This window comes from Stenotrophomonas sp. C-A (assembly GCF_054030835.1).
Genome location: NZ_CM132916.1, coordinates 2,760,960 through 2,871,570, shown reverse-complemented (window position 1 = coordinate 2,871,570; position 110,611 = coordinate 2,760,960). Strand labels below are relative to the sequence as shown.

The 110,611-nt window shown below is 66.9% G+C and carries 103 protein-coding genes, 7 tRNA genes and 1 pseudogene (1 of these 111 running past the window's edge); 62 read left to right on the top strand and 49 right to left on the bottom strand.

The window, feature by feature from the left end; all coding sequences use genetic code 11:
* Both ACW5IY_RS13495 and ACW5IY_RS13490 read right to left on the bottom strand, forming a co-directional pair.
* Positions 1-134, bottom strand: the beginning of a protein-coding gene (locus ACW5IY_RS13495; protein ID WP_049436610.1) for a hypothetical protein. It extends 520 nt beyond the left edge of the window; only the first 134 of its 654 coding nucleotides appear in the window; it begins with the start codon at positions 132-134; the stop codon falls past the left edge of the window.
* Positions 135-177: 43 nt separating this feature from the next.
* Positions 178-834 carry a hypothetical protein gene (locus ACW5IY_RS13490; RefSeq protein WP_049436626.1) on the bottom strand — a complete coding sequence of 219 codons (657 nt, stop codon included), beginning with the start codon at positions 832-834 and terminating at the stop codon, positions 178-180.
* Positions 835-1,108: 274 nt separating this feature from the next.
* Here ACW5IY_RS13490 and ACW5IY_RS13485 point away from each other — a divergent pair, with 274 nt between their 5' ends.
* Positions 1,109-1,615 carry a GNAT family N-acetyltransferase gene (locus ACW5IY_RS13485; RefSeq protein ID WP_049436611.1) on the top strand — a complete coding sequence of 169 codons (507 nt, stop codon included), beginning with the start codon at positions 1,109-1,111 and terminating at the stop codon, positions 1,613-1,615.
* A 22-nt stretch (positions 1,616-1,637) separates the two neighbouring features.
* On the opposite strand, the gene ACW5IY_RS13480 is transcribed toward ACW5IY_RS13485, so the two are convergent.
* From ACW5IY_RS13480 to ACW5IY_RS13470, 3 genes are all read right to left on the bottom strand, one after another.
* Positions 1,638-1,844, bottom strand: coding sequence for a hypothetical protein (locus tag ACW5IY_RS13480; RefSeq protein WP_005410107.1), 207 nt, complete (start codon positions 1,842-1,844; stop codon positions 1,638-1,640).
* Positions 1,845-1,902: 58 nt separating this feature from the next.
* Entirely contained in the window at positions 1,903-2,340 is a 438-nt protein-coding gene (locus ACW5IY_RS13475; RefSeq protein WP_049436612.1) for an acetyltransferase, read from the bottom strand.
* Between the two features lie 68 nt (positions 2,341-2,408).
* Positions 2,409-3,176 (bottom strand): NAD(P)H-dependent oxidoreductase, encoded by a 768-nt coding sequence (locus tag ACW5IY_RS13470; protein ID WP_049436613.1) that lies wholly within the window; start codon positions 3,174-3,176, stop codon positions 2,409-2,411.
* A 78-nt stretch (positions 3,177-3,254) separates the two neighbouring features.
* On the opposite strand from ACW5IY_RS13470, the gene ACW5IY_RS13465 reads away from it, so the two are divergent.
* The 3 genes from ACW5IY_RS13465 to orn all read left to right on the top strand — a co-directional run bounded on the left by ACW5IY_RS13465 (position 3,255) and on the right by orn (position 4,862).
* Positions 3,255-3,614, top strand: coding sequence for a winged helix-turn-helix transcriptional regulator (locus ACW5IY_RS13465; RefSeq protein ID WP_049436614.1), 360 nt, complete (start codon positions 3,255-3,257; stop codon positions 3,612-3,614).
* Positions 3,615-3,689: 75 nt separating this feature from the next.
* Positions 3,690-4,214 (top strand): tRNA adenosine(34) deaminase TadA, encoded by a 525-nt coding sequence (gene tadA / locus ACW5IY_RS13460; protein WP_049436615.1) that lies wholly within the window; start codon positions 3,690-3,692, stop codon positions 4,212-4,214.
* Positions 4,215-4,289: 75 nt separating this feature from the next.
* On the top strand, positions 4,290-4,862 hold the full coding sequence (gene orn, locus ACW5IY_RS13455) for an oligoribonuclease (RefSeq protein ID WP_049436616.1): 573 nt from the start codon (positions 4,290-4,292) through the stop codon (positions 4,860-4,862).
* A 93-nt stretch (positions 4,863-4,955) separates the two neighbouring features.
* Here the strand turns inward: orn and ACW5IY_RS13450 are convergent, their stop codons facing one another.
* Positions 4,956-5,510, bottom strand: coding sequence for a DUF4189 domain-containing protein (locus ACW5IY_RS13450; protein WP_100049937.1), 555 nt, complete (start codon positions 5,508-5,510; stop codon positions 4,956-4,958).
* A gap of 121 nt (positions 5,511-5,631) precedes the next feature.
* Here ACW5IY_RS13450 and ACW5IY_RS13445 point away from each other — a divergent pair, with 121 nt between their 5' ends.
* On the top strand, positions 5,632-6,507 hold the full coding sequence (locus ACW5IY_RS13445; RefSeq protein WP_049436617.1) for an EcsC family protein: 876 nt from the start codon (positions 5,632-5,634) through the stop codon (positions 6,505-6,507).
* Between the two features lie 139 nt (positions 6,508-6,646).
* The gene (locus ACW5IY_RS13440; RefSeq protein WP_049436627.1) at positions 6,647-7,762 is read left to right on the top strand and encodes an alkene reductase; all 1,116 of its coding nucleotides are present in this window, start codon (positions 6,647-6,649) and stop codon (positions 7,760-7,762) included.
* 46 nt (positions 7,763-7,808) lie between these two features.
* On the opposite strand, the gene ACW5IY_RS13435 is transcribed toward ACW5IY_RS13440, so the two are convergent.
* Both ACW5IY_RS13435 and ppsA read right to left on the bottom strand, forming a co-directional pair.
* Positions 7,809-8,702: a mechanosensitive ion channel family protein gene (locus tag ACW5IY_RS13435; RefSeq protein WP_049436618.1), complete on the bottom strand. Its 894-nt coding sequence runs from the start codon at positions 8,700-8,702 to the stop codon at positions 7,809-7,811.
* Positions 8,703-8,856: 154 nt separating this feature from the next.
* The gene (ppsA, locus tag ACW5IY_RS13430; protein ID WP_049436619.1) at positions 8,857-11,235 is read right to left on the bottom strand and encodes a phosphoenolpyruvate synthase; all 2,379 of its coding nucleotides are present in this window, start codon (positions 11,233-11,235) and stop codon (positions 8,857-8,859) included.
* A 144-nt stretch (positions 11,236-11,379) separates the two neighbouring features.
* On the opposite strand from ppsA, the gene ppsR reads away from it, so the two are divergent.
* The 5 genes from ppsR to ACW5IY_RS13405 all read left to right on the top strand — a co-directional run bounded on the left by ppsR (position 11,380) and on the right by ACW5IY_RS13405 (position 15,629).
* Positions 11,380-12,201, top strand: coding sequence for a posphoenolpyruvate synthetase regulatory kinase/phosphorylase PpsR (gene ppsR, locus ACW5IY_RS13425; protein WP_010484909.1), 822 nt, complete (start codon positions 11,380-11,382; stop codon positions 12,199-12,201).
* Between the two features lie 147 nt (positions 12,202-12,348).
* Entirely contained in the window at positions 12,349-12,858 is a 510-nt protein-coding gene (locus tag ACW5IY_RS13420) for a DUF1249 domain-containing protein (RefSeq protein WP_010484911.1), read from the top strand.
* A gap of 42 nt (positions 12,859-12,900) precedes the next feature.
* Positions 12,901-13,389 (top strand): NUDIX hydrolase, encoded by a 489-nt coding sequence (locus tag ACW5IY_RS13415; RefSeq protein WP_049436620.1) that lies wholly within the window; start codon positions 12,901-12,903, stop codon positions 13,387-13,389.
* A 143-nt stretch (positions 13,390-13,532) separates the two neighbouring features.
* Positions 13,533-14,150 carry a DUF2239 family protein gene (locus ACW5IY_RS13410; RefSeq protein ID WP_049436621.1) on the top strand — a complete coding sequence of 206 codons (618 nt, stop codon included), beginning with the start codon at positions 13,533-13,535 and terminating at the stop codon, positions 14,148-14,150.
* Positions 14,151-14,267: 117 nt separating this feature from the next.
* On the top strand, positions 14,268-15,629 hold the full coding sequence (locus tag ACW5IY_RS13405) for an MATE family efflux transporter (protein WP_049436622.1): 1,362 nt from the start codon (positions 14,268-14,270) through the stop codon (positions 15,627-15,629).
* An 81-nt stretch (positions 15,630-15,710) separates the two neighbouring features.
* Here ACW5IY_RS13405 and ACW5IY_RS13400 read toward each other — a convergent pair whose 3' ends face one another.
* Complete coding sequence (locus ACW5IY_RS13400; protein WP_049436623.1) at positions 15,711-16,361, bottom strand: class I SAM-dependent methyltransferase; 651 nt, start codon at positions 16,359-16,361, stop codon at positions 15,711-15,713.
* A 344-nt stretch (positions 16,362-16,705) separates the two neighbouring features.
* Between ACW5IY_RS13400 and ACW5IY_RS13395 the strand changes: the two genes are divergently transcribed.
* From ACW5IY_RS13395 to ACW5IY_RS13350, 10 genes and pseudogenes are all read left to right on the top strand, one after another.
* Positions 16,706-17,320 carry a CDP-alcohol phosphatidyltransferase family protein gene (locus ACW5IY_RS13395; protein WP_043402897.1) on the top strand — a complete coding sequence of 205 codons (615 nt, stop codon included), beginning with the start codon at positions 16,706-16,708 and terminating at the stop codon, positions 17,318-17,320.
* Positions 17,321-17,342: 22 nt separating this feature from the next.
* Positions 17,343-18,407, top strand: a complete 1,065-nt coding sequence (gene phaE, locus ACW5IY_RS13390; protein ID WP_049436624.1) for a class III poly(R)-hydroxyalkanoic acid synthase subunit PhaE — start codon at positions 17,343-17,345, stop codon at positions 18,405-18,407.
* On the top strand, positions 18,404-19,471 hold the full coding sequence (locus ACW5IY_RS13385) for a class III poly(R)-hydroxyalkanoic acid synthase subunit PhaC (protein ID WP_014037614.1): 1,068 nt from the start codon (positions 18,404-18,406) through the stop codon (positions 19,469-19,471). The genes phaE and ACW5IY_RS13385 overlap by 4 nt, the downstream gene beginning before the upstream one ends.
* A gap of 33 nt (positions 19,472-19,504) precedes the next feature.
* Entirely contained in the window at positions 19,505-19,873 is a 369-nt protein-coding gene (locus ACW5IY_RS13380) for a YfeK family protein (RefSeq protein ID WP_031269840.1), read from the top strand.
* Positions 19,874-19,938: 65 nt separating this feature from the next.
* Entirely contained in the window at positions 19,939-20,142 is a 204-nt protein-coding gene (locus ACW5IY_RS13375) for a PspC domain-containing protein (protein WP_010484929.1), read from the top strand.
* Positions 20,139-20,591 (top strand): hypothetical protein, encoded by a 453-nt coding sequence (locus ACW5IY_RS13370; protein WP_049436625.1) that lies wholly within the window; start codon positions 20,139-20,141, stop codon positions 20,589-20,591. The genes ACW5IY_RS13375 and ACW5IY_RS13370 overlap by 4 nt, the downstream gene beginning before the upstream one ends.
* Positions 20,592-21,351: 760 nt before the next feature.
* A complete protein-coding gene (locus ACW5IY_RS13365) occupies positions 21,352-21,567 on the top strand; it encodes a hypothetical protein (RefSeq protein WP_005410085.1) in 216 nt (71 codons plus the stop codon).
* 207 nt (positions 21,568-21,774) lie between these two features.
* Positions 21,775-24,156, top strand: coding sequence for a Tex family protein (locus tag ACW5IY_RS13360; RefSeq protein WP_049436354.1), 2,382 nt, complete (start codon positions 21,775-21,777; stop codon positions 24,154-24,156).
* 208 nt (positions 24,157-24,364) lie between these two features.
* Positions 24,365-26,554: pseudogene (locus tag ACW5IY_RS13355) on the top strand (PAS domain S-box protein).
* Positions 26,555-26,616: 62 nt separating this feature from the next.
* Entirely contained in the window at positions 26,617-26,847 is a 231-nt protein-coding gene (locus ACW5IY_RS13350) for a hypothetical protein (protein WP_049436352.1), read from the top strand.
* A 39-nt stretch (positions 26,848-26,886) separates the two neighbouring features.
* On the opposite strand, the gene ACW5IY_RS13345 is transcribed toward ACW5IY_RS13350, so the two are convergent.
* Positions 26,887-27,975, bottom strand: a complete 1,089-nt coding sequence (locus tag ACW5IY_RS13345) for a DUF5694 domain-containing protein (protein ID WP_049436351.1) — start codon at positions 27,973-27,975, stop codon at positions 26,887-26,889.
* Positions 27,976-28,127: 152 nt separating this feature from the next.
* Here ACW5IY_RS13345 and ACW5IY_RS13340 point away from each other — a divergent pair, with 152 nt between their 5' ends.
* Positions 28,128-28,673 (top strand): GNAT family N-acetyltransferase, encoded by a 546-nt coding sequence (locus tag ACW5IY_RS13340; protein ID WP_049436356.1) that lies wholly within the window; start codon positions 28,128-28,130, stop codon positions 28,671-28,673.
* 255 nt (positions 28,674-28,928) lie between these two features.
* The gene (locus ACW5IY_RS13335) at positions 28,929-30,755 is read left to right on the top strand and encodes a methyl-accepting chemotaxis protein (protein ID WP_049436350.1); all 1,827 of its coding nucleotides are present in this window, start codon (positions 28,929-28,931) and stop codon (positions 30,753-30,755) included.
* Here the strand turns inward: ACW5IY_RS13335 and ACW5IY_RS13330 are convergent.
* From ACW5IY_RS13330 to ACW5IY_RS13320, 3 genes are all read right to left on the bottom strand, one after another.
* On the bottom strand, positions 30,752-32,188 hold the full coding sequence (locus tag ACW5IY_RS13330; RefSeq protein ID WP_049436349.1) for a GGDEF domain-containing protein: 1,437 nt from the start codon (positions 32,186-32,188) through the stop codon (positions 30,752-30,754). The two genes, ACW5IY_RS13335 and ACW5IY_RS13330, sit on opposite strands and share 4 nt — an antisense overlap.
* 115 nt (positions 32,189-32,303) lie before the next feature.
* Positions 32,304-32,567: a hypothetical protein gene (locus ACW5IY_RS13325; protein ID WP_192840216.1), complete on the bottom strand. Its 264-nt coding sequence runs from the start codon at positions 32,565-32,567 to the stop codon at positions 32,304-32,306.
* Between the two features lie 70 nt (positions 32,568-32,637).
* Positions 32,638-32,723 (bottom strand) — tRNA-Leu (locus tag ACW5IY_RS13320).
* A 132-nt stretch (positions 32,724-32,855) separates the two neighbouring features.
* Between ACW5IY_RS13320 and ACW5IY_RS13315 the strand changes: the two genes are divergently transcribed.
* Positions 32,856-33,236, top strand: coding sequence for a response regulator (locus tag ACW5IY_RS13315; RefSeq protein WP_019336514.1), 381 nt, complete (start codon positions 32,856-32,858; stop codon positions 33,234-33,236).
* Positions 33,237-33,305: 69 nt separating this feature from the next.
* Entirely contained in the window at positions 33,306-33,503 is a 198-nt protein-coding gene (locus tag ACW5IY_RS13310) for a hypothetical protein (RefSeq protein ID WP_010484956.1), read from the top strand.
* A 45-nt stretch (positions 33,504-33,548) separates the two neighbouring features.
* Here ACW5IY_RS13310 and ACW5IY_RS13305 read toward each other — a convergent pair whose 3' ends face one another.
* Positions 33,549-34,505, bottom strand: a complete 957-nt coding sequence (locus ACW5IY_RS13305) for an SOS response-associated peptidase family protein (RefSeq protein WP_049436348.1) — start codon at positions 34,503-34,505, stop codon at positions 33,549-33,551.
* A gap of 77 nt (positions 34,506-34,582) precedes the next feature.
* On the opposite strand from ACW5IY_RS13305, the gene ACW5IY_RS13300 reads away from it, so the two are divergent.
* Positions 34,583-34,999, top strand: a complete 417-nt coding sequence (locus ACW5IY_RS13300; RefSeq protein ID WP_043403080.1) for a GNAT family N-acetyltransferase — start codon at positions 34,583-34,585, stop codon at positions 34,997-34,999.
* 96 nt (positions 35,000-35,095) lie between these two features.
* Here the strand turns inward: ACW5IY_RS13300 and ACW5IY_RS13295 are convergent.
* From ACW5IY_RS13295 to ACW5IY_RS13265, 7 genes are all read right to left on the bottom strand, one after another.
* A tRNA-Glu gene (locus tag ACW5IY_RS13295) sits at positions 35,096-35,171 on the bottom strand.
* A gap of 47 nt (positions 35,172-35,218) precedes the next feature.
* Positions 35,219-35,294, bottom strand: a tRNA-Ala gene (locus ACW5IY_RS13290).
* A 46-nt stretch (positions 35,295-35,340) separates the two neighbouring features.
* Positions 35,341-35,416 (bottom strand) — tRNA-Glu (locus tag ACW5IY_RS13285).
* Between the two features lie 49 nt (positions 35,417-35,465).
* A tRNA-Ala gene (locus tag ACW5IY_RS13280) sits at positions 35,466-35,541 on the bottom strand.
* A 184-nt stretch (positions 35,542-35,725) separates the two neighbouring features.
* A tRNA-Glu gene (locus ACW5IY_RS13275) sits at positions 35,726-35,801 on the bottom strand.
* Between the two features lie 54 nt (positions 35,802-35,855).
* A tRNA-Ala gene (locus ACW5IY_RS13270) sits at positions 35,856-35,931 on the bottom strand.
* Between the two features lie 89 nt (positions 35,932-36,020).
* Positions 36,021-36,434, bottom strand: coding sequence for a heavy metal-responsive transcriptional regulator (locus ACW5IY_RS13265; RefSeq protein WP_049433666.1), 414 nt, complete (start codon positions 36,432-36,434; stop codon positions 36,021-36,023).
* A 186-nt stretch (positions 36,435-36,620) separates the two neighbouring features.
* On the opposite strand from ACW5IY_RS13265, the gene ACW5IY_RS13260 reads away from it, so the two are divergent.
* From ACW5IY_RS13260 to ACW5IY_RS13225, 8 genes are all read left to right on the top strand, one after another.
* Positions 36,621-37,688, top strand: a complete 1,068-nt coding sequence (locus tag ACW5IY_RS13260) for a GlxA family transcriptional regulator (protein ID WP_019336511.1) — start codon at positions 36,621-36,623, stop codon at positions 37,686-37,688.
* A gap of 80 nt (positions 37,689-37,768) precedes the next feature.
* Entirely contained in the window at positions 37,769-38,572 is an 804-nt protein-coding gene (locus tag ACW5IY_RS13255; protein ID WP_049433665.1) for a TlpA disulfide reductase family protein, read from the top strand.
* Positions 38,573-38,602: 30 nt separating this feature from the next.
* Positions 38,603-39,445, top strand: coding sequence for a thiol:disulfide interchange protein DsbG (gene dsbG, locus ACW5IY_RS13250; RefSeq protein WP_010484982.1), 843 nt, complete (start codon positions 38,603-38,605; stop codon positions 39,443-39,445).
* Between the two features lie 514 nt (positions 39,446-39,959).
* Positions 39,960-41,393 (top strand): DcaP family trimeric outer membrane transporter, encoded by a 1,434-nt coding sequence (locus ACW5IY_RS13245; protein WP_049433664.1) that lies wholly within the window; start codon positions 39,960-39,962, stop codon positions 41,391-41,393.
* Between the two features lie 76 nt (positions 41,394-41,469).
* On the top strand, positions 41,470-42,822 hold the full coding sequence (gene adiC, locus ACW5IY_RS13240) for an arginine/agmatine antiporter (protein ID WP_049433663.1): 1,353 nt from the start codon (positions 41,470-41,472) through the stop codon (positions 42,820-42,822).
* Between the two features lie 20 nt (positions 42,823-42,842).
* Positions 42,843-45,131 carry an Orn/Lys/Arg family decarboxylase gene (locus ACW5IY_RS13235; protein WP_049433662.1) on the top strand — a complete coding sequence of 763 codons (2,289 nt, stop codon included), beginning with the start codon at positions 42,843-42,845 and terminating at the stop codon, positions 45,129-45,131.
* Between the two features lie 28 nt (positions 45,132-45,159).
* Positions 45,160-46,062: a cation diffusion facilitator family transporter gene (locus ACW5IY_RS13230; protein ID WP_010484991.1), complete on the top strand. Its 903-nt coding sequence runs from the start codon at positions 45,160-45,162 to the stop codon at positions 46,060-46,062.
* Positions 46,063-46,246: 184 nt separating this feature from the next.
* Positions 46,247-46,681 (top strand): RidA family protein, encoded by a 435-nt coding sequence (locus tag ACW5IY_RS13225; RefSeq protein ID WP_049433661.1) that lies wholly within the window; start codon positions 46,247-46,249, stop codon positions 46,679-46,681.
* Here ACW5IY_RS13225 and ACW5IY_RS13220 read toward each other — a convergent pair.
* From ACW5IY_RS13220 to ACW5IY_RS13180, 9 genes are all read right to left on the bottom strand, one after another.
* On the bottom strand, positions 46,678-47,391 hold the full coding sequence (locus tag ACW5IY_RS13220; RefSeq protein ID WP_010484995.1) for an energy transducer TonB family protein: 714 nt from the start codon (positions 47,389-47,391) through the stop codon (positions 46,678-46,680). The two genes, ACW5IY_RS13225 and ACW5IY_RS13220, sit on opposite strands and share 4 nt — an antisense overlap.
* Positions 47,384-48,184, bottom strand: coding sequence for a ChaN family lipoprotein (locus ACW5IY_RS13215; RefSeq protein WP_049433660.1), 801 nt, complete (start codon positions 48,182-48,184; stop codon positions 47,384-47,386). The genes ACW5IY_RS13220 and ACW5IY_RS13215 overlap by 8 nt, the downstream gene beginning before the upstream one ends.
* Complete coding sequence (locus ACW5IY_RS13210) at positions 48,171-50,642, bottom strand: TonB-dependent receptor (RefSeq protein ID WP_049433659.1); 2,472 nt, start codon at positions 50,640-50,642, stop codon at positions 48,171-48,173. Before ACW5IY_RS13210 ends, ACW5IY_RS13215 begins: the two co-directional genes overlap by 14 nt.
* A gap of 64 nt (positions 50,643-50,706) precedes the next feature.
* The gene (locus ACW5IY_RS13205) at positions 50,707-51,633 is read right to left on the bottom strand and encodes a FecR family protein (RefSeq protein WP_049433658.1); all 927 of its coding nucleotides are present in this window, start codon (positions 51,631-51,633) and stop codon (positions 50,707-50,709) included.
* The gene (locus ACW5IY_RS13200; protein ID WP_043402056.1) at positions 51,630-52,139 is read right to left on the bottom strand and encodes an RNA polymerase sigma factor; all 510 of its coding nucleotides are present in this window, start codon (positions 52,137-52,139) and stop codon (positions 51,630-51,632) included. The genes ACW5IY_RS13205 and ACW5IY_RS13200 overlap by 4 nt, the downstream gene beginning before the upstream one ends.
* Positions 52,140-52,263: 124 nt before the next feature.
* Positions 52,264-52,770: a hypothetical protein gene (locus ACW5IY_RS13195; RefSeq protein WP_049433657.1), complete on the bottom strand. Its 507-nt coding sequence runs from the start codon at positions 52,768-52,770 to the stop codon at positions 52,264-52,266.
* Between the two features lie 108 nt (positions 52,771-52,878).
* Complete coding sequence (locus ACW5IY_RS13190) at positions 52,879-53,103, bottom strand: hypothetical protein (protein ID WP_005410058.1); 225 nt, start codon at positions 53,101-53,103, stop codon at positions 52,879-52,881.
* Positions 53,100-53,801, bottom strand: a complete 702-nt coding sequence (locus ACW5IY_RS13185) for a glutamine amidotransferase (RefSeq protein WP_049433656.1) — start codon at positions 53,799-53,801, stop codon at positions 53,100-53,102. The genes ACW5IY_RS13190 and ACW5IY_RS13185 overlap by 4 nt, the downstream gene beginning before the upstream one ends.
* Positions 53,798-54,571 (bottom strand): YggS family pyridoxal phosphate-dependent enzyme, encoded by a 774-nt coding sequence (locus ACW5IY_RS13180; RefSeq protein ID WP_049433655.1) that lies wholly within the window; start codon positions 54,569-54,571, stop codon positions 53,798-53,800. Before ACW5IY_RS13180 ends, ACW5IY_RS13185 begins: the two co-directional genes overlap by 4 nt.
* A gap of 76 nt (positions 54,572-54,647) precedes the next feature.
* Here ACW5IY_RS13180 and ptsJ point away from each other — a divergent pair, with 76 nt between their 5' ends.
* Positions 54,648-55,934, top strand: coding sequence for a MocR-like B6 salvage transcription factor PtsJ (gene ptsJ / locus ACW5IY_RS13175; RefSeq protein ID WP_049433654.1), 1,287 nt, complete (start codon positions 54,648-54,650; stop codon positions 55,932-55,934).
* Between the two features lie 102 nt (positions 55,935-56,036).
* Here ptsJ and ACW5IY_RS13170 read toward each other — a convergent pair whose 3' ends face one another.
* The 7 genes from ACW5IY_RS13170 to ACW5IY_RS13140 all read right to left on the bottom strand — a co-directional run bounded on the left by ACW5IY_RS13170 (position 56,037) and on the right by ACW5IY_RS13140 (position 64,730).
* Entirely contained in the window at positions 56,037-56,543 is a 507-nt protein-coding gene (locus ACW5IY_RS13170; RefSeq protein ID WP_019336451.1) for a hypothetical protein, read from the bottom strand.
* An 81-nt stretch (positions 56,544-56,624) separates the two neighbouring features.
* The gene (locus ACW5IY_RS13165; protein WP_049433653.1) at positions 56,625-59,735 is read right to left on the bottom strand and encodes an error-prone DNA polymerase; all 3,111 of its coding nucleotides are present in this window, start codon (positions 59,733-59,735) and stop codon (positions 56,625-56,627) included.
* Between the two features lie 6 nt (positions 59,736-59,741).
* On the bottom strand, positions 59,742-61,151 hold the full coding sequence (locus ACW5IY_RS13160) for a Y-family DNA polymerase (RefSeq protein WP_049433652.1): 1,410 nt from the start codon (positions 61,149-61,151) through the stop codon (positions 59,742-59,744).
* 9 nt (positions 61,152-61,160) lie between these two features.
* Complete coding sequence (gene imuA, locus ACW5IY_RS13155; RefSeq protein WP_049433651.1) at positions 61,161-61,775, bottom strand: translesion DNA synthesis-associated protein ImuA; 615 nt, start codon at positions 61,773-61,775, stop codon at positions 61,161-61,163.
* A 218-nt stretch (positions 61,776-61,993) separates the two neighbouring features.
* Positions 61,994-63,001 carry a cyclase family protein gene (locus tag ACW5IY_RS13150; protein WP_049433650.1) on the bottom strand — a complete coding sequence of 336 codons (1,008 nt, stop codon included), beginning with the start codon at positions 62,999-63,001 and terminating at the stop codon, positions 61,994-61,996.
* A gap of 35 nt (positions 63,002-63,036) precedes the next feature.
* The gene (locus tag ACW5IY_RS13145; RefSeq protein WP_049433649.1) at positions 63,037-63,687 is read right to left on the bottom strand and encodes a DsbA family oxidoreductase; all 651 of its coding nucleotides are present in this window, start codon (positions 63,685-63,687) and stop codon (positions 63,037-63,039) included.
* Positions 63,688-63,779: 92 nt separating this feature from the next.
* The gene (locus ACW5IY_RS13140) at positions 63,780-64,730 is read right to left on the bottom strand and encodes a LysR family transcriptional regulator (protein WP_192840198.1); all 951 of its coding nucleotides are present in this window, start codon (positions 64,728-64,730) and stop codon (positions 63,780-63,782) included.
* A gap of 104 nt (positions 64,731-64,834) precedes the next feature.
* Here ACW5IY_RS13140 and ACW5IY_RS13135 point away from each other — a divergent pair, with 104 nt between their 5' ends.
* Positions 64,835-65,725: a sterol desaturase family protein gene (locus ACW5IY_RS13135; protein WP_049433648.1), complete on the top strand. Its 891-nt coding sequence runs from the start codon at positions 64,835-64,837 to the stop codon at positions 65,723-65,725.
* 9 nt (positions 65,726-65,734) lie between these two features.
* On the opposite strand, the gene ACW5IY_RS13130 is transcribed toward ACW5IY_RS13135, so the two are convergent.
* Positions 65,735-66,439, bottom strand: a complete 705-nt coding sequence (locus ACW5IY_RS13130; protein ID WP_049433647.1) for a helix-turn-helix domain-containing protein — start codon at positions 66,437-66,439, stop codon at positions 65,735-65,737.
* A gap of 439 nt (positions 66,440-66,878) precedes the next feature.
* Entirely contained in the window at positions 66,879-67,313 is a 435-nt protein-coding gene (locus tag ACW5IY_RS13125; protein WP_021204492.1) for a VOC family protein, read from the bottom strand.
* 337 nt (positions 67,314-67,650) lie between these two features.
* Here ACW5IY_RS13125 and ACW5IY_RS13120 point away from each other — a divergent pair, with 337 nt between their 5' ends.
* The gene (locus tag ACW5IY_RS13120; protein WP_100050270.1) at positions 67,651-70,446 is read left to right on the top strand and encodes a beta-glucosidase family protein; all 2,796 of its coding nucleotides are present in this window, start codon (positions 67,651-67,653) and stop codon (positions 70,444-70,446) included.
* A 122-nt stretch (positions 70,447-70,568) separates the two neighbouring features.
* Here ACW5IY_RS13120 and ACW5IY_RS13115 read toward each other — a convergent pair whose 3' ends face one another.
* A complete protein-coding gene (locus tag ACW5IY_RS13115; protein ID WP_049437775.1) occupies positions 70,569-71,474 on the bottom strand; it encodes a LysR family transcriptional regulator in 906 nt (301 codons plus the stop codon).
* Positions 71,475-71,579: 105 nt separating this feature from the next.
* Here ACW5IY_RS13115 and ACW5IY_RS13110 point away from each other — a divergent pair, with 105 nt between their 5' ends.
* The 3 genes from ACW5IY_RS13110 to ACW5IY_RS13100 all read left to right on the top strand — a co-directional run bounded on the left by ACW5IY_RS13110 (position 71,580) and on the right by ACW5IY_RS13100 (position 75,457).
* The gene (locus ACW5IY_RS13110) at positions 71,580-72,941 is read left to right on the top strand and encodes an MFS transporter (protein WP_049437773.1); all 1,362 of its coding nucleotides are present in this window, start codon (positions 71,580-71,582) and stop codon (positions 72,939-72,941) included.
* Positions 72,938-73,324: a DUF4440 domain-containing protein gene (locus ACW5IY_RS13105; RefSeq protein ID WP_049437771.1), complete on the top strand. Its 387-nt coding sequence runs from the start codon at positions 72,938-72,940 to the stop codon at positions 73,322-73,324. Before ACW5IY_RS13110 ends, ACW5IY_RS13105 begins: the two co-directional genes overlap by 4 nt.
* A gap of 222 nt (positions 73,325-73,546) precedes the next feature.
* Positions 73,547-75,457: a CocE/NonD family hydrolase gene (locus tag ACW5IY_RS13100; RefSeq protein ID WP_049437770.1), complete on the top strand. Its 1,911-nt coding sequence runs from the start codon at positions 73,547-73,549 to the stop codon at positions 75,455-75,457.
* Between the two features lie 181 nt (positions 75,458-75,638).
* Here the strand turns inward: ACW5IY_RS13100 and ACW5IY_RS13095 are convergent, their stop codons facing one another.
* Positions 75,639-76,592 carry a helix-turn-helix transcriptional regulator gene (locus tag ACW5IY_RS13095; protein ID WP_010485049.1) on the bottom strand — a complete coding sequence of 318 codons (954 nt, stop codon included), beginning with the start codon at positions 76,590-76,592 and terminating at the stop codon, positions 75,639-75,641.
* 445 nt (positions 76,593-77,037) lie between these two features.
* Here ACW5IY_RS13095 and ACW5IY_RS13090 point away from each other — a divergent pair, with 445 nt between their 5' ends.
* The 7 genes from ACW5IY_RS13090 (at position 77,038) to ACW5IY_RS13060 (ending at position 84,973) form a co-directional block, all read left to right on the top strand.
* Complete coding sequence (locus tag ACW5IY_RS13090; RefSeq protein WP_049437769.1) at positions 77,038-77,796, top strand: SDR family NAD(P)-dependent oxidoreductase; 759 nt, start codon at positions 77,038-77,040, stop codon at positions 77,794-77,796.
* Between the two features lie 130 nt (positions 77,797-77,926).
* Positions 77,927-78,379, top strand: coding sequence for an MgtC/SapB family protein (locus tag ACW5IY_RS13085; protein ID WP_005410036.1), 453 nt, complete (start codon positions 77,927-77,929; stop codon positions 78,377-78,379).
* 224 nt (positions 78,380-78,603) lie between these two features.
* On the top strand, positions 78,604-80,262 hold the full coding sequence (gene lldP, locus ACW5IY_RS13080; protein WP_049437767.1) for an L-lactate permease: 1,659 nt from the start codon (positions 78,604-78,606) through the stop codon (positions 80,260-80,262).
* 53 nt (positions 80,263-80,315) lie between these two features.
* Positions 80,316-81,080, top strand: a complete 765-nt coding sequence (gene lldR, locus ACW5IY_RS13075; RefSeq protein ID WP_012511377.1) for a transcriptional regulator LldR — start codon at positions 80,316-80,318, stop codon at positions 81,078-81,080.
* 4 nt (positions 81,081-81,084) lie between these two features.
* Positions 81,085-82,224 carry an FMN-dependent L-lactate dehydrogenase LldD gene (gene lldD, locus ACW5IY_RS13070; RefSeq protein WP_010485059.1) on the top strand — a complete coding sequence of 380 codons (1,140 nt, stop codon included), beginning with the start codon at positions 81,085-81,087 and terminating at the stop codon, positions 82,222-82,224.
* The gene (gene dld / locus ACW5IY_RS13065) at positions 82,221-83,927 is read left to right on the top strand and encodes a D-lactate dehydrogenase (protein WP_049437765.1); all 1,707 of its coding nucleotides are present in this window, start codon (positions 82,221-82,223) and stop codon (positions 83,925-83,927) included. Before lldD ends, dld begins: the two co-directional genes overlap by 4 nt.
* A gap of 161 nt (positions 83,928-84,088) precedes the next feature.
* Positions 84,089-84,973 (top strand): hypothetical protein, encoded by an 885-nt coding sequence (locus ACW5IY_RS13060; RefSeq protein ID WP_049437763.1) that lies wholly within the window; start codon positions 84,089-84,091, stop codon positions 84,971-84,973.
* Between the two features lie 96 nt (positions 84,974-85,069).
* Here ACW5IY_RS13060 and ACW5IY_RS13055 read toward each other — a convergent pair whose 3' ends face one another.
* A complete protein-coding gene (locus tag ACW5IY_RS13055; protein WP_049437761.1) occupies positions 85,070-85,366 on the bottom strand; it encodes an I78 family peptidase inhibitor in 297 nt (98 codons plus the stop codon).
* A gap of 171 nt (positions 85,367-85,537) precedes the next feature.
* Between ACW5IY_RS13055 and ACW5IY_RS13050 the strand changes: the two genes are divergently transcribed.
* Both ACW5IY_RS13050 and ACW5IY_RS13045 read left to right on the top strand, forming a co-directional pair.
* Positions 85,538-86,194: a hypothetical protein gene (locus tag ACW5IY_RS13050; RefSeq protein ID WP_049437759.1), complete on the top strand. Its 657-nt coding sequence runs from the start codon at positions 85,538-85,540 to the stop codon at positions 86,192-86,194.
* Between the two features lie 68 nt (positions 86,195-86,262).
* Complete coding sequence (locus tag ACW5IY_RS13045) at positions 86,263-87,036, top strand: CDP-diacylglycerol diphosphatase (protein ID WP_049437758.1); 774 nt, start codon at positions 86,263-86,265, stop codon at positions 87,034-87,036.
* Here the strand turns inward: ACW5IY_RS13045 and ACW5IY_RS13040 are convergent.
* Positions 87,033-87,632 carry a GNAT family N-acetyltransferase gene (locus ACW5IY_RS13040; RefSeq protein ID WP_049437756.1) on the bottom strand — a complete coding sequence of 200 codons (600 nt, stop codon included), beginning with the start codon at positions 87,630-87,632 and terminating at the stop codon, positions 87,033-87,035. The two genes, ACW5IY_RS13045 and ACW5IY_RS13040, sit on opposite strands and share 4 nt — an antisense overlap.
* Positions 87,633-87,850: 218 nt before the next feature.
* Here ACW5IY_RS13040 and ACW5IY_RS13035 point away from each other — a divergent pair, with 218 nt between their 5' ends.
* Positions 87,851-90,577, top strand: coding sequence for a TonB-dependent receptor plug domain-containing protein (locus ACW5IY_RS13035; RefSeq protein WP_049437754.1), 2,727 nt, complete (start codon positions 87,851-87,853; stop codon positions 90,575-90,577).
* Positions 90,578-90,681: 104 nt separating this feature from the next.
* Positions 90,682-91,314 carry a hypothetical protein gene (locus ACW5IY_RS13030; RefSeq protein ID WP_231298718.1) on the top strand — a complete coding sequence of 211 codons (633 nt, stop codon included), beginning with the start codon at positions 90,682-90,684 and terminating at the stop codon, positions 91,312-91,314.
* Positions 91,315-91,321: 7 nt separating this feature from the next.
* On the opposite strand, the gene ACW5IY_RS13025 is transcribed toward ACW5IY_RS13030, so the two are convergent.
* Positions 91,322-91,963: a hypothetical protein gene (locus ACW5IY_RS13025; protein ID WP_049437752.1), complete on the bottom strand. Its 642-nt coding sequence runs from the start codon at positions 91,961-91,963 to the stop codon at positions 91,322-91,324.
* 183 nt (positions 91,964-92,146) lie between these two features.
* Between ACW5IY_RS13025 and ACW5IY_RS13020 the strand changes: the two genes are divergently transcribed.
* Positions 92,147-93,307, top strand: a complete 1,161-nt coding sequence (locus tag ACW5IY_RS13020; RefSeq protein WP_049437749.1) for an amidohydrolase family protein — start codon at positions 92,147-92,149, stop codon at positions 93,305-93,307.
* 49 nt (positions 93,308-93,356) lie between these two features.
* On the opposite strand, the gene ACW5IY_RS13015 is transcribed toward ACW5IY_RS13020, so the two are convergent.
* Positions 93,357-93,794 carry a DUF3806 domain-containing protein gene (locus ACW5IY_RS13015; protein WP_049437748.1) on the bottom strand — a complete coding sequence of 146 codons (438 nt, stop codon included), beginning with the start codon at positions 93,792-93,794 and terminating at the stop codon, positions 93,357-93,359.
* Positions 93,795-93,925: 131 nt separating this feature from the next.
* Positions 93,926-94,807, bottom strand: coding sequence for a LysR substrate-binding domain-containing protein (locus tag ACW5IY_RS13010; RefSeq protein ID WP_049437745.1), 882 nt, complete (start codon positions 94,805-94,807; stop codon positions 93,926-93,928).
* A gap of 122 nt (positions 94,808-94,929) precedes the next feature.
* On the opposite strand from ACW5IY_RS13010, the gene ACW5IY_RS13005 reads away from it, so the two are divergent.
* Positions 94,930-95,631 (top strand): ankyrin repeat domain-containing protein, encoded by a 702-nt coding sequence (locus ACW5IY_RS13005; RefSeq protein WP_049437744.1) that lies wholly within the window; start codon positions 94,930-94,932, stop codon positions 95,629-95,631.
* 51 nt (positions 95,632-95,682) lie between these two features.
* The gene (locus ACW5IY_RS13000; RefSeq protein WP_049437743.1) at positions 95,683-97,140 is read left to right on the top strand and encodes an amidohydrolase family protein; all 1,458 of its coding nucleotides are present in this window, start codon (positions 95,683-95,685) and stop codon (positions 97,138-97,140) included.
* Positions 97,141-97,206: 66 nt separating this feature from the next.
* On the opposite strand, the gene ACW5IY_RS12995 is transcribed toward ACW5IY_RS13000, so the two are convergent.
* Entirely contained in the window at positions 97,207-98,163 is a 957-nt protein-coding gene (locus tag ACW5IY_RS12995) for a LysR family transcriptional regulator (RefSeq protein WP_049437742.1), read from the bottom strand.
* A 93-nt stretch (positions 98,164-98,256) separates the two neighbouring features.
* Here ACW5IY_RS12995 and ACW5IY_RS12990 point away from each other — a divergent pair, with 93 nt between their 5' ends.
* Positions 98,257-99,450, top strand: a complete 1,194-nt coding sequence (locus ACW5IY_RS12990) for an MFS transporter (protein ID WP_049437741.1) — start codon at positions 98,257-98,259, stop codon at positions 99,448-99,450.
* A 589-nt stretch (positions 99,451-100,039) separates the two neighbouring features.
* Here ACW5IY_RS12990 and ACW5IY_RS12985 read toward each other — a convergent pair.
* Positions 100,040-100,693, bottom strand: a complete 654-nt coding sequence (locus ACW5IY_RS12985) for a response regulator (RefSeq protein WP_014037539.1) — start codon at positions 100,691-100,693, stop codon at positions 100,040-100,042.
* Positions 100,686-103,715, bottom strand: coding sequence for a sensor histidine kinase (locus ACW5IY_RS12980; protein ID WP_049437739.1), 3,030 nt, complete (start codon positions 103,713-103,715; stop codon positions 100,686-100,688). Before ACW5IY_RS12980 ends, ACW5IY_RS12985 begins: the two co-directional genes overlap by 8 nt.
* A gap of 96 nt (positions 103,716-103,811) precedes the next feature.
* On the opposite strand from ACW5IY_RS12980, the gene ACW5IY_RS12975 reads away from it, so the two are divergent.
* The 7 genes from ACW5IY_RS12975 (at position 103,812) to ACW5IY_RS12945 (ending at position 110,591) form a co-directional block, all read left to right on the top strand.
* Complete coding sequence (locus tag ACW5IY_RS12975) at positions 103,812-104,144, top strand: hypothetical protein (protein WP_049437737.1); 333 nt, start codon at positions 103,812-103,814, stop codon at positions 104,142-104,144.
* Between the two features lie 50 nt (positions 104,145-104,194).
* The gene (locus ACW5IY_RS12970) at positions 104,195-104,638 is read left to right on the top strand and encodes a helix-turn-helix transcriptional regulator (RefSeq protein WP_053091860.1); all 444 of its coding nucleotides are present in this window, start codon (positions 104,195-104,197) and stop codon (positions 104,636-104,638) included.
* Positions 104,635-105,291 carry a hydrolase gene (locus tag ACW5IY_RS12965; protein WP_049437734.1) on the top strand — a complete coding sequence of 219 codons (657 nt, stop codon included), beginning with the start codon at positions 104,635-104,637 and terminating at the stop codon, positions 105,289-105,291. The genes ACW5IY_RS12970 and ACW5IY_RS12965 overlap by 4 nt, the downstream gene beginning before the upstream one ends.
* A 2-nt stretch (positions 105,292-105,293) precedes the next feature.
* Positions 105,294-105,719 carry a DoxX family protein gene (locus ACW5IY_RS12960; protein WP_049437733.1) on the top strand — a complete coding sequence of 142 codons (426 nt, stop codon included), beginning with the start codon at positions 105,294-105,296 and terminating at the stop codon, positions 105,717-105,719.
* Positions 105,720-105,838: 119 nt separating this feature from the next.
* Positions 105,839-107,686 (top strand): amidohydrolase, encoded by a 1,848-nt coding sequence (locus tag ACW5IY_RS12955; protein ID WP_192840227.1) that lies wholly within the window; start codon positions 105,839-105,841, stop codon positions 107,684-107,686.
* The gene (locus ACW5IY_RS12950) at positions 107,665-108,948 is read left to right on the top strand and encodes an alginate export family protein (protein ID WP_049437729.1); all 1,284 of its coding nucleotides are present in this window, start codon (positions 107,665-107,667) and stop codon (positions 108,946-108,948) included. The genes ACW5IY_RS12955 and ACW5IY_RS12950 overlap by 22 nt, the downstream gene beginning before the upstream one ends.
* Entirely contained in the window at positions 108,942-110,591 is a 1,650-nt protein-coding gene (locus ACW5IY_RS12945; protein WP_049437728.1) for an MFS transporter, read from the top strand. Before ACW5IY_RS12950 ends, ACW5IY_RS12945 begins: the two co-directional genes overlap by 7 nt.
* Positions 110,592-110,611 lie beyond the last annotated feature (20 nt).

Here is a 110,611-nt window from a genome sequence, read left to right as displayed (position 1 = left end):
TTGAGCTTGGCGAGGCCGCGCCCACCCTGGGCGACATCGGCTTCGGCAGCGGCACGTTCCTGGTTCATGGCGGTCTCCGGGTTGCAGGCGGTCAATAGAAGCAGAGCAAGGCACGGAATCATCTTGTGGCGCAATGTCGGCCTCCTTGGGGGGTAGAGGGATGGTTGAACTGGCAGCTCATCGCGCGAGTTTCTGCACAGTGGTGGTGGTTGAGAACAGCGCGTCGCGCAGCTCTTCCTTGTACTCCGAAGGATTCTCTTTGCCGCTGGCAGGGTAGTTGGCAGCAAGCTCGGCGCGAGGATAGGCAACCCTCGGATAATAGAGAGTCAATGGGCTCCTCGCGTCCATGCGCTCCTTGTCGATGAACGTCAGGAATCGCGTATCCGCCTCGCCGGTCGTAGCGCGCAACATCGCACCGACCCCCGTCAGCGCCCAATGGCAGACACCACGCCCGTAGTAATCCTCGTCCTGCATGCGGTCGAGGTAGAACGTGCCGCGGTACTCGTTCTCACCGACCTTGCGCAGCGTGACGAGCTCCTGGCTGGTAATACGGCTGGCGGTACCGGTCGCCCTCAGGACCCGGCCGCAGTCCTTGTGGTTGCTGACGTCGTACTGGGCAACGCCCTCGACCACCGCGAAGGGACCGGGGGCATCGTTCAGTGTCAGTACCAGCTCGTAGCCCTGCTGCGGTGATGGGTTGAGCTTGGCCAGGCCGCGTCCACCTGCGGCAACGTCACGCTCTGCGTCCGCGTAAGGCGAGCAGGCCGTCAGTGCCAGCAAGAGGCCCATCGGTACCAGATGGCGTCCCTTGCGTGTTGGCATGGCTACATCCATGGCGGCATCCTGCATCGTGCGTCCGTGTCCATATATCCTTCCCTGGTGACAGGTTTATCGATTATGGAGTGTTCTGGAAACCTGACGCCAGCGACGGCAGGGCGTCTGCGACGGAATTTTGACGCATTCAGCGTTCGGCAGCGTCGCCAAATCGATTGCGGCACAGGCGATTCGAGGTTCGCGGGGCGATTGCGCCTCGCGCTCGACATTTCGCTGCCAATTTGTGACAACGGTTGCCAATTCACGCAACTCTCATGCAAGCGAACATTACGCCATGAACTACACCATCCGCGCCGAAGCCATTGATGATCACGCCACCCTCCATGCGCTCACCGAGGCCGCATTCCGGGACGCTGCACACAGCAGCCATACCGAGCAGTTCATCGTCGCCGCTCTGCGCGCCCGCGGGGAGCTGAGCGTTTCGCTGGTGGCCGAGATGGACGGCAAGGTGATCGGCCATGTGGCGGTGTCGCCGGTGACGATCAGCGACGGCAGCACGGGCTGGTTCGGCCTGGGACCGATCTCGGTATTGCCCGCGTGGCAGGGGCAGGGCATCGGTGCGGCCCTGATGCACGCCGCACTTGAAGCACTGCGTCAGCAGGATGCACATGGCTGTGTATTGCTGGGCGAGCCGGCCTATTACGGTCGCTTCGGCTTCCGTGCCGAGCCGGGCCTGGTCCTGCCGGGTGTGCCTGCAGAGTACTTCCAGGCACTTTGCCTGCAGCCTCCGCTGGCACAGGGCGAGGTGCAGTACTCTCCGGCCTTCGAGGCGACGGCCTGATCCGGGCCTGGCACGTTCCGGCTCAGGGCGCCCGCCAGACAGTCGGTTCGGGTTGCGGCTTCGGAATGCGGTAGCCGCCGATGTGTTCAAGCAGTTCGTTGGTACGGCGCTGCTCGACCAGTACCTCACGCAGCAGGTTGCGCACGGCGAAGATGGCGAACGGCACCAGGATCCAGACCAGGCTGATGCCCAACGCAAACAGGGTCAGCAGGGCTTTTGCACCATCCATGCACAGCGTTCCTTGGTCGAAAGCAGCCACGCTAGCACGTGGCCGCTGCCGACGGATGTCAGCCGTTATGCCGAAGATGGATGAGCGGATACGGACGGCCTTGCGAATCGAGCGGTGAGCGGCCGCTTTCGACGAAGCCCATGCGCAGGTAGAAGCCGACGGCCTGTGCGTTCTGTTCGTTGACGTCAGTGCTCAGCTGCGGATGCTGGGCAAGTGCATGTTGCAGCAGTTGCCGGCCGATCCCGGTGCCACGTACGTCGGGATCGATGAACAGCGCTTCCATGTGCGTGCCGTCGATCAGCATGAAGCCCAGCGGCCGATCCTGTGCATCGACAGCAACGGTCATCGGCGCCTGCGGCAGGAAACCGGCGACTTCGGCATCGATCGCCTGGCGATCTTCAGTACTGAGGAAGTCGTGGGTGGCGTCGACGGCGCGGCGCCAGAGGTCGACGAGGGCGGCGCCGTCGTCGGCGCGCGAGGGGCGCAGAGTGGTCATGGGTTCACCAAGGTGCTTCGGAAGGGTGCGAAGTATGAGGCTTTCCGGTAGCGCCTGCAGGCGAAGATTCATCCCGCATCGCGGTGGCGGATGAAGGGCCAGTGCGCAGTCGCGTCGGCGCGCAGCACCACCCCATCCTCGAAGTCATCGCTGTCGTTGAAGGGCACGGTCGGCCATCGCTGCCAGCGTGCCAGCCGTTCGCGGTAGTCGCTGGTGGCCGCCACCAGTGCGTTGTCGTGCGCCTGCACGCGATCTGCTGGCAGCCCGGAACGCACGCCATGCACCACGTGCGGCTCCATCACCTCGAAGCCGACGTAGCGCAGGCTGTACATCAAAGGCCAGAGCAACAGCCGGGTATCGCCTTCGCGGCCATCGACTGCGCACGCCCGCGCCGAAGAGCCGGTGGTGACGCTCAGCAATGCACGCTTGCCCTGCATCACGCCATGTTCGTGGCGCTGACGGCTGTTGTACATCGGTCCATATACCAGCACGCGGTCCAGCCAGCCCTTGAGGATGGCTGGCGCCGCGAACCACCACAGCGGGAACTGCAGGATCACCAAGTCTGCGACCCGCAGCAGGTACAGGTGACGTTGCACATCGGCGGGTAACTGCTCCAGTTCGGCGCTGTGGCGTTGTTCGCGCTGGGCATCGAAGCGCTCGGGCTGCAGGCGCCGTGGATGGTGCCAGGCCGCTTCCAGCGGATCGAAGCCTTCCGCATACAGGTCGACCACATCCACCTGCGAGTGGTCGTGCCTCAGCTGCTCGGCCGCCTGCGCGGCGAGGTGGGCATTGAAGGAGCGGGGTTCGGGGTGGGCAAGCAGGATCAGGGCGCGCATGGGGCGAGGTGCTCGAGGAGTGTGCGACCATCCTCGCGGTGCCGGCATGCCCCGGCAATTACGCACCTTGAGGTAACCATGGCCTATCCCGGAGACGTGTATGCCGCCGACTGCTCGGCGCGCGATGCGCTGGCGCTGATCTCCGGCAAGTGGGTGATGCTGCTGTTGCCGGCGTTGGCGCAGGGCCCGCAACGCAACGGCGCGTTGCTGCGGAAGATCGAAGGCATCTCGCAGAAGGTGCTGACCCAGACTCTGCGACAGCTGGAGCGCAATGGGCTGGTCGAGCGGTGTGACCGGGGCAGCAAACCGCTGCATGTCGAGTACCGTCTGACCGAGGTCGCGCACGGTCTGGTCGAGACGTTGTCCGCCCTGGACCGCTGGGCCGAGCACAATTTCCCGGCGCTGGATGCGGCCCGCGAGCGCTTCGACGCGCGCTAGCGGCGCCTGTACGGCCCGGGGCGTACAATGCGGCCCCGGCGGCCATCCTGGCCCTGCACACACGCGAGAACCGCCATGACCGACGCCCTGGGCGTGCCGGTGCACGACACCGATGAACACTGGATGCGCCACGCGCTGGCGCTGGCCGAGCGCGCGCAGCGCGAGTTCGACGAAATTCCGGTCGGAGCCGTGCTGGTGGGTGCCGATGGCCAGCTGCTGGGGGAGGGCTGGAACCTCAACATCGCCTCGCACGACCCCAGCGCGCACGCCGAGATCGTGGCGATGCGGGCCGGCGGAAAGCTGCTGGCGAACCACCGCCTGCTTGGCAGCACGCTGTATGTCACCCTGGAGCCGTGCGCGATGTGCGCGATGGCGATCGTGCATGCACGCGTCGCCCGTCTGGTCTACGGCGCCAGTGACCCCAAGACGGGCGCCTGCGGCAGCGTGTTCGACCTCATTGGCGACGCCCGCCACAACCATCGCGTCGAGATTCACGGCGGCGTGCTGGCCAAGGAAGCCAGTACACGCCTGACCAATTATTTCCGCGCCAAACGTGGCAAGCCGCCGCTGCTGCTGGAAGACCACGTCGGCGAGGGCTGAGGGGCGAACGGGTATGATGGACGCCTCTTTCCTTCACCGGTAGGCCGCGCGCCTGCCCAGCAACGAGGCGACACAATGGCGGACACCGGCGCGGCCAACGAGCGACTGATCTGGATCGACCTGGAGATGACCGGGTTGGACACCGACAACGATTCGATCATCGAGATCGCCACGGTGGTTACCGATGCCCAGCTCAATGTGCTGGCCGAGGGCCCTGAATTCGCCATCCATCATCCGCTGGAAACGCTGGAAGCGATGGACGAGTGGAACCGCAACCAGCACCGTCGTTCGGGCCTGTGGCAGCGCGTGGTGGACAGCACCACCACTCTGGCCCAGGCCGAGGCGCAGACCGTGAACTTCCTGGCGCAGTGGATGCCGGCCGGCCTGTCACCGATGTGCGGCAACTCGATCTGCCAGGACCGCCGCTTCCTGCACCGCCAGATGCCGCGCCTGGAGAAGTACTTCCACTACCGCAACCTGGACGTGTCCACGGTGAAGGAATTGGCCAAGCGCTGGGCGCCGACCGTGGCCGCCGGCGTCGGCAAGAACAGCAACCACACCGCGCTGAGCGACGTGCACGACTCGATCGCCGAGCTGCGCCACTACCGCCAGTTCATGGGGGCGCTGTCGGGGTTGCCGACAGCCTGATTGGTGGTGCCAATCAGCGGCAGGTACTACCAATCAAATGGACACCACCGGTGCTGAGAAACGGGGGTAGAACCGCTCCCCCGGTTTCCACTCTCAAGGAGACCAGTTGGGTCCCGGGTCGGGACCCCTGCCATACAGGTTGACTGCCCGGGCGCAAGTGAAATGAACCGGTCGGCAACCGTTGGGGCAGGTCTGGCGTGCGACTTCGGTGCCGAGCGCCAATTCATTGTCGCTGCGGAAGACCACTTCAAACTGGCCAGTGTCGTAGTGCTGCAATGCGTAGGCACATCTTTCAGTGAACGAGGCAATGATCTCGCACTGTGTTCCGCTGCGCTTGTTACAGGTCTTCAATGCCTGTTTCTCGGCAGCCTTCTGTTTGTGTTGGCGAACGCTCCAGCCGAGGAGTGTGCCATTCGGCGAGCGGGCAAATGCAACCCATTCGGAGCCCATCTTTACTCGGGTGGTTGGGACGGACGGAGAAAGCCCGGCATCGCCACCACCGCCTCCGGGAATCGGCGCACAACCCAACACGCCTTGCCCGCCAATGGGGTAGGAACCCGGTGGGCATCGACCTTCGGCCTTGACGATGTGAGGCAGGCCGAGAGCAGCCAGGAAAAGGGGGCAGATCAGCAGTAGTCGGGCGAGCATGGGGCGTCCTTGCCTGGGTTGTTCCATGACCCCATGCAAGCGGGGCCGCTGCCGGGATCATAGACCGGTGCCGAGGGCGCTACCACCCTCCGTTCAACTCCCTGGCGCTAAGATCGGCGCCATGAACGAGCCCATCCTGCTCCCCCGCGACATCGCCCACGACGCCCGCGACTGGTCCGACCTGCAGCGGGCGGTGGCCCTGCTGGAAGCGCCGACCCTGACCGCGCGCATGGCCAATCTGGTCGGCACGCCGCTGGAGTTCGCGGTGAAGGCGCTGCCCAGCTCGGTCTCCAACCGCATCCACGGTGCGGTGCAGGCGGCGCTGACCAAATCGGCGCAGGCCGCGCTGTGGAGCATGGACAACACCCCCGGCAAAGGGGCCTCCACCCGTTGGCACAAGCTGGCGGCAGCCACCTCCGGCGCGGTCGGCGGGGCATTCGGCTTTGCGGCCTTGTTCATCGAGCTGCCGGTGTCGACCACCATCATGATGCGCGCGGTGGCCGACGTGGCCCGCAGCGAGGGCTTCGATCTTTCCCAGTTCAGCACCCGCCAGGCGTGCCTGGAGGTGTTCGCGCTGGGTGGCAACTCGCCGCGCGATGACGCCAGTGAGACCGGCTATTACCTGGCCCGTGGCTTCACCACCGACGTGATGCGCCACCTGTCGGCCGAACTGGCCGGGCGTGTGGTGACCGGCCGCGACCTGACCCTGGGCGTGGCACCAAAGGAGGCCGGCAAGCTGCTGGCGAAGATGGTGGAGAAGGTGGCGGCGCGTTTCGGCGTGGTGGTCACCGAGAAATTCGCCGCGCAGGCGGTGCCGATTGTCGGTGCCGCTGCCGGTGCAACGCTCAATACCATGTTCACCGACTACTACCAGGACATGGCGCGCGGTCACTTCATCGTGCGCCGGCTGGAGCTGAAGTACGGGGAAGACGTGGTGCGCACCTGCTATGACCGCGTGGCGCATGGCGCGGTCAGGATCGAACCCCGCCTGGAGTAGATCCACGCCATGCGTGGATGAGCCTTCATGCCGGGAGATCCTTGCCTGCCGGGCACAACTGTTTTGCCACAACACGCCTGTTGCCTTTCGCAGGCGGTCCCCATTCTTGCTGGCACTCCCCCCGCAAGAGATGTCCGCCATGTTGTTCACCTCCCACCGTCTGGGCCCGCTGACGCTGCCCAACCGCATCGTGATGCCGCCGATGACCCGCTCGCGTGCGGCTGCTGGCAACGTTGCTACCGCCGAGATGGCGACCTACTACGCGCAGCGTGCCGGTGCCGGCCTGATTGTCAGCGAAGGCACCCAGATCAGCCCGCAGGGCCAGGGCTATGCCTGGACGCCGGGCATCCACAGCCCCGAACAGGTAAAGGGCTGGCGGCAGGTGACCGATGCGGTGCACGCCGCCGGTGGCCGCATCTACGCGCAGTTGTGGCACGTCGGCCGCGTCTCGCATGTGGCCCTGCAGCCCGATGGCGCAGCGCCGGTGTCTTCCTCGGCATTGCTGGCCGAAGGCGTGAAAGTGTTCGTCGACCCGACAGGGGCAGGTCCCGAAGCTGGCGTCGGCGAGATGATCCAGCATTCGATGCCGCGTGCGCTGCGCGAGGACGAGATTCCGGGCATCGTCGCCGACTACGCGCAGGCCGCCCGCAATGCGCTGGAGGCGGGCTTCGACGGCGTCGAACTGCATGGCGCCAATGGCTACCTGATCAACCAGTTCATCGACTCGCAGGCCAACCAGCGTACCGATGGCTATGGCGGTTCGCTGCAGAACCGGCTGCGCTTCCTGCGCGAGGTGGTGCAGGCGGTGGTGGCAGTGGCCGGCGGTGATCGCGTTGGCGTGCGCCTGGCGCCGCTGACCACGCTGCAGGGGGCGGTGGACGATACGCCGCAGGCGACCTATCTGGCCGCTGCATACCTGCTCGGCGAGCTGGGTGTGGGCTACCTGCACATTGCCGAAGCGGACTGGGAGGATGCGCCGTTGATGCCGGTGGCGTTCAAACAGGCGCTGCGCATGGTCTACCCGGGCACGCTGATCTACGCAGGCAAGTACACCGCCGAGCGCGCCGGGCAGGCGCTGGCCGAAGGCTGGGCCGACCTGATCGGTTTCGGCCGGCCGTTCATTGCCAACCCGGATCTGCCTGAGCGCCTGCGAACGGGCGCAGGACTGAATCCTCCGGATCGTGCGAGGTTCTTCGGTGGTGGTGCGAAGGGTTTCACCGATTACCCGGCGCTGGAAGAGGCCGTCGAGGCCTGATGCCGATCGGTGGGTGCCGACCGTTGGTCGGCACTCCCGGGTTGGATCAGGGCTTGTCGCGCACCAGCGCATCCGCTTCGACCACGCCGCCATCCTTGCCATGCAGGTACAGGTGCATGTCCTGCTGCGGGTACGGGATGTTGATGCCGGCCTTGTCATAGCCCAGCTTCAGCTGTTCCAGCAACGTGACTTTGGTACCGAACCAGTCGGCCGACTTCACGTAGCAGCGGATGCCCAGGTTGATTGCGTGCGCACCCAGCTCGTACACCACCACGTCCGGTGCTGGCGTCTGCAGCACGCGCGGGTCGGCCTTCATCAGTGCCAGCGCGGTATCGCGTGCCAGCTGGATGTTGTCCTCGTAACCGATGCCGATCACCAGTTCGACGCGGCGCGTCGGTTCGGCGGTCAGGTTGATGATCGGTGCGGCGGTGATCAGCGTGTTCGGAATGGTGGTGTGCTGGTTGTCGGCGCCGGTAAGTACGGTCTGGAAGATGCGTACTTCGCGCACGGTGCCGGTCTGACCGGCCACGGTCACCACATCGCCCACGCGGAACGGGCGCAGCGTCACCAGCATCACGCCCGAGGCGATGTTGGACAGCGAATCCTTCAGTGCCAGGCCAACGGCCAGGCCAGCGGTGCCGAGTACGGCCAGCAGCGGGGTGATCTGTACGCCCAGCGTGCCGATCGCCAGCACCACTACGATCACAAGCGATGCGGCATACACCACGTTGCGCAGAAAGCTGCCGAGCATCGGATCCACGCCCATGCGCGCAGTGGCGCGCGGCATCGCATTGGACAGGCGTCGTGCCACCCACATGCCGACCAGCAGCACAACGATGGCGGCCAGCAGCGGCACACCATAGGTTTCCAGCAGGCGTTCCCAGTCGAGCGAGTGGAACCAGGGCGTTGCGGCGGGCGAGGACGGTGCGGCGGCGATCATGCGGGAATTCCTTTGCTGCTGCGGGACAGGTGCGAGGTACGCGTGGCGTGCAAGGACGCCAGAAACAGCAAGCCCCGCAGAGGCGGGGCTTGCGTGCAGCAGCAGTATCGGCTGACGCCGATGAACACGACGTCAGCCTGCGGCCTTTACGGCATCAGCCGTTGGCCTTCAGCTTGGCCAGGCGCAGCCAGGTATCGACTACGGTGTCCGGGTTCAGCGACACCGACTCGATGCCTTCCTGCATCAGCCATTCGGCCAGATCCGGATGATCGGACGGGCCCTGGCCACAGATGCCGACGTACTTGCCCTTGGCTCGTGCTGCCTTGATGGCCATCGACAGCAGCTTCTTCACTGCCGGGTTACGCTCGTCGAACAGGTGCGCGACGATCGACGAGTCGCGGTCCAGGCCCAGGGTCAGCTGGGTCAGGTCGTTGGAGCCGATCGAGAAGCCGTCGAAGATTTCCAGGAACTCATCGGCGAGCAGTGCGTTGGACGGCACTTCGCACATCATGATGATCTTCAGGCCGTTCTCACCCTGCTTCAGGCCGTTCTGTTCCAGCACCTCGATGACCTTGCGGCCTTCTTCCAGGGTGCGCACGAACGGAATCATGACCCACAGATTGTCCAGGCCCATTTCGTTGCGCACGCGCAGCACGGCCTTGCACTCCAGCGCGAAGGCGGCCGAGAAGCTCGGGTCGACGTAACGGCTGGCGCCGCGGAAGCCGATCATCGGGTTCTCTTCGTGCGGCTCGTAGTTGCTGCCGCCGATCAGGTTGGCGTACTCGTTGGACTTGAAGTCCGACAGGCGCACGATCACGGCGTTCGGTGCAACCGAGGCGGTGAGGGTGGCGATGCCTTCGGCCAGGCGGTCCACGTAGAAGCTGACCGGATCGGAATAGCCGGCGATCTTCTCGTCGATCTTCTTCTTGGTCGCCGCATCCTGGCGGTCGTATTCCAGCAGCGCGTTCGGGTGGATGCCGATGTGGCTGGCAATGATCATTTCCAGGCGGGCCAGGCCGATGCCGGCGTTCGGCAGCTGGCCGAAGTCGAAGGCACGTTCCGGGTTGGCCACGTTCATCATGATCTTCAGCGGTGCCGGCGGCATGTTGCCCAGATCGGTGGTGGTGCGCTCGAAGCCGAGCTTGCCCTCGTAGATGAAGCCGGTATCGCCTTCAGCGCAGCTGACGGTGACCAGCTGGCCATCTTCGATGACCTTGGTGGCGTTGCCCGAACCGACCACGGCCGGCACGCCCAGCTCGCGCGCGATGATCGCGGCGTGGCAGGTACGGCCACCGCGATTGGTGACGATGGCCGAAGCGCGCTTCATCACCGGTTCCCAGTCCGGGTCGGTCATGTCGGCGATCAGCACGTCGCCCGGCTGCACGCGGTTCATGTCGTCCAGCGTCTTGACCACGCGGGCCACGCCCGAACCGATCTTGGCACCGACGGCACGGCCTTCGGCCAGCACGTTGCCGCCCTTTTCGGTCAGCGCGAAGCGCTCGATCTGGGTGGCGTGGCTGCGCGACTTCACCGTTTCCGGGCGCGCCTGCACGATGAACAGCTTGCCGCTGACACCGTCCTTGGCCCACTCGATGTCCATCGGGCGGCCGTAGTGCTTTTCGATGACCAGCGCCTGCTTGGACAGTTCCTGCACGTCCTCGTCGCTGATCGAGAAGGTGTTGCGCAGCTCTGCCGGGGTGTCCTCGATCTTCACGCGCTCGCCGGGGACGTCCGAATACACCATGCGGATCGCCTTGCTGCCGAGCGAGCGGCGCAGGATCGCCGGCTTGCCGGCCTGCAGGGTGGGCTTGTAGACGTAGTACTCGTCCGGGTTGACCGCACCCTGCACGACCATTTCGCCCAGGCCGAACGAGGAGGTGACGAACACCACGTCGCGGAAGCCGGACTCGGTGTCCAGGGTGAACAGCACGCCGGAGGAACCGACGCCCGAACGCACCATCAGCTGCACGCCGGCGGACAGGAACACGTCCTCATGCTTGAAGCCGTGGTGCACGCGGTAGGCAATGGCGCGATCGTTGTACAGCGAGGCAAACACTTCCTTGACCTTGTGCACGACGTCGTCGGCACCGGTGACATTGAGGAAGGTTTCCTGCTGGCCGGCGAAGGACGCATCCGGCAGATCCTCGGCGGTGGCCGACGAACGCACGGCCACGGCCACGTCGCCGCCGCCATTGTCGGCGCTCAGCTTGGCGTAGGCGGTGCGGATGTCCTGGTCCAGCTGCGGCTGCAGCGGCGCGTCGATCACCCAGCTGCGGATCTCCTTGCCCGCGGCGGTCAGCGCGTTGACGTCTTCGACGTCCAGCGTGGCCAGCTTGTCGAAGATGCGCTTGGACAGGTCGTTGTGCGCGATGAAGTCCTTGAAGGCTTCAGAGGTGGTCGCATAACCTCCGGGAACGGAGACGCCCAGACCGGCCAGATTGCCGATCATCTCGCCCAGCGAGGAATTCTTGCCGCCTACGCGGGCCAGGTCGGCCAGACGCAGTTCGTGCAACCACAGGATGTTCTCGTTCAAGCGCGATGCTCCGTTTGGCCATCGCCCGAGGCGGGCTGAGTGGCCGCGTCCGTAGGAAGAAGCCGATATGATGCCGGGCAGACCGCTGTCGACACAAGCTTGTGTTGGCGGCCCTTTTAGGCTTCGTAGGGGGTAAAAGCGCGCATGTCGACCATCCGTCCGGTGTTCTACGTTTCCGATGGAACCGGTATCACCGCTGAAACCATTGGGCATAGCCTGCTGACCCAGTTCTCCGGGTTCAGCTTTATTACCGACCGGATGTCGTTTGTCGACGACCCCGAAAAAGCCCGGGAAGCCTGTTCCCGGATCCAGGCGGCGGGGGAGCGCTACCAGGTCAGGCCGATCGTGGTGAACTCCTGCGTGGACCAGAGCCTGAGCCTGATCCTGGCCGACAGCGGGGCGCTGATGCTCGACGTGTTCGCCCCGTTCATCGAGCCGCTGGAGCGTGAGTTGTCCAGTTCGCGCGTGAACCGTGTGGGCCAGGCCCATGGCATGGTCGACTTCGATACCTACCACCGCCGCATCAACGCGATGAACTTCGCGCTGACCCATGACGACGGTATCGCGGTGAATTACGACGACGCCGACGTGATCCTGGTTGCGGTGTCGCGCGCCGGCAAGACGCCCACCTGCATCTACCTGGCCCTGCATTACGGGGTGCGCGCGGCCAACTACCCGCTGACCGACGAGGACCTGGAAAGCGACCGCCTGCCGCCACGGCTGCGCAACTACCGGCGCAAGCTGTTCGGCCTGACCATCGACCCGGACCGCCTGCAGCAGATCCGCCAGGAGCGCCGCCCGAACTCGCGCTACGCCAACCTGGATACCTGCAAGCGCGAGGTGGCCGCGGCCGAGGTGATGTTCCAGATGGAGCGGATCCCGACCCTGAGCACCACCCATACCTCGATCGAGGAGATTTCCAGCAAGGTGCTGGCCACGCTGGGGCTGCAGCGCGAGCTGTATTGAGGCGCGCGCCACGACCAACGGTCGTGGCCTACCGATGCTGCGGGAAACCCTTGTGCGTGGTGGGTATCGACCGTTGGTCGATACCGGGCCCCTTTGGCCGGGGCGATCCCGCCCCCACGTTGAAGCACCAACGTGTAGGATCGACCCATGGCCCGAGCCTTGCCCCGCACCGAACGCATTCCCCGCCTGAGCCGGCTGAGCTGGCTCATGGGCCTGTACGCGGAAAACTACCGCCACCTGGTGCGCCTGTTCGAACCGGCCGGACTGGTGGCGGGCAGCTACATTTCCTCGATCGGCGACGGCCTGGATGTTCGTCTGGACGTGATCGAGTGCCACCGTTACACGGTGGAACTGCGCCTGACCTACGACCTGGCCGACCCGGTCACCGGCGAACCGGATCCATCGGCCTATGTGCGGCTGTATCGTGACGCGCGCCAGGCCGAGACCACCCACTGCTACGTCGGCCGTCGCTGGCAGGACACCATGGGCCTGTACCCGCCGCCGGCGGAGCTGATCAGCCACCGCATGCGGATGAATACCTTCCTGGGCAAGTGGCTGGAATACCTGGCCGAGCGCGGCCACGGCGTCGCCACCCTGCGCCGTGATCCCGATGGTGCCGGCACGCCCACCGAGCGCCGCCTGTCGCTGGTGCGCTGATCGGCCATAATCCACGGCTGACCTGCTGCTGGATGCTGCCCCATGCCGTATACCCCGATCGTCGCCACCCTGGGCTACGTGCTGTCGCCCGATCGTCGCCAGGTGCTGATGATCCACCGCAACACCCGGCCCGGTGACCACCACCTGGGCAAGTACAACGGTCTGGGCGGCAAGATCGAGTCGGACGAGGATGTGGCCGCCAGCATGCGCCGCGAGATCCAGGAAGAGGCCGGTATCGACTGCACCAGCATGCGCCTGCGCGGCACCCTCAGCTGGCCGGGTTTCGGCAAGCACGGCGAGGACTGGCTGGGCTTCGTGTTCGTCATCGACAGCTTCGAAGGCACCCCGCACGGCGGCAACCACGAGGGCACGCTGGAGTGGGTGGACCTGGACAAGCTGGACACGCTGCCGATGTGGGAGGGCGACCGCAACTTCCTGCCGCTGGTGTTCGACGCCGACCCGCGCCCGTTCCACGGCGTGATGCCGTACAAGGACGGCCGCATGGTGAGCTGGTCCTTCAGCCGTCTGTGATCCGGCGGATCGGGTGGGTGCCAACCATTCTGGTGGGGGCCAACCTTGATTGGCACGCTCTTCTGGCTGATTAATACCCGGGCAATATTGACAGTCGCAAATTACCCGGGCAATATTCGCGCATCGCCTCTGATGCCATTGCCATGCCTGCGTCCCGACTTCCTCCCTTCAGCTGTTTCGACGGCCATCGCCTGGTCGCTTCCGGCACCCCGGAAGTGGCTGCGCTTGCGCTGAAACAGCTGCGCGCCGGCAACGTTGCCGGTCCGCTGCTGGTGTTCGACAACGCTACCGGTCGCACCCGTGATTTCGACACACGCGGCAGCGACGCAGAACTGCTGGCGCGGGTGGCGGAGGCGTTTCCATCGGCCGTGGAAGCGGACGCCGGAATCGCTCCCGAAGACGCACCTGTTGCCCCGCGCGGCCGCGGCCGCCCCAAGCTGGGCGTGGTTGCCCGCGAAGTGACCCTGCTGCCGCGCCACTGGGCGTGGCTGGCCGAGCAGCCCGGTGGGGCCTCGGTAGTGCTGCGCAGGCTGGTGGAGGCGGCCAGCCGTGCCGGTGCGGACAAGGACCAGCAGCGTCGCCACAGCGAGCGCACCTATCACTTCCTGCAGACCATCGCCGGTGACCTGCCTGGTTTCGAGGAAGCGATCCGTGTCCTGTTCGCGCACGACCGGTCGGGCCTGGAAATGGCGTTGCGCAGCTGGCCCGAGGATGTGCGCAACCACGCCCTGCGCCTGGCATTCGAGAGCGCCGGCGGCTGAGCCATCGCGCCGTCGTTGAGCAGCGGCGCCACCTGATCGCGGGCCACGGCCCGCTCCCCTGTGCTTGCTTTGCTGGCGGAAACGCCGGGCAGGGCAGCGCCTTGCCCAGAGAATCCCATGACCACCCCTGTACATCCGACACCCCCGGCCGCACCACCGCTGTGGCGCACCTACCTGGCCCTGCTGCTGCCGATGCTGCTGACCAATGCGCTGCAGCTTGCCGCAGGCACGCTGGACAACATCTACCTCGGCCATCTGCTGGGGACGCAGGCGGTGGCTGCCGCCGCAGCGTTCTTCCCGGTCTTCTTCCTGCTGTTGGCCTTGGTAATGGGCCTGGCGACCGGTGCCATGGTGCTGATCGGCCAGGCCTGGGGCGCGGGCCGGCCGCAGCAGGCGCGCGCGGTGGCCGGCAGTGCGGTGGCACTGATTCTGCTGTTGTCAGTGCTGGTGATGGCGGTGGGCGGCGGTTTCGCACCAGAGCTGCTGGTGGCACTCGGTACGCCGGCCCCGATCCTCGGCGAATCCATCGTCTATGCCCGTGTCCTGTTGCTGGCGGCACCGGTGTTCTTCCTGCTGTGGCTGGCCACTGCGGTGAGCCGCGCGGTGGGCGATGCGAAGACGCCGCTGCATGCGCTGCTGTTGGCCACGGTGGTCGGCCTGCTGTGCACGCCGCTGCTGATCCTGGGCTGGGCCGGCCTGCCGCGGCTGGGCGCAGCCAGTGCGGCAGTCTCGGCGGCGCTCGCCTCGCTGCTGGCCCTGGCCTGGCTGATGTGGCGGTGGCAGCGGATGGGGCACCCGTTGGCACCGGGGCATGAGTTACTGCGATCGATCCGTTTCGATGGAGCACTCATCCGTCCGATGCTACGCATCGGCGTACCGTCCTCGCTGCAGATGCTCAGTCTGGCCGTGGCCGAGATCGTGCTGCTGGGCTGGATCAATCGCCACGGCTATACCGCCACGGCCGCCTACGGCGCGGTCAATCAGTTGATGAGCTGGGTGCAGCTGCCTGCGATGTCGCTGGGCATCACCGCCACCATCCTCGCCGCGCATGCGATGGGGGCGGGACGTACGGCACGGCTGCCCGCCATCGCTCGCACCGGCGTGCTGCTTGGACTGGCGATACTGAGCGGGGTGGTGGTGCTGGTTGTGGCGCTGGCGCCCTGGTTGACTGGCCTGATCCTGGCGGCGACCGACGTGCGCGAACTGGCCACGCAGCAATTGCGCACCGTGGTGTGGGGCGTGCTGGCGATGGGGGGCAGTGCGGTGCTGGTCGGAGTGATGCGAGGCGGTGGCACGGTGTTGTTGCCCGCGTTGCTGGGCATGGCGGCCGTATTGCTGCTGGAGCTGCCACTGGCGATGTGGCTGCAGTCCCGGCACGGTCTGGCCGGGCTGTGGTGGGCGTGGCCGCTGGGGTTGCTGGCCATGCTGGTGATGCAGGTGCTCTGTTTTGCTCGCTGGAGGCGGGCGCAGGCTGGGTAGTGCCGGCCGCTGGCCGGCAATCCGGGATGGCCGGGGCAGCCGGCCAGCAGCCGGCTCTACCACTCGGTCAGGCGGGCAGCTTCAGCGCCGCTGTGCCAGCAGCAGGTGGAAGTGCTTTTCGCGGGTCTGGCCGTCATTGCCGGCCGCGGATTCCCGATGGCTGCGCCAGGCCGAGACACGGAAGCCCGATACCCGCAGTGCGAGCTCCACCGCGTCCAGCTCATGCAGCTGGAAGTCGGCAGCGAATGGCAGGCTGCGCATGAAGCTGGCGTCGCCAAAGGCCAGGCACAGGCGGCCGCCCCGGCGCAGTACCCGCGCCAGCTCATCCAGCACCGGGGCCAGGTTCGGCCAGAAGTACAGGGTGTTGACCGCCAGCGCTGCATCCATCGCGGCATCGGCGACCGGCAGCGCCTGGGCGTCGCCGTGCCGCATCGCCGCACGCTCGGCCAACCCGGCGCTGGCCAGCCGCTGGTTGCCGGCCTCGACCATGGCGGTGGACAGCTCGATGCCCAGATAGTGGCTGCCGGTGGCCTGCAGCATCAGCGGCGCGAAGGCCGCGTTGCCCGGGCCGACCTCCAGGACCTGTTCACCGGCGCCGACGGCCAGCAGCCCGATCGCGGCCAGGTTGAGTGCGCCGTTGCTGCGGTTCATCGAGTTGGCGACCGCCAGCGCGGCCTCGCCATGGGGCTGCCGCAGCTGTGCGGCCAGGGTGGGAGCATCCAGCATCATCATCGTCCATTGCAGAGTTTCGGACGTGGCGGCGGCGGGTCCGCCGGTGACCATAGCGCCGACCTTGTGGCTTGGGAAGTAGGGAAACCCCGGTGCAGGGTGATGAGGAAATGTCCAACGTCGCAGTCGGTGAGATCTGGTTGTCCACAGGGGGTGTGGATTACGCGTGGGCAACTTTGTGGATAAGCCGCGACAGGCGCCACCCCCCTAGGCTGTCAAGATGGGTGGCGAAAAATTCACCGCTGGTGAGGGCGGGTGAGGGAGCGGTGAAGGCTGGGTCCTGCCAGCGCTGTCGCCAGTGGCGGCGCTCGCGGTAACCTGTGGGCCTTGATGCTCCGTGAGACCCCATGAAACGTCACTTCTCGATGCTGCGCGAATTCCAGCTGGCCGACTGGTTCACCTTGGCCAATGCTTTCTGCGGCACGGGTGCGGTATTTGCCGCGATGCGCTTCCTGCAGGACGGCGAGCGCGGCTACCTGCTGTTCGGCATGGCGTTGATCCCGCTGGCTTTCATCTTCGATGCCCTCGACGGGCGCATCGCGCGCTGGCGCAAGTCCAGCTCTACCCTGGGCCGCGAGCTGGACTCGCTGTCCGACGTGATCTCCTTCGGCGTGGCGCCGGCGGCGCTGGCCTATGCCTGCGGCATGCAGGGCGGCTGGGACTGGCTGGTGCTGAGCTACTTCGTCTGCTGCGGCGTCAGCCGCCTGGCGCGCTACAACGTCACCGCCGAGGCGCTGGCCGGTGACGAGGGCAAGGTCAAGTTTTTCGAGGGCACTCCGATCCCGACCAGCCTGGTGCTGGTGATCGTGCTGGCGATCGCCGCCGGTACCGATGCCATCGGCCAGGACCTCTGGTTCGGCCAGTGGCAGATCGGCCCTTGGCAGCTGCACCCGATGGTGCTGCTGTTCGCGTTGTCCGGGTCGCTGATGATCAGCAAGACCCTGCGCATTCCCAAGCCATGAGCCAGCCCTGCGGAGGCCTGCGATGACCAGCTCGGCCCACGACGCCGGCAGCAGCGATTTCGAAGCCCTGGCGCGGCAGTACTTCGGCGCCTGGGGCGATGCCCTGCGCCATGCGAGCACGCCCGGTGCGCCGGCCGGCGACGACCCCGGCAGCTGGCAGCGGTTGTTCGACTGGTGGGGCCAGCTGTTGCCTGAGCAAGCGCAGGGCGCACCGGAAGATGCCGTGCGCCGGTTCCGTGAGCAGGCGGGCAGCTGGTACGGCACCATGCAGGAAGTGGCCGCGCGTTTCGCCGGCCGCGACGCCAGCAGCGCGGACGTGGCACAGGCCTGGCGCGAGGCGGTGCAGGGGCAGGGCGACGGCATGCTGCAGTGGATGCTGCAGGGAGCCCGTGGCAGCACCCACACCGGCGCCGCCGTGCCCGAATTCGCCGCATGGCTGCAGCAGTTCCAGCTGCAGGCTGGCCCGTGGCTGCAGAGCCCGGCGTTCGGCCCGGGCCGCGAACACCAGGCGCGCTGGCAGGCACTGCTGCGCGCACAGGAGGAATACCAGCAGCATTCGCGCGCCTACGTTGATCAGATCAAGCAGGCGCTGGATGAGGCCTTTGCGCTGTTCGAGCAGCGCCTGGCCGAGCACGAACAGCCCGGCAGCCAGCTGACCAGCGCCCGCGCGATGTTCGACCTGTGGATCGAAGTGGCCGAGGAGGCCTACGCCAAGGTCGCCATGTCCGAGCCGTTCCAGCAGGTCTATGCCTCGCTGGGCAACGCACAGATGCGCCTGCGTGCCGGCCTGCAGCGCGAGGTGGAACAGATGAGTGAACGCATCGGCCTGCCGACCCGCAGCGAGATGGATGCCGCACACCGCCGTATCGCCGAGCTGGAGCGCAGCCTGCGCCGCCTGCAGGCACAGGTAGCGGTGCTGGCCGGAACCGCTGCGGTCGATCCGGTCGCGCAGCCGGCGCCGGCGAAGGTGAAGCCAGCCGCACGCAAGGCCGCAAAGAAGGCTGCGCCGGCAAAGAAGGCGCCTGCGAAGAAGACATCTGCGAAGAAGGCCGCACCTCGCACTTCCGCACGGGCGCGTGACCGATGAAGGGACCGCTGGGCTTCAACGCCGATGACCTGATGCAGGAGACCTTGGCCATGCAGCGCAAGCTGATGGAAGGGCTGAAGCTGCTGCCGCAGGTGGAAGACGTGGACTATGGCGTGACCGCGCGTGAAGAAGTGTGGCGCGACGGCAAGGTGGTGCTGTACCGCTTCGTCGGCGAACAGGCACCGACCCGGCGCACGCCGTTGCTGATCGTCTATGCGCTGGTCAACCGGCCGTACATGGTCGACCTGCAGGCCGACCGTTCGCTGGTGCAGAAGCTGCTGGCGCTGGGCCAGGACGTGTACGTGCTGGACTGGGGCTACCCGGATCGCTCGGAGCGCTTCCAGACCCTGGAGGACTACCTGCTGCGCTACATCGATGGCGCGGTTGATGCGCTGCGTGCGCGCAGTGGTGGCCCGGTCGACCTGCTGGGTATCTGCCAGGGCGGCGTGTTCGCACTCTGCTACGCCGCGTTGCGCCGGCAGAAGCTGGGCAAGCTGATCACCATGGTCACCCCGGTCGATTTCCAGACGGCCGACAACATGCTCTCGCACTGGGCGCGGCAGGTGGATGTGGACCTGCTGGTGGATACGCTGGGCAACATCCCGGCCGACCTGATGAATGCCAGCTACCTGATGCTGAAGCCGTTCCGCCTGAACGTGCAGAAGTACGTGGGCCTGCTCGACATCCTCGATGACAAGGCCGCGCTGGAGGACTTCCTGCGCATGGAGAAATGGATCTTCGATTCACCGGATCTGGCGGGTGAGGCGTTCCGTGACTTCATCAAGCAGTTCTACCAGGGCAACGGGTTGGTGAACGGCACGGTGCGGATCGGCGAGGAGGCGGTGGATCTGTCGCAGGTGACCCTGCCGGTGCTGAACATCTACGCCGAGCAGGATCATCTGGTGCCACCGGATGCTTCGCGCGCGATGCGTGGGCGCTTGGGCACTGAGGACTACACCGAGTCCAGTTTCCGTGGTGGGCATATCGGCATCTACGTGTCCGGGCGCGCGCAGCGAGAGGTGCCGGCCACGATCGATGGCTGGTTGAAGGCGCGTGACCTGTAGAGTCGAGCCATGCTCGACTGACCTGGGGGGATGATGACGTACCGGATTCTGTTGATTCTTGCGGCACTGCTGGCAGCGCCGCTTGCCCACGCCGCACCCAGTGCGGATGCACGGCGGGAGATCGCCCAGCTGATCGCCAGCCTGGACGGCTCTCAATGCCGCTTCCAGCGCAATGGCAGCTGGCACGATGGCAGTGATGCGCGTGCGCACCTGCAGCGCAAGTACGACTACCTGCTGAAGAAGGACATGGTGGACAGCGCCGAGCAGTTCATCGAGCGCGCCGCGAGCCAGAGCAGCATGAGCGGCAAGCCCTACCGTATCCAGTGCCCGGGGCAGCCTGAACAGACCGCCGCCGCCTGGTTCGGCGCACGCCTGCAGGCCCTGCGCCACCGCACGCCGTAGACATGGGGGCGGTGTAGAGTCGAGCCATGCTCGACTGCTTTTTCCCGTAGCCCAGGAGAACCGCCATGAACACCACGCCGCGCACGCTGTCGCGTTCATTGAACGACCGCATGATTGCCGGCGTGATGGGCGGCATCGCCCACCGCTTCGGCTGGAACCCCACGCTGGTGCGGATCGTGTTCGTGCTGGTCTCGATCGGCTCGGCGGCCTTCCCTGGCATCCTGGTCTACCTGATCCTGTGGCTGCTGATGCCGAACGAGGCCGATTGAAGACTGCCCCGGAGCCCTGGCCGATCTGGCTGCGCGCGCTGCAGGTACTGGGCGCGGTGTGGACGTCACCCAATTCCCTGATCGGCCTGATCGGCGGCCTGACCGGCATGCTGGGCGGCGCAACAGTGCGCTGGAGCGGCCGTGACTGTGCGCTGGTGTTCGACCGCTGGCCGTGGGGGCCGGGTGGGGCGATCACGCTGGGCAATGTGATCCTGCATACCGGTCATGATCTGGGCATTTCGTGCCGGACCTATGCGCATCAGGCGGGGTGGGGCGTGGAGCCGCTGATCCGGCTGGACGACCACGAACGCGCGCACGTCTACCAGTACATGGTGCTGGGGCCGCTGTACCTGCCGGTGTACCTGCTGTGTGGCGGGGTGAGTGCGCGGAATCCATTCGAGCGCGCGGCCGATCATTTTGCCCGGTTCGGGCACGGCTGGTGGCCGTAGGTTCCAGCCAACGGCGCAGCCCCTCGTGGCTTGGTCGCGGAATACGTTTCATGCGATTGGGCCGGGCGGGATGGGTTCGCGGGACACGCCGTAAACCCATCCATGGGGGCTCGATGGCGCCATCCATGGCGCCAACGGTCCCGCGAACCCATCCCGCCCGGCCGCTGACAGTTCCCGGCCGCGTCCAGCCACGGAAAAGAAAAAGAACAGCAAAAGCGGGTCGCGCGCTGCGCTCGTGTAGAGCCGAGCCCACGCTCGGCTGCTTTCAGGCCAGCTCGCGAAGCCGAGCGCAGGCTCGGCTCTACAACAAAAAAGCGGACAGCCCGGCTGCTTCTGCTTTTGATCTTCTTTTTATTCTCCGTGGGTGGCGGCAGGCACCAGGAATCTGTCAGCGGCCGGGAGGGTGGGTAGGGCGGGGTGTCCGCGGCATGGATGCCGCGGCCAAGCCCCCATGGATGGGTTCACGGCGTCCCCGGCCTACCCACCCTCCCGGCCAGCCCACAGGAAACCGGCTTTCCGCGACCAACCAAACCACCCACGAGGGGCTGCGCCGTTGGCAGGAATCCCCCACGATTCGTTAGCCGGAAGTTAAGGATCCGTAAGCATTCTGCTGTGATCCCGCCGTCATCTGCATGCAACCGATCATCATTAGCCTTCGTGACGTTCCAGTCAGGTTCGACGCGGTAAGCTCTCCCTCGATGAGCTCGCAGCATCGCTCATCGAGTGCAGTACGCAGTAGCAATTTGGAGGAATACATCACATGGCAATCGTTCTTTATGTCGGTGGTAGCAAGGATGGCGAGAAGGGCGTGGTGCCCTACGGCTTCAGCAAATCCCGCGCCGACACCGCGCTGGGGCCGGAGTTCTACACGGAGCGGTTCATGGAACTGCAGGGTGTCGGCAAGGTCCGCCTGATGGCCCTGGAAGGCATGCGTGACGAGATCGTCATGCAGCGCGCCGCCCGCCACTACCGCTGACCTCCGCAACACGCGGCAGGGCGCGCCCACCATCGCGCGCCCGCGCCGGCATCCCAGCCCAGGGCCAGTCCGAGCCCTTTCCTTGCCAGGATGCCGGCGTCCAATCCGGCCCCGCCGCTGAACCTCGCCCCGTGTCAATGCCTTGTCCGGCTCCATCGTGGATTGCCAGAATGGGGTCTTCCCGTAACGCGGCACAGACCTGAAGCAATGCACGACGCCAAGAACGCCCAGAGCGCGCTCGCCCAGCAGATCGCCCAGACCATCGCCGACGAGATCGGTGCCCAGTCCGCCCAGGTACGTGCCGCCGTCGGCCTGCTCGACGAGGGCGCCAGCGTTCCGTTCATCGCGCGCTACCGCAAGGAAGTGACCGGGGGCCTGGACGACACCCAGCTGCGCAACCTGGAAGTGCGCCTGACCTACCTGCGCGAGCTTGAAGACCGCCGTGCGGCGGTGCTGGCCAGCATCGGCGAGCAGGGCAAGCTCAGCGACGAACTGCGCAACGACATCCTGGCCGCCGACACCAAGAGCCGCCTGGAAGACCTGTACCTGCCGTACAAGCCCAAGCGCCGCACCCGCGCCCAGATCGCCCGCGAGGCCGGTCTGGAGCCGCTGGCCGATGGCCTGCTGGCCGACCCGACGCAGGACCCGCAGGTCTACGGCGCCACCTTCGTCGACACCGACAAGGGCGTGGCCGACACCAAGGCCGCGCTGGAAGGTGCGCGTGCGATCCTGATGGAGCGCTGGGGCGAAGACGCTGCGCTGGTCGGCGAACTGCGTACCTGGCTCGGCGAATCCGGCGTGATCCGTGCCCGCGTGGCCGAGGGCAAGGAAACCGAAGGCGCCAAGTACCGCGATTATTTCGAACACGCCGAGTCGCTGGCGAAGATCCCCTCGCACCGGCTGCTGGCGCTGTTCCGTGCGCGCCGCGAGGAGATCCTGTTCCTGGAGCTGGATCCGGGCAGTGACGCCGAGGCTGGCCACCAGTACGCCGAAGGGCGCGTGGCGCGCAAGGCCGGCATTGCCGACCAGGGCCGTGCCGCCGACCGCTGGCTGCTGGACGCCTGCCGCCTGACCTGGCGCGCCAAGCTGCATACCCATCTGCTGCTGGACCTGTTCAACCAGGCCCGCGAAAAGGCCGAGGCCGAAGCCATCGCGGTGTTCGGCGACAACCTGAAGGACCTGCTGCTGGCGGCACCGGCTGGCCCGAAGACCGTGCTCGGCCTGGACCCGGGCATCCGTACCGGCTGCAAGATCGCCGTGGTCGATGCCACCGGCAAGCTGGTCGCCACCGATACCATCTACCCGCATGAGCCGCGCCGCCAGTGGGACCAATCGCTGCAGACCATCAAGCAGCTGTGCGCCAAGCACAACGTGGAACTGATCGCGATCGGCAACGGCACCGCCAGCCGCGAAACCGACAAGCTGGCCGGCGAAGCGATCAAGGCCGCTGGCAACCCGAAGCTGCAGAAGGTGGTGGTGAGCGAGGCCGGTGCCTCGGTGTACTCGGCCTCCGAATTCGCGGCCAAGGAGTTCCCGGGCCTGGATGTGTCGCTGCGTGGCGCGGTATCGATCGCCCGCCGCCTGCAGGACCCGCTGGCCGAACTGGTGAAGATCGAACCCAAGGCGATTGGCGTCGGCCAGTACCAGCACGACGTGGACCAGTACCGCCTGGCGCGGGCACTGGATGCGCGCGTAGAGGACTGCGTGAACGCGGTCGGCGTGTACGTCAACACCGCCTCGGCCGCGCTGCTGTCGCGCGTGTCCGGCCTGTCGGCCGCGGTGGCCGAGAACATCGTGCGCCATCGTGACGACAACGGCCCGTTCAAGCGTCGCAAAGACCTGCTGAAGGTCGCGCGCCTGGGCGAAAAGACCTTCGAGCAGTGCGCCGGCTTCCTGCGCATCGCCGACGGTGACCAGCCGTTGGACGCCTCGGCGGTGCACCCGGAAGCCTATCCGGTGGTCGAGCGCATCGTTGCCAGCACCGCGCGCCCGATCAAGGCGCTGATCGGTGATGGCAGCTTCCTGCGAGGCCTGAAAGCAGAACAGTTCACCGACGACACCTTCGGCGTGCCGACCGTTCGCGACATCCTGAAGGAACTGGAAAAGCCGGGCCGCGATCCGCGTCCGGAGTTCAAGGCGGCGCGTTTCGCCGAGGGCGTTGAGGACATCAAGGACCTGCGCGAGGGCATGGTGCTGGAAGGCGTGGTCAGCAACGTGGCGGCCTTTGGTGCCTTTGTCGATATCGGCGTGCACCAGGACGGCCTGATCCACATTTCGGCGCTCTCCGATACGTTCGTGAAGGACCCGCGCGACGTGGTCAAGGCCGGCGATATCGTCAAGGTGAAGGTGCTGGAGGTGGACGTGGCGCGCAAGCGCATCGCCCTGACCCGGCGCCTGGACGACACCCCCGGGCAGGCCACCAGCCGCCCGGGCCCGCGCGATGAGCGCGGGCAGGGGCCGCGCCGCGACGCAGGCGGCCCGAACCGCGGGCCGAACCGGGGCCAGGGCAATGGTGGCCGTCCCGCCGTGTCCGCGCCCCCGGCCAACAATGCCCTGGCCGAGGCCTTCGCCCGCGCCAAGCGCAGTTGAGGACCGTGTCCCTCGTCACGCTTGATTCGTGGCGGGGGACTTGTCGGTTTTCCCCGTGATTGCGCACACTTGCGCTTGAGGGGAGGCGTTCGGCCACCCCGCTGTCGCTGGGGAGGGCCATGACGCCAGCAGGACCCGTTGTCTTCGTTGAGGGCTGCAGCGTTGTGCTGCGGCCGCTGCCCGCCTGTGCGGGCCGCGGGGCGGGTTGATGGCGGGCCAGGGAAGCAACGGCAACGGGCTGCTCGAACGGCGCCTGCAGGAGCTGGCCGAGGAGCGCCGTCGCCTGGCGATGATCATCGACGGCACCGCAGCCGGTACCTGGGAATGGAACGTGCAGACCGGCGAAATGCGGGTCAATGCGCGCTGGGCGGAGATCGTCGGCTATCGCCTGGAAGAGCTGGAGCCGGTGTGCCAGAAGACGTTCCTGAAGCTGGTCCACCCCGACGACATCGTCCTGTCCGATGCGGCACTGGAGGACCATTTCGAAGGCCGCAGCGACAACTATGTCTGCCTGCTGCGCATGCGCCACAAGAATGGCCAGTGGATATGGATCCACGACCGTGGCCGCGTGTTCGAATGGGACGGGCAGGGGCGACCGCTGTGGATGGCCGGTGCGCACGCCGACGTGACCGAGCTGCAGCAGGCGCGGCAGGACGCGGCCGAGAGCCGGCAGCGATTGCAGGCCGTGGTCGACGCGTCCGACGAGGTGGCGGTGATCGCGACCGATACCGAAGGCACCATCACCTTGTTCAATACCGGCGCGGAACGCCTGCTGGGATACAGCGCGGAAGAAGTGGTCGGCCAGCGGCGACTGGGTGATTTCCACGATCCGGACGAGCTGGCGGCCTGGCTGCGTCCGCTGGTGGCTGCGGACGGAAGCCTGCCGGGCGCGTTTGAAGCACTCAGCGCCCGCGCCGATGAGCAGACCTATTCACGGCAGTGGACACTGCGGCGCAAGGATGGCCAGCCACGCCAGGTGCGCCTGTCGATCAGCCGCATGGATGGTGCCGGCGGCGCGCGGATCGGCTATGTCGGCATGTCCATCGACATTACCGAGATCCTGCAGGCGCGTGCCGAAGCACGCCTGTCGGCAGAGAAATTCGCCGGTGCGTTCACGTCGGCGGCGCTGGGCATGGCGCTGGTGTCGCTGGAAGGGCGCTGGCTGGACGTCAATGACGCACTGTGCCGGATCCTGGGCTACCCCCGCGAAGAACTGCTGCAGGTTGATTTCCAGCGCCTGACCCACCCCGACGACCTGCAGACCGATCTGGCCCTGGTGCAGGACCTGCTGGCCGGGCGGCGCAGCCACTACCACCTGGAAAAACGTTATCTCGATCGCGACGGCAAGGTGATCTGGGCACGGCTGTCGGTGTCGCTGGTGCGCACCGAGCACGGCGAGCCGCTGCATTTTGTGTCGCAGATCCAGGACATCAGCGCCCAGCGCAGCAGCGAGCAGCGTCTGTTCGAGAGCGAGCAGCGCAGCCGTATCACGCTTGATGCGGTGGCCGACCTGGTGCTCAGTGTCAGCCTGGATGGCCGCATCGACTACGCCAATGCCGCCGCGGTGCGCACCCTGGCCGGTGATGGCGCGCTGTCGCTGGCCGGGCACAAGGTGCAGGATGTGCTGGCACTGACCACCGAGTACGCACCCGGTTCAGTGCTGGATGTCTCCGTGCTGCTGGACCCGGAAAGCAACGCAGTGGACCTGCACGCCGACCTGTTGCTGCGCCTGGGCACAGCCACGATTCCGGTTGACCTGACCCGTGCCTGGCTGCGTGATGATGAAGGTCATGTACGGGGCGCAGTGTGAGTGCTGCGCGATGACACCCAGCAGCGCGCGCGCCAGCGCGAGGCGCGCCATCTGGCCGAGATCGATCCGCTGACCGAGCTGAGCAACCGCCGCGGCTTCGAGGTGCATCTGCAGCAGGCGATCACCCGCGTCGAGCGTACCGGCCAGGCCGCCTCGTTGATGTACATCGACCTGGACCGCTTCAAGCCGGTCAACGATACCTGGGGCCATCTGGCCGGCGATGCCGTGCTGTGGGCGGTGGCCAGCGTGCTGCGCCACGGCGTGCGCGATTCGGACGTGGTGGCGCGGCTGGGCGGCGACGAATTCGCGGTGATCCTGTCCGGCTGCACGCCGCGTCGTGCAGCACGCATTGGCGGTGAACTGCTGCACACCCTGGCATCGCTGTCGATTCCGTGGGACCGGGATCGCCTGCATGTGGGCGCCAGCATCGGTATCGCGCCATTGGCGGGCGGGATGAGCGTGGACCAGGCTGTAGCGGCGGCTGATGCCCAGTGCTACCGGGCCAAGGCAATGGGTCGCAACAACGTACAGGTGCAGGGCGAGGCCAGTGAGCTGCCGGGCGACGACATCGACCCGATCGAGGGCTGATCTCAGCCTGTGAGAGGGCGTGCGCGAATACTCCGCGCACTTCCCCTCGTACAGGTGATCCCATGAATGTCTGCAACCCGGTGACGGTGCGTGCCTTCGCACCGGCCCTGGTCGGTTGGTGCCTGGCCCTGGCCGCCTGCCTGCGTGCGGAACAGCTGCGCGGCGACCTGCACGCGCAGTCCCTGCTGCCGGTGCTGCAGGGCGGCGCGGTCGCCCTGCTGGTGTTCACGCTGTCCTGCATCGGTGCCGCCTGCATCGTGCTCTGGCGGGCAGGCAGGAACGCGGTGGAGTGACGCGGTGGATGGTCACCGCATCCCCCATGTCATGTTGCGTCAGCGCAGAACTTCATCCGAACTGACCAGCTGCACGTCGTGCATCAGGTTGAGGTAAGCCTCGTAGTAGCCTTTGTGCGAGGCACCGACGATGGTCAGCATGCGGGTGCCTGGATGCTGGCCCAGTATGTCGCGCATGTTGGCGACCATGCGCAGGTTGCGGGTTTCCCAGTAGCCCACGTAGTTGCGGCCGAAGCCTTCTGGCGAGGGTTCGACGAGCGTCGCGCCGAAATCGCTGTTGAAGGCCGCCATCACGGCCTCGGGTGCGTTGTAGGCGCGATACATCGCGAGCAACCCATCCGCTTGGTCAAGATTGGCTTCGAGCCGTCCATCGGCCGCCCTGCGCGCTTTGACGAAGGAATTGTCCCAGGCACCGCGTATGGCGGCAGCGTAGGCCTTCTGCTGCGATTCCGGTGTTGGCGAATCCGCAGTGTGGTCGTCGACCGACCACAGGCGCTCCAGTCCCAGGCGTGCGGCAAGGACGCCGGCCACCAGGCCGGCCTCGTTGCGGCGGGTCATGCGCGTGTCGAGGAACCGCACCAGCTCCGGCGTCAGGCTGTCCGAAGCACGTCGCTCTTCCCTGGGCAGCCGCAGCCATTGGACGACTGCCGAGCTGCTTTCGCCCGCGGCCAGGAAGACTGCGGCCAATCGGCGTCGCTGGGCAGCGGTTGGCGCCTTCGGCCATTCCGCAAGCAGGCGTTCCATCTCCACGTTGGCACTGGGCACGTCCAGGCCGGTGGCGGCCTGCGCCTGGGCCGGATCGACGCAGTAGTCCGCTACGCTCTCCGCGTATCGGGCTGGATTGCGGCGCATGAAGTCACACTGCAGGCCGGACAGGTTCTCCACTGCGATCGCGGTGGGCCGCCAGGCTTCCAGGCGCTGCAGCAGAGGTTCCAGCATCGCCGGCGTGAAGGTCTCCGGCAGGCTGGACAGGTGCGGGCTGCCCAGTACCAGTACTTCGTTCGGGCGTCCTGCGGGCGGTCCCTTCAGCTGGTCCGGGTGGAACGCCGGTCGATAGGCGGTGTCGTTGGCCAGCGAGCTGCTGCTGCACACGGCCAGGAAGAGAAGGCTGGCAAAGCGAGGGAACATGCGATCTCCATGTCGATAGGCGTCCTGCGGGACCTTCATGCTGGTCATTCTCTCCGGCTGGGGAATCCCGCATTGGTCATGTAAACCTTTCTGCCTTGAGCTGCATCCTTCTGCTGAGCGATGCTGTACTCAGCGCTCAGGCAATGCAGAACATGACATTCGACGACTGGACCATCGACAGTCCGCGGCTGCACCTCCGGCCATTCACGCCCGGTGACGCCGGCGAGGCATTTGCGGGAATCACACCCGGGCTGACCCGCTACATGGCCTTCGAGCCGCCTCCGTCGGAGGAGGCATTTGCTGCTGTCTGGCAGGCGTGGCTGCCCACCATTGCCGACGGGACCGACATCACGTTCGCGATCCGCCGACGCATGGATGACGTGTTCCTTGGCCTGGCAGGCCTGCATCGAGCCCGGGAAGCAGAACCCGAACTGGGCATCTGGATCGCAGAAGTGATGCATGGGCACGGCTATGGCCGCGAAGCAGTGGCGGCGGTGTGGTCGGCGGCCTCCGAGCGCCTGCGCTGTGCGGCGTTCCGCTACCCGGTGGCGGAACGGAACCGGTCCAGCCGTTCACTGGCTGAGTCCCTCGGCGGGCAGGCGGTGGCACGTGAGCAGGGCGTGAAGTACACGGCAGTCGTCTACCGCATTCCGGCTGCAATGCACGGAGTTGCGACGGATGTCGCGGAATCCCGCTAAAGCGGCCGACGGCATCGCCGATACTCCCTCTGGATCCCGCTCCAGTCACCCGCCGCAGGACCCCAGGCTGCCCCCGATGGGCGGTCCGCGCAGTGTGTTCCGCCGCTTCCAGATGCCGATCGCACCCGCAGCAGACGTTCTTGGCAGTCGCTCGAGAGGTGCCGGTTGGCACCTGTAGTCCCTGGCAACTGATGTTGCCGCCGGGCATCCCGCCCGTCGGGTCACAACCGCTTACCGGACACCGAGGATCAGACAATGCTCATTCCAGGCTTCACGGCAGGCGCGCAGGCGCCGGCCGAGCTGCATACCCGTTGGTCGCCGTGGCGTGCGCTGCTTGGCGTACTGGCGCCACAGCAACGCACCAGCACAGAGAAGGCGATGACCGACCGCACCGAGCTGGAAGCGCAGGTGGCCGCGCTGCATCGCGTGCAGGCCGTCATCGAGTTCGCGCTCGACGGCACCATCCTGCAGGCCAATGACAATTTCCTGCAGGCGATGGGCTACCGCCTGGAGGAGATCCAGGGCAAGCATCATTCCCTGTTCGTCGACCCCGAGCAGGCGCGCAGCGCCGAATACCGCGACTTCTGGGCGCGATTGGGGCGTGGCGAATACGACGCCGGACAGTACCGCCGCTTCGGCAAGGGCCAGCGCGAGATCTGGATCCAGGCCTCGTACAACCCGGTGCTGGACCGCCAGGGGCGGCCGTACAAGGTGGTCAAGTTCGCGACCGACATCACCGCGCAGAAGCTGCAGGCGGCCGACTCGGCGGGGCAACTGGCCGCGATCGCCAAATCGCAGGCGGTGATCGAGTTCAGCATGGATGGCCGCATCCTGTCTGCCAATGACAATTTCCTGGCCGCCACCGGCTACAGCCTGGAAGAAGTGCGCGGGCAGCACCATTCGTTGTTTGTCGAGCCCGAGCATCGCAGCAGCGTCGAGTATCGCCAGTTCTGGGAGAAACTGGGGCGCGGCGAATATGATGCCGGCCAGTATCGGCGCCTGGGCAAGGGCGGGCGCGAGGTCTGGATCCAGGCATCCTACAACCCGATCCTGGACCTCAATGGCAAGCCGTTCAAGGTCGTCAAGTACGCCACCGATATCACCGCGCAGGTGCATGAGAACCAGGCCATGCAGCGCGCCGTGGCGCAGACCCGCGAGGTGGTGGCTGCCGCCAAGCAGGGCGACCTGACCCAGCGCGTGGCCACCGCCGACAAGAACGGGTCGATCGCCGAACTGTGCGAAGGCGTGAATTCGCTGGTCGAGGCGATGGCGGCCATCATCGGCCAGATCAAGTTCGCTGCGGACACCATCGCAGTCGGCGCGACTGAAATCGCACAGGGCAACAGCGACCTCTCGCAGCGCACCGAACAGCAGGCGGCCTCGCTGGAGGAAACCGCCGTGTCGATGAAGGGCCTGGCCGAGACCGTGCAGCGCACGGCCACCAACGCGCGCCAGGCCAGCCAGCTGGCCGGTGGAGCGGCCGACGTCGCCGCGCGAGGCGGCAATGTGGTGCACGAGGTGGTCGAGACGATGGCGGTGATCAATGCCTCGTCGCGGCGCATCGTCGACATCATCGGGGTGATCGACGGCATCGCCTTCCAGACCAACATTCTCGCGCTGAACGCAGCGGTGGAGGCTGCGCGTGCCGGTGAACATGGCCGTGGCTTCGCCGTGGTTGCCACCGAGATCCGCGAGCTGTCGCAGCGTTCGGCCAGCGCAGCCAAGGAGATCAAGCACCTGATCGATGAGTCGGTTGCCAATGTGGGCGCCGGCACGGCGCAGGTTGAGAGCGCGGGCCGCACCATGGATGAAATCGTGACCAACGTGCGCCGTGTCAGCGACCTGATGACCGAAATCAGCGCTGCCTCGCAGCAGCAGAGCGATGACATCCAGCAGATGAATCATGCGGTCGACCTGATCGATCAGGGCACCCAGCAGAACGCGGCCCTGGTCGAGGAGGCGTCGGCGGCGGCGCGCAGCATGGAAGAACAGTCGGCGCAGCTGCTGCAGACCGTAGCCAGTTTCCGCGTGCAGGGCGGGGCCGGGCACCGGCATGCAGCGGCGGTGCTGCACGCGGTCTAGGCGCGGCGTCCAGACCGGTCTTCCGTGGTGCCGGTGTCGCCGCGTACGCAGTTGCGACCGGCATGCTTGGCGCGATACAGGGCCTGGTCGGCGCGTTCGACCAGGTCGCGCGGATCGCGGTCTTCCCCCGGTGCCTGCCAGGCCACGCCGATGCTGATGGTGACGGTGGCTTCGGGGGCGGGCAGGGCTGCGGCTTCGACCGAAGCGCGCAGCCGTTCGCCCAGGCCCAGGGCGTGGGCGGCATCGGGCGAGGGCAGGGCGGCGATGAACTCTTCGCCGCCATAGCGGGCCAGCAGATCGTCACCCCGTTGCAGGCAGCCATCAAGAATGGCGGCCACCGACTGCAGGCGGCGATCGCCTTCCGGGTGGCCGTAGGTGTCATTGAGCCGTTTGAAGTGGTCGATGTCGATCATCAGTACCGCCAGCCCGAGCCCCTGGCGGCGCGCGCGGCCGCGGGCACTGCCGAGTGATTCGTCGAAGCTGCGGCGGTTGCCCAGACCGGTCAACGGATCACGCCGCGCCAGTGTTTCCAGCTCATCGCGCTGGCGCTGGATCTCCACCTGGCTCAGCACGCTGCGCAGGGCATAACCGAGCATGGCACCAATGAAGCCCACTGTGGCCAGGGTGGGCTGCAGGCGCGCGACCAGCAGCGCCACCATCAGCAGCAGCAAAGGCAGCATCAACGGCACGCCGGCGTCGACGATGCGGCGCAGGCTGCGCGATACCTGCACCGCCGGATAGCGGCGCTTGCTGCCAGCCATGATGGCCAGCACCACGAACAGCCCGCTGATCAGCAGGTCCCCCCAGTTGCCGTCAGGCAGCTGCGGTTGATAGGTGCTGATGTAGAACGCCAACAGGAAGTAGCCCAGCGCGTAGATCGCAAGTGTCCGGAAAAAATCGCGGCGGTCGGGATTGTCCTCGGCCAGGAAGCGGATCAGCGCGAAGCAGAACACCAGGCTGTTCTGTACGCTGCTCATGGCGTTCAGGCACTGCGTCCACAATGCGGTGTTGAAATGCGCCATCGCCTGCGTGTGCCCGTAGTACAACAGCCACAGCAACGCGATGATCAGCAGGTCCACCGCGCGGATGTAGCGGTTGCCGCCGCCCGGGCTGGCGGCCACGTAGGTCAGGGGAATCCGGTAGAACACGTACAGGATCAGCGAAGACACGGTCATCTGCGCAGGATCGAGGCCGGCCACATTGCGGTACAGCAGGGCCAGCAGGGCCAGCGAGAACAGGCCCACGGCAGCGCCAAGCGTCCGCCATTTGCAGGCTGCCTGGCGGCTGTCACGTGCACGCCGCACGCAGGCCAGTGCAGCCAGCAGCGGGGCGGTGATCAGCATCAGGTAGGAGCCGACCGGGTCCTGTGGACCGACAAAGGCAATGACGAGCGCGTGCGTGACCAGAAAAAACAGTGCCGCACGCAACGTCATGCATTCCCCCGCCCCCAGCTCCGGCTGGGATCACGATAGGCAGAAGCACGTGAGGCTTGCAAGAAAAGTGTGCGCTGCGTCTATTCCAAAGCTTGCCGGAAGTCGCATTTGTGTTTCAGCGTGGTGACGCCGAGCCTTCGACGCGGGCGTACATCCAGGCGCCCACCAGCGCCCAGCGCGGGTCCGTTGCGGTGGGCAGGTAAGCGGCGATCTGGCGTCGCAGTGCCCTTTCGGAAACATCGCCCCAGCCCCAGCTGGTGTGCCCGGTCACGCCCGGCAGCGAGAGATAACGGGACCAGGCGGCAGCGTCATCCACGTGCAGTGGACGCAGCCGGGCGGGCAGGGTAGCGGGGAGCGTGGGCAGCGCGGGTGTTGGCATCGTCGCCAGTTTCGGCGCCCGGGCCCTGAAAACGCAAAAGGCCAGGTCGGGGACCTGGCCTTTGATGCAGTGGTGCCGGTGAAAGGACTCGAACCTTCATGGGGTCACCCCCGGCTGATTTTGAGTCAGCTGCGTATACCATTCCGCCACACCGGCAGGCAGCGTGCGAGTGTAACCGAGGTCGGCACGGCTTTCATAGTGGGGAGGCCGATCAGGGCGCGTCCTGTCGGCTTCGGCCCAGTGGTGGCTATACTGCGGCGGCTTGAATGCCTCCAGGAGTGGTAGCCGATGACAGTGTTGCAGGACCTGAGGGTGCTGGTGGTCGAGAACGACGAGATGAGTGCCGCACTGCTGCAGATGCAGCTGGTGCATGCCGGTGCAACGGTGGTGGGTCTGGCCGCGAGCGTCGCTGAGGCACTGCGCCTGCTGGAGGCGTCGACCCCGGACGTTGCCCTGCTTGATTACCGCCTGGCCCGCAATGAGACCAGCGAGCCGGTGGCCGCGGCGCTGTCGGCGCGTGGCGTGCCGTTCGTGCTGGCCACCGGCATGCTGGCCGAGCAGCTGCCCGGGCCGATGCTGGCCGGCGTGCTGCTGGTCAAGCCGTATCTCTCGGCAGATCTGAGCCAGGCGCTGGTACGCGCAGTGGGCCGCGCCAGCGCCAGGGCCTGATTGGCGCATGCCGAAGCGGTGGGCGTATCCTGCCCGGGCCTGAATGCTCAGGCCTACAAGGAGAGTGGCATGAAGAAGTGGATCAAGCGCATGGTCGCTGCGGGTGTCCTTTCGATGGCGGTCTTCGGTGGTACGGCCTCTGCCGCGTGGTGCGGCCAGCCCTGTTTCCAGCTCTACAAGAGCTGTATCGCGCGGGGTGGTGAGGTCGAACAATGCCTGCAGGAACAGGCCTTCTGCGAAGAGGCGATGTGCGGCGGCAATCCCTGATCCATGAACCCCGCCCAGGCGGGGTTTTTCATCTGTGCGCGGTATTCAGCCGGCTTCTTCGTACACGTAGCGGATCTCTTCGCGGTCGTCGAGGATGCGGTACTGCCGCGCCAGATCATCCGGATCGGGATTGAGCCAGGCGTCGAGGTGTTCCCTGCGGATGGGAACGACGCCGCGGTCGTGGCCCGCAGCGGCGACGTCGTGCGGAGGCGTGTCGGTGATGGTGGCAAATGACAGCAGGCGACCTTCCGGTCCTTCCCATTCCGCCCACAGGCAGGCCAGCAGCAGATCGCGCGGGGGATCAGGCCGGAACTCCAGCACCACGTCCTGCTCCTTCTCATCGGCACCCAGCGTGCGGCCGGCGAAGGCGTGACGCGGTACGTGCTCATAGAACGCCTGCACCACCACCACGCCGTGGCGCAGCCCGAACGCACCGCGCCAATAGCCTTCCAGGCTATCGCGCCTCGCGTTGTAGGTGCCGGGATAGAGGATGTCGTTGCGCACCGGCTTGTCCGGCAGCCGGCACTGGTAGCGCATCGGCTTGATCACGCGTTTGCCGCCCTCGCTGACCATGACCGGTGCGTAGGTGCCAGGGAAAATGCGGTTGTCGCGCGGCAGCAGCTGCACCCGGTGCAGGTCTTCCAGCCGGGCCTGCGCACGATCGATGCGGTTGCCGGCTACGCGCAGGTCGTTGCGTGCCTTCTGGGTGGGGCGGGTCGCCAGCGTGGCGTTGGCGATATCGCGTCGCTCGCGCTGGCGGGCCAGCTCCGCTTCCAGATCCTGGCGCTCCTGCGCATGCCATTGCTGGATTTTCGCGACGATGTCGCGGCCCTTCTCGGTGCGCGCACCGGCGAAGCCGTCATCCATGGCCTTGGGAGTTCTGGGGCGCTTCTTGCCGGGATCGTGCGCGTACAGCTCCGCGAATTCTTCCAGCGACAGGATGGCGCCAAACTCGCGCACCAGCTTGGCGTAGTCGGCGCGGATCAGGGCGGAATAGCACATGGGAACTCTGCAGGCGCGGGTCGCAGCAGTTGCGACATGGATGAGGCAGGATAGCCCGACCTACAGGGAGAAAGCGCATGAATGATTCCGTCGCCTGCCAGTTCCGCGACGCCGTGCCCACGGTCGAGGACTATTGCCAGCTGCGTGTGCTGGCGGGCCTCAGTGCCAAGAGCCAGGAGGCGGCGGCACGCGCGCTGCCCAATACCCTGTATGGCGTGTGCGCCTACCAGGGCAACGAGCTGGTGGCGATGGGGCGCATCGTCGGCGATGGGGGCTGCCACCTGCAGGTCTGCGATATCGCCGTGTTGCCGCGCCTGCAGGGGCAGGGCCTGGGCAAGGAAGTGATGCGTCGCCTGGATGGCTGGATGCAGGCAAACCTGCCGCCGTCGGCATACGTCAGCCTTCTGGCAGATGGTGAAGCGCACCGGCTGTACGCGCAGTTTGGTTTCGCACCTACCGCACCTGCATCGATCGGGATGTATCGCCGGTTCTGAGGTGTGTCCAGGCTGAGGCCAGCCATGCGCGGCTCGGGCCTTCCCAGGAATCACAGGCAAAGAAAAACCCCGGCCGAAGCCGGGGTTTTAAAGAATTGGCGTCCCCACGGGGATTCGAACCCCGGTCGCCACCGTGAAAGGGTGATGTCCTAGGCCTCTAGACGATGGGGACGCACGAAAACTTCAAGTTGTAGATCCTTCGACGGCCTAATGTCGAAGTGGTGGAGCCAAGCGGGATCGAACCGCTGACCTCCTGCATGCCATGCAGGCGCTCTCCCAGCTGAGCTATGGCCCCAATGAAACTCCGGATGATCTGCCGGGAGCAGAGTCCGTTTTGAAACTGGCGTCCCCACGGGGATTCGAACCCCGGTCGCCACCGTGAAAGGGTGATGTCCTAGGCCTCTAGACGATGGGGACGCACGAAAAACTTCAATTTGTAGAACCTTCGACGGCCTAATGTCGAAAGTGGTGGAGCCAAGCGGGATCGAACCGCTGACCTCCTGCATGCCATGCAGGCGCTCTCCCAGCTGAGCTATGGCCCCGTGTTACCGAGCCGCCTATCATACCTGCGTGTTCACGTTTGTGGAAGCTTTTTTTGAGCTTTTTTCGTTCCGGTTCAACCGCGGCCACGAGGGCAGGGGAACCGCAAAGCCACTACCTGAATGCTGGTAGGCGGTGAACAAAAAAGACCCGGTTATCGGCCGGGTCCTCGTTGTTCGTGATGAGTGGCGTCCCCACGGGGATTCGAACCCCGGTCGCCACCGTGAAAGGGTGATGTCCTAGGCCTCTAGACGATGGGGACGCAATTCTCATCAATGTTCTTTAGCGACCTTTCGACGGCCTAATGCCGAAAGATTGGTGGAGCCAAGCGGGATCGAACCGCTGACCTCCTGCATGCCATGCAGGCGCTCTCCCAGCTGAGCTATGGCCCCACGTCGCTGAGGAGCGAAATAATAGCCTTGCCCCAGGGGGTTGGCAAGCATTTGTTGCACTTTTCTTCACGTGCGTTGCGAAGCCGATGTCAGTCGCCTTTCGCCTGTGCAACGTTGTCGGTCAGTGCCGCCAGGATCGGGCACTGGTCCAGCGTGCCGTGACCGGGGCAGGCGTCGACCAGCTGCGAAAGTGCGGTGTGCATGCGCTGCAGCTCGGCCATCCGTTGCGCGATGTCCTGCAGGCGGGCCTGCGCGGTGTCGCGCACGCTGCCCATGTCCTGCGAGTGCTGATCGCTCAGTGCGAGCAGCTCGCCGATCTCTTCCAGGCTGAAGCCCAGCGCCTTGGCGCGACGGATGAATCGCAGCCGGCGCAGATCCTGCTCGCCGAAGATGCGGTAGCCACCCGCCGAGCGGGCCGCGGTCGGCAGCAGCTGCTGTCGTTCGTAGTAGCGCACCGTATCGATCGGCACGCCCGCCTGGCGGGCCAGTTGTCCAATGTTCATGGCGGATTCCTGCGGATGCTGCCGGCCATTGTGAAGCCTGGAGTCTGGTCGAGAGTCAAGGCTTGGACCGGGTGCGCGCATTCAGCGCACTTTGCAACTTTCTTCATAGCCCCGCCGATGGGCCAGTTCCTACCCTTCGCCTGAACCGGCCGTTCGATGGCCTGCAACGAACCGAGGAGGTGGTCTGTGGAAGGATTCAGGAACGAAGGATTCGTCGAGATCGCGGTGGTTGAATACCCGGGAGGTGATCCGTCTGCCGCCTCCGTACTGGCCGAAATGGCGCACGTTGCCAATCGCCTTGCCCAGCAGCAGCGCCGGCCGTTCAAGCGGGTGCTGGTCACCCGCTGGATCGTGCCGGCCAGCCAGACCGGTGTGCATCGTATTGCGGGTGCGGAAATGCTCGATGCGGCCATCCCGGCTGTGATTGCGGTTCCCGGCCAGATCAGTGCCGGCGCGTGCCTGCGCGCGGATGAGGTGCTGCTGGACTGGCTGCGCGCGCACTATGACGGCGGCAGCCTGCTGGCCGCCGCCAGTGATGGCGTCAGCGTGCTGGCACGGGCCGGATTGCTGGCCGGGCGTACGGTCAGTGGCCCCGATCTCGGGCGCCATCCAGGTCTGCAGGCGCAGGCCGCGAGTTGGGTGCCGAGCGAGCGGGCGCTGGTGGATGACGGCGACCTGCTGACGGTCGGCGGGGGCCAGGCCTGGCGCTTCCTGGGCCTGCGGCTGCTGTACCGGCTGCATGGGCAGGGCGTGGCCAGTGCGGTGGCGCAGCAACTGGGCATCACCGTGCCCGCCACGATCCAGCAGGATCTGGAACGCTTCAGCGCCAACTTCGCACATGGCGATCGTGATGTGTTGAAGGCACAGCGCTGGTTGCACACCACAGCGGCACGCGGTGCCACCCTCGCCGCGATCTGCGAAGTCTCCGGGTTGGAGCCGCGCACACTGCAGCGGCGGTTCCTCAAGGCCACCGGCCTGCGGCCGATCGAGTACTGCCAACGGCTGCGCATCGCCAAGGCGCAGACCCTGTTGCAGCAGGGGGCGGGTATCGATGAGGTGGCCTGGGGCGTCGGCTACGCTGATCAGAGTGCATTTCGCCGGTTGTTCCTGCGCATCGTTGGCATGACGCCGGCGAACTATCGGCGTCACGTCAGCAGCAAGCGCCGCGAGCGGCCCTTGATGCCGTCGGTGGCGGGCAGTCTGCGCGGGCTGCAATCGCCGTCGGTGATGCAACTGGGGCGCAGCGCGGCCTGATGCGGGTAGCATCGTCGGGCTTGCAACCGGAGCGCGACACTTCGACCATGCCGTCAGTGGACGATTGAACAGGTGGTCTGATGTCGAGCGTTGGGCCGGTGCCGATGCCGGTGATATTGATTCTCGTGTGCGTAGTGCTGGCGATGGCCGTGGCGCGTCTTTGGCCACGCAGGAAGGACGGCATGCCGCTGCCTTCCGCACCCAGCATGGTTCTGGACATGCTGCTGGTGGGCCTGCTGTGTGGTCGCATCAGCTTCGTGGCCTTGAACTTCGCGCTGTATCGCGAGGCGCCGTGGAGCATTCTGCAGATTGCCGATGGTGGCTACCACCTGGTGGTTGTCCTGGTTGCGGGATTGGCATGGGGACTGTGGCGGTTGCGCCCATGGCGGGCGTTGCGCGCCCCGGTGCTGGGCGCGGCGTTGGCAGGTGTGCTGCTATGGGCGGGCGGCAGTCAGCTGTTGTCCGCCTGGCAGGAGCGGCAGATGCCCTTGCCGGTATTGCAGGTTGCTGATCTGCAAGGGGGAAGGGTTGATCTCCAGCAGTTTCGTGGCAAGCCACTGGTGCTGAACCTGTGGGCCAGCTGGTGTGGTCCCTGCAGGCGCGAGATGCCGGTCTTGGCAGCGGCACAGCAGGCACATGCGGACGTGCAGTTCGTGTTCCTCAATCAGGGTGAAACCCTTGAGGAGGTCCAGGGTTTCGTTGCGCGCGAACGGCTCCTGCTGGGCAACGTATTGCTGGACGATGACGCTGCGGCATCCACGGTGCTGGGCGTGCAGGCCTATCCCTCGACCCTGTTCTTCGACGCCGAAGGGCGCCTGCGTGAACTGCACCTCGGCGAACTGACGGCAGCTGGTCTTGAACACAAACTGCGCCGGCTGCGGTAGCCTGCGCGGGCATCTCACTACGGAGTTCCCATGTTGTCGACTTCCCTGCGCACCGCCCCGGCGGTGCTGTTGCTGCCGGTCCTGCTGGCATTGGCCGCCTGCAGCCAGGCACAGACGCCGCCGGGCAAGACCGCCGCGGCACCGGCAGCGAGCGCCACAGCCGCTGCCAACAAGGGCGATCGCCCTGCGGTGCTGAAGGGCATCGAGAAGCATGGGTTCGAGGTCGTCGCCGAATTCGATGCCCCCGGTGGCCTGCGAGGTTTCGCCGGCGTGGTCGGCGGCCAGCAGCCGGCAGCGGCCTATGTCACTGCTGATGGCAAGCATGTACTGGTCGGCAGCCTGTTCGATGCGGAGGGCAACGATGTAGCCGCTGAGGCCGTTGAGAAGCTGGTGGCCTCGCCGATGTCGGCCAAAATGTGGACCAAACTGGAATCCAGCGCCTGGGTACGTGACGGCAAGGCCGATGCGCCGCGCGTGGTCTATACCTTCAGCGATGCGAACTGCCCATACTGCCACAAGTTCTGGGAAGCGGCACGGCCGTGGGTCGATGCGGGCAAGGTGCAGCTGCGTCACATCATGGTCGGCGTCATCCGCGAGGACAGCCCGGCCAAGGCGGCGGCCATCCTCGCAGCCCGTGACCCGAGTGCAGCGCTGCTGCAGAACGAGCACGATTTTGATCGCGGTGGCATCAAGGCGCTGCCGAACATCAGCCGCGAAATTGCTGGCAAGCTCGATGCCAATCAGGTACTGATGATCGAAATGGGCTTCCAGGGCACGCCGGGCATTCTGTTCCAGGACGCACAGGGCCAGGTACAGCGTCGTGCGGGCCTGCCGCAGGGTGCCGATCTGCAGACGGTGCTTGGCCCGCGCTGAGTGGCGCCAGCCTCATGAAACATTGCACAGGCCCGCATGGCAGCATGCGGGCCTGTCGCATTCTGTGGCCGGCCTTCCGGTTGCAGGCCTGCGCAACGTTGGTTCATCGTCACGTCTGAATCGTGACTGACATCAAGCATCGCGCCTTGATTCCAATCAAGGCCAAAAACGACAGGCGGATTAGCCTGTGACGCATGGAATACAGCGTCACTGCGCGACGGATGCCGCGCTCGCCACGCCCTGATCAGGGTCGGCCGGCACAGCCATTCACGACATTCTCACTCCGTGCTTGTTACCCAGACCGCTGCGGTCGCCACCTCTTTGGCAGCGCGGCCTTGATGGAGTCGACGTCGGTGCGGGCAGGGCAGTGTCATCGTCCTGTTGCCTGCAGTGCGCAGGCTGGCCGCCGCCGTCGACGCAGTATCCGCATTTCCAGCAACGGCAACGTGGGGCCGGAGCCGCGCATGCGTGCGTTCGGCCTGCGAGATGAACATGGACGTCCAGGGAGGATGCAATGCGCGTGGCGGTACTGAGTCTGGCCTGCTTGACCGTATTGGCGATCACGCCGGCATATGCACAGGCTGATGACAAGGAGGACGCGCAGGCGCTGCGCCGTGAGATCGCGGCCATGCGTCAGGTACTGGAAGGCATGCAGCAGCGGCTGGATCGGCTTGAGCAGCGCAATGGCGCGGTTGCGCCTGCCATCGCGCAGATCCCTGCGCCTGCGACCGCACCTGCAGGCGCTACCCATCTGCTGCATCCCACCCAGGTGCCGGGCGTGGCACAACCGGTGCTGCCGCAGCGTGAATCTGTGGCCGACCCTTCCACCGCGGCATCGCGACCGGACAGTGCGGCCGGCCCAACCGACCCGGATCTGAAGGGGTTCTTCGCCATTCCCGGCACCGATACGGTGATCCGCATCGGCGGCTACGCCAAGCTCGATGCCATCGCCGATTCGCGCGCCGCCGGCGACGAAGATCAGTTCATTCCTTCGTCGATGCCAGTGGGCGGCCGTCATCGTGACGTGTCCAATTTCAACATCCATGCCAAGCAGACCCGCTTCAGTTTCGAGGCGCGGCGCCCGACCTCGCACGGGAACCTGCGCTTCTACCTGGAGAACGACTTCTTCGGCAGCAGTGATGGTTACGAATTCCGCCTGCGACACGCCTATGGCCAGCTCGGCAATACCTACGCGGGCTACGGCTATTCCAGCTTCATGGATCCGGACAGCCTGCCTGACACGCTGGATTTTGCCGGTCCGGGTGGTGCGGGCTATCTGCTGGTGGCCGGCATCCACCACAGCTTTGCGATGGGCAAGGGCAACACCCTGACTGTTGCCGCCGAAGATCCTAAGACTGAACTTGCCGGTGCCAGCGATGAGCGCGCGGCGGTGAACCGGCTGCCGGATGTGACGGTGACAGCGCGCATGGAGCGCGACTGGGGCCACCTGCAACTGGGCGCGGTGGCACGCAGCCTGGCCTATGACGGTGACGATGAGCGCGACCGGCGCATGGCCGGTGGCCTGCAGCTGAGCGGATCGGCGTCGGTGGGCGAGCGCGACCTGCTGCTGTTCGGTGCCCTCGGTGGGCGCGGCCTGAGCCGTTACACCGCTGACCTGACCGGCTCCGGGCTGGACGCGGTGGTCGGTGCCGATGGCCGCCTTGATGCGCTGGACCTGCACGGTGGTTTCGTTGGCTACACCCATTACTGGTCCGAGCTGTGGCGTTCGAACCTGATCGTCGGCCAGCTGACCCTGGAGCGGAATGCTGCACTGGCGACCGACGCATTCCGTCAGAGCCGCTACGGCGTGTTCAACCTGATCTGGAGCCCGGCACCGTCGTGGACGATGGGCATGGAGCTGCTGTACGGGCGCCTGGAACAGCAGGGCGGCGCGCGCGGCGACACGGTCCGGGTGCAGGGCAGCCTGCAATACAACTTCATCAAGTAAGCGCCAGCGGCGTTACGCCAGCGCAACCGTCCCCACGCCCGGCCGCACCGGGCTCATGCCAGTACAGGAGATTGTCATGGCAGAAGCAAAGAAAATCGGGGTGGTCGGAGCCACCTTCCTCGTCGCCGGCAACATGATGGGCTCAGGCGTGTTCCTGCTGCCCTCCAGCCTGGCCAAGATCGGTACCGCCTCGATCTGGGGCTGGTTGATCACCACCGCCGGTGCGCTGCTGCTGGCGTTCGTGTTCGCCAAGCTGGGCAAGCTGGCGCCCAAAGCGGGCGGTCCATACGCCTATGCGCGCGACTGGTTCGGGCCCTACATGGGCTTCCAGACCAATACGATCTACTGGTTCGCCAACTGGATCGGCAACGTCGCCATCCCGATTGCGGCGGTCGGCTACTTCAGCTACTTCTTCCCGATCCTGTCCGAGCCACTGGTGCGCTGCATCGCGGTGCTGGTGCTGGTGTGGGCGCTGAGCTTCGCCAACGTGATCGGCCCGGCCTTCGTCAGCCGCGTGCAGACGGTTACCACCAGCTTTGCGCTGGTACCGATCCTGGGCATCGCCATCTTCGGCTGGTTCTTCTTCGATGCCGACATCTTCAAGGGCGCGTACAACGTGTCCGGTGAATCCAACTTTGGCGCGATCTCCAGCGCCGCGGCACTGACTCTGTGGGCCTTCATCGGTGTCGAGTCGGCCTCGGTGACCGCAGGTGTGGTCGAGAACCCGGAAAAGAACGTGGCCCGTGCCACCCTGGCCGGCGTGTTCCTGGCCGCCATCGCCTACATTGCCAGCTCCTCGGTGATCATGGGCATGGTGCCCAACGGCGAGCTGCAGACCTCCGATGCGCCGTTCGCGCTGGCTGCGGCCAAGGCAGTGGGTGGTTGGGGCGGTGCGCTGGTCAGCCTGTGTGCCTTCATCGGCGCCGCCGGTTCGCTGGGCGGCTGGATCCTGCTGACCGCGCAGAGCGCCAAGGCAGCTTCCGACGATGGCCTGTTCCCGAGCATCTTCAGCAAGACCAACAAGGATGACGTGCCGGTCAAGGGCGTGCTGATCGTGGCCGTGCTGATGACCCTGGCGGTGCTGGTCACCTCCACCTCGGAAACCGCGTCGGCCCAGTTCGACGTGATCACGTCGGCGGCGGTGGTGCTGACCCTGCTGCCCTACATCTACTCGTGCGTGGCCTGCTACTTCGTGGTCGAACGCTCGCACACGATCATCCATACCGGTGCGTTCTGGACCCTGACCAGCCTGACCGTCGTGTACTGCCTGTGGGCTATCTACGGCTCGTCGGGAACCATCGTGCAGTACGCGTTCCTGTTCGTGCTGTTCATCACCGTGTTCTATCCCTTCTTCAGCGAGGAGCGCCGCCAGCAGCGGCAGCGCGCCCGCGAGGCTTCGGCGATCAGCGCCGGCGCCCAGCGTTCCTGAGTTAGACAAGGAGAATCAACGTGTACTTCAAGTCCCTGGACTATCCGGTCATTGTCATCGACAACGACTACGAGTCGCCGCGCATCGGCGGCATCCTGATCCGCGCCCTGGTGGAAGAGCTGCGCAGCAACGACCAGCGCGTGCTGTGTGGCCTGAACCTGGATGATGCCCGCGCCGGTGCCCGCACCTACGTGGCAGCGTCGGCGGTACTGATCTCGATCGACGGCAGCGAAGAAGTGGATGGCGAGTTCCAGCGCCTGACCGCCTTCCTGCGCGAGCAGAGCGCGCGCCGCGCCAACCTGCCGGTGTTCCTGTACGGCGAGCGGCGCACCATCGAGAAGGTGCCGAGCAAGCTGCTCAAGTACATCCATGGCTTCATCTTCCTGTTCGAAGACACCAAGAGCTTCATCTCGCGGCAGGTGATGCGCGCGGCCGAAGACTACATGAAGAACCTGCTGCCGCCGTTCTTCAAGGCGCTGATCCATCATGCGGCGGAGTCGAACTATTCCTGGCATACGCCGGGCCATGCCGGCGGCGTGGCGTTCACCAAGTCGCCGGTCGGTCGTGCATTCCATCAGTTCTACGGCGAGAACACCCTGCGCAGCGACCTGTCGATCTCGGTGCCGGAGCTGGGCTCGCTGCTGGACCACACCGGCCCGATCAAGGACGCCGAGAACGAGGCGGCGCGCAACTTCGGTGCCGACCATACCTTCTTCGTCACCAACGGCACCTCCACCGCCAACAAGATCGTCTGGCATGGCACGGTGGCGCGTGGTGACGTGGTGTTTGTCGACCGCAATTGCCACAAGTCGCTGCTGCACGCGCTGATCATGACCGGTGCGGTGCCGGTGTACTTCACCCCCAGCCGCAACGCGCACGGCATCATCGGCCCGATCAGCCTGGACCAGTTCACGCCGGAATCGCTGCAGCAGCGCATTGCTGCCAACCCGCTGGCCAGCCAGGCCTACCAGGCCGGTTCCAAGCCGCGCATCGCAGTGGTCACCAACTCGACCTACGACGGCCTCTGCTACAACGCCGAGAAGATCGCTGATGAGATCGGCAGCGCGGTCGATTTCCTGCACTTCGATGAGGCCTGGTACGCCTACGCCGCGTTCCATCCGTTCTACGAGAACCACTACGGCATGGCCAAAGGCAAGCCGCGTGAGCAGGATGCGATCATCTTCACCACGCATTCAACCCACAAGCTGCTGGCGGCGTTCTCGCAGGCGTCGATGATCCACGTGCGCAACTCGGCGCAACGCAACCTGGACGCCGAGCGCTTCAACGAGTCGTTCATGATGCACACCTCGACCAGCCCACACTACGGGGTGATCGCGGCCTGCGACGTGGCCTCGAAGATGATGGAAGGCGAGGCTGGCCGTTCGCTGGTGCAGGAGATGCACGACGAGGCGATCGCGTTCCGCCGCGCGATGCTGCACGTCCGTGACGATCTGGGCCGCGACGACTGGTGGTTCAGTGTGTGGCAGCCGACCCTGGTCGAGCGCAGCCTGGACAAGGGTGATACGCCGGCGCCGCTGGTGGCCAAACGCGAGGAGTGGTACCTGCAACCGGATGCCCATTGGCACGGCTTCGAGAACCTGGTCGATGACTACGTGCTGATCGACCCGATCAAGGTGACCCTGCTGACCCCGGGCCTGGCGATGGACGGCAGCATGGGCAAGCTGGGCATTCCGGCGGCGGTGCTCAGCAAGTTCCTGTGGGGTCGCGGCATTACCGTGGAGAAGACCAACCTGTACTCGGTGCTGTTCCTGTTCTCGATGGGCATCACCAAGGGCAAGTGGAGCACGCTGGTCACCGAGCTGATGGCATTCAAGGAGCTGTATGACCGCAACGCGCCGCTGAGCCAGGCACTGCCGACGCTGGCGGCCGACTATCCCAATGCCTACGCCGGCTGGGGCCTGCGTGACCTGTGCGATGCACTGCATGCGTTCAACCAGGAATTTGCGGTGGCCAAGGTGATGCGCGAGATGTACGTGGATCTGCCGACCCCGGTGATGACCCCGGCCGATGCCTACAACCACCTGGTCAAGGGCGAGATCGAGCGGGTCGACATCGAGCAGCTCAGTGGCCGCGTCGCCGCGACCATGCTGGTGCCGTACCCGCCGGGCATTCCGACCATCATGCCGGGCGAGCGCTTTGGCGACAGTGACGAGCCGATCATCCAGTCGCTGCGCATCGCCCGCGAACAGAACGCTCGTTTCCCGGGCTTCGAGTCGGACGTGCACGGGCTGATCATCGAGCAGGAGGGTGATGCGGTTTCGTACAAGGTGGAGGTGCTGAAGGCCTGACCGGCAACGGTCGGTCGTTCGGCGGACGATGGATACCGCGCGCGAGCAACGCATCCTGAAGTTCTCCATCGGGGTCACCCTGGCGGTGAGCACGGTCGGCTTCGGCGGTGGCCTGCTGGTGGGATCGCAGGCCATCCTGTTCGATGGCGTGTACAGCCTGGTCGACGTCGCGCTGACCCTGGTGTCGTTGTCGGTGCTGCGGCTGGTGGCGCGGGAGCAGAGCCCGCGCTTCCAGTACGGCTACTGGCACCTGGAGCCAATGGTCGAGGCACTCGGTGGGGTGATCCTGTCGCTGGCCTGCGTGTATGCGCTGGCCAACGCGGTGATTGGCTTGACCACGGGCGGGCATGAAGTGAAATTCGGGCCCGCGCTGTGGTGGGCGGCACTGCTGAGTGCCAGCAACCTGGCGATGGCGCTGTTTGTCGCCCAACGAGCGCGGCATCTGCGCTCGGCGCTGTTGTGGCTGGACGTGCGTGGCTGGCTGCTGGGTGGGTTGATGAGCCTGGCGGTGGTACTGGCCTTCGTACTGGCCCTGGCCCTGCAGGGGGGCGAATGGCACCACTGGGTGCCGTACCTGGATTCGATCGTGCTGGCGTTGATCAGCCTGGCGGTGCTGCCGGTGCCGGCGCGCAGCGCGTGGAAGGCCATGCGTGAAGTACTGCAGGTGGCGCCGGATGATCTGGACCGGCGCGTGCAGCAGGTGATGCAGGCATTCGTGGCCGAGCGCGGTTATGCCGGTTTTACCAGTCACGTGGCGAAGATGGGGCGGATGCGCTTCATCGAGATCCATGTGCTGGCCGACCCGGGTACGCCGCTGGGGTCGGTGGGCGAGGTTGATGCGATGCGCGATGAGATCGCGGTGCGGCTGGATGCGCGCGGCAGCACGTTCTGGCTGACCATCGATTTCACGGCAGACCCGGCGTGGACGTGAGCGGGGAACGGTAGAGCCGAGCCCATGCTCGGCTGCCATTCGCGCAGCGCAGCCGAGCACGGGCTCGGCTCTACACGTCGGCGTGATCGTTGCGCGTGGCAGACCGGTCTGTTGCACCGGATCCGTTTGACCTCAACCTGGGTTGAGGTCACAGACTGCCTGCAACCCCCACGAGGCGCGCGGCATGAACCTGCTGACCACACCGGACCTCAGCCATGGCCTGCTGGAGCTGTTCAATCCTCCCGGCCTCTACGACCCTTCCGCCAACGGGTACTCACACGTGGCGGTGGTGCGCCTGCCAGCACGGGTGATCCATGTCGCCGGGCAGGGCGGTGAAGATGCCCAGGGCCGTCTCTCGCCCAGTTTCGAAGACCAGGTCGGGCAGGCGCTGGACAACCTGCAGACCGCGCTGCGCTCGGTGCAGGCAAGCCTGGCTGATGTGGCGCGGTTGCGCATCCTGGTGGTGGACCACGACGAAGACCGGCTGGGCATCATCGCCCATCAGGTGCGGCGGCGCTGGCCGAACCGCGCCGCGCCCACCTGCACGCTGATCCCGGTGCCGCGGCTGGCGCTGGACGGCATGCTGTTCGAGATCGAGGCGGAGGCTTATGCCGCCTAGCGCAGGTAGTACTCCACCGGCACCACCAGCTCCTGCGGTGCCTTCAGTTCATCGGGAATGGGCGGCAACGGCTGCGCGCGACGGAAGGTCTGCAGCGCGGCGTCATCGAGCATCGGCTGGCCACTGGACTGCTCCAGCCGCAGCGCCAGCAGGCGACCTTCGCGGTCGATGCTGGCCCTGACCCACGCAGTGCCCTGCTGCCGGCGCGAGCGCGCGGCGGCAGGGTAGTAGCGGTAACGCTCCAGCCGCGCCATCAGGCGGGCTTCCCACTGGTCGCTGGCGGCGCCGGCCTGGAAGTCTGCCGGTGGCGCGTCTGGAGCGGGCGGCGCGGCCGTGATCGATGCCGGTGCGGGACTTGCATCGGTCGCGGCCGCAGGCGGGGCGACTGGCAGTGGCTGGCGGCCCGTCCCACCCGTTTCGCTGGCGGCCAGCTCTCCCTCGCGCGCCGCCGTAGGCTTGGGCGGCGGCGGTGACTTCGTGGGCTGCGAGGCGCGGGCCTGCTGCGCCTGGCTGGGGGTTTCGGCCTGGCGCTCCTCTACCGGCTGTGGCGGCGTGGCCGGTGCCAGCAGGCGCAGGCTGATGCGCACGTCCTGCTCCGGCGGTGGCAGCATCGGCGGCATTGCGACCCAGTGCACCAACAGGAGCAGTGGCAGCAGGTGCAGGACGACGGTGATCGCGATCGCCTGCCAGTGTTGGCCACGCTCACTCATCGTCCAGCACCCACAGCAGATCGGCATCTGCCGCATCGACGGTTTCACCCGGCGAAGCCAATGCGATCACCAGCGCAGGCGTATCCGGTGACAGGTAGCCCGGTACACCGGTACCGCGCATTACATGCCAGCGACCTGCTACCAGCAGCGCCGGCGCGGGCGCATCGAGCAGCACCCGCGCCATGCGCGTATCGCGGGCCTGTTGCACGGCCAGCATCCCTTCCAGCATCGGTGCCGCGTCTGCGTGCTGGGCAAGCACCACCGCCGACAGGCGCTGGCGGGCAGCGGCCACCGGGAACCGCACGCCCTCGGTCGAGGCCAGCAGCGCGTTGACCTCGGCACGCGACAGGTTGCCGCCGAACAACGGCGTGCCTGCATCGGCAGCCTCCCGTACCAGCCCGCCATACGCGGCCCACGGCCAGCGCGTATCCCAGCCCAGCAGTTCCTGCAGGCGTGCACCTTCGGCCTGGTTGCCCTTGGCCAGCCAGCGCTGCACCCGCTGCAGGCGTGGCTGGCGCTCGCTGGCGATCATTTCCAGCACCAGTGAACCTTGCGGGCGCTGCCGCTGCAGGGCCTGCAGCAGCCAGCGCTGGGCGGCGTGGTCTCCGGCGAGATCATGGCGTTCACCCAGCAACAGCCGCTGGGCGTCCGCCGCGCGTGTCACGAATGCGGCTTCGTCCAGGTGCTGGCCAGTGGCCAGGTCGATCACTGTGCCGGGCACCGGCTGCGCGCCAGCCACTGCGGCCAGCGCGAGCAGGCACACGGGCAGCCAGCGGCGGCTAGAACGCCACATTGACGCCCATCGAGACGGTGCGGCCACGGCCGTTGCCGCGGTCCAGGATCGGGCTGAAGATGCTGTCGATCGAGGCATTGTTGTCATAGGACTTGTTCTGCAGGTTTTCGATGTTCAGCCACAGCGTGGTATTGGCCTGTGGCTTGAAGCTGGCGTAGAAGTCCAGCAGCACACCGGTGCCGCCGGTCTTGCGGGTCTGGAAGAAGTCGTAGCCTTCCTCGGTGGGCCCGGAGTACTCGGCGCGCAGGCCGGCCTGCACGCGCTGCTGCCACCAGCGGCCGCCTACGTCCAGCGTCCAGTAGCGGTCCGGCAGGGCGGTGATGTCTTCCAGGTTGACGAACTCGATGGCCGGTGCGCTGGTGCGCGAGTGGGTCCAGCTGAGCGTGGCGTGGTAGTGCTCGCTGGCGTAATGCGCCTCCAGCTCGATGCCGCGCATGCGCACGACGCCGGGATGGTTCATCCAGCGGGTCGTGGCGGTGAAGTCATCTGCATCCAGCACATCGGTCCAGGCATTGAGCTGCGGATCGCTGTCGATCGGCACCACCAGCGGTTCCATTTCCGGCGGATGCACGATCAGCAGGTACTGCGGCTTGATGTAGTCGCGGATGCGGTTGTCGAAGCGGGTGATGCGTAGCTGTGCCAGGTCACCGTCGACCAGCAGCGAGTCGGTGCTGAGGTTGGCGCCGAACTGCAGGTTGCGCGAGCGCTCGCGGCGCAGGAACGGATTGGCGCCGATGCCGTCGGCGACGCTGGCGTCCTCCAGCGGGATCTTCTCGAAGAACATCTCCTGCACGCGCGGCGGCCGTGATGTGCGCGAGACCTCGGCAAACAGCTGCAGCCAGTCGGTGGCCTGCAGTGAAACCGCCAGGCTCGGGCTGAGTGCGCGCTCGCTGCGACGCACGTCGATGTCGCCGCCATTGATCTCCGCGCACTGGCCGGGTACATCCGAGCACACCGGGATGTGGCCACGGATGCCGAAGCGGTCCTGGCGCAGGCCGGCAGTCAGCGCGTAGATGTCGTACTGCAGCTCCAGCGTGCTGAACACGCTGTCCAGCTGGCTGCGACCCTGCGGGTTGGCACCGCGCAGGATGGGCGTATCGGCCACATAGATGTCCGACTGGTGCTTGATGCCGGTGTTCCAGCGCGCCTGCAGTGCGCCGATGTCGAAGCGGCTGGTGTTGTCCACGGTCCAGCTGCTCAGGCTGCTGTGGGTACGGCGGCCGATGTAGCTGGAATCTTCCACCGGCGGATAGAACAGCCGGGTCTTGTTGCTGGCGAATGTCGCACGCAGGTCGATCCACGGCGTATAGGGCGTGTAGTGGTAGCTGGCGCGCTGGTTGCGCGCAGAAATCTGCCACGGGTAGTTGTGGTAGAAGTCGTTTTCGTAACGCATGTGGCTCAGGTCCAGCCGATGCTGGTCGCTGGGCTGCAGGCGCGCTTTCAGCAGCCAGCTGCTGGGCTGCTGGCTGCCCGGGTCGGCGTTGTTCTTCTGCCCACGCGCGGTCGCGTATTCGCTGCTGCGGCTGCTGCTGGCGGCGGCCAGCAGGCCGAACTGGCGGTCGCCACCTTCTTTGCTGTGGCGCCATGCACCGGCGAAGGTGCGGCCGCTGCCATAGCCGTTGTTGCCATGGCGATAGCCGGCGCGCAGGCCCCAGTCACGGCCCTCACCCAGCAGATCGTCGATATCCAGGGTGCGGAAGTTGGCACTGCCGGCCAGCGTACCAGCGCCGTCACCGCCAGCGACCGCACCGCGCTGCACGTCCACACCGGCCAGCAGGAAGGGATCGACATAGGCGAACGGACCGCCCGAACCATGTCCGGCATTGTTGCGGAAGGTCTGGGTGACACCGTCGATCATGGTGTTGACCCGGCCGGCACCGGTCATGCCGCGGATGTTGACCTGCAGGCCCGGCTGGCTGCGCGAATGGAAGCTGTGGGTGCCGGGCATCGAGCGCAGCAGGCTGTTGCCTTCCTGGCGTTCGGCCATCGCCACGCGCTCGCTGCCGACCGAGGGCGCAAAGCCATCGCGGGTGGCTGGTACATACTGGCTGGCGCCGGCACCCGGTGCATGGCCGTGCGCGGTAGTGCCCTGCACCCGCAGCGGGCCGGTGCGACGGCTGCCATCGGCGCGTTCAGCCGGCGCCGGCTCCAGGGCGGCGCGACGCGCATCGACGAAGCGCGGTCGCAGGCCGCTGCCTGCCAGCAGGCGCGACAGGGCCTGCGCATCGTCGAAGTCACCGCGCAGAGCAGGGGCCGAATGACCGGCAGGCAGCGCCGCGCCGATCACCAGATCGACACCGGTCAGCCGGCTGTAGGCGTCCAGCGCGGCCGCCAGCGGCTGGGCGGGCAGATCGTAGGTACGTGTGGCGGTCTGTGCGTGGGCACTGCCGGGCAGCAGCGGAAGGGCGCTGGTGCAGGCCAGCGACAGGGCGAGGACAAGGGGGCGGGGGCACAGCATCGGGGGCTCCAGGGGCTGACGCAGAGCGTCGTCATCCTGGGTAGACGCCGTCGCAGGCCGGATGTCAGGGTCCATCACGCTGTTCCTTGCGTGGCGGCAGCCACACCTGTATGCCCGCGCCGAGGCGCAGCACGCGCACCTGCAGTTGCGTGGCCAGCTGGTCGCGATTGCGGGCTGCACCGTCGGCACTGCCGAGCAGGGTGACCGGCTGCTGGCGCAGCTGCTCGCCGACGACCCACGTGTGCCCGCCATGCCAGCGGTCCAGGCCCTGCGTGACGTCGGCCAGCGGGGCCGAGACCCAGTGCAGGCGCCGCTCGCGCCAGGCCAATGTTCCGGGGGCAGCCGCTGTTGCATGGGCTGTTGCCTGCCCATCGAAGCGCAGCTGCTCGCCGTCGTCGGCCAGCATGCTGACGTTGCCGCTGTCCACGCGCACGCGATGCTCGGTAACGGTGACCACACTGCTGTTGCCCTGCACGGCAAGATCGAATGCGGTCCCCAGTGCGGTGACGGTGCCCTGTGGGGTATGCACCTGGAAGGGCCGGTCGGCATCGGCGGCGACCTGGAACCAGGCCTGGCCGCGCTGCAGCTGAAGCTGGCGGCGCTGCCCATCGATGCGCACCTTCACTTCGCTGCCGGGTGACAGCAGGACATGCGAACCATCCGGAAGAGTTTCCTCGCGGATCTCGCCAGTGGCCGTATGCAGTACCTGCGCCACGGGTGGCGAGGCATGGCGGCTGTAGAGACCCAGCGCGCACAGCAACAGAACCGCAATGCCGGCTTCGCGCAGGCGACGGCGTTGCCTGCGCTGCTGTTGCCGCTGCAGGCTGGGCAGCGTCGCACCGGCCTGCCACAGGTGCTGCAGATGCTGGTACTGCGCAGCATGTCGGGGGTCGGCCTGGTACCACTGGTCGAACGCGTTCTCGTCGCGGTCACCGTCGTGCCCGTCCAGCCACCAGCGTGCGGCTTCGCGCGCGATCGCGTCCTGGCTCATGCGCCGGGCACCTGCTGCAGGGCGACGAGGGCGCGCAGCAGATGGCCGTGCGCGGTCTGCCGGCTGATGCCCAGCTGGCGCCCGATCTCGGCCAGTGCCAACTGTTCCACCCGCGCCAGCAGGAATACCTGGCGCGAGCGCGGTGGCAGCGCGGCGATGATCGCGTCGAGGTGGCGCAGTTGTTCGGCGTCGAGCAGTCGCTGCTCGGGCAGCGGCGCAGGATCGGCGATGGCATTCAACTGCGTGTCATCCAGCACCTCTTCGCGACGGCGCTGGCGTTGCCGGTAGTGATCGGCGATCAGGTTGTGGGCGACGCGGTACAGATAGGCGCGGCCATTGCTCAGCAGGCCACTGGTGGCGACTTTGACGACACGCAGCCAGGTTTCCTGGACGACGTCATCAGCGTCGCTGCGTTGCGGGAGTTTGCGGCGGACATGGGCGTGCAGCGGCCGGTAATGGGCCGCGCACAGCTGCGCGACATCCGTCGGTTCGACAGGCGTGGACACGGGGCGGGCGACAACTGGGAAAGGGAACAGCCCGCGGCGGCAAGGGCAGCGGCTGCACCTTACAGCAAAAGAGAATCATTTGCATCTATGGCATGAGGCGCAGCATGCATGGGCCACCGCGGCGTCAGCGCGGGCGATAGTCGCAGTGGATCTGCAGGGCTTCGGTGGGATTGTGATGCAGCTCGAAGCCGCAATGCTGCAGGCTGCGCTTCACCCGCGCGACCGCTTCGGCATGATGGGCGATGCGATGATCCTGCCAGCGCGGTGGGGTGAACACGCCCAGGGGCAGCAGCCGCAGCCGCTTGCCGTGCAGTACCAGTGAGACATCGATATGACGGCCATCGATGTCGTGGCCGTTGGCACCGAAGATGGTATCGATCTCATCGCGGCGCTGCGGGTAGCAGGTGCGAAACACCGCAATGCCGAGCCGTCGCACCACGCGGCGGAAGCCACCGAGACGGCTGTGGCTGGGTTCGAAGCCACGAGTGAGCAGCAGGCGCAGCCCGGCAGGCAGCATTGCCTGCGCGTCGAGCAGGCGTTGCAGTACCTCTTCTTCCAGTTGGATGCGGGTGGAGGGCCAGCGCGGGGCGATGAGCAGTCCGTGGTGGCTGCCGCGTTGCAGGGTCAGCATCCATGAAGCTTCGCACGCGGGCGAACAGCCAGGGTAGTGCCGGCCGCTGGCCGGCAAACCTGTTCTCCCGTCGAATGCCGACCAGCGGCCGGCACTACCATCGCCGGGTCAGATGTCGCGGTACTGGATCTGCGAAGCCAGCACGCGCAGGCCATCGGCATTGCTGGACAGGATGCGCTCTTCGCCGACCCCTTTCTGCCGTTTCAGCTGGAAGCCCTGATCGGCAGGCAGCTGTGCGGCGATGGCGTCCATGCGTTGCAGGGCATCGGGGCCGCTGCAGTCGAAGTGACCCCAGTGGGCGCCATCGCGGTGGATCTGCAATCGGTAGTTCATTGTGGTGTCTCCGGCAGGTCCTGCAGCCAATGGTCGAACATCGCGGTGGCGGCTGCGGCCAGTGGTGCGCCATAGCGACGCGCCTGCGCGCGAAGGTTGTTGGGATCGATGCCGGCCTGGGCCAGCTCCAGCGTGTGGCCGATCAGCCAACGCTCGAACTGGCGGGCGTCCAGTTCCGGATGGCATTGCAGGGCCAGTGCGTGGCTGCCGATGGCGAATGCCTGGTGACGGCAGGCCGGCGTGCTGGCCAGGCGGCGTGCACCGGCCGGAAGTTCGAACGCCTCACCATGCCAATGCAGTACCGGAATGCCCTGCAGGGACTGCAGCGGTGAACGCTGGCCTTCATCGGTCAGCAGCAGTGGCGCAAAGCCGATTTCCTTGCCACCACTGGGAGCGACACTGGCACCGAGTGCCCGCGCCATCAGCTGTGCACCCAGGCAGATGCCGAGGGTCGGTCGCTGCTGCTGCAGCCGGCGCTGCAGCAGGGCAATGCTGTCGTTGACGAAGGGATATGTCTCTGTGTCATTGGCACTGATGGGGCCGCCCAGCACGACCAGCAGGTCGGCGGTTTCGGCGCCATCGAGCGCATCGACGCCGGCCTGCAGCACGTGCAGCTGCCAGCCCTGCGCCAGCAGCAACGGTTTCAGGGTGCCGAGGTCTTCAAAGGCAACGTGTTGCAGGACAACCGCGTGCTTCATGCCGGGGCTCCGCTGTTCGGCCAGTAGAAACTGTCCGGGGTGGCGCGGGCACCGAAGATGGCCTGGCCGACGCGGACCACGGTGGCACCTTCCTCGATGGCCACTTCGAAATCACCGGACATGCCCATCGACAGTTGCGACAGGTCGAGGCCGGGCGGGGCGGTGCGTTGCAGCTGGTCGCGCAGTTCGCGCAGGCGCACGAAGCAGGCGCGCACGCGCTCGACATCGGGGGTGAAGATGGCCAGGGTCATCAGGCCGCGCACCTGCAGGCGATCGAAGGCCGGCAGCTGCTGCACGAAGGCCTCGACCGCGTCGGGTTCCAGGCCGTACTTGCTCGGTTCGGCCGAGGTGTTGACCTGCACGAACACATCCAGCGTGCGGTCTTCCAGTTGCAGGCGCTGCTGCAGGGCCTCGGCTACGCGCAGGCTGTCCAGCGCCTGGAACTCGCTGGCAAAGCGCGCCACGTAGCGCGCCTTGTTGGTCTGCAGATGGCCGATCACCGACCAGTGCACGCCCAGGTCGGCCATCGTTTCGGCCTTGCGTTGTGCCTCCTGCACCTTGTTCTCGCCCAGTTCGTGGCAGCCTGCGGCCACCGCCATGCGGATGCGGGCGTCATCGACGGTCTTGCTGACCGGCAGCAGGCGCACGCTGGCCGGGTCCCGGCCGACGCGGGCGCAGGCATCGGCGATGCGTTGGCGCACCGTGACCAGGTTGGCGGCGATCTGTTCAACGGACTGAGCGACGGGCCAGTCGGCAGCGGCAAGGGGCATGCGGGCACCTCCAATGCAGGGCGGCCAGGGTGGGATACACTGGCACAGGACAAGAGATATTTTGACATAGGACAAAATGAAAATCACCGGGCATAGCGCCGAGTCGATCTTCGACAGCATCCGCGACGGCATCGGCAAGGGCCGCCTGCCGGCCGGCAGCGTGTTGCCGCCGGTGCGTGAACTGGCCGAGCAGCTGGGGGTGAACCGCAACACCGTGGCCGCTGCCTACAAGCGCCTGGACGCGGCGGGCCTGGCCAGTACGGCCGGTCGCCGCGGCACAGTGGTGCGTGGCCTGCCGCCGACGCTGGCGCGCGAGGGCAGTACGCCCGGGCTGGCCCTGCAGGACCTGGCCGGTGGCAACCCGGATCCACACCTGCTGCCGAACCTGCGCCTGGCCCCGGCCGCACCACGGCTGTATGGCGTGGGCACGGTCGACCCGAGGTTGGAGGCGCTGGCACGCGCCTCGCTGGATGCGGACTGCCCGGAGGGCTATGCGCTGGAACTGACCCATGGCGCGGTCGATGGCATCGAACGCCTGCTGTCGGCGTGGCTGCTGCCGGGGGATCGCATCGCGGTGGAAGATCCGTGCTTCCTCGGCAGCCTCAACGTGCTCAACGCTGTGGGCCACGCGCCGTTGCCGGTGGCGGTGGACGCGCATGGCATGCAGGTCGATTCGCTGCGGCAGGCACTGGAGGCCGGTGCACGCGCGGTGTTGCTGACCCCGCGGGCACACAACCCGACCGGGGCCAGCCTGGATGCGAAACGGGCGCGGGCGTTGCGGCAGTTGTTGGCGGCCTACCCGCAGGTGGCGGTGCTGATCGACGATCACTACGCGCTGCTTTCGCAGCAGGCCTATCACTCGGCGCTGCCGCTGGATGGCCGGCGCTGGGCGCTGCTGCGTTCGTTGTCCAAGCCGCTCGGCCCGGACCTGCGGCTGGCCTGGCTGGCCTGCGATGAAGAAACCGCGATGCGGTTGCGGTTGCGGTTGGCGTCCGGCACCGGCTGGGTCAGCCATCTGCTGCAGGATGCGGCGACTTCGGTGCTGGCGTCGGCGACGCAGCGGGCGAAGATCGCCTCGGCGGGGGAGCGCTATCAGCAGCGCCTGCGCTCGCTGCAGGAGTTGCTGCATGCGCGTGGCCTGCCGACACCGTTGCCGATGGAAGGATTGAACCTGTGGCTGCCGTTGCAGGCCGACAGCCATCCGCAGGTGCTGGCCCTGGCTTCGCGTGGATGGCATGTGCGCGCGGGCGAAGTGTTCTCGGTGGCAGCGCCGGGGCATGGCCTGCGCATCACCTGCGCTGCGCTGGGGGCAGCGCAGCTGCGGCAGCTGGCGGATGACCTGGCGGCGGTGTTCGCTCTGTAGCGTCGAGCCATGCTCGACGTTGCTTCGCCTTTGTAGAGCCGAGCCATGCTCGGCTGCTGTTGATAGAAGCAGTCGAGCATGGCTCGACGCTACACAAGCAGATCAGGGCGCGGCGTTGGCGCCGGGGCGCACGTAGTAGGACTGGCCGCTGTCATCGACGAACATCAGCTCCGGCTTGCCCTGCCAGGAGGTGAGCATGGCGCCGGTGTTGTTCTGGTGCTTGACCATCAGGCTGGCGCCGCGGTCCGGGTTGGCGACGACCTTGAATACTTCAGTGGTGCCGGTGGCATCGTCCAGGGTCAGCAGGGCTTCGCCGCCGCGGTCGCTGGTGCCGTAGCCCCCGCGTTCGGAACCATCGGGACCGAGCAGGATCAGGCCTGACAGGGCGGTGGCACGCGGCCCCTGGGTGCGGCCCTGGCTGAGCGGATCGGGAACCGGTGCGCCGAGGATCACCCGCGGCTGGCCGCTTGCATCGTGGATGACCAGCCCGCGCGCCTCGATGATGCGCTGTGGTGATTGGCTGCGATGCAGGCTCCAGGCGGTCCAGCCGGAAACCAGCAGGGCGAGGGTCGAGACCACCAGGGTGGTCAGCAGCAGCGCACGGGGCATCGGGTCGTCCTTCCTTGGATGTGCCGACGATAGCGGATGCGGACCGGCAATGGCCAGTTCGTTGTGTGACGTTGTGTATCGTCAGTGGAAATCGCGGCTGTGGCTGCGCAGTCCCTGCAGCAGTTCATCCAGGCAGTGCATGCGCTGCACGATGACGTGCTGCACGCCATCGACGCGTTCTAGGCGGCCATCGATCTGCATCAGCTGGGTATCGACCAGCACCCGGTGCTGGCGATCGGCCAGGTGTCGCCAGACCACGGCGTTGACCATGCCGGTCTCATCTTCGAGCGTGAGGAAGGTGACGCCGCTGGCGGTCTGCGGGCGCTGGCGCATGCGTACCAGGCCGGCGATGCGCACGCGACGGCCATGGCCATGCCCGGCCAGTTGTGCAGCGTCCAGACAGCCACGGCTGCGCAGCTGCGCGCGCAGGAACGAGATCGGGTGGCGGCCAAGTGTGGTGCCGGTGCTGCGATAATCGGCCTGCATGTCCTCCCAGGCGCTGGGCAGGGGCAACGGCACGCGGGCTTCGGCAGTGGCGCGGGCCTGGTCGAACAGTGGCAGCCGGTTTTCCACGCCGGAGATATCCCAGCGTGCACGATGGCGATGGCCACTGAGCCCACGCAGTGCACCGGCATCGGCCAGCAGGCCCTGCTGGCGGCGGTCCAGTGCGGTGCGCTGGCACAGGTCGCCCACATCGTCGAACGGGCGCTGCGCACGTTCGCGCATGATGGCCTGCACGACGGGTTCGTTGCAGCCATCGATCAGGCGCAGGCCGAGCCGGATCGCCGCCGGTCCCTTGCTGAAATCCAGCGTGCAGTCCCAGTCGCTGTGGCGCACGTCCACCGGCAGCACGCCGATGCCATGGCGGCGTACATCCTGCAGCAGCTGGTCGGGGCTGTAGAACCCCAGCGGCTGGCTGTTGATCAGGCTGGCGGTGAACGCGGCGGGATGATGGCACTTCAGCCAGCAGCTGTTATAGGTCAGCAGGGCGAAGCTGGCAGCATGGCTTTCCGGGAAACCGTAATCACCGAAGCCCTTGATCTGCTCGAACAGGTGCTCGCCGTAGTCGCGGCTGAAGCCATTCTTCAACATGCCGGCCAGCAACTTCTCGCGATGCGGTTCCAGGCCGCCACGACGCTTCCATGCCGCCATCGAGCGGCGCAGGGCATCGGCCTGGCCAGGTGTGTAACCTGCTGCTTCCACTGCCAGCTGCATCACCTGCTCCTGGAACAGTGGTACGCCCAACGTGCGTGCGAACACGCGTTCCAGCTGCGGTGGGTAGAGCGGATTGTCCGGGTCGTTCAGTGCCTCCGGGCCTTGCTCGCGCAGGATCCTCCGCCGTTCCAGATAGGGGTGCACCATGTCACCCTGGATCGGGCCGGGGCGCACGATCGCCACTTCGATCACCAGATCGTAGAAGCAGCGCGGCTGCAGGCGTGGCAGCATCGCCATCTGCGCACGCGATTCGATCTGGAACACGCCGATGGTGTCGGCGGCGCAGATCATGTCGTAGGTCTTCGTATCCTTGGCAGGGATCGCATCCATGCGTCCACTGTGCAGGCCGTGCTGCTGCAGCATCGCCAGGCATTTACGGATGGCGGTGAGCATGCCCAGCGCCAGGCAGTCGACCTTCATCAGGCCGGTGGCATCCAGATCGTCCTTGTCCCACTGGACGACGGTGCGGTCGGCCATCGCCGCGTTTTCCACCGGTACCAGCGTCGACAGCGGGTGCTCTGAAATCACGAAGCCGCCCGGGTGCTGCGACAGGTGGCGCGGGAAATCGATCAGCTCGGTGGTCAGTGCCAGCAGCCGCCGCATCAGCGGTGTTTCCGGATCAAAGCCGCGCTCGCGCAGGGTCTCCGGCAGTGGTACGTGGCCGCCCCAGTGGTCCATCGCCGCGCCGAGTTCGTTGACCTGGTCCATCGGCAGGCCGAGTGCACGGGCCACGTCGCGGATCGCGCTGCGGCCACGGTAACTGATCGCCACCGCAGTCAAGGCGGCGCGTTCGCGGCCATAGCGCTTGAACACGTACTGCAGCACTTCTTCGCGGCGCTCGTGCTCGAAATCGATGTCGATATCCGGTGGCTCGTCGCGCTCGGCGGAGATGAAGCGCTCGAACAGCAGGTTGCTGCGCGCCGGGTCGATCTCGGTCACGCCCAGCACGAAGCACACCGCCGAGTTGGCCGCCGAGCCGCGCCCCTGGCAGAGGATGTCCTGGCTGCGGGCGAAGCGCACGATGTCCTGCACGGTGAGGAAGTAGGAGGCGTAGTTCTTCTGCTTGATCAACGCAAGTTCGTGTTCGATCTGCTCGCGCTGTGCCGGCTGGATGCCGTTCTTCCAGCGCCACGGGATGCCACGCTCGACCAGCACGCGCAGCCAGCTGTCCGGATCATGCCCTTCGGGCACCAGCTCACGCGGATAGGTGTACTGCAGCTGTTCCAGGGTGAAGTGGCAGCGCTCGGCGATGCGCAGGGTCTCGGCCAGCAGCTCAGGCGGGTACAGCTGGGCCAGCGCGGTGCGTGGGCGCAGGTGGCGCTCGCCATTGGGGAACAGGCGCCATCCAGCTTCGGCCACGCTGCAACGGTGGCGGATCGCGGTCAGTGTGTCCTGCAGGGCGCGGCGGCGGCGTACATGCATGTGCACATCACCACTGGCCACCAGCGGCAGGCAATGGCGTTCGCCGAAGGACTGCAGCTGCTGCAGGCGGCGTGCATCGTCGTGTTCGTGGTGCAGCTCCACCGCCAGCCACAGCCGATCATCGAAGCCGGCGCGCAGCAGTTCCAGGTCGGTGGCGGCCGGTTGCCGGTCCAGCCACAGGCACAGCAGGCCGACGGGCAGGCCGAGAAGGTCCTCGCGCAGGCAGCGGTACTCGCCCTTGGCGGCCCGCCGCCGGCAGGTGGTGATCAACTGGCAGAGCCCCGTATAGGCGGCCTGGTCGGTGCACAGCAGGGCCAGTTTCGGCCCATCCTCGACCTGGAATTCGGCGCCGACAATCAGCGCCACGCCATGCGTCTTCGCCGCCTGCCAAGCGCGTACGATGCCGGCCAGCGAGCATTCGTCGGTGATCGCCAACGCTCGATAGCCTTGGCCGGCGGCGCGCGCGAACAGTTCTTCGGCGATCGAGGCGCCACGCTGGAAACTGAAGGCCGACAGGCAGTGCAGTTCGGCGTAGCCGGGCAGTTCGCTGTGCATGGTGGCTCAGCCGAACCAGCCGTGCAGCATCCACGGCGCATGCGGGTCGTTGCGCTCACGAAAGGCCCAGCCGCGCTGGCCGTGAGCAGTTTCCACCACGTAATAGTCGCGCCGTGCATCGGCCTGATCCCACCAGCCCGATTCGATCCGCTCCGGCCCGGTGACGATGCGCAGCCGCGGATCACGCAGTGGTTGCGGCGTGTCCAGCAGCCAGCCGGGGCGCAGTGGCCAGTACGACGGAGGCTTGGCTGGCGGCTGGATGCCACTGGCGCGTTCGGGGCGATGGTCGGCCTGCACCGCCAGCGGCTGCACGGCGTCATCGCCCAGCCGCGCGCGCAGGCGCTCGCGCAGCTGGTTCCAGGGCATTGCCTGTGCCGGCCGGGTATCGAACAGGTCACGCGCGGCGGGCACGAACGGTGGCAGCTGCTCGGCCTGCAGGCGCAGTGCGCGACTGCCGGCCGGCAGGGCGAACGCTTCCATGCGATTGCGTGCGATCTCGAACAGCAACGCGGGATCGCGCTCGGGCGCCAGCAGGCCGATGGTCAGCACGCTGGCCGGCAGCATGTCGTGCTCGAAATGCAGGTCGAAGCGCTGCACGCCGCCATCGCGCGAACACAGGAACGCGGCCAGGTCCAGCAGCAGGCGACGCAGCGGGAACAACAGGGCCTGGCTGGATTCGATCTCGTACTCGAATTCGATGCGTGCATCGAAACGGTCCGGTGGCTGGTAGTAGCGCAATGGCGCGGTGGGTAGCCCACGCAGCGCATCCAGTTGCTGCAGCACGTCCGGTGCGAAGCGCCGGGCCAGGCTGTCACGCGGCAGCTCGAGCACCGCGCCCAGCGTGCGCAGGCCGGAACGGCCGAGCACGGTCACCGCATCGCTGGGCAGGCCACAGCGTGGCAAGGGCAGCTGCGCCAGCACTGCCGGCAGCTGCTGCGCATCGATGCCGAGGCCGTCGTGGACGTTGGCCAGCACGCGCGCGGCATGCGCGGTGGGTGCGGCCACCAGGCGATGGCGGAAACCAAGCTCATGCAGTTCGTTGCGCAGCCGCTGTTCGATCGTCAGCCAGTCGCCGAACAGGGCGCGGCTGGCACCGATTTCCATGACCAGCGCGTGCGGAAAATCGAGGCTGACCTGCGAGCTGTAGGCATAGGCCCAGCTGGCCAGCAGCTGCCGGGTCTGCTGTTCGGCGTTGGGATCGTAATCGTGCAGATGCAGGTCCTGCACCAGTACCTGCGCAGCCGACAGCAGCATGCCCGGGCGCAGCCCCGCTGCGCGGGCGGCCGGGCTGACCGCACGCAGTACGCGACGCTGTGCCGGCCCCTGCAGCAGCACCAGTGGCCGCTGCGGGTCGGGCTGCAGGCGCAGCACGCTGTCCAGCGCCAGCTGCGGCAACAACAGGCAGGCCCAGTGCATGGCGCGGCCTCAGTGGGCGATGGCCAGCGGCAACGGCTGCGCCGGCGGCAGGCCGCCACGGCACTTCAGCACCCGCACCTGGCCGTGGTCGAGCTGCAGGCGCAGGCTGGCCGGGGAGGGATTGCGCGCCGCCTGCGCCTCGCGGAACACGAAGCCCAGGCACTGGCCGCTGTCGGCCGCCACCTGCAGGCGGCGCAGTGAGCGGTCATCGGCCTGGTGTGGCCAGCACAGCACCGCTGCACAGGCGGCCGAGCGCAGGCACTGTTCGGTGGCCCACAGCGCTTGTTTCGGCGCGGCGTGGATGATCTGCAGCTGGGCCAGATCCAGCCCGGCCGCTGCCCAGGCCGGAGCGTGCGGGCGATAGGGTGGGGCGACCAGCACGATCGGGCGGTCGCGCTGGCTCAGCTTCGCCAGCGCTGGCCAGACCAGGGCCAGTTCGCCGACGCCGGGCGCGGCCTGCAGTACCTCGCATAGCCCGCTGCTGGGCCAGCCGCCGCCGGGCAGGCGCGCATCCAGTGCCGGGTGACCGCTGGCCAGATGGTCGCTGGCTGTGCCCTGGCGGGCCGGACCGCGCCACAGCTGGCGGCCGTCAAGCAGCCGGTCGAGGGCGACGACGGCACCCATCAGCCGGTCCTCCAGGGGAGGCGCCGGGCAGGCTGGAAGCGGCAGGAACGGGCGGAAACGGCGGGCATGGCGCGAGTATCGACGGGCCGGTATCAGGGGCTGAGACCGGACATGCTACTCGCCTTGTGAGTAGAATTACTAATGAAATCGGAGGGTCGGATTTCAGGTTGCTGAAGGGGTGGGGAGTGCCGACCAAGGTCGGCACCCATAGGCCCCGGTCAGGGGCGGACCGGCAACGCGACCGGGCGCAGCGGTGCGGCATCGCCGCCGCGGATCTTCAGCGGGCCGCCGATGAAGGCGAACTCGTAGACCTTGTCGCGGGCCAGTTCGTCCAGCGCCACCAGCTCGATGATCGGCGCGCCCTGCTGGGCCAGCAGGTAGGTGTGCAGCGGCACGTAGTCGTCGGGCACCTCGGAGGGGAAGGTCTCGAAGCTGAGGTTGTCGGCACCGACGATCATCGCGCCGCTGTCCTCAACCAGGAAGCGCGCCGCGTCCAGGCCCATGCCCGGCGGGTTGGCCATGTAGGCCTTGGGCTGTTCGAACAGGCGCATGCGGCCGGTGCGGATCAGCACCACGTCGCCCTGCTGCAGTTTCACCTTCTGGCGTGCCAGCGCATCCTTCAGGTCCTGGCGGGTGACGCGGTAGCTGTCCGGCAGCATGTCCACGCCCTTGGCGGTGGCCACGTCGATCAGCACGCCACGCGCGATCAGCGGCGGGAACTTCTCGATGCCGGTGACATTCCAGCCACGGTCGCCGAGGTGCTTGTCGGCCTCGAAGCCGTTCCAGATCTTTCCATGGATGCCGAAGTGGTTCAGCGCATCAATGTGGGTGCCGGTGTGGCTGTACATCGAGAACGCGGTGCCGGTGTAGCTGCGGGTGAGGTTCATGGTTTCACCCACGCCCATCGGATCATCCATCACCGTGCCGCGGGGGGTGTGGGTCATCCAGAACTGGTAGTGCGGGTCGCCGGCATCCTGCCAGCTGGGCATGCCGACGTAGTATTCGGTGGCCAGGTCATAGGCCTTGCCGCCGCTGACCCGCGACAGGATCGCCGCACGCGAGGCCTCGGTGATCAGGTTGAGGCGGCCGATCTCGTCCTTCGGCCCCCAGGGGCTGGTGCCGACCTGCTGGCCGGAGGGAACGCGTTCGTGCGCGGACACGGTGGTGGAAGCGGCGGTGCCGGCCAGCAGCAGGGCCAGCGCGGTAGCCAGGGTACGTGGGGTCATGGGGAGTCTCCTTGCAGGGTGGGGGAGGGTGCGGCTCAGGCCGCGACCAGGTGCGCCAGGGCCTGGCGCAGGTGTGGCAGCGGCAGGGTCTGCAGGCGCAGGCCGTTGCCGCCGATCACGGTGGGTATGGAACGGATGCCGAGGGCAGCGGCTTCGGCACGATCGGCCTGCACGCGCTGGCGTACTGCGTCGCCGCGCATGTGGTCAGCGAAGGCGCCACGTGGATGGCCCAGCGCTTCGGCGATATCCAGCAGTACTTCGGCGTCGCCGATGTTGCGGTGCTGGTGCAGGTGCGCCCACTGCACGGCATCGAACATCGCGCCATGGGCGTCGTTGCCACCGAGCATGCCGGCGGCCTGGCAGGCCAGTGCGCCGAGCCAGCCGGACGGATACTCGAAGTCCTGTGCGCGCATGCCTTCGATATCGATGCGCGCGGTGTCTTCATGCGCGGCGCAGTCGGTCCAGTGGCGCAGGATGATCGCCTTGGCGCGCTCCATCGAGCCGAACACCTCGACCATCTGCGCGCGCGAGTCCTGCAGCACGAAACTGCGGTGGCGCACCTGGATGCCGAGTTCGGCGGAGACCTGCTTCAGGCGCGGGGCCAGCACGAAGCACCAGCCGCAGACCACGTCGTGGAAGAAATCGACCACCGGCGCGGCGGTGGCGGGGGAAGGAACGGAAGACATCTGCCTGCCATCGGTGAGAGGGGAGGCGGCAGATTAGGCAGCGCGGCGTGGCCGAAACAGCACGCCGCGGGCAGCTCAGTTTTCGCTGGCGGTTACGAATCCAGGCCGGCGCAGCCGGGCAGCTCGGCGTGCAGGAAATCGATGAAGGCGCGTACCTTGGGCTGCAGATGGCGCGATGTGGGGTAGACCGCATGCACGAAGCGCGGCGGATAGCGGTGGTCGGGCAGCACCTGCTGCAGTTCGCCACGGGCCAGCGCCGGTGCCGCCAGGAACGAGGGCAGGGCGCCGATACCCATGCCGGCCACCAGCAGGTCGCGCAGCAGCAGGCTGTTGTTGACGGTGACGCGCGCCGGCAGGGTGATCGTCACCTGGCCATCCGGGCCGAGCAGCGGCCAGCTGCCGGGCGAGTCGGACAGGCTGTAGGCCAGCACGCTGTGGACCTGCAGATCGTCCACCGCCTGCGGTGCCGGATGCTGCTGCAGGTAGGACGGGGCTGCGCACAGCACCTGCTGCAGCGACGCCAGCCGGCGTGCCACCAGGCGTGAATCATCCAGCTCGGCACGCAGCCGCAGCGACACATCGAAACCCTCACCGATTGCATCGACCAGGCGATCTTCCATCACCAGGTCCAACGACAGCTGCGGATGCTGCTGCAGGAACCGTGGCAGCAACGGCGACAGCGTGCTCAGCGCGAACGACTGCGGCGCATTGACGCGCAGGCGCCCGGCCACCTCACCGCGCTGTTCGGCGATGCCGCGTTCCAGCGCGTCCAGCTCGTCGAGCAGGCGGCAGCATTCGCGGTAATAGGCGTGGCCGGTCTCGGTCAGGCTCATGCGTCGCGTGGTTCGCTGCAGCAGTATCACGCCCAGGTGGGTTTCCAGCGTGCGCAGCTGTTTGCTCAGCCCGGCAGGCGACATGCCCAGGTCTTCGGCGGCGCGGGCCAGCCCGCCGCGTTCGACGATGCGGCGGAAGGCGCGCATCAGGTTGAAGGAATCCATGCCGGTCCCGGGCGCGATGAGGGCATCATTGTAGAACCACGCCATGCGTGGATGTGGGAAGCGTGGTGCCGGCAGGGTTGCGCCGTTTGTTCAAGCCAGCAACCCACACGCGGCGCCAGCATGCAGGCCCCTCACTTTCCGGGTTGCCCATGAAGCACTGGATACTGCGCCTGTATGCCCCGTTGTTCCTGCTGGGTTTCGTTGCTACTGCCGTCGTCTGGGTCGGCCACTGCCACGGTGATCCGTTGTGGCTGCTGGCCTTGCTGGCGGTCGCCATCGCGGTCTCGTTCGCCGCCGAGCGCACGTGGCCCTACGACCCTGTGTTCAACCACGACCACGGCGACAGCCTGCGTGACACCCTGCATGCACTGGTCAACGAAAGCCTGAACCTGCTGTCGATCGCAGCGGTGCCGCTGCTGGCAGCGCTCGTTCCGTGGCAGCTGTGGCCGATGCAGTGGCCGTTCGTTCTGCAGGTACTGCTGGCCATCGTCTGCGCCGACCTGGGTATCACTCTGGTGCACTACGCCAGCCATCGTATCGGCTGGTTGTGGCGCCTGCATGCCGTGCATCACAGCGTGACCCGCATGTATGGCTTCAACGGGCTGATGAAACACCCACTGCACCAGGCCGCCGAAGCGGTGGGCGGCGTGCTGCCGCTGCTGCTTTTGGGCCTGCCGATGCCGGTGGCTGCGGTGCTGGCGTTCGCCATCGCCATCCAGCTGCTGCTGCAGCACTCCAACGTGGACATGCGCCCCGGCGTGCTGGGCCGGGTGATGGCGTGGGCGCCACTGCACCGTTTCCATCACATGCGTTACGGCACCGCCGGCGACGTCAACTTCGGCCTGTTCCTGACCGTCTGGGATCACCTGCTGGGGACCGCCTTCGATGCGCCGGGCTATCGGCTGCGTCAGCACGACCTCGGCATCGGCAGCCAGCCGGACTATCCGCGCGATTACCCCGGGCAGCTGCTGGCGCCGTTCCGAGAGCTGCCACATGGCGAGGTGCCGGAGCTGCCCGAAGGCCTGCGCAGGCGCGAATGATCGAACATGTCAGGCCGCGTGAAGCTGCAGGCCCTGCAGCTGTGCGGCACCGATGCCGAACATGCGGCGCAGGCTGCGCGACAGATGGGCCAGGTCGGCGAAGCCGGCGGCATGTGCACTGTCGGTCAGGCTGTGCCCCTGCAGGTGGTGCGCGAGCGCGGCACGCAAGCGTTGCCACAGCACCCAGCCGCGCAGGGTCACCGCCAGGTCAGACTGGAAACGCCGGTGCAGCTGGCTGGTCGACAGATGCGCCGCCTCGGCGATGTCGGCGGCCGGCACCGGGCCGGGCAGGTGCTGGGCGATGCGGGCCAATGCCGCCTGCACGCGGCGGTCCAGCGGTTGCGGGCGGCTCAGCCGTGGCAGCCAGTCGTGCAGCTCCAGCGCGTTGCCCGGCAGCGCGTGCAGGTGCTGCTGGATCTGTGCGGGATCGGCATGCACCGGCTCGAGGAACACCGTGCAGCCCGCTTCCGGCGCGGACAGGATCGCGTGCGTCTGGAAGGAGGGCAGCCAAATCCGTTGGCCTTGCTGTCGTACGCCATCGACTTCGACCTGCCAGGGCGTACCGTCGCTCAACAGCAGTTGATGGGCGTAGTGCGCATGCGCGGCGCTGTCACCGGCATGACCGTGAAGCACGGCGGCGTGCGCATCCAGCAGCAACGTGCCATTCCAGGGCAGGGCGAGGGAGGACATGGAGGGATTGTAGATGCACGCCATGCTGGATCGAAATGAATCTGGGGTCAGATCCGTTTTCCTGCGGAAAACGGATCTGACCCCATGCGATGAAATCGAATATTTCGAGATCCGAGACACATGAGCCGAGCATGGCTCGGCTCTACAGAAGAGCGGGCAGCTCGCAGAAATATGTCGAAGGCGGGGTGGGTCCAGTTGCGGGGGCGTGAGCGCCATGGGCCCGAGGCATGCCTCGGGCGGGTTGGGCAGGACGCCCAACCCAGGTCTTGCCGTGTGCGCAGGACAGCGCACACGGGCAAGCGGCGACCGAGCCTCCAGGGACGGATTCACGGCGTCCCCCGCAACCGGACCCACCCCGCCATCCCACAGGAAGCCCGCTTTTGCTTCGGCTGTTGCTTCTGAGGTTGCCGGCCAGCGGCCGGCACTACCGCGGGTGCCGTGCGCAGCCCGGCCGTGCGCACCCTCAGCGCCCGTGCGGGTCGGGCCGGTGATGCACGTACTCGACCACGGTGCCATCGGGATGCACCGCATTGAACGCCGCCCCGGTCGGGACTACCTGCAGCGGAAAGATGATCTCGGCGCCAGCGGCGACCAATTTGTCGTGATAGGGCCGGACGTCATCGACCAGCAGCGTCCCCGTGGTCGAGGTGAACGGTGCCAGTGCCGCCTCGCTGCCCTCGATCAGCAGGAAGGCGCCGACCATGGCCAGGCGCAGCCCTGCCTCCGGAAACGGGAACCCCGCATCGGCCACCACACCCTGCAACTGCTCATAGAAGGCCACGCTGCGCTCCAGCTCACCCGGGGCCACGAACACCCGGATCAACACGCGCGGCGCGCGCTGGCTGGACGTATCGCAGCGGTCACGCCAGAGATGGTCGAAGTCGCGGTGGACGGTCATGGGCTCGGTTCGTGGCCAGGGATCTCCATTATCGGCAGCCCCGCGCGGCGCACTGATGACCGCCGGTGATGGCCTGATAACCACTGGCCGGGTTGCCCCTGTGACTTAGGTCCTGTTGACAGGTGTGAACGCCCTCGCACAATCTTCACATGATTGGGTCGCCCTGCGCGGCCCGGGCAGGCAGGTTGTCACGCCGGGAGGAGGGTCCCGGGCGCAGACCGGCCCGTCCTTCGGCCTGCGGGAGGTTGCCTGGCAACCCCTGCGCGGCATGAACGCTGCACCCTTCGGCGGCACTTTCCCTGGACCGATTGCCTTGGCAACGGAATTACGCCTGCCGATGAAAACGTTTACAAAGCCGCTTGCACTGTCCCTGGCCCTGTCTGCCGCACTGGCCGCCCCGGCCTGGGCCGACCCCGCCGCGTTCACTGTGCTGACCCTGGAACAGGCCCCGACCGCCGAGGCGATGCCGGCCCTGGCCGCCCAGCTGAAGACCCTGCAGGTGGACGCGGTGAGCGTGCGCCAGGTGCAGCGCGGCATCGGCCAGGTCGATCCGCTGCAGGTGCTGGCCGATGGCCTGGGCTACGAGTACCGCTTCATCGCCGCCAGCAGTGACGATGGCCAGATCCAGCGCGGCCAAGCCGTGCTGACCCGGCTGCCGATCGCCGCTGAATCCGGCCCGGACCAGCCGGGCCTGAGCTACCTGCGCCTGGACGATGGCCGCCACACGGTGGCGGTCTATACCGATGCCGGTGCAGGTGCCGCGCAGCTGCCAGCGCTGGTCACCCGTTCGCGGCTGGGTGCACCGGCGGTGCTGCTCGGCGCGGTAGCCGGTGAATCGGCCAAGGCCGCCGGCTTCGATCCGGCGCGTGTGGCGCTGGAAGCTGACGCCAGCTACTTCAGCGACGGCTTCCAGGCGGCCAGCAGTGCGCCGTTCAAGCTGGAAGGCAGTACCCTGCGCGCCACCCTGCTGACCCTGGCCTATGCCGCCGACAAGCATGGCAACACACCGTGGATGGACACCACCCTCAACGCCGATGCGCGCGCTGCGCTGTTGCTGAAGGCGATGACCGAGGACGAGAAGTTCCAGATGCTGCACAGCTACTTCGGGCTGGGCAAGGACGGTGGCCCGCTGCCGGAAGGCGCGGTCGGTTCGGCCGGTTTCGTGCCGGGCGTGGCGCGGCTGGGCATTCCGTCGCAGCAGTCGGCCGATGCTGGCGTCGGCGTGACCAATCCGGGCGGCATCCGCCCGGGCGACTTCGCCACGGCGATGCCATCGGGCCCATCCACCGCCTCCAGCTGGAACCGCGAAGTGGCCTTCGCCGGTGGCGCGACCATGGGTCGCGAGGCATGGCAGCAGCGCTTCAACATCCTGCTGTCGGGCAGCGTCAACCTGCAGCGTGATCCGCGCAATGGCCGCAACTTCGAATATGCCGGTGAAGATCCGCTGCTGGCCGGTTCGATGGTCGGCGCGCTGATCCAGGGCGTGCAGAGCCAGCACGTGATCTCCTCGATGAAGCACTTCGCGCTGAACGACATGGAGACCCGCCGCAACTTCCACGACGTGCGCATTGGCGAACAGGCCATGCACGAGTCGGACCTGCTGGCCTTCGAGATCGCACTGGAAGCGGGCCGCCCGGGCGTGGCGATGTGCTCGTACAACAAGATCAACGGCACCTACGGCTGCGAGAACGGCTACCTGATGAACCAGGTGCTGAAGCAGGAATGGAAGTTCCCCGGTTTCGTGATGTCCGACTGGGGCGGCGTGCACAGCGGTTCGAAGGCGGCGCTGGCCGGCCTCGACCAGCAGTCGGCCGGCGAAGTGTTCGATGCGGCGGTGTTCTTCGATGAGCCGCTGCGCCTGGCCGTGCACGGTGGCGTGGTGCCGCAGGCGCGCCTGAATGACATGGTCGCGCGCATCCTGCGCACGATGTTCCTGCATGGCAACTTCGACAACCCGCCGCAGCACCAGAAGGTCGATGCCGAGGCCGGCTTCGCCGTCGCCCAGCGCACGGTGGAAGAGGGCAGCGTGCTGCTGCGCAATGAAGGCAACCTGCTGCCGTTGGCCGACACGGTGAAGCGCATCGTCATCATTGGCGGCCATGCCGACAAGGGCGTGATCGGTGGCGGTGGTTCGTCGATGGTGGGCGTGACCGCCAAGGGCACCAATGCGGTGCCGGGCGTGCTGCCGACCACCTGGCCGGGCCCGGTGATCTTCCACCCGTCCTCGCCGCTGGAATCGCTGCGTGCGGCGCGCCCGGATGCGACCATCGAATATGTGGACGGCACCAACGCCGCCGCCGCGGCCAAGGCTGCCGCGCAGGCCGACGTCGCCATTGTGTTCGCCACCCAGTGGGCCGCCGAATCGGTGGATCTGCCGGACATGCAGCTGCCGGACAACCAGGACGCGCTGATCTCGGCGGTGGCCAAGGCCAACCCGACGACCGTGCTGGTGCTGGAAACCAATGGCCCGGTGCGCACGCCATGGCTGGCGCAGGTGCCGGCGATGCTGCAGGCCTGGTACCCGGGCATCCGCGGTGGCGAAGGCATTGCCGCACTGTTGACCGGCCAGGTCAATCCGTCCGGCCGCCTGCCGGTGACCTGGGTGGTGGACGAATCGCAGCTGCCGCGCCCGCACATCGACGGCCTCGGCTTCAAGCCGGCCAAGCCGTTCGGTGATGTGTTCGATTTCGATATCGAAGGTGCCAACGTCGGTTACAAGTGGATGGCGGCCAAGGGCCTGAAGCCCACCTTCGCGTTCGGTCATGGCCTGTCCTACACCTCGTTCACCTATGAAAACCTGAAGGTGAGCGTGGAGGGTTCGCGCCTGGTCGCCAGCGTCGACATCCGCAACACCGGCAAGCGCGCCGGTGCCGACGTGGCCCAGCTGTACCTGAAGCTGCCGGCCGGCAACACCACGCCGATCCGCCTGATTGGCTACGACAAGGTGAACCTGCAGCCGGGCGAACAGCGCCGCATCCGCATCGAAGCAGAGCCGAAGACCCTGGCCCACTACGATGCGCAGGCCCGCCAGTGGAAGATCGACGGTGGCACCTACCAGGTGCAACTGTCGCGCAATGCCGCCGAGCCGCTGCAGACGGTGGACGTGCAGCTGGTGGAGCAGGTGCTGCGCTGAGGCTTGAAGGCAGGGCCCCGCAAGGGGCCGAGCTTGCTTGAGGTATTTCTGTAGAGCCGAGCCCACGCTCGGCTCGGGCACGATCTGGCCTGGCTGGAAAGCAGCCGAGCATGGGCTCGGCTCTACACACGCGCGCTATCAAACCACCCGCGCAGGAAATCAATCAGCTGCCGCACCTTCGGTGAGGGCTGAGTGCTGTGCGGGTAGACCGCGTACACGCTCTGCTGCGGGAAGCGGTGCTGGCGAAGCACCGGCCGTAGGCGACCCAGGGCCAGATCGTCCTCGATCAGCCAGCGTGGCAGCACGGTGACGCCGGCACCGGCCACGGCGAAGGTGCGCAGGCTGCTGGCGCCATCTACGCGCACGACCGCATTGCCCGGGTTGGTGGCAAACAGGGCGTCGCTGCCATCCGGTGCCACCACCGGCACATCGGCCAGACGCGGGTAGCCCAGGCGGGGCAGGGAACCCAGCTGCACGGGGTCATCGGCAGCATCGGCAGAGGCCAGGCGTGCCAGCAGGGAGGGAGCCGCCACCGCGCACAGTGGATGGCGTTCCAGTTCGCTGGCATGCAGTCCAGAGTCCGGCAGGCGGCCGAGGCGGATCGCCAGGTCGAAGCGTTCGGGAATCAGGTCGGCCGGTGCCGGTGAGGTCGACAGGTGCAGCTGCAGGGCCGGGTGCCGCGCACGGAACGCCTCCAACGCAGGAATCAAGCGTAGCTGGGCGTACTCCGGCGTGGTGGTCAGGCGCAGTACGCCCTGCAGCTGGTGCTGGTCGCGGCGCGCGGCATCGATCGCCGCCTGGGCGGCGTCCAGCGCCTGCACGCAGTGCTGCAGGAACTGCTCGCCGGCCTCGGTCAGGGCCAGGTGCCGGGTACTGCGCAGCAGCAGGGTCACGCCCAGCTCTTGTTCCAGCCGCTTCAGGTTGAAGCTGACCACCGCGCGGCTCAGGCCGAGCCGGTCGGCGGCGGCGGTCAGGCTGCCGGCCTCGACCACGGCGCGGAAGATATCGAAGCGATCGAGGCTGACCATGGCGGTCCATTGTCAAAACAGATTTGACAGTGTTGCAGCTGTCGTCGTGTTTTTACAACAAGGCCCGTACGGCATGCTGGCCGCTTCTCTGCTGGAGCGCCGCCGATGCCGTCCCCCCGCCTGCGCCATGAGGCGATCTTCCTGCTGGTGTTCGCCCTGGATCTGGTCAACATGTTCATCGCCACGGTGGCCTATCCGGCATTGGCGGCGGAACTGCACGCTGACGTCAGCACCCTGGCCTGGGTCGGCACGGCCTACATGCTGGGCTTGAGCGTGGTGATTCCGCTGGCGCCCTGGCTGGCTGCGCGCTGCGGCGAGCGTCGCCTGCTGCTGGTGGCGTTGCTGTTGTTCGCGGCTGCCGCTGTGCTGGCCGGCGCTGCACCGGGTATCGGCTGGCTGCTGGGCTGGCGCCTGCTGCAGGGGCTGGCCGGTGGCCTGCTGATTCCAGTGGCGCAGGCGGCGGCCTACCGGCAATGCACGGCGGATCAGCGAGGTGCACTGACCCGGCGCATCCTGCTGGTGGCGTTGCTGGTACCGGCACTGGCGCCCGCGTTGGGCGGGTTGCTGGTGCAGTGGTTGTCCTGGCGCGGCGTGCTCTGGGCCAGCCTGCCCTTGGCGGTGGTGGCGATCGGGCTGGTGCTGGCATGGATGCCGGCCGATGGCGCGCGCAGTGCACCGCGCCTGCAGGCCTATGCGCTGTCCACCGCGATGCTGGCGCTGGGCGCGCTGCTGCTGGCGCTGACCTGGCTGGGTGAGTCCGGACACCGCGGCGCAGGTGCCGTGTTGCTGCTGGTCGCACTGCTGCTGGCGGTGGCCCACCTGCGGCATGCGCGTCGGCAGGCGCAGCCCCTCCTGCGCTGGTCGTTGCTGTCGCATCGTGGGCTGCGGCTGGCGATGCTGGTCTACCTGGCAGTGCCCGGTGTGTTCATCGGTAGCCAGCTGGTCAGTACCCTGCAGCTGCACCAGGCCGGCTACAGTGCTGCGCGCATCGGCGCGCTGATGCTGCCGTGGGCGTTTGCCTCGGCCATTGCGATCACGGCCAGCAAGCGCCTGCTGGCTCGCTTCGGCCCGGCCACGGTACTGCGTACGGGCATGCTGCTGCAGGCCAGCGGCCTGCTGTTGATGGCGCTGCTGCCGCAGCCGGCCTTCGCGTTGGCCGCGCTGTTGTTCGCGCTGATGGGGGCGGGCGGCAGCCTGTGCAGCAGCACGGCGCAGACGCTGGCCTTCCACGGCGTGGAGGGCGAGGCGCTGGGCGATGCCAGTGCCCTCTGGAACCTCAACCGTCAGCTCAGCTTCTGCCTCGGTACCGCCGCCATTGCGCTGCTGCTGGCATTGGCCATGCAATGGCTGCCGGCAAACGCCACGCGCGTGGCGCTGGGGCTGGCCGCCGTACTGACTCTGCTGCCGATGGTATTGCTGCGTCGGCCGCAATCGATCTCTCTTTCCCAACCCGAGACAATGCAATGACGATGACCGCAGAGAACGAGTTCCATGATCTGATCGCCAAGCTGCAGGCCTGGTTCCGTGCGGAAGCAGCCGCCAGTACGCTGGATGCGCTGATGGATCATTTCTGCACCGACTTCAGCATGGTCGGTATTGCTGGGCAGCGTCTGGACCGCGAAGCCCTGGCCAGCATGTTCGCTGGCGGCCATGGTGCCCGCCCGGGCTTGCGTATCGAAATCGATGCCCTGCAGTTCATTGCGGTGCCGGCACCGTTGGCGATGCTGCGCTACCGTGAAGGGCAGGGCGTTGCTGAAGGTGGGATGGCCTGGCGTGAAGCACTGGCCGTGCTGCGGCAGGAAGACGGCCGTTGGCGTTGGCTGGCGTTGCATGAAGTAACGGCAGCCTGATGTTGTAGAGCCGAGCCCAGGCTCGGCTGCTCTTCGGGGAGGTTGCGGTGGCCCCAGCCGAGCGTGGGCTCGGCTCTACAACGGCCAGATGGACGCGTGCCCGTCGGGCAGCACATGTGCCATCAGTCCTGCCTGCATCCACCGCAGAATGCAAAGCCCGCACACACTTCACGGCTCGGGGCAGGAGTAGGCTTGAGGCTTTCCTGCCGGGAGGGGTTGTCCATGCGTGTGCGTGCCGTCGCTGTAGCCATTGCCCTTTGCCTGTCCAGCACCGTGCTGGCCGCCGATACCCCGCCGATGACCCCGGACATCAGCGGCAAGTCCTTCGTTGCCCCCGATGTCGGTCGTGACTACGACAAGCGCGTGGCGATGGTGCCGATGCGTGACGGCACCAAGCTGTATACGGTGATCGTGGTGCCCAAGGGCGCCCGCAACGCCCCGATCCTGCTGACCCGCACTCCTTACGATGCCGCTGGCCGCGCCAGCCGCAGTGATTCACCGCGCATGCGCGACCTGCTGCCGCAGGGCGACGAGGTGTTCGTCGACGGCGGTTACATCCGCGTGTTCCAGGATATCCGTGGCAAGTACGGCTCCGAAGGCGATTACGTGATGACCCGGCCGCTGCGCGGGCCGTTGAACAACACCAGGGTGGACCACTCCACCGATGCCTGGGACACCATCGACTGGCTGGTCAAGAATGTGCCGGAGAGCAATGGCAAGGTCGGCATGCTTGGCTCGTCGTACGAGGGCTTCACCGTGGTGATGGCGCTGACCGACCCGCATCCGGCACTGAAGGTGGCTGCGCCGCAGAGCCCGATGGTCGATGGCTGGATGGGCGACGACTGGCTCAATTACGGTGCGTTCCGCCAGGTCAACTTCAACTATTTCGCGATGCAGACCGAGAAGCGCGGCAAAGGCACGCCGTTGCCCAGCCTTGGCTACGACGACTACAGCACCTTCCTGCGCATCGGTTCGGCCGGTGACTACGCGCGCTTCACCGGCGTGGACCAGCTGACCTGGTGGAAGAAGCTGGTCGAGCATCCGGCCTATGACGGCTTCTGGCAGGGCCAGGCGCTGGACGCGGTGATGGCGAAAACACCGCTGAAGGTGCCGACCATGTGGCTGCAGGGCCTGTGGGACCAGGAGGACATGTGGGGCGCCAACCACGCCTACCAGGCGATGGAAGGGCGCGACAGTGGCAACAACCGCAACTACCTGGTGATGGGCCCGTGGCGGCACAGCCAGGTGAACTACAGCGGCAGCGAACTGGGTGCGCTGAAGTTCGATGGCGATACCGCGCTGCAGTTCCGCCGCGATGTGCTCAAGCCGTTCTTCGACCAGTACCTGGTGGACGGTGCGCCGAAGGCCGATACACCGCCGGTGCTGATCTACAACACCGGCGAAAACCACTGGGACCGCCTGAAGGGCTGGCCGCGCAGCTGTGACAAGGGCTGTGCCGCCAGCAGCAAGCCGCTGTACCTGCGCGCCGGTGGCAAACTGGCATTCCAGGCGCCGGCGGCGGGCGAAGGCGACTTCGAGGAATACGTGTCCGACCCGGCCAAGCCGGTGCCGTTCGTGCCGCGCCCGGTACGTTTCGGTGACCGCGACATGTGGACCACCTGGCTGGTCAAGGACCAGCGCTTTGTCGATGGTCGCCCGGACGTGCTGACCTTCATCACCGAACCGCTGACCGCGCCGTTGCGCATCGGCGGCGCGCCGGTTGTGCATCTGCAGGCATCGACCAGCGGCACCGACAGCGACTGGGTGGTGAAGCTGATCGACGTATATCCGGACCAGGAAGCGTCTACGCCGGAAATGGGTGGCTACGAGTTGCCGGTGTCGCTGGCGATCTTCCGTGGCCGCTACCGTGAGAGCTTCAGCGATCCGAAGCCGCTGGCGGCGAACCAGGTGCTGCCGTACCGCTTCGATCTGCCCAACGCCAACCACACCTTCCAGAAGGGGCACCGGGTGATGGTGCAGGTGCAGTCCAGCCTGTTCCCGTTGTATGACCGCAATCCGCAGACCTACGTGCCGAACATCTACCTGGCCAAGCCGGGCGATTACCAGAAGGCTACGCAGCGGGTCTGGCACAGCGCCGCGCAGGCCAGCTACATCGATCTGCCGGTGTATTGAGGCCCCCAAGGTGACGCCGGGCATGGCCCGGCGCTACCCAGGGATGTGCGGTGTCGGTAGCGCCGGCCGCTGGCCGGCCTCCGCGATGGCACGGGAGCGTGTCGACCAAGGTCGACACCTGCCAGGGCTGGGCCATGGCATGCCGATTGACCAAGGTCGACACCTATCAGGGCACCAGCCTTCAGCCCACCTTCGAGGGGCCCGTGCGCCAGCGGCTGGGTACCAGGCCGAAACGTTTGCGGAATGCAGCGGCGAAGTTGCTGGGGTGGCGGTAACCACTGGCGGCGGCTGCCTGCTCAACCGTCCATCCGTCTTCGCGCAGTCCCTGTTCGGCGTGGCGCATGCGCTGCTCGTGCAGGTAGTCGAATACCGAGCAGCCGTACTGCTGGGCGAAATGACGGCGCAGCGAGCTCGGGCTCATGCAGGCCAACTGGGCCAGTTCGATCAGACTGTGGGCATGGCTGGGATCGTCGTGCAGGTAGGCGCGCACACGCTCCAGCCGCTCGCGCTGGCCCGCGCGCAGCGTTCGTACATGGTCGGTCTGCAGATCCTCGGCCTTCAGGCCAACGGCCAGCAGCTGCAGTGCGACGCCTTCGCGCCACAAGGCGTCGATGCCGTCCTCCCATGGGCTGTCGAACAGCTGGCCCAGCACTGGCAGCAGGGTATGCGGAATGGCCCAGTGGCGGCATTCCAGGTGGGTGTTGAGCGCGGTTTCCAGCTGCGGCAGATGGAACAGGTCCGGATCGATCTGGCCGGGCACCATCACGCTGACGCCGCGCATGCGCGTTTCGCCGGGATGCGCACCCGTCATCTCGACCTGTTCGCGGTGGTGCGCGGTCATCGCCGTGCCAGCGCGCAGGGTGAAACCAGCGCGTCGCGGAATGCGCACATCGACCTGGCCCTGCAGCATCACGCGGATGGCCAGGCCGGGACTCTGATGGGCGGTCGCCACATAAGGAAAGCGATTATGAACGTCGGAGGCGATCAGGCTCATGCCGCCGCGCAGGAACTGCTCGTTGACCTCGCCATGGCCGGCCCACTGGTCGTCGCGCAGGTGTTCCGGGTCGGCGCGGTAATCGAAGCCATGGCGGTGGCCGAAACGGCGGTAATCAGCAAAAGTGAAATATCGGGACATCGCTCGGCACGTGCTTTGGAGGTGGACGCTGGCATTACCTCGCCCACGCGCTCTGCAACGCAGATGCAGATCCGGTCGTTACCCGTGAGACATGCCGGGAAGCAGTGGCATGGGCACTCTGGATGGTGGGGGAACACCAGGTTGAATTGAATGTGTCGGAGAAACTGGAAACGTTTCCCATTGTCGCCTCGATTCTCGCGCTTTTGATTTCAATATGGTCAAAACGATTGACGATTACGGCCAAAGTGAAAATGCCGCCGAACATACGCCAGCGTTTTGCATGCATATCCGTACGCAATTCCATACATCAACTTGAGTTGAGGTTTCATGGCTGGAACGATCACCCGTGGACGCGATGTCAGCCAGATCATCACGGGCGCGCGCGTAGGGTGGGGCGGTTGCCTGTTGCAGGCCACTTCAATACCCCCACTGATGGAGAACGCAGATGATTGACTACCAGCTCACCGGCAAGGCCGCGATCGTGACCGGCGGCGTGTCCGGTATAGGCCTGGCCGTGGCGCAGACCCTGGCGGCGTCCGGCGCGCGGATCTCGGTCTGGGATCTGAAGCAGGATGCGGTCGATGCCACCGTGGCGCAGTTGCGGGATGCTGGTGCACAGGCCATCGGCATCGCGCTGGACGTCACCGACGACGCTGCGGTGGAGACGGCAGTGCAGCGCACGATCAAGGAACTCGACGGCCTGCATGTGGCGGTCAACAACGCCGGTATCGGCGGGCCGGCTGCCAGCAGCGGTGACTATCCGATCGATGGCTGGCAGCGGGTTATCGACGTCAACCTCACCAGCGTGTTCCTGTGCCAGCGTGCGCAGATCCAGGCGATGCGAGCCGCTGGAACCGGCGGCAGCATCATCAACATGGCCTCGATCCTGGGCCAGGTGGGCTATGCCGGTTCCACTGCGTACGTGGCGGCCAAGCACGGCGTGGTTGGGCTGACCCAGACCGCCGCCTGGGAACATGCGGCCGACGGCATCCGTGTCAACGCGGTCGGCCCGGGCTTCATCAGCACACCGCTGCTGGAGAAGATGGACCCGAAGGTGCGCGCCACGCTGGAAGGCCGCCATGCATTGAAGCGGCTGGGCACGGCCGAGGAAGTGGCGGCGCTGGTGGCCTGGCTGGCCAGCGACGATGCCTCGTTCGCGACCGGCGCGTACTACGCCATCGATGGTGGCTATCTGGCGCAATGATGCGGTAATCGCAGGCAACGGTGATGCCGGGCAAAGCCCGGCGCTGCCGGGTGAACGGGCTGTGGTGCGGCCTTCACCGTTGTGCCACGGCTGCCGCGCGACGCTCCGGGAAAATCCCGGAGCCTCTCCCATGGAACTCACCCAGGATGTCTCGATCCTGCTGCGCGTGGCCGCAGCCATGTTGTTCGGCGGCGTGCTCGGCGTCGAGCGCGAGATGGGCAAGCACGCAGCCGGCCTGCGCACGCACATGCTGATCGCCGGTGCCGCCGCACTGATTGTCGGCCTCGGCGACTCGGTGGCTGAGCATTTCCAGCAGGAGCGCTATCGCGACCTGCTGCAGGTCGACCCGGTCCGTCTGATCGAAGCGGTGGTGGCCTGTGTTGGCTTCGTTGCCGCCGGCACCATCCTGCGTGGGTCACGCGAGGACCAGGTCAGCGGATTGACTACCGCAAGCTCGCTGATCATGGCGGCGGCCATCGGCATCGCCGTGGGCATCGGTAAATACGTGATTGCGATCGGCGTCAGCGTGCTGTGCGTGCTGGTGCTGGCGGTGATGCGGCGGTTGGAGAAACGGATCTCGTAAGGAATCTCGAATTGCCGGCCAGCGGCCGGCACTACCATGGCGGCCTTAATGGTCGGACCAATATGACATCTAGCGCTATGGTCTAATAGGATCTTCGTCGGAGTGGCGGTTAAATCCGCTGCAAGTGGTCTGATCGAAATCTTTATTGGTACGACCAATAATCGACAGCCCCGGCGATCCACCGCCTGCGGTGGGGTACCTTCCGCATCCAGTCGAGAGTCTTCATGCAGCCCTGGCAACACCTGTACGACCCCGCCGGCAACCTGTGGTTGTCCAGCCTGATCGCGCTGCTGCCGATCGCGTTCTTCTTCATTGCCCTGGCCGTGCTGCGCATGAAGGGCTGGCTGGCCGGCACGATCACCGTGGCCATCGCACTCGGCGTGGCCCTGCTGTTCTACCGCATGCCGCTGAGCCAGGCGCTGGGCGCGGCCGGCTTCGGCTTCGTCTATGGCCTGTGGCCGATCGCCTGGATCATCATCGGTGCCGTATTCCTCTACAAGGTCTCGGTCAAGACCGGGCAGTTCGACATCATCCGCGCCTCGATCCTCTCGGTCACCGAGGATCAGCGCCTGCAGATGCTGATGGTCGGCTTCGCCTTCGGTGCCTTCCTGGAGGGCGCGGCCGGTTTCGGTGCGCCGGTGGCGATCACCGCGGCACTGCTGGTCGGGCTGGGCTTCAAGCCGCTGTATGCCGCTGGCCTGTGCCTGATCGTCAACACCGCGCCGGTGGCGTTCGGTGCAATGGGCATTCCGATCATCGTGGCCGGGCAGGTCACCGGCCTGGACGCATTCGAGATCGGCCAGATGGCCGGCCGCCAGCTGCCGTTCCTGACCATCATCGTGCTGTTCTGGATCATGGCGATCATGGATGGCTGGCGTGGCATCAAGGAAACCTGGCCGGCGGTGCTGGTCGCGGGTGGCTCGTTCGCCATCGCGCAGTACCTGACCTCCAACTTCATCGGCCCGGAACTGCCGGACATCACCGCGTCGCTGGCGTCGCTGGTGTGCCTGACCCTGTTCCTGCGCCGCTGGAAGCCGGTGCGGATCTTCCGCTTCGATACCGAAACCAGCGCCGAGGCGGCCGCACAGGCACTGGAGGCGCCGCGCTACAGCGTCGGCCAGATCGCCAAGGCGTGGTCACCGTTCCTGATCCTCACTGCGATGGTCACGCTGTGGAGCATCAAGCCGTTCAAGTTGCTGTTCGCGGCGGGCGGCCCGCTGGAAAGCTGGGTGCTGAAGATTCCGGTGCCCGGCCTGGACCAGATGGTGCAGAAGATGCCGCCGATCGTGGATGCACCGTTGAGCTACGAAGCCGTCTACAAGTTCGACTGGTTCTCAGCCACCGGTACCTCGATCATCCTCGCTGCGGTGATCGCGATCATCGCGTTGCGCATGCCGGCGCGGTCGGCGCTGCACACCTTCGGCGAAACCGTGCGTGAGCTGCGCATGCCGATCTACTCGATCGGCATGGTGCTGGCCTTCGCCTTCATCGCCAACTACTCGGGCCTGTCGGCAACGCTGGCGCTGGCATTGGCGCACACCGGCGACGCGTTCCCGTTCTTCTCGCCGTTCCTGGGCTGGCTGGGCGTGTTCCTGACCGGTTCGGATACCTCGTCCAATGCGCTGTTCTCGGCGCTGCAGGCCACCACCGCACAGCAGATCGGCGTGTCCGACGTGCTGCTGGTGGCGGCCAACACCACCGGCGGTGTCACCGGCAAGATGATCTCGCCGCAGTCGATCGCCATTGCCTGCGCAGCGGTCGGCCTGGCCGGCAAGGAATCGGATCTGTTCCGTTTCACGGTCAAGCACAGCCTGATCTTCACCACGATGGTCGGCCTGATCACCCTGGCCCAGGCCTACTGGCTGACCTGGATGATTCCCTGAGCCATGCACGGTTGGCCGACCACCCGCTGCGCGCTTCGGGCCACAATGGCGCCATGAGCACGCAACGTATTTCGGACAAGGTGGCGGCGCAGCTGCGCGGCCTGGTGCAGGAACAACGGCTGCAGCCGGGTGACCGGCTGCCGGCAGAGCGCACCCTCGCGGTGCAGCTGGGGGTCTCGCGCACGGCGTTGCGCGAGGCCATTGCGCAGCTGGCCAGCCAGGGCCTGCTGACCGCACGCGTCGGTGGCGGCACCTACGTGGCCGAACCGGCGGCGCGCGCGCGGCAGGCGCTGGATGAACCGCTGGCGCCGTACCTGCCGCTGTTCCAGGGCGACCCGGAATACCGCTTCGACGTGCTGGAGATCCGCCACGCACTGGAAGGCGCCACCGCCTGGCATGCTGCATTGCGCGCCACCGACGAGGACCGCGCGCGCATCGCGCAGGCGTTCCAGACCATGATGGATGCGCACGGCAAGGACGACCCCACCGGCGAGGCCGAGGCCGACGCGGCCTTCCACCTGTCCATCGCCGAGGCCTCGCACAACCTGGTGCTGCTGCAGGTGATGCGCGGCCTGTTCGAGCTGCTGCAGACCAACATCTCGCAGAGCCGCGAGAAGCTCTACACCTCGGCGAGGACCTTCTCGCCGCTGTCCGACCAGCACCGCGAGATGATGGATGCGGTGCTGGCCGGCGACCCGGAACGCGCGCGCGCCGCCGCGCATGCCCACCTCGAGTTCGTGCACACCACGCTGCGCACCCTCGATGACAACGAAGCCCGGCGTGCGCGGGCCTCGCGCCTGCCTTCCCCACACGGTTGACCCCATGATCATCTCCGCCTCCACCGATTACCGTGCCGCAGCGCAACGCCGGCTGCCGCCGTTCCTGTTCCACTACATCGATGGCGGCGCGTATGCCGAGCACACGCTGAAGCGCAACGTTTCCGACCTGTCCGACATCGCGCTGCGCCAGCGCATCCTGCGCAACATGTCCGACCTGAGCCTGGAAACCGAGCTGTTCGGCGAAAAACTGGCGATGCCGGTGGCGCTGGCGCCGGTCGGGCTGACCGGCATGTACGCGCGGCGCGGTGAAGTACAGGCGGCGCGCGCGGCCGACAGCCGGGGCATCCCGTTTACCCTGTCCACGGTGTCGGTGTGCCCGATCGAGGAAGTGGCACCGGCCATCCAGCGGCCGATGTGGTTCCAGTTGTATGTGCTGCGCGACCGTGGCTTCATGCGCAACGCGCTGGAGCGGGCGCAGGCGGCAGGCGTGACCACCCTGGTGTTCACCGTGGACATGCCGGTGCCGGGCGCGCGCTATCGTGACGCGCACTCCGGCATGAGTGGCCCGAACGCCTCGCTGCGCCGCATCGGCCAGGCCATCACCCATCCGCACTGGGCGTGGGACGTGGGCCTGTTCGGGCGCCCGCATGACCTGGGCAACATCTCCACCTACCGCGGCAACCCGACCGGGCTGGAGGACTACATCGGCTGGCTGGGCAGCAACTTCGATCCGTCCATTTCATGGAAGGACCTGGAATGGATCCGCGAGTTCTGGAAGGGGCCGATGGTGATCAAGGGCATCCTCGACCCGGACGACGCGCGTGATGCGGTGAAGTTCGGTGCCGATGGCATCGTGGTCTCCAACCACGGCGGTCGCCAGCTCGATGGCGTGCTGTCCACAGCCCGCGCATTGCCGGCCATCGCCGATGCGGTGCAGGGCGACCTGAAGATCCTCGCCGATTCGGGCATCCGCACCGGCCTGGACGTGGTGCGCATGCTGGCACTGGGTGCAGATACCGTGCTGCTTGGCCGTGCCTTCGTCTATGCACTGGCCGCGCAGGGCGAGGCCGGCGTGGCCAACCTGCTGGACCTGATCGCCAAGGAAATGCGCGTGGCGATGACACTGACCGGCGCGCGTCGCATCGCCGACATCGGCCGCGATTCGCTGGTCAGCCTGCCATGAGTGGCCACGATGCCGTGCTGGCGCAGTTGCGCGACGCAGTCGGCAGCCGCCATGTACTGACCGGCGACAAGGCCACGCGCCGCTTCCGCCGTGGCTATCGTTTCGGCGACGGCCCGGTGCTGGCGGTGGTGCGCCCGGGTACGCTGCTGGAACTGTGGCACGTGCTGCAGGCCGCAGTGCAGGGTGGGGCGGCGATCATCCTGCAGGCGGCCAATACCGGCCTGACCGGCGGCTCGACCCCGGATGGCAACGACTACGGGCGGCCGATCGTGCTGGTCAGCACGCTGCGCCTGACCGGCATCCAGCAGTTGAACGAAGGCCGCCAGGTGCTGTGTCTGCCGGGCGCCACGCTGGACCGCCTGGAGCAGACACTGGCACCACTGGGACGCGAGCCGCATTCGGTGATCGGCTCGTCCTGCATCGGCGCCTCGGTGCTGGGTGGCATCTGCAACAACTCCGGCGGCGCGCTGGTGCGTCGTGGCCCGGCCTACACCGAGCTGGCGCTGTATGCGCAGGTCGATGCGCAGGGCCAGCTGCAGCTGGTCAACCATCTGGGCATCGCGCTGGGTGATACGCCCGAGCAGATCCTGCAGCGTCTGCAGGTGGGCGACTACTGCGCGGCGGATGTCGGCAATGGCGACGGCCGTGCGGCTTCCGATCCACGCTATGCCGAGGAAGTACGCAAGGTCGATGCCGATACCCCGGCACGTTTCAACGCCGATCCCAGCCGCCACTACGAAGCCGCGGGTTCGGCCGGCAAGCTGGCGGTGTTCGCGGTGCGCCTGGACACCTTCGAGAAGGAGGCCGCCGAGGTCTTCTACATCGGCAGCAACCGCACCGGCAGCCTGACCGCGATCCGTCGCCAGCTGCTGACCGGCTTCGAGCGGCTGCCGATTGCCGGTGAGTACATCCACCGTGATGCGTATGACATCGGCGAGCGCTACGGCAAGGACAGCTTCCTGCTGATCGACCGCCTTGGCACTTCCCGCGTGCCCGCCGCGTTCGCGTTGAAGAGCCGTGTCGATGGCTGGTTCGAGCGATTGGGCCTGCGCGGCGTGACCGACCGTGTGATGCAGGTGCTGACCGGCCTTCTGCCCTCGCACCTGCCCAAGCGCATGGGCGAGTTCCGCCAGCGCTATGAGCATCACCTGTTGCTGAAGGTGTCCGCACAGGACGCAGCGCAAACCGAAGCCTGGCTGCGCGACTTCTTCGCTGGCCACGAAGGCGGCTATTTCCACTGCACGGAAGAGGAGGGACGCAAGGCGTTCCTGCATCGCTTTGCCGTGGCCGGTGCCGCAGTGCGTTACCGCGAAGTGCATCGCGACCAGGTGCAGGACATCGTCGCGCTGGACATCGCGCTGCGACGTGACGATGCCGACTGGTTCGAGCAGCTACCGGCGGATATCGATGGCCGCCTGCTGCACAAGCTGTATTACGGGCACTTCCTGTGCCACGTGTTCCACCAGGACTACATCGCGCGCAAGGGTGAAGACCCGATGGCGATCGAGCATGCGATGTGGGCATTGCTGGACCAGCGGGGCGCCGAGTATCCGGCCGAGCACAATGTCGGCCACCTGTATCCGGCCAAGCCGGCGCTGGCCGGGTTCTACAGGCAGCTGGACCCGAGCAATACGTTCAATCCCGGTATCGGACAGACGTCGAAGGCGAAGGGGTGGGGTGGCTGCGACTGTAGTGGGCATTGACGGATACAACGTGGCTTTACTGTAGAGCCGAGCCTATGCTCGGCTGCTCTTCCCGACAGACAGCAGTCGAGCATGGCTCGACTCTACAAAGTCAATGTCGAGCAGGCTCGCCGCCGCCCGGGCAACGGTTACCATCGGAAGCCCAGCCGCAGGAGCCTTCCATGCCCACCGCTACCGCCCTTGCCACCCTGTTCGCTGCATTGCTGGCTACCCCGGTGCTGGTGCTGGCCCAGGACTCGATCCTACCGCAGCAGCGCGATGCCGCCGGTAATGTGATGGAGCCATTGGGGCAGGTGCTGATCGCGAGTGAGACTGGACCGTCGGGGCTTTATGACTGCACGCGGGACGGCAACTGGTGCGTGCGCGTGCAGCCGGTCGCCGAGGAGGGTGACCGGCCGACCGTGCTGGAAGTGCTTGAGAAGGGGCCGGGCCAGGGCAAGCCACACACCTACCACGTCAGCATCGACGTGTCGCAGGAAAGCGAGCTGTCGCTGTGGCCGTGGATCGTGCGCCTGGCCCCGGGCGTGGGCAGCGATGAAACAGTGACCGACCCGCAGCAGCGCACCCGCCAGAATGTGCTGGTGGGCGGCATCGTCACGTTCAGCACCATGTACTCCGGTGGAGGTGCCGACGCGTCCACGCTGCAGTTGGCACGCGTGCGCCACCTGCAGGACGACATCCAGGTGGACGATGATGTGCTGACCCTGCCATGGCGGGGTAACGCGATGATCCGCGCCTGTTTCAGCGAACAGGACAGCAAGCAGCGCGCAGGCGCCTGCCACGACGAGTACGGCTTCTCGGCGAAGCTGGCGCTGGATACGGCTGCCGAGGGCATGCCGGTGCTGCGCTACCAGACGGTGGCGACCCGGTTCCCGGCTGGTGTTTCGCGCTTCGAGGATTCGCTGGCCAAGGGGCCGCTGAAGAAGAAGGACCTGCGCACCGAGCAGGATCCGGCGTGCACCTATACGCGGTTGTTCCACTTCCGCGGGGGCATGTTCCACCCGGACCAGGCGCTGCCGGACTGCGCCGGCTATACCGAACCCTGAAGTGTAGAGTCGAGCCACGCTCTACTCGGGTTCTCGCGTGGCCCGACCGCAGAGCAGCCGAGCGTGGGCTCGGCTCTACAAAAACTGAGGCGGCGCTTACTCGCAGCGGGTGGCGGTGATGATGTTGTCCTTGTCCACGAACACGCGCAGGCGGTCCTGGCGGATGTCCTTGGTGGTGATGGTGCTGGGGCCGATCGGGTTGACCAGGCCGGCACCACTCTCGCGGGATAGGCGGCGGATGTTGGGCTCATTGGCCGGCTGGCCGATCGCCCAGCCCAGCTGGCTGGCGTCACAACGGCCGCTGCCTTTGACTTCCGGGCCAGGGGTGCTGACGCAGGCCGACAGCAGCAGGGCAGAGGCCGGCAGCAACAGGGACAGACGGAATGCGGACATGCGAGCGCTCCTGCGCAGGGGAAGATGGCGGGAACGATAGCACCGAGCGTGCGAACGGCGTCAGCGCCCCGGTCATTGCCGGCACAGCGTGGTCATTGCATAGTGGGAGGAATGGCTGGCAGTACGCCAGCGGGCAGGCCGGGCCTTTCCGGCGCAGATGTTGGATACGGTATGACGGCAGGCAGTTTCCGCGGCAAGGACAAGACGATGACGGCGCTGGCGTTGTCGTTGCTGGGCGTGGCGTTTGCCGCCTCCGCTGCCGATCCGGAAGCCGCGCCGGTCGAATCCCCGGTATTCGGCGCCTGGCGCAACCTGCAGACTGAAGCGGGCTACGCGCCTGCGCAGCGCAATCTGGCGTTTGCCATGCTGCCGCAGGCGGCCACCCGCGGTGACCGTTTCGCCATCCTCGACCGTGAGGGCAAGCGCGCGGTGTGCTGCCTGCAGGTGGCCAGCCCCTCGCTGGGCGTGGCCGCGCTGCGCGAGCAGTACCACCTGCCGCAGGCCTGGGTGACCGACCTGAGCAATGGCCGCAGCCCCGCACGTCCCTATGTGCCGCACGTCTATGCGATGCAGCGGGTGGACGAGCTGGCCGACTACAGCTTCGCCGATGTACCTGGCGCCTACAGCGACCTGGGTGGGCTGCTGATTCCGGAAGGTGCCGCGCTGGATGCGGACGGCAGCGCCGTGCGCCTGGGGGACACCCGCTACCGGCTGCATTTCCAGCGCCAGCCGCACGCCGATGACGACGGCGCGCTGGATCGCTACAGCCTGCAGGCGGGTGAGGGCGAGGCGCCGATCGTGGTTGAAGTGCCGTTCGGCACCTACTGATTGCAGCTTCGCACTGGCTAGAATGCAGCACGGCGCTGTCTGCCGTGCCTGCTCCGTGAGTCGTTTCCGTGTCCTTTCGCCCCTTCCTGCTGCCGTCCCTGCTGTTGTTGTCCGCCTGTGCCAGCGCGCCGCCGCCGGCCCATTCCGACGCGTTATGGCGATTGATCGAACGTGACTGCCGGGGCGCCGAAGGTCCACGCGGCGATTGCCTGCGCGTGGAGACGGCCGCGGATCGCCGCGATGTGCTGGTCAAGGACGCGCACGGCGACTACCAGTTCCTGCTGATGCCGCTGGACAAGGTCAGCGGTATCGAGAAACGCCGCCTGTACCAGCGTGGTGCACCGAACTACTTCGCTGCAGCCTGGCAGGCGCGCAGCCACACCGAACAGGCCTTGCGGCAACCGCTGCCGCGCAACGTCGCCAGCCTGGCGTTGAACTCGCCGCACGGCCGGTCACAGCACCAGTTGCATATCCATGTGGATTGCCTGCGTGCCGACGTGCTGCAGGCGCTGGACACGCATGCTGCCGCCCTGGGCAGCCGCTGGGCACCGTTGCCGGTGCTGCTGCGCGGCCATCAGTACCAGGCCCGCCTGCTGCCGGGCGCGGAACTGACCGCCAATCCGCTCAATCTGCTGGCCTATGACCTCGCAGGCGTGGATGATGTGGGCCAGTGGAGCCTGGTCGTGGCCGGCCGGGACGCAGTGCAGGGCGGCCCGGGCTTCATTCTGCTGGCGACCCGTGTGGACGCCGGCACCGGCAACGAGGCCAGCGCTGAAGAGCTGCAGGACCACGCCTGCTCGGTGTTGACCGGCGCAGGCGACTCGCTGGAGCGGGTCCGCTAACCCTGGGGCTGCTGGCGGCTTCGCCAGACCGGTGCGGTCAGCGCCAGCAGCTGGCGATCCTGCCAGCCCTCCAGGTCCAGATGATGGTCGCGCAGCAGGCCTTCCTGCTCGAAGCCGAAGGCGTGCAGCGCAGTGGCGAACGGGTCATTGCAGTCCGGTGGCAGCATCACGAACAGGCGATGCAGGCCGACATCCTCGAACAGGAACGGGCACAGCGCCCGTAGCGCCGCGTCGGTATGCGGGTGCCAGTGCTGCAGCGACAGCAACTCGGCACTGCGCGCGTGCAGCGACTGCAGGCGGATATGCAGCTGATCCAGCACCGTGCCGTGTTCGTCGTCGAACACTCCCAGCAGCAGCTGATCGTTGTCCTGCTCCAGGCGCGAGCGATGCATGTGGGCGAGAAAGCGTGCTTCCTCGTCGATGTCGCCGGGGTGACGGCGGCCGCGCCGACGGCGGTCATCGAACAGGCGCCAGCGCGGCAGGTCGGTACGCTGGAAGGGGCGCAGGGTGACCGGTGCGGACTGCAGCTGCAGCAGGTGACGGCGCAGCACCGGGCGCAACGGGGGAAGGGGGGAGGTGGGATACGGGGTCATCATCCCCGGGACGATGGCCGTGCCCGCGGCGCCACACCATTCAAAACGTTGCAAAAGTGTGGCGGATGGCACTGCGGGTCTGATTCGGTTCAGGCATAAGGCCATCAGGCCTGGTCATTTCCGTTGAAACCCCCCATTCAGGACACTTTCGTTATGGGATCGTTATGTGCCGCACAGGCCGCTGTCCCGTACCACCACCCGCCAAACTCCCCAGGAAGCCCATGTCCGCCTCCCACAAGGCGCCGCGCCCGCGTCCGCTGGTGCTCGCACTGTCGTCCCTGATGCTGGTCTCACTGCCGGCCTTCGCGCAGGAAAGCGCACCCACCACATTGCAGGAAGTGAAGGTCACCGGCTCGCGTATTCCGCGCGCCAGTGTCGAGGGGCCCTCGCCGGTGACGGTGATCAGCCGGGAGCAGATCGATGCACAGGGCTACCGCAATGCCTTCGATGCGCTGAGCGCGCTGACCGAGAACACCGGCAACGTGCAGGGCGAGGACTTCGGCAATACCTTCACCCCGGCCGCCAACACCATCAACCTGCGCGGGCTGGGCCCGAACCGCACGCTGGTGCTGGTCAACGGCCGCCGCCAGGCCGACTACCCGCTGGCCTACGAGGGCTCGGTGAACGTGGTCAACCTGGCCAACATTCCCAGTGCGCTGATCGAGCGCATCGAGGTCCTGGCGGCCGGTGCGTCGGCGGTGTATGGCTCCGATGCCATCGCCGGTGTGGTCAACATCATTCTCAAGGACCGCTTTGAGGGTGTGGACGTGAACGTGCGCGCCGGTGGCACCCAGCAGGGCGGTGGTGACAACCAGCGCGCGCAGGTGGTCGGGGGTAGTTCCGGCGAGCGTTGGGATGCGCTGTTCGGCTTCGAGTTCGATGTGCGCAAGGCGATCCATGCGCGCCAGCGCGACTTCATGGATTCGCTGGATGATGACCCGGCCGGCAAGGCGCCGCAGGCGACCGCGATCGCCTATCGCCGCAATGCTGCCACCGGCCGCAACATCGATCCGGGCGTCAACGGCTGCGACGCAGCGTCGGACATCTATGGCGGGAGCGTGTTCCGCGCCAACAACCCGCGCCAGGGCTGGTACTGCGGCAGCAATGAGGCCGCAGCCAGTTACTGGACCGTGCAGACCCAGAAGCGCAACCTCAATGGCTATGGCCTGCTGACCTTCCACGTCAACGAGACCACCGATCTGTTCGCCGATGTCGCCGTGGGCAGCGCGCGCATCTACAACAACACGCGTGCGCCGACCTGGACCTCGGCGCGCAACTACTTCTACAACCAGACCACCGGCAATCTGGAAAGCTGGTACCGCCGCTTCGCGCCGGAGGAAATCGGCGGCCTGCCGCGCAATGCCAACCGCTTCCTGGAAAACTCGTGGTCGTTCAACGTCGGCGCACGTGGCCAGATCGGTGACAGTGGCTGGGACTATGAGGCGGTCTACAGCCGCTCGCGTTACGAGAACCGCACCCGCCGCCCGGTGCTGCTGGCCGGCATCAACGAATACCTGCTTGGTCCGAAGCTGGGCGTACGCAATGGCGTTGAGGTCTATGCGCCGGACCCGGCACGCCTGTTCAAGCCATTGACCCCGAACGAATACGAGGGCCTGTCCGACTACCAGGAAAGCCGCAATGCGGCATGGCTGCAGACCTTCAGCGCCAGCGTCAACGGCCGCCTGTTCGCGCTGCCCGGTGGCGACGCTGCATTGGCAGCGGTGGTCGAAGCCGGCAGCCAGGGCTACCGCAACCGCCCGGACCCGCGCCTGGGAACCGGCGAGTTCTGGAACACCAGTGCAGGCGTCGGCGCCGGTGGCGAGCGTGACCGCTACGCCGCAGGTGTGGAGCTGCAGTTGCCGCTGCTGCAGTCGCTGACCACCACGCTGGCCGGCCGTTACGACCAGTACCGTGCGGGTGGCGAGCACATCGGCAAGGCGACCTGGAGCTTTGGCGTCGAGTTCCGTCCGATCGAGAGCCTGCTGATCCGTGGTACGGCGGCGACCAGTTTCCGGGCGCCGGACATGAACTATGTGTTCGCGACGGAGACGCGCGGTTACAACCCGGGCATGACCGACTACTGGCGCTGCCGCACCGCAGGCCAGTCGTACGACAACTGTGACTACAACGGCCTGTCGATCGACTACAGCAACCGCGCCAATGCGCAGCTGCAGCCGGAATCGGCCAAGTCCTATGGCTTCGGCGTGGTCTGGTCGCCGCTGTCTGGCCTGGATTTCAGTGCCGACTACTACGACATCCGCATCGACAACGAGGTGACCAGCCTCGATACCAGCCGCATCCTGCGTGACGAGGCCGATTGCCGCCTGGGCCGCACGCTGGGCGGCGAAGCGCGCGATATCGGTTCACCGCTGTGCCAGGACGCGCTGTCGCGGGTGATCCGCAACCCGTCCAACGCAACCGTGCAGCCGGACCAGGTGACCCGTGTGCTGATCAATCCGATCAACGCCGCCTCCGAATCGGTTCGTGGCCTGGACCTGAAGGGCAACTGGCGTTTCGATGCCGGCCGTTATGGCCGCTTCACCACGCGCCTGGCCTACACGGTGGTGCTGGAGCACAAATACCGGCAGTTCTCCGATGATCCGGAGCGTGACATCCGCAATTCGCTGGATGACTACCAGTGGCGCAGCAAGGCCAACGGCAGTATCACCTGGAACCAGGGTGACTGGACCACCACGCTGTACGGCAACCGCTTCGGCTCGCTGCCGAAGACCGATGGCAGTGGCCGCATCGCGCCGTACATGACGTACAACGCCAGCGTGTTCCGCCAGTTCGGCGAGAACCTGTCGGTGGGCGTGATCGTCAACAACCTGCGCGACAGCCGCCCGCCGGCGGACAAGAACGGAGGCGGCTGGCCGTTCTACCCGGTCGGCAATTACGACCCGTACGGCCGCCAGTACTGGGTGCAGCTGGATTACCGGTTCCGCTGATCCGGCAGGCGAACGAAAGGCCCGGCATTGCCGGGCTTTTCTTTGTGCAGTGCACCGTTGCTGCCGCTGCGCGCGTGGCATGCTGTGGCGATACCCGGAGGATGATGCGCATGGATGCCAGAGTGTGGAGTGTGATTGCCGTGCTGGCCATTGCCGGTTGCAGCAGCAAGCAGGCGGCCAGTGTGGACGATGCTGCGGAGGCGGCCAGTGCCGCGCCCGTGCCGTCTCTTTCCAACGCAGTGACCGATGCTGGATCAGCGCGCGTGCCAACGGCATCGACGCGTGCGACGGCCGGGCAAGGGCCTGCGGATCCGGAGGGACACTTCCTCGAGGGCGAGCGCTTGCTGTTGACTGAAGGAGCACTGTCGGCGGAAAAGAGCGACGTGATCCTGGGCTCGGACAACGCCTTTGCGCAGGCGATCAGCCAGTTCGAGCAGGATGCGGCGGGCCACCCGGAAGTGCAGGACCTGACCCGGCTCTACAGGACGGCCGCGACCCGGCTCATCGGCAGCGACGGCACGCTGGTGTCTTTTGCGTGTGGCTACAGCCTGTGTGTCGGCGAGATCCGCAGCCGCACCGATGAGGATTTCAGCGCCTGGTCCGAGGCGATCGGCATGGACAAGGCAAGGCCGGTCTACAGCCTGACCACGGCACCGATGACGTGGGGCAGGGACCAGCACGGTGGGCGTTTCGTGTTCTCGGTGGACCCGGCCGCCAACGCCATCACGGGTCAGTAGCGTCGCGCTACGGCAGCGCCTGTACCAGGTACGACTCGATGACGTAGCTGAAAGGCTGCTGCTGGCGGTCGCGCAACAAGGCACGCACCTCCAGGATCACGCCGTGATCGCCTTCACCCCGCGGCGGCCAGAACGTCTGGTCAGTCAGGGTCTGGCGCTGGAAACCGAGCGGGCCGACCACGCGGCCGAACGGTTCGTCGGTGCTGTCCAGCACCTGGTTCATGGCCGGGCTGAGGTGGCCGGGCAGGTACCAGTTGTCGGCCTCGGACAGTACGCGGCTGCCGCAGACCAGCTGCACGCGGCGATAGCGCAGTTCGGTACCCGGCGTCGCGCCCAGCGCCTGCAGCACGTCGGCGGGGGCAGGCTTGTCCTGGCCGTGTATGCGCACCGCGCGCACCCGCGCCTGTTCGGCCAGGCCATGCTCGGCGCACCAGTGTTCCAGCGTGGCGGTGGCGCTCTGCCCGGACAGCACGCGCTGGTGCAGTCGCTCGACCAGTGCTGCCGGGGCAATGCGCTGCTGGCCCGGAGGCGACTGCAGCGGCGCAGCGGCCGCTGCATCAGTGGCGGACAGGCTGGCGATCGGGGCGGCGGCAAGCAGGGACGCGGCCTGCCAGCGGCGGAGACGATCGTGGCGGTCGGACGGGCCCATGCGGCATCACAACGGAAACAGGCGCCCATGTTACCCGTTCAGGGGTGTGCACGGCGTGGTTGCGACCGGTTGTCGCAGGAGTATTCATCGTTCTGGTGAATGTGTGCCATCCAGATATTTCGTTGGCCGATGGTGGCGGCGGGGTGCACGATGGCGGCAGTCTTGGCATTCCGGGAGTTCCCGATGACCCTCCAGTTCGTCCATGGCGGTGTCGACCGCAACGGTGCGCCGCTGCATTTTCATATCCGTGATGGCCGCATCAGCGGCCTCAATGGCGAGGCCGCGCCGGATGACGGGGCGGAATGCGTCGACCTGCAGGGCTTCGCGGTGTTGCCCGGGCTGGTCGACGGCCACATCCACCTCGACAAAAGCTTCGTCGGCGACCATTGGCACCCGCATCAGCCGGTGAACAGCCTGCGGGAGCGGCTGGCGGTGGAGAAGGCGGCGGTGGCGGGTGCGGCACCGATGGTGGACCGTGCCGAGGCGCTGATCCGCCAATGCAGTGCTTTCGGTACGGTGGCGATGCGCTGCCATGTCGATATCGACGCCAGCACCGGGCTTGGCCATCTCGAAGCCGTACGCGAGGCGGCGTTGCGCTGCGCCGACATCATGCGCATCCAGCTGGTGGCATTCCCGCAGGCCGGGGTGATGTCCTGTCCGGGTACCGCCACCGTACTGGAGCAGGCGCTTGCCGCGGGCGTGGAAGTGCTCGGCGGCATCGACCCGACCACGCTCGATGGTGATGCCGAAGGCCAGCTGGCGCTGTTGTTCGCTCTGGCCGAGCGCTACGGTGTGCAGCTGGACATCCATCTGCACGAGCCCGGCGAAACCGGTCTGGCGCAGTTGCTGCGCATCGCTGCGCGTACCCGGGCCGCCGGCCTGCAGGGGCGTGTTGCGGTCAGCCATGCCTATGCGCTGGGCGAGGTGCCGCTGGCGCGCGCGCTTCAGGTGGGCGAAGCATTGGCCACGGCGGGTGTGGCGATCATGAGCAACGCGCCGGGTGATCATCCGTTCCCGCCGCTGCGCGCACTGCATGATGCCGGCGTGCGCGTGTTCGCCGGCAACGACAACATCCGCGACTGCTGGTGGCCGTATGGCAATGGCGACCTGCTGCAGCGGGCGATGTTGCTGGGCTACCGGTCCGGCTTCTACACCGATGCCGACTTGATGCTGGCGCTGGACATGGTCACCACCCACGCCGCGCAGGCGATCGGCCTGCTGCAGCATGGTATTGCCGAAGGCCGGCCGGCGACCTTCGTGGCCGTGCGTGCCGACCACGGCCCGGCCGCCGTGGCCGGGGTGCCGGTGGAGCGCAGGGTGGTGGTCGACGGCCGCTGGCTGTAGATCCAGGCCGCGCAACCCCCTGTAGTGCCGAGCCATGCTCGGCGACCTTTCAGGCGTAATCGTCGGCGCGGGTGGCGACGAATTCCTCAAGCCACGCCAGCAGATGGGCGATGTCGATGATCTCGCCCTGCTCGACGCGCTTGAGCAGCAGCGTGCTGGCGCCGATCTGCAGGCTGCTGTCGGCATAGCGCAGCACCGCGTCGATGCCCCAGGCATCGGTCACCTGCATCCAGGCCAGGCCCGGCACGCGCTGGGCCAGGGTGTCACCGAAGGCCACGCCCAGTGCTTCCCAGCCGTCGCAGTCGTCACGATCGATCAGCTCGGCATCGACCACGCGCTGCAGGGTGGTGGCCGCCAGCGGCCACTGTACCGGCAACGTCGGAAAGCCGGCGGCCACGCGCGCGGCGATCAGCGAACGCTGGTGCTGCAGATGCGTCTGCAGGGCAGCGGGCAGGGGATCGAAATGGGTGGGAATTTCGTCGGACATGACAAGGCGCCGTGGGGCACGGAAACAACAGTCACTCTACGAGGCGATGTTGCCGGCCGTGCGGCCGGATTGACCATGTTTCGATGCGTGATGCGCGAAATCCATCCACGCATGACGTGGATCTACCGCGGTCAGTCCGGTTCGCGCTGCACCTGGCGCCACAGCTCGCTGGCCAGTGCGCGCACGGCATCGTCGGCGTCGGCACGATGCAGCAGGCCGATTTCGTAGTTGTCGATCACCGGCAGCTCACGCTCGCCATCGATGATGCGGTGCTCGCGGCTGACTGCGCGGCGCGGCAGCAGGCTGATGCCGATGCCGTCGGCCACCGCGCCCTGGATACCGCTCAGCGACGAGCTGGTGAAGGCGATGCGCCAGCGCAGGCCCAGCGCTTCCACGGCGTGGATCATCTCGTCGCGGTACAGCCCGCGTGGTGGGAAGGTGACCAGTGGCAACGGGTCCTGCAGCAGGCAGCTGCTGCGCAGGCTGTCGATCCAGTGCATCGGCTCGCGGCGGCAGTGCACGGCCTGGCGGCTGTTGCGGCGCTGCTTGACCAGCACCAGGTCCAACTCGCCGTGGTCGAAACCCTGCGCCAGGTCGCGGCTGAGGCCGCTGCTGATCTCCAGCTTCACCTGCGGGTGGCGACGGCTGAAGGCAGCCAGCATGCGCGTGGTCTGCGCGTTGACGAAATCCTCGGGCACGCCGATGCGGACGGCGGTCTCCACCGTCGCGCCGGCCAGCGCCTGTGCCATTTCCTCGTTCAGGTCGAGCATGCGCCGCGCGTAGCCGAGCAGGGTGTGGCCGGCGTCGGTGGGGTGCACGTCGCGGTGGCCGCGTTCGAGCAGGCGATGCCCGGCCAGTTCCTCCAGCCGGCGTACCTTCTGGCTGACCGTTGACTGGGTCGAATGCAGGCGCGTGGCCGCCGTGGTGAAGCTGCCGCAGTCGGCCACCATCACCAGCGCCCGCAGCAAGTCCAGTTCGAACAGGGTTCTATTCGATTTGGCACTGTCTTGCATTTGAACATTTCACTTCTGGATACCCGAGCCGACTTCTACCATGCAGGGCAGGGGCCGGCAATGCCCGGCTGTTGCTACCGTCGCCCGGCGCTCCGTGGCGACGGACATGAGGAGACACTGCCATGCGCGTCCATCGTTCCCCTGGCTGGCCTGCGCCGTTGGCGCGCGTGCTGCTGTTGTGCCTGCTGGCCATGGTCACCCCGGCCTGCACCGCAACGTCCAAGGCCGACGTCGATGGCCGCCTGCGTGATGCCGCCAGCCGCGGCGACGCCGACGCGGTGCGGCAGGCGATCGAGGATGGCGCCATGCTGGAGGCGCGCGATGGCCAGGGCCGCACCGCGCTGCTGCTGGCCACACACGGCGACAACGTGGATGCCGCGCGTGAGCTGATCGAAGCCGGCGCCGACGTCAACGCCAAGGATGCATTGCAGGACAGCGCCTACCTGTATGCCGGTGCGCGTGGCCTGGACGAGATCCTGGCGATGACGCTGGCGCATGGCGCCGATCTGCGCAGCACCAACCGCTATGGTGGCACCGCGCTGATTCCGGCCGCCGAGCGCGGCCACGTCGCCACCGTGCGTACGCTGCTACGCGCGGGCGTGGCGGTCGATCATGTCAACCGCCTGCACTGGACCGCGCTGCTGGAAGCGATCCTGCTCGGCGACGGTGGTGCGCGCCACGTGCAGATCGTGCAGCTGCTGCTGGAGGCCGGTGCCGACCCAGAGCTGGCCGACGGCGATGGCGTAACGCCGCTGGCACACGCGCGCCAGCGCGGCTATACCGGAATTGAGACCCTGCTGCGCCAGCACGGCGCGGTGCGCTGAATGCAAACCCCTTCCACCCGCACGCTGGGCGTGCCCACCAGGATGCTGTCCATGTCCCGTTCCCGTCCGTTGTCCCTTGCCATCCTCCTTGCAGTAGCGCCGCTGTCGGCGTCTGCTGCCGAGCGCGCCGACCTGCTGATCCGCAATGCCACCGTGGTCGATGTCGAGCACGCCAGCACCCTGGCCGGGCAGAGCGTGGTGATCCGTGGCGAGGACATCGTCGCTGTCGGCCCGGACGCGCAGCTGCGCAGCCAGTGGAGCGCGGCCCGCCAGATTGACGCCAAGGGCAAGTACCTGATCCCGGGGCTGTGGGACATGCACGTGCACTTCGGCGGTGGCCCGGCGCTGATCGAAGAGAACAAGGCGCTGCTGCCGCTGTACATCGCGCACGGCATCACCACCGTGCGTGACTGTTCCGGCGATCTGCCCGAGCAGGTGCTGCAGTGGCGCGGCGAGATCGCCAAGGGCACGCTGTTCGGCCCGCGCCTGCTCAGTTCCGGCGCGAAGATCGAAGGCATCAAGCCGGTCTGGAAGGGCACGATCGAAGTGGGCAGCGAGGCCGACGCCGACAAGGCGATCGCCCGCCTGCAGCACGACAAGGTCGATTTCGTGAAGATCACCGACAGCACGCTGAAGCCGGAACTGTTCCTGTACTCGGCCAGTGCTGCGCGCAAGGCCGGGTTCAAGGCGTCGGGCCACATCCCGATGGCGCTGACCGTGGAGCAGGCGGTCGATGCCGGTCTGGCTTCGATCGAGCACCTGGACTACGCATTCAAGGCCGGCAGCAAAGACGAAGCGAAGATCGCCGCCGACTTCGGTGCCGGCCGCATCGACCGTGCCGAAGCCAACCGCCGCCTCGACGCCAGCTTCGACCGTGACACTGCGATGCACGCCTACCGTGATTTCGCCAAGCGTGGCGTATTCGTGACCCCGACCCTCAACGGTGGCCGCATCCTCGACTTCCTTGACCAGGATGACCACGCCAAAGATCCGTACCTGGCCTACATCGGCCCGGGCCTGCGTGCGACCTACCAGTGGCGCGTGGACCGCGCGGCGAAAGCCACGCCGGCGCAGATCGAAGCGCGCCACGCGCAGTACCACCAGGTGGCCGCAGTGCTGCCGATGCTGCAGGAGGCGGGCGTAACGATCATCGCCGGCACCGATGCAGGCTTCCTCAATTCGTTCAACTTCCCGGGCATCGCCCTGCACCAGGAACTGCAGCTGTTCGTGAAGGAAGGCCTGAGCGCGCCGCAGGCGCTGTCGGCCGCAACCCGTTCCGGTCCGGCCTGGTTCGGCCAGATGGACCGTTACGGTAGCGTTGCGCAGGGCAAGGCTGCCGATCTGGTGCTGCTGACCGCCAATCCTCTGCAGGACATTGCCGCCACCGAGAAGATCGACAGCGTGATCCTGCGCGGGAACGTGTATGACCGCGCCGCGCTGGACAAGATGCTGGCCGAGACCAAGGCCAAGGTTGCGGCGTGGAATGCCGAGGCGGCGAAGGCGCAATGATCGACAGGGTCGCATCCCTTTCCAACGGGAAGGGCTCTGACCCTGTGGTCTTGAACGAAATCCACGCTATGCGTGGATGAGGCGGCCGGTGACCTGGCGCGGCGCTGGCCGCATGCCGTGCAGCTGCGGTAGTGCGGCCTTCATCGCATCGATGAAGGCGCGCAGCCGCGGCGGCTGCTGGCGCGCTGCGGGAAATACCACGTGTACCGGCAGTGGCGGTGCCTGCCAGTCCGGCAGCAGCTGCACCAGCCGCCCTTGTGCGAGGTCGTCGGCCACCAGCCAGGCCGAGACCACCGCTGCGCCCAGCCCGGCACATGCGGCCTGCTGCACCACGAACAGGTTGTCGCTGAGCAGTCGCGGGCTGATCGAAAGAGTATGCGCGCGCCCCTGCGCGTCATGCAGCAGCAGGCGTTCGCGGTAGTAGGTGACCAGCGAGATCCACGGCAGTGACTGCGCCTGTTCCGGCGTACTGACTGCCGTGGCGTCCACCAGCGAGGGCGCCGCCACGACGATGCGCGGTACTTCGGCCAGCGGCAGCGCGACCATGCGCGGTTCGTCAACCGGGCCCACCCGGACCGCGCAGTCGATGCCTTCCGCGATGAAATCCGGACGCCGATCTTCAAGGATCCACTCCAGGCTCAGCTGCGGATGCCGGGCGAGGAACGCGAGCATGGTCGGCAACAGCTGCGCCTGGCCGAAGGCGTGCGGCACCATCACCCGCAGGCGGCCGCGCAGTGTTTCTGGCTCTCCGTGCAGTTCGGCCTGCAGCGACTCCCATTCGTCGACCACGCGTTGCGCATGGCGCTGGCAGCGCAGGCCATCCTCGGTCAGTTGCAGGCCATGGGTGGAGCGCAGCAGCAGGCGCAGGCCGAGCTGCCGCTCCAGGGCCTGCAGGCGTCGGCTGACCGTTGGCTGGGTGGTGCCCAGCTGCGCGGCTGCGGCAGACAGGCTGCCGGCATCGACGATGCGCAGGAAGGTGCGCAGCAGATCCAGGCGATCGGCGCCAGCGGTGAGCTCGGTCATGCGTATGGCGTATGAATGATATGTATTTCAGCCTACTACAGACGTTGGGCGAATGCGGGCAGGATACGCCCACTTCTTCCACCGGACTCCCCCATGTCTACCCCTTCGCTGTCCGTTGCCGCCGCACCCGCGACTGCACCCTCCACCCCGCTGGTGCTGGCAATGGCGGCCGGCGCCGGCTTCTCGGTCGCCTCGCTCTATTACAGCCAGCCGATGCTGGGCCTGATCGCCCAGGACCTCGGCGCGGGTGAGCGCGCCGCTGGCCTGGTACCGACCCTGACCCAGCTCGGCTATGCACTGGGCATCCTGTTGCTGGCGCCGCTGGGCGACCGCTTCGACCGTCGCAACCTGATCCTGTTGAAATCTGCATTGCTGGCACTGGCATTGGGCGCTGCAGCGATGGCCGGGCACCTGCCGGGCCTGCTGATGGCCAGCCTGCTGGTCGGGCTGATGGCCACGCTGGCGCAGGACATCGTGCCCGCCGCTGCGGTGCTGGCACCGGATGCGCAGCGCGGGCAGATCGTCGGCAGGGTGATGACCGGCCTGCTGCTCGGCATCCTGCTGTCGCGGGTGGTCAGCGGTGTGGTGGCTGAAGCGTGGGGCTGGCGCACGCAGTTTGTGCTGGCTGCAGTATCGGTGGCGGCGATGGGTGTGGTGATGGCGCGTGCGCTGCCGCGTTTCGCACCGACCAGCACGCTGCGCTATCCGGCGTTGTTGGGATCGTTGTTGGCGTTGTGGCGCGAGCAGCCGCAGCTGCGCCGTGCGGTGGCCAGCCAGTCGCTGCTGGCGGTGGGTTTCAGTGCGTTCTGGTCGACGCTGGCGCTGATGCTGCATGCTCGTCTGGGCCTGGGCAGTGCGGCGGCGGGTGCGTTCGGTATTGCGGGTGCGGCCGGTGCACTGGCCGCACCATTTGCGGGTCGATTCGCCGATCGCTTGGGTTGTCATGCAGTGGCGCGGCTGGCGATCGCGGTGGCGTTGCTGGGCTTCGGCCTGCTGCTGGCCGAGTCCTGGCTGCCGGCCGTCGCGCTGCTGCCGCTGCTGGTGGTGAGTGCGCTGCTGTTCGACTTCGGCTTCCAGTCGGCGCTGGTGGCGCACCAGACGCTGGTCTATGGCCTGGTGCCGCCGGCACGTAGCCGGCTCAATGCGTTGCTGTTCACCGGCATGTTCATCGGCATGGCTGCCGGTGGTGCGCTGGGCAGCCTGGCGCTGGCGCAGTGGGGGTGGCACGGCGTGGCCTGGTTGGCGGTGGTATGTGCGGGCGGCAGCCTGCTGCTGCGTTTGAAGTAGGGGTGGTGTTCGGCAGGGCTTGCAGCCCTGCACCTGCTGGAGGCAACAGCAACGGCAACAGCAACGGCAACAGCAACGGCAACAGCAACAGCAACAGCAACAGCAACGGCAACAGCAACAGCAACAGCAACGGCAACAGCAACGGCAACGGCGGGGTTCCTGTAGGTAGGCGGGGTGGGTCCGGTTGCGGGAGACGCCGTGAATCCGTCCATGGAGGCTCGGTCGCGCCATCCATGGCGCTCACGCCCCCGCAACCGGACCCACCCCGCCTTCGACAGTTTCCTGCGGTGTGTTGGAACGGATCTGACCCCAGATTGATTTCGATATCTGACAGAAGTGTCGACCAAGGTCGACACCTACCAACAGCCGTGGAGTTCTGTCAGAGGTGGGGCGGTGTCGGAGTGCGGGGTGTCAGCCGCATGGATGCGGCTGCCAAGCTTACAGGGACGTACTTGCAGCGTCCCCGCACTCCGACACCGCCCCGCCATCCCACGGACTCCACGCTTTTGCTGTTGCTTTTGCTGTTGAGGTTGCCGGCCAGCGGCCGGCACTACCGTGGGTGCAGGGCGCAGCCCTGCCGAACACCCCCCTAATCGTGACCGCTGTCGTCCAGGCTGATGATGCCGCGCCTCAGCGCCTGGGTCACCGCATGCGTGCGATCACCCACGCCCAGCTTGTCCATCAGGCTCTTCATGTGGGCCTTCACCGTCTGCTCGGAAATCTGCATACGCTCGCCGATGCGCTTGTTCGACAGACCACCGGCCACGTGCCGCAGCACCTCGGTCTCGCGCGGCGACAACCGGTCTTCCACCACATGGGCGGCGATGCTGGCCGCCACCGCCGGGGGAATCGGTGCGCGCCGGCCGCCAGCGACCATGCGGATCGTATCGACCAGCTCGTGGCGCAGCATGTCCTTCAACAGGTACGCACTGGCGCCGGCCTGCAGCGCCCGCACCGCACGCACGTCACCGCGGTAGGTGGTCAGCACGATGATGCGCGCACGCGGGTCCATCGCGCGGATCCGCACGATCGCTTCGACGCCATCCAGGCGTGGCATCTGCAGGTCCATCAGCACCACGTCCGGCTGCAGCTGCTGGTAGCGTGCGATGGCTTCCTCGCCATCGGCGGCTTCGCCGAGCAGGCGCAGGTCGGAATGGGCACCCAGCAGCGCCGCCAGGCCGTCACGCAGCAACGGGTGGTCGTCGACCACCAGCACGCCGATCGGGGCAGGGGACTCAGTCATGATTTGCTCTACTCCAGGGCCAGCGCCAACGCGATGGGCGGCGGTGATACAGGCGCCGGGCGGGGACCGCCAGCGCGACTTCGGTCCCCAGCCCGGTGCGGGTCCACAGCTGCAGTTCCGCACCGAGGCGCTGCGCGCGTTCGCGCATGCCCTGCAGGCCCCAATGACCATGGCCGGCATTCTCGTCGGCGATGCCGACGCCATCGTCGCGCACGTGCAGCAGGAAGCAACGCGTGCCGTACGACAGCTCCACTTCGATGGCGCTGGCGTTGGCATGACGCAACGCATTGCGGATCGCCTCACGCCCGATCAGGAACACTTCTTCGGCCGCGTCGGCCTGCAGCGGCGGCGTTGCACCTTCCACGGTCAGGCGCAGCGGATTGGTACCGTGACCGGCGTACTCGGCGTGCACATCGGCCAGTGCCGAAGCGAGGTCGCGGCCCGCGAACGGTCCCTCACGCAGGGCATTGACCCGCTCGCGGCCCTCGGCCAGGTTGCGTTCGGCCAGTTGCATCGCTGACTCCAGCTGGCCGCGTACCGGCTCCGGGGTCTGGGGTGACTGGCTGATCGCGTGCAGGCGCAGGATCAGGCCCTGGCTGCCCTGCAGCAGGGTGTCGTGCAGGTCGCGCGCGATGCGTTCGCGCTCGCCGTTGCGTTCCTGCAGGCGCGCGCGGAACAGCGCGGCCAGCTGCCCGCTGCGGATGCGTACCGCCATCATCAGCAGCGCGAGTATCGCGGCTGCGCACAGCAGCTTGAACCACACGGTCTGCATGAAGGTGGGCGCGATGCGGAAGCTGCGGCTGGCTGGTGCAGTGCTCCAGATGCCGTCTTCGTTGGCAGCTTCCACCTCGAACCGGTAGTTGCCCGCTGCGAGGTTGGTGTAATACGCGCGGGTGCTGCTGCCTGCGTCCTGCCAGCCGTCGTCGACGCCGGAGAGTCGATAGCGGTAACGGTTGCGCTCCGGGCGCGCCAGCGACAGCGCCACGTAGTCGATCTGCAGCTGGCTGGTGCCGGCGGGAAGGCGCAGTCCATCGCGTAGCAGCTCGTGCTTGCTGCCATACAACACGTCGCCGATGCGCACGCTGGGGGGCATCGAATTGACGTGGGAGCGGGTGGTATCCAGCCAGGCCAGGCCCTGGTTGGTGGCCAGCCACAGCAGGCCGTCATCGGCCAGGGCGGCGGTGGCGATCGGTCCACTCTGCAGGGCAATGCCAGGCATGCCGTCGATCGCGTCGAACAGGCGTGGCGTGACCGGCAGTCCGCTGCGCAGGGCGCGGCGCAACAGCCCGCTTTCCATCCGCACCAGGCCACGGCTGCCGTTGAGCCAGAGGTGTCCATTGGCATCGGCGACCATGCCGGTGATGCCTTCCAGTACGCCGGCCATGTCGGTGCGCACCGGAACGAAACGGCCGTTACCAACGCGCGCAGCCAGACCGGCTTCGCCCGCGACCAGCAGCAGGTCCTGCTGATGCAGCATAGCGGTGATCGGCCCCACCGACAGGCCCTGGCTGGCATCGAAGTTCTCGATGCGGTTCGCACTCATCCGGCGCAGGCGGCCGTCGGCATAGCCGAGCAGCAACTGGCCACTGGCGTCCAGCGCCAGCGATGAGTAGGCCTGCTCGGGCAGGCGGCTTTCGCGTTGCCATCGGTCGTGCTGGTAGTGCAGTACCCCCCGTTCGCCGGTGCACACCCAGGCCTGCGCGTCGTCGGGGAACAGCAGCGCATGCAGCGGTTGTCCGGTGAACGGCGCCGGCAGCGGGATCAACATGGTGTGGCCGGCTACCGTGCGCGCAAGATTGACCCAGTCGAACTGCCAGATCGGCGTGGGCGCCTGGCGTGCGCTGGCCTGCAGCAGCGTGGCGCTGCCATCCAGCAGAGTGCGCCGCAGATCGTAGGGCTTGAGGTCTTCGCCATAGCCATACACGCGGCCATCGCTGGCGCGTACCAGCGAGCGGTAGGGATCGCTCGGGCCCACCGCCAGGGTGTGAACGCTGCGTGCGCGGAAGCGGTTGAGGCCGAGATTGGTGCCAACCCAGAGATTGCCTTCGCGGTCGACGATGATCGGCACCGCCGAGGTGGCGGTCAGTCCGTGCGGTGAATCGAAGCGCTCCATGCGCACGGCCCGGGTGCCGTCGAAGGTGATGCGGGCGACGCCGCCGTGCGGGCTCATCGTGGCCCACAGCGCGCCATCGGCAGTGAACTGCAGGCGCGCAGCAACCAGTTCCGGAAGACGCCGCGCTTCACGTTCGCCGGCCGCCAACAGGCCCTGCGCGTTGGCCAGGGGGGAGGTGCCGCGCACCCGGTCGGCCAGCCACACTTCACCCTGAGGGCTTTCGGCCAGCGTCGCCATCTGCGAGACGGCGATGCCCGTGTCTTCAAACGCGGCCTGGCCGGCGGCACGCATCCAGATCTTCAGGTCGGCCAGTACCCAGAACCTGCCCCGGCTGTCGTGCAGCACCCACTGCACACGGCGCTCGGGCAGGCCGGCAGCGGCCGGCAGTGGCTGCCAGCGTTGTCCGTCAAAGCGGCGCAGCCCGCCATTGATCGCCGCCCACAGCCGGCCCTCGCGATCCTGGCTGAAGCGTGGGACCACGCCGACCGGCACCCCCTGCTCGCGGCCGTAGCTGTGCAGCCGCCCCTGTGCGAACCGGCTGATGCCGGCCTGGAAGTAGCCGATCCACAGGGCGTCATCGCGGCCCTGCGCCAGCGTGACCATGTTGGTGGACGGGAACTGGCTGCCGACGGGCGCCGCCTGCCGTTCGAAGCGGCGGCCATCGAAGCGGTACAGGCCCGAGCCGGTGGCCAGCCACAACAGGCCGTCGTGGTCCTGGCTGATGTCCCAGATGTCGCCTGGAGCACCCTGGCCGACGCGCCAGGCGGTGTGCTCGTAATCGGGCAGCCCGCCACTCACCGGCGGGCGCTGCACGGCGAAGGCGGGCAGGGCGGTCAACAGCAGCAGGCACGTCAGCAGCGTTGGCAGGCGACGCAGGAACGGGAAGGGGCGGCCTCGCATGGCGCGCATTCTGGCAGGTACGGGGCAGTCCGGGGTGACCCGAACGGGGTAGGCAGTGGCAGCCGCGGTCGGCTATCACGCCGCCATGTCCCCTGGAGCCCGGCGATGCAGCGCCTGTTCGTGATGTTCCCTGATCGCGGTCCGGGCATCGGTCTGCTGTGGCTGCGGTTGTGCCTGTCTGCGGCACTGTGCATGCCCGGCACGCATGCGGGTGGGTGGTCGGCGCTGTGCCTGTTGGCGGTGCCGATGCTCATGCTGGGTGTGTTGACGCCACTGGCGGCGCTGATGGCGACCGTGGGAATGTTCGCGCAACTGGCGCCCTGGCCACAGGTAGTGCTGCCATTGGCGCTGTTGATGCTGGGCCCAGGCGCCTATTCACTGGATGCGCGCTTGTTCGGCCGTCGCCGGCTGGAGCACCGGCCTCCCCCATTCGGGTAGGTGCTGGCCTCGACCGACGGGGGTAGGGCATCGCGCAGTGGCCACGCACCATGGGGCACCCCCTCGCGGCGTCCCGCATGGCCACCATTTTTCCGCCTGATCTGCCCGCTGCATCACTGGCACCGCAGCAGGCCGCCGCGCTACAGCGCGCCCTGCGCTATGTCGATGAGCATCTGTCGCAGCCGCTGCGGGTGACCGAGCTGGCGGCGGCCGCCTGCGTCAGCCGCTTCCATCTGGTGCGCCTGTTCCGTACCGGTACCGGCGCCAGCCCGCTGCGCTATGTGCGTCGCCGCCGCATCGAGCATGCGCGCCAGCTGCTGCCGGGTGCGCAGCTGCCGATGGCCTGCCTGGCCCAGCAGCTGGGCTTCTTCGACCAGAGCCATTTCGTCCGCAGCTTCCGCGCGGAGACGGGCTGCAGTCCCGGCCAGTACCTGGCCGGCGATGCCGCCCTGTTGCTTCCCCTTGATCGTGTTTCCAACGGAGTCCACCCATGAGCCTTGCCACCGCCACTCCCGCCCCGGCGCTGCTGTCGCCCACCGACCACGCCCTGGTGCTGATCGACTTCCAGTCGCAGATGGCATTCGCCACCCACACCATCGACATCTCCGCGCTGCGCAACAACGTGTCCCTGATCGGCAAGGGCGCCAAGGGCTTCAACGTGCCGGTGCTGCTGACCACCGTTGCCGAAGCGTCGTTCTCCGGCCCGATGTTTCCGGAACTGCCGCAGATCTTCCCGGGCCAGCCGGTGTTCGATCGCACCTCGATGAACACCTGGGAAGACCAGCCGGTGATCGATGAGATCAACCGCATCGGCAAGCGTCGCCTGGTTGTTGCCGGTCTGTGGACCAGCGTCTGCATCGTCGGTCCGGCACTGTCGGCGTTGGCGCAGGGCTTCGAGGTGTATGTGATCACCGATGCCTGTGGTGATGTCAGCGAAGAGGCGCACGAGCGTGCGATCACCCGCATGGTGCAGGCCGGCGCGGTGCCGATGACCAGTGTGCAGTACCTGCTTGAGCTGCAGCGCGACTGGGCACGCGGGGAAACCTACGACCTGACCACCGGCATTGCCCGCGACCACGCCGGCGGCTACGGCATCGGCATCCAGTACGCCAAGCGCATGTTCGGCGCGCAGGAAGGCGGGCACTGAGCATGCTGGCTGGCCATGGCCTCGACCTGGCCCTGCTGATGCTGCGCGTGGCGGCAGGAGGCTTCCTGCTGCCACACGCGTTGGGCAAGCTGTTCGGCTGGTTCGGTGGACCGGGGCTGTCCGGCTTCGCTACCGAGCTGCGCGGCTTTGGGCTGCCAGCAGTGGCACCGTTGCCGCTGTTGCTGGCCCTGCTGCAGGTGCTGTCCGGGCTGGCCGTGTTGCTGGGATGGCAGACCCGCATCGCCGCCCTTGCGGCGGCCGCTTTCATCGGCTTCACCGTCCTGTTGGCCCTGCCCAAGGGTTGGTTCTGGATGCGCGGTGGCAGTGAGTACCCGTTGATGTGGACCACGGTACTGCTGGCCATCGCGCTGGCCGGGCCCGGCACCTGGGCGCTGGACGTCCACCGACTTCCGGGAGACCTCGCATGAGCAACGATCCACTCGATCACGGCCGCCGCAACGTGGTGCTGGCCAGCGGCGCTGCCGTAGCGCTCGGCCTGGCCGGTCGCGCCGGTGCCGCACTCGATTCCACTTCCAAGGAGCGTCGCATGAGCACGCTGGTCATCCGCAATGCCCGCATCACCACCCTCGACCCGCAGCAGCCGCATGCGCAGGCGCTGGCCGTGCAGGAAGGCCGCATCGTCGCCGTCGGCAGCGACGAGGAGATCATGCGCGGCTGGGGCAGTGAAGCGACCCTGATCGATGCACAGGGCCGGCGCCTGCTGCCCGGTCTCAACGACAGCCACACCCATCTGATCCGCGGTGGCCTGAACTACAACCTGGAACTGCGCTGGGACGGACTGCGTTCGTTGGGTGACGCCCTGGACATGCTGAAGGCCCAGGTCGACCGCACGCCCGCACCGCAGTGGGTACGCGTGGTCGGTGGCTTCACTGCCGCGCAGTTCAACGAGAAGCGCCTGCCGACCCTGCAGGAACTCAATGACATCGCGCCGGATACGCCGGTGTTCCTGCTGCACCTGTACGACCGCGCGCTGCTCAACCGTGCTGCGCTGCGCGCCTGCGGCTACACCAAGGACACGCCGGATCCACCGGGCGGCCAGATCGTGCGTGATTCGCTGGGCAACCCGACCGGGCTGCTGCTGGCCAAGCCCAATGCGCTGATCCTGTACGCGACACTGGCCAAGGGCCCGCGCCTGCCGATCGAGTACCAGGCGAACTCGACGCGGCATTTCATGCGTGAACTGAACCGGCTCGGCATCACCTCGGTGATCGACGCCGGCGGTGGCTTCCAGAACTATCCCGAGGACTACCAGGTCATCGAGCAGCTGCACCGCGATGACCAGCTGACAGTGCGTATCGCCTACAACCTGTTTACCCAGAACAAGGGCAAGGAAGTGGATGACTTCCGTGGCTGGAGCGAGATCCTGCAGCCGCGCCAGGGCGATGACCTGCTGCGCCACAACGGTGCCGGCGAGATGCTGGTGTTCTCCGCGGCTGATTTCGAGCTGTTCAACGAGCCGCGACCGGAACTGCTACCAGAACTGGAGCCGGAACTGCACGACGTGGTGAAGCTGCTGGTCGAGAAGCGTTGGCCGTTCCGCATCCACGCCACCTACGACGAGAGCATCAGCCGCATTCTCGATGTCTACGAACAGGTCAACCGTGAGGTGCCGTTCGATGGCTTGCACTGGTTCATCGACCACGCCGAGACCATCACCCCGCGCAACATCGAACGCATCCGCGCGCTGGGGGGCGGCATCGCCGTGCAGCACCGCATGGCCTACCAGGGCGAAGCCTTCGTCGAGCGCTATGGCGTGCAGGCTGCGCGGCATACGCCGCCGGTCAAGCGCATGCTGGCCGAAGGCGTGCCGGTCGGCGCCGGTACCGACGCCACCCGTGTGGCCAGCTACAACCCGTGGGTGGCGTTGTCCTGGCTGGTGACCGGGCGCACCGTGGGCGGGCTGGCCCTGTATGGTGATGAGAACCTGCTTGAACGCGAACAGGCCCTGCGCCTGTGGACCCAGGGCAGCGCCTGGTTCTCCGGCGACGAGGCGGTGAAGGGCACGCTGAAAGCCGGTCAGCTGGCCGACTTCATCCTGCTCTCGGCCGACTTCTTCCGCGTCGACGATGCGCAGATCGCCGACATCACCAGCGTGCTGACCGTGGTCGGTGGGCGCATCGTGCATGCAGATGCCGACTATGCCGGGCTCGCGCCGCAGCTGCCGCCGGCGATGCCGGACTGGTCGCCGGTCAACCGGTTCGGTGGTTACCATGTCGGCGGTGCTGCCACCGGATTGGCCACCGCCCATCGCCTCCATCACGGTGTGGCCTGCAGTACGCATGGTGCTCATGGTCATGCTGCGCAACATGCGGCGCCCACCGATGACCTGACCGCCTTCTGGGGCGCGATGGGATGCTCGTGCTTCGCGTTCTGAGCCTGGCGCTGCTGGCCGTGCCATCGCTGGCGCTGGCCTGCGAGGGTGGCCATTGCACTGACGCCGGTGACGGCCAATTGCGGTGGGACGCCTCGCTGCGCCTGCGTGGCCTGTACTACGACCCGACCCGGTTTGGTATCGGCGGCGGCGAAGATGGCTATGGCCTGCTGCGTGCGCTGGCCTCGGCCAGCTATGTGGAGGATGCCTGGCAGGCGAAGCTGCAGCTGGGCGTGCATGCTGAGAATGGCAAGGCAGGCGGCCCCGGCCGCACCGACCGCAGCGCGCTGGACGTGCAGCAGGCGTACTGGCGCTGGCAGCGTGGCAGCTTCCACCTGCAGCTGGGACGGCAGGAAGCAGGTTATGGTAGTTCGCGGCTGCTGTCGGTGCGCGATGGGCCGAATATCCGCTTGGCCTTCGATGGTGCACGCTTGGGGTGGAAGGGTAGCTTCGGCACGCTTGATCTGATGGCGCTGCGGCCGGTGCAGAACCGACCGGGAGCCTTCGATGATCGCGGCGAACACGGTGCCCACCTGTGGGGTGCCTATGCCACCACGGCACGCGGGGAGGGCGCAGGACAGTGGGATCTGTACCTGCTGGATTACCGCCGCGAAGGCGCACGCTTCTCGGCGGGTTCCGGCACCGAGCGTCGGCAGGCCGTAGGTGCTCGCTGGTTCGGCCAGTCCGGTGCACTGGACTGGAACAGTGAACTGGTGGCGCAGGGCGGCGAGCTGCGCACTGCCTCGGGCAATCTCGATATCCGCGCCTGGACGCTGGCCACCGATACAGGGTGGCGCTGGACGGACCTGCCGCTGCAACCGCGGTTGGGGCTGAAGGCGGACATCGCCAGTGGCGATGGCAATCCGCGAGACGGCCGCCTGGGAACCTTCAATGCACTGTTCCCGAAATCGGCCTACTTCAGCGAGGCCAGCCTGCTGGCACCGGCGAACCTGATGGACCTCCAGCCGACCCTGACCCTGCGCCTGCACGACCCGGTGACGACGGAGCTGGGCGTACAGATGGCGTGGAAGCATCGCCGCGCCGATGCGGTGTACACCACGCCGGCACCACTGGTGGCGTTGCCGGGCAGCGCCGGTGGCGCGCGCCGCATCGGTAATCAGTACAAATCCGAAACCCGCTGGCAGGCCAGCGAACACTGGCAATGGCAGCTGCAGCTGGCCTGGGTCGATGCCGGTCCTGCACTGAAGCAGGCCGGTGGGCAGGACACGCTGTTCGCCTCGATCGTTGGAGCATGGCAATGGTGAACGCAACCGCGTCGCAACCCCCCGTACAGGCCGAAGGCGCCTGGTCCCCACTGAAGATCCGGATGTTCCGTTCGATCTGGTTGGCCATCCTGGCCAGCAACATCGGCACCTGGGTCAACGACGTGGCCGCCGCCTGGGTGATGGCCGAACGTACCGGCTCGCCGTTGATGGTGGCCCTGGTGCAGTCGGCGACCACCGTGCCGATCGTGCTGTTGGCACTGGCCGCCGGAACGCTTGCCGACATCGTTGATCGTCGCAAGTACCTGTTGGCGACCCAGGGCTGGATGCTGCTGGTCGCCGCCGTGATGGCGACGCTGACCGCGATGGACATGCTGACCCCACCGCTGCTGGTGCTGCTGACCTTCTGCATGGGCTGCGGTGCGGCGATGGCGATGCCGGCGCAGGCCGCCATCGTGTCCGAACTGGTGCCGCAGCCGATGCTGGCCTCGGCGGTGGCGCTGAACTCGATCGGCATCAACATCGCACGCTCGATCGGCCCGGCCATCGGCGGCGTGATCGTCGCCCAGCTCGGTGCGGTCTGGGCGTTCGGCTTCAACGCCATCACCTTCGCCGCGATGCTGTTCGTGGTGTGGGGCTGGAAGCGCGACCCGAAGCAGTCGAGCCTGCCGCCGGAGGGTTTCGGCGCCGGTCTGAAAGCAGGCCTGCGCTACGCCAGCCGTGCGGGACGCCTGCAGGCGGTGCTGATCAAGTCGGTCGGCTTCTTCTTCTTCGCCGCGGCCATGAACGCGTTGCTGCCGGTGGTGGTGCGTGGGCAGATGCACGGCGGGGCGGGGCAGTACGGCATGCTGCTGGGTTGCATCGGAATCGGTGCGGTGGGCGGTGCGCTGCTGCTGCCGAAGCTGCGCGCGCAGATGGATCGCGACCTGCTGGTGCTGCTGGCCACGTTGTCGCTGGCGTTGAGCCTGGTCGGGCTGGCGCTGACCCGCAGCTGGTACGTGCTGCCAGTGGTGATGCTGATCAACGGTTTTGCCTGGATCACTGTGCTGTCGTCGCTGCAGATTGCGGCGCAGACAGCAGTGCCTGCCTGGGTACGCGCGCGTGCACTGGCGCTGTACATCATGGTGTTCTCCGCCGGCATGGCGGCCGGTGGCCTGAGCTGGGGCGCGCTGGCTCAGCGTACCTCGCCGGAGCTGGCGTTGCTGGTGGCTGCCGCAGGTGCGGTGATCGGCGGATTGCTGGTGTGGCGCGTGCGTATTGCTGGCACCGAGGATCTGAACCTGCGTCCGGCCGGGCACTGGCCGGCGCCAGAGCTGTCGGTGCCGGTGTCGAACGATCGCGGCCCGGTGCTGGTCACCATCGAGTACCGCATCGACGATGCTGATCGAGCTGCGTTCCAGGCGCAGATGCGCGCGCTGGGCACGATCCGCCGCCGCGATGGCGCAGTGGTCTGGGGCGTGGTCGAGGATGTGGCCAGTCCGGGCATCCACCTGGAGTATTTCGTGACCCCGTCGTGGCTGGAGCACCTGCGCCAGCACGAACGCATCACTGCCGACGACAAGGCGATCCAGGAAGTGCTGCGGGAACTGCATCGCGGTGAGCGCGCACCGGTGGTACGCCACTTCGTGGGTGGCCATGACCCGCTGCCGAAGACCGGGGTACCGCACCACCACAGCGACATCTGACAAAAAAGGGGACGGCGGCG

Excerpts from the sequence above, each read along its gene's own strand:
- ACW5IY_RS13410 (WP_049436621.1), top strand. The coding sequence starts at position 13,533 with ATGCCTGCGTCCCGACTTCCTCCCTTCAGCTGTTTCGACGGCCATCGC.
- ACW5IY_RS13375 (WP_010484929.1), top strand. The coding sequence starts at position 19,939 with ATGAACACCACGCCGCGCACGCTGTCGCGTTCATTGAACGACCGCATG.
- ACW5IY_RS13100 (WP_049437770.1), top strand. The coding sequence starts at position 73,547 with ATGCGTGTGCGTGCCGTCGCTGTAGCCATTGCCCTTTGCCTGTCCAGC.
- imuA (WP_049433651.1), bottom strand. The coding sequence starts at position 61,775 with ATGGGTGCCGTCGTCGCCCTCGACCGGCTGCTTGACGGCCGCCAGCTG.
- ACW5IY_RS13445 (WP_049436617.1), top strand. The coding sequence starts at position 5,632 with ATGAACGAGCCCATCCTGCTCCCCCGCGACATCGCCCACGACGCCCGC.
- ACW5IY_RS12945 (WP_049437728.1), top strand. The coding sequence starts at position 108,942 with ATGGTGAACGCAACCGCGTCGCAACCCCCCGTACAGGCCGAAGGCGCC.
- ACW5IY_RS13060 (WP_049437763.1), top strand. The coding sequence starts at position 84,089 with ATGCCCACCGCTACCGCCCTTGCCACCCTGTTCGCTGCATTGCTGGCT.
- ACW5IY_RS13025 (WP_049437752.1), bottom strand. The coding sequence starts at position 91,963 with ATGGGCCCGTCCGACCGCCACGATCGTCTCCGCCGCTGGCAGGCCGCG.
- ACW5IY_RS13480 (WP_005410107.1), bottom strand. The coding sequence starts at position 1,844 with ATGGATGGTGCAAAAGCCCTGCTGACCCTGTTTGCGTTGGGCATCAGC.
- ACW5IY_RS12975 (WP_049437737.1), top strand. The coding sequence starts at position 103,812 with ATGCAGCGCCTGTTCGTGATGTTCCCTGATCGCGGTCCGGGCATCGGT.
- ACW5IY_RS13195 (WP_049433657.1), bottom strand. The coding sequence starts at position 52,770 with ATGCTGACCCTGCAACGCGGCAGCCACCACGGACTGCTCATCGCCCCG.
- ACW5IY_RS13140 (WP_192840198.1), bottom strand. The coding sequence starts at position 64,730 with ATGGCGTGGTTCTACAATGATGCCCTCATCGCGCCCGGGACCGGCATG.
- adiC (WP_049433663.1), top strand. The coding sequence starts at position 41,470 with ATGGCAGAAGCAAAGAAAATCGGGGTGGTCGGAGCCACCTTCCTCGTC.
- ACW5IY_RS13435 (WP_049436618.1), bottom strand. The coding sequence starts at position 8,702 with ATGATCGCCGCCGCACCGTCCTCGCCCGCCGCAACGCCCTGGTTCCAC.
- ACW5IY_RS12980 (WP_049437739.1), bottom strand. The coding sequence starts at position 103,715 with ATGCGCGCCATGCGAGGCCGCCCCTTCCCGTTCCTGCGTCGCCTGCCA.
- ACW5IY_RS13440 (WP_049436627.1), top strand. The coding sequence starts at position 6,647 with ATGTTGTTCACCTCCCACCGTCTGGGCCCGCTGACGCTGCCCAACCGC.
- ACW5IY_RS13230 (WP_010484991.1), top strand. The coding sequence starts at position 45,160 with ATGGATACCGCGCGCGAGCAACGCATCCTGAAGTTCTCCATCGGGGTC.
- ACW5IY_RS13220 (WP_010484995.1), bottom strand. The coding sequence starts at position 47,391 with ATGAGTGAGCGTGGCCAACACTGGCAGGCGATCGCGATCACCGTCGTC.
- ACW5IY_RS13385 (WP_014037614.1), top strand. The coding sequence starts at position 18,404 with ATGAAGGGACCGCTGGGCTTCAACGCCGATGACCTGATGCAGGAGACC.
- ACW5IY_RS13170 (WP_019336451.1), bottom strand. The coding sequence starts at position 56,543 with ATGCCCCGTGCGCTGCTGCTGACCACCCTGGTGGTCTCGACCCTCGCC.
- ACW5IY_RS12985 (WP_014037539.1), bottom strand. The coding sequence starts at position 100,693 with ATGACTGAGTCCCCTGCCCCGATCGGCGTGCTGGTGGTCGACGACCAC.
- ACW5IY_RS13340 (WP_049436356.1), top strand. The coding sequence starts at position 28,128 with ATGACATTCGACGACTGGACCATCGACAGTCCGCGGCTGCACCTCCGG.
- ACW5IY_RS13325 (WP_192840216.1), bottom strand. The coding sequence starts at position 32,567 with ATGCCAACACCCGCGCTGCCCACGCTCCCCGCTACCCTGCCCGCCCGG.
- ACW5IY_RS13135 (WP_049433648.1), top strand. The coding sequence starts at position 64,835 with ATGAAGCACTGGATACTGCGCCTGTATGCCCCGTTGTTCCTGCTGGGT.
- ACW5IY_RS13485 (WP_049436611.1), top strand. The coding sequence starts at position 1,109 with ATGAACTACACCATCCGCGCCGAAGCCATTGATGATCACGCCACCCTC.
- ACW5IY_RS13345 (WP_049436351.1), bottom strand. The coding sequence starts at position 27,975 with ATGTTCCCTCGCTTTGCCAGCCTTCTCTTCCTGGCCGTGTGCAGCAGC.
- ACW5IY_RS13125 (WP_021204492.1), bottom strand. The coding sequence starts at position 67,313 with ATGACCGTCCACCGCGACTTCGACCATCTCTGGCGTGACCGCTGCGAT.
- ACW5IY_RS13085 (WP_005410036.1), top strand. The coding sequence starts at position 77,927 with ATGGAACTCACCCAGGATGTCTCGATCCTGCTGCGCGTGGCCGCAGCC.
- ACW5IY_RS13095 (WP_010485049.1), bottom strand. The coding sequence starts at position 76,592 with ATGTCCCGATATTTCACTTTTGCTGATTACCGCCGTTTCGGCCACCGC.
- ACW5IY_RS13035 (WP_049437754.1), top strand. The coding sequence starts at position 87,851 with ATGTCCGCCTCCCACAAGGCGCCGCGCCCGCGTCCGCTGGTGCTCGCA.
- ACW5IY_RS13115 (WP_049437775.1), bottom strand. The coding sequence starts at position 71,474 with ATGGTCAGCCTCGATCGCTTCGATATCTTCCGCGCCGTGGTCGAGGCC.
- ACW5IY_RS13040 (WP_049437756.1), bottom strand. The coding sequence starts at position 87,632 with ATGATGACCCCGTATCCCACCTCCCCCCTTCCCCCGTTGCGCCCGGTG.
- ACW5IY_RS13465 (WP_049436614.1), top strand. The coding sequence starts at position 3,255 with ATGGCCTATCCCGGAGACGTGTATGCCGCCGACTGCTCGGCGCGCGAT.
- ACW5IY_RS13310 (WP_010484956.1), top strand. The coding sequence starts at position 33,306 with ATGAAGAAGTGGATCAAGCGCATGGTCGCTGCGGGTGTCCTTTCGATG.
- ACW5IY_RS13120 (WP_100050270.1), top strand. The coding sequence starts at position 67,651 with ATGAAAACGTTTACAAAGCCGCTTGCACTGTCCCTGGCCCTGTCTGCC.
- ACW5IY_RS13160 (WP_049433652.1), bottom strand. The coding sequence starts at position 61,151 with ATGCACTGGGCCTGCCTGTTGTTGCCGCAGCTGGCGCTGGACAGCGTG.
- ACW5IY_RS13105 (WP_049437771.1), top strand. The coding sequence starts at position 72,938 with ATGACGATGACCGCAGAGAACGAGTTCCATGATCTGATCGCCAAGCTG.
- ACW5IY_RS13245 (WP_049433664.1), top strand. The coding sequence starts at position 39,960 with ATGCGCGTGGCGGTACTGAGTCTGGCCTGCTTGACCGTATTGGCGATC.
- ACW5IY_RS13150 (WP_049433650.1), bottom strand. The coding sequence starts at position 63,001 with ATGACCCCACGTACCCTGGCTACCGCGCTGGCCCTGCTGCTGGCCGGC.
- ACW5IY_RS13360 (WP_049436354.1), top strand. The coding sequence starts at position 21,775 with ATGCACGACGCCAAGAACGCCCAGAGCGCGCTCGCCCAGCAGATCGCC.
- ACW5IY_RS13180 (WP_049433655.1), bottom strand. The coding sequence starts at position 54,571 with ATGCCCCTTGCCGCTGCCGACTGGCCCGTCGCTCAGTCCGTTGAACAG.
- ACW5IY_RS13315 (WP_019336514.1), top strand. The coding sequence starts at position 32,856 with ATGACAGTGTTGCAGGACCTGAGGGTGCTGGTGGTCGAGAACGACGAG.
- ptsJ (WP_049433654.1), top strand. The coding sequence starts at position 54,648 with ATGAAAATCACCGGGCATAGCGCCGAGTCGATCTTCGACAGCATCCGC.
- ACW5IY_RS12990 (WP_049437741.1), top strand. The coding sequence starts at position 98,257 with ATGTCTACCCCTTCGCTGTCCGTTGCCGCCGCACCCGCGACTGCACCC.
- ACW5IY_RS13110 (WP_049437773.1), top strand. The coding sequence starts at position 71,580 with ATGCCGTCCCCCCGCCTGCGCCATGAGGCGATCTTCCTGCTGGTGTTC.
- ACW5IY_RS12960 (WP_049437733.1), top strand. The coding sequence starts at position 105,294 with ATGCTGGCTGGCCATGGCCTCGACCTGGCCCTGCTGATGCTGCGCGTG.
- ACW5IY_RS13000 (WP_049437743.1), top strand. The coding sequence starts at position 95,683 with ATGTCCCGTTCCCGTCCGTTGTCCCTTGCCATCCTCCTTGCAGTAGCG.
- ACW5IY_RS13010 (WP_049437745.1), bottom strand. The coding sequence starts at position 94,807 with ATGCAAGACAGTGCCAAATCGAATAGAACCCTGTTCGAACTGGACTTG.
- ACW5IY_RS13205 (WP_049433658.1), bottom strand. The coding sequence starts at position 51,633 with ATGAGCCAGGACGCGATCGCGCGCGAAGCCGCACGCTGGTGGCTGGAC.
- ACW5IY_RS13305 (WP_049436348.1), bottom strand. The coding sequence starts at position 34,505 with ATGTGCTATTCCGCCCTGATCCGCGCCGACTACGCCAAGCTGGTGCGC.
- ACW5IY_RS13470 (WP_049436613.1), bottom strand. The coding sequence starts at position 3,176 with ATGCGCGCCCTGATCCTGCTTGCCCACCCCGAACCCCGCTCCTTCAAT.
- ACW5IY_RS13185 (WP_049433656.1), bottom strand. The coding sequence starts at position 53,801 with ATGAAGCACGCGGTTGTCCTGCAACACGTTGCCTTTGAAGACCTCGGC.
- ACW5IY_RS12995 (WP_049437742.1), bottom strand. The coding sequence starts at position 98,163 with ATGACCGAGCTCACCGCTGGCGCCGATCGCCTGGATCTGCTGCGCACC.
- ACW5IY_RS13055 (WP_049437761.1), bottom strand. The coding sequence starts at position 85,366 with ATGTCCGCATTCCGTCTGTCCCTGTTGCTGCCGGCCTCTGCCCTGCTG.
- ACW5IY_RS13225 (WP_049433661.1), top strand. The coding sequence starts at position 46,247 with ATGAACCTGCTGACCACACCGGACCTCAGCCATGGCCTGCTGGAGCTG.
- ACW5IY_RS13450 (WP_100049937.1), bottom strand. The coding sequence starts at position 5,510 with ATGCTCGCCCGACTACTGCTGATCTGCCCCCTTTTCCTGGCTGCTCTC.
- ACW5IY_RS13005 (WP_049437744.1), top strand. The coding sequence starts at position 94,930 with ATGCGCGTCCATCGTTCCCCTGGCTGGCCTGCGCCGTTGGCGCGCGTG.
- ACW5IY_RS12965 (WP_049437734.1), top strand. The coding sequence starts at position 104,635 with ATGAGCCTTGCCACCGCCACTCCCGCCCCGGCGCTGCTGTCGCCCACC.
- ACW5IY_RS13165 (WP_049433653.1), bottom strand. The coding sequence starts at position 59,735 with ATGCACAGCGAACTGCCCGGCTACGCCGAACTGCACTGCCTGTCGGCC.
- ACW5IY_RS13365 (WP_005410085.1), top strand. The coding sequence starts at position 21,352 with ATGGCAATCGTTCTTTATGTCGGTGGTAGCAAGGATGGCGAGAAGGGC.
- ACW5IY_RS12950 (WP_049437729.1), top strand. The coding sequence starts at position 107,665 with ATGCTCGTGCTTCGCGTTCTGAGCCTGGCGCTGCTGGCCGTGCCATCG.
- ACW5IY_RS13330 (WP_049436349.1), bottom strand. The coding sequence starts at position 32,188 with ATGACGTTGCGTGCGGCACTGTTTTTTCTGGTCACGCACGCGCTCGTC.
- ACW5IY_RS13050 (WP_049437759.1), top strand. The coding sequence starts at position 85,538 with ATGACGGCAGGCAGTTTCCGCGGCAAGGACAAGACGATGACGGCGCTG.
- ACW5IY_RS13395 (WP_043402897.1), top strand. The coding sequence starts at position 16,706 with ATGAAACGTCACTTCTCGATGCTGCGCGAATTCCAGCTGGCCGACTGG.
- phaE (WP_049436624.1), top strand. The coding sequence starts at position 17,343 with ATGACCAGCTCGGCCCACGACGCCGGCAGCAGCGATTTCGAAGCCCTG.
- ACW5IY_RS13030 (WP_231298718.1), top strand. The coding sequence starts at position 90,682 with ATGCGCATGGATGCCAGAGTGTGGAGTGTGATTGCCGTGCTGGCCATT.
- ACW5IY_RS13420 (WP_010484911.1), top strand. The coding sequence starts at position 12,349 with ATGGCCCGAGCCTTGCCCCGCACCGAACGCATTCCCCGCCTGAGCCGG.
- ACW5IY_RS13300 (WP_043403080.1), top strand. The coding sequence starts at position 34,583 with ATGAATGATTCCGTCGCCTGCCAGTTCCGCGACGCCGTGCCCACGGTC.
- ACW5IY_RS13490 (WP_049436626.1), bottom strand. The coding sequence starts at position 834 with ATGGATGTAGCCATGCCAACACGCAAGGGACGCCATCTGGTACCGATG.
- ACW5IY_RS13415 (WP_049436620.1), top strand. The coding sequence starts at position 12,901 with ATGCCGTATACCCCGATCGTCGCCACCCTGGGCTACGTGCTGTCGCCC.
- ACW5IY_RS13400 (WP_049436623.1), bottom strand. The coding sequence starts at position 16,361 with ATGATGATGCTGGATGCTCCCACCCTGGCCGCACAGCTGCGGCAGCCC.
- orn (WP_049436616.1), top strand. The coding sequence starts at position 4,290 with ATGGCGGACACCGGCGCGGCCAACGAGCGACTGATCTGGATCGACCTG.
- ppsR (WP_010484909.1), top strand. The coding sequence starts at position 11,380 with ATGTCGACCATCCGTCCGGTGTTCTACGTTTCCGATGGAACCGGTATC.
- ACW5IY_RS13090 (WP_049437769.1), top strand. The coding sequence starts at position 77,038 with ATGATTGACTACCAGCTCACCGGCAAGGCCGCGATCGTGACCGGCGGC.
- ACW5IY_RS12955 (WP_192840227.1), top strand. The coding sequence starts at position 105,839 with ATGAGCACGCTGGTCATCCGCAATGCCCGCATCACCACCCTCGACCCG.
- ACW5IY_RS13335 (WP_049436350.1), top strand. The coding sequence starts at position 28,929 with ATGCTCATTCCAGGCTTCACGGCAGGCGCGCAGGCGCCGGCCGAGCTG.
- ACW5IY_RS13130 (WP_049433647.1), bottom strand. The coding sequence starts at position 66,439 with ATGGCGTGCATCTACAATCCCTCCATGTCCTCCCTCGCCCTGCCCTGG.
- ACW5IY_RS13215 (WP_049433660.1), bottom strand. The coding sequence starts at position 48,184 with ATGTGGCGTTCTAGCCGCCGCTGGCTGCCCGTGTGCCTGCTCGCGCTG.
- dsbG (WP_010484982.1), top strand. The coding sequence starts at position 38,603 with ATGTTGTCGACTTCCCTGCGCACCGCCCCGGCGGTGCTGTTGCTGCCG.
- ACW5IY_RS12970 (WP_053091860.1), top strand. The coding sequence starts at position 104,195 with ATGGGGCACCCCCTCGCGGCGTCCCGCATGGCCACCATTTTTCCGCCT.
- ACW5IY_RS13405 (WP_049436622.1), top strand. The coding sequence starts at position 14,268 with ATGACCACCCCTGTACATCCGACACCCCCGGCCGCACCACCGCTGTGG.
- ACW5IY_RS13190 (WP_005410058.1), bottom strand. The coding sequence starts at position 53,103 with ATGAACTACCGATTGCAGATCCACCGCGATGGCGCCCACTGGGGTCAC.
- lldP (WP_049437767.1), top strand. The coding sequence starts at position 78,604 with ATGCAGCCCTGGCAACACCTGTACGACCCCGCCGGCAACCTGTGGTTG.
- ACW5IY_RS13380 (WP_031269840.1), top strand. The coding sequence starts at position 19,505 with ATGACGTACCGGATTCTGTTGATTCTTGCGGCACTGCTGGCAGCGCCG.
- ACW5IY_RS13265 (WP_049433666.1), bottom strand. The coding sequence starts at position 36,434 with ATGAACATTGGACAACTGGCCCGCCAGGCGGGCGTGCCGATCGATACG.
- tadA (WP_049436615.1), top strand. The coding sequence starts at position 3,690 with ATGACCGACGCCCTGGGCGTGCCGGTGCACGACACCGATGAACACTGG.
- dld (WP_049437765.1), top strand. The coding sequence starts at position 82,221 with ATGAGTGGCCACGATGCCGTGCTGGCGCAGTTGCGCGACGCAGTCGGC.
- ACW5IY_RS13255 (WP_049433665.1), top strand. The coding sequence starts at position 37,769 with ATGTCGAGCGTTGGGCCGGTGCCGATGCCGGTGATATTGATTCTCGTG.
- ACW5IY_RS13350 (WP_049436352.1), top strand. The coding sequence starts at position 26,617 with ATGAATGTCTGCAACCCGGTGACGGTGCGTGCCTTCGCACCGGCCCTG.
- lldD (WP_010485059.1), top strand. The coding sequence starts at position 81,085 with ATGATCATCTCCGCCTCCACCGATTACCGTGCCGCAGCGCAACGCCGG.
- ACW5IY_RS13145 (WP_049433649.1), bottom strand. The coding sequence starts at position 63,687 with ATGTCTTCCGTTCCTTCCCCCGCCACCGCCGCGCCGGTGGTCGATTTC.
- lldR (WP_012511377.1), top strand. The coding sequence starts at position 80,316 with ATGAGCACGCAACGTATTTCGGACAAGGTGGCGGCGCAGCTGCGCGGC.
- ACW5IY_RS13020 (WP_049437749.1), top strand. The coding sequence starts at position 92,147 with ATGACCCTCCAGTTCGTCCATGGCGGTGTCGACCGCAACGGTGCGCCG.
- ACW5IY_RS13210 (WP_049433659.1), bottom strand. The coding sequence starts at position 50,642 with ATGCTGTGCCCCCGCCCCCTTGTCCTCGCCCTGTCGCTGGCCTGCACC.
- ACW5IY_RS13475 (WP_049436612.1), bottom strand. The coding sequence starts at position 2,340 with ATGACCACTCTGCGCCCCTCGCGCGCCGACGACGGCGCCGCCCTCGTC.
- ACW5IY_RS13015 (WP_049437748.1), bottom strand. The coding sequence starts at position 93,794 with ATGTCCGACGAAATTCCCACCCATTTCGATCCCCTGCCCGCTGCCCTG.